Annotated in this window: 82 protein-coding genes, 3 tRNA genes and 2 pseudogenes (1 of these 87 running past the window's edge); 51 read left to right on the top strand and 36 right to left on the bottom strand. The window is 73.3% G+C overall.

The annotated features are described in order from the left end of the window. On the top strand, positions 1 to 625 hold the 3' portion of the coding sequence (locus tag IE106_RS21905) for a class F sortase (RefSeq protein ID WP_189536730.1). It extends 14 nt beyond the left edge of the window; 625 of the gene's 639 nt are visible here — the last part of the coding sequence; its start codon lies beyond the left edge, outside the window; it ends in the stop codon at positions 623 to 625. A gap of 120 nt (positions 626 to 745) precedes the next feature. Here the strand turns inward: IE106_RS21905 and IE106_RS21900 are convergent, their stop codons facing one another. Both IE106_RS21900 and IE106_RS21895 read right to left on the bottom strand, forming a co-directional pair. Next, entirely contained in the window at positions 746 to 2,962 is a 2,217-nt protein-coding gene (locus IE106_RS21900; protein WP_189536728.1) for a S1 family peptidase, read from the bottom strand. A 72-nt stretch (positions 2,963 to 3,034) separates the two neighbouring features. Next, entirely contained in the window at positions 3,035 to 3,523 is a 489-nt protein-coding gene (locus IE106_RS21895; protein ID WP_189536726.1) for a hypothetical protein, read from the bottom strand. A gap of 551 nt (positions 3,524 to 4,074) precedes the next feature. Here IE106_RS21895 and IE106_RS21890 point away from each other — a divergent pair. The 4 genes from IE106_RS21890 to IE106_RS21875 all read left to right on the top strand — a co-directional run bounded on the left by IE106_RS21890 (position 4,075) and on the right by IE106_RS21875 (position 10,198). After that, positions 4,075 to 7,425: an ALF repeat-containing protein gene (locus IE106_RS21890; protein ID WP_189536724.1), complete on the top strand. Its 3,351-nt coding sequence runs from the start codon at positions 4,075 to 4,077 to the stop codon at positions 7,423 to 7,425. A gap of 107 nt (positions 7,426 to 7,532) precedes the next feature. Next, complete coding sequence (locus IE106_RS21885) at positions 7,533 to 7,916, top strand: hypothetical protein (RefSeq protein ID WP_189536722.1); 384 nt, start codon at positions 7,533 to 7,535, stop codon at positions 7,914 to 7,916. A 529-nt stretch (positions 7,917 to 8,445) separates the two neighbouring features. Next, a complete protein-coding gene (locus IE106_RS21880) occupies positions 8,446 to 9,849 on the top strand; it encodes a dihydrolipoyl dehydrogenase family protein (RefSeq protein WP_189536720.1) in 1,404 nt (467 codons plus the stop codon). A 145-nt stretch (positions 9,850 to 9,994) separates the two neighbouring features. Beyond that, positions 9,995 to 10,198: a hypothetical protein gene (locus IE106_RS21875; protein WP_189536718.1), complete on the top strand. Its 204-nt coding sequence runs from the start codon at positions 9,995 to 9,997 to the stop codon at positions 10,196 to 10,198. Between the two features lie 75 nt (positions 10,199 to 10,273). Here IE106_RS21875 and IE106_RS21870 read toward each other — a convergent pair whose 3' ends face one another. The 3 genes from IE106_RS21870 to IE106_RS21860 form a co-directional block, all read right to left on the bottom strand. Continuing rightward, the gene (locus IE106_RS21870) at positions 10,274 to 10,786 is read right to left on the bottom strand and encodes a GNAT family N-acetyltransferase (protein ID WP_189536716.1); all 513 of its coding nucleotides are present in this window, start codon (positions 10,784 to 10,786) and stop codon (positions 10,274 to 10,276) included. 53 nt (positions 10,787 to 10,839) lie between these two features. Beyond that, positions 10,840 to 11,175, bottom strand: coding sequence for a YnfA family protein (locus IE106_RS21865; RefSeq protein ID WP_189536714.1), 336 nt, complete (start codon positions 11,173 to 11,175; stop codon positions 10,840 to 10,842). A 433-nt stretch (positions 11,176 to 11,608) separates the two neighbouring features. Next, positions 11,609 to 12,118, bottom strand: coding sequence for a hypothetical protein (locus tag IE106_RS21860; protein WP_189536712.1), 510 nt, complete (start codon positions 12,116 to 12,118; stop codon positions 11,609 to 11,611). Between the two features lie 651 nt (positions 12,119 to 12,769). Here IE106_RS21860 and IE106_RS21855 point away from each other — a divergent pair. Then, positions 12,770 to 13,009, top strand: coding sequence for a site-specific integrase (locus IE106_RS21855; protein WP_308427892.1), 240 nt, complete (start codon positions 12,770 to 12,772; stop codon positions 13,007 to 13,009). 180 nt (positions 13,010 to 13,189) lie between these two features. On the opposite strand, the gene IE106_RS21850 is transcribed toward IE106_RS21855, so the two are convergent. Beyond that, positions 13,190 to 13,262 (bottom strand) — tRNA-Arg (locus tag IE106_RS21850). A 318-nt stretch (positions 13,263 to 13,580) separates the two neighbouring features. On the opposite strand from IE106_RS21850, the gene IE106_RS21845 reads away from it, so the two are divergent. The 7 genes from IE106_RS21845 to IE106_RS21815 all read left to right on the top strand — a co-directional run bounded on the left by IE106_RS21845 (position 13,581) and on the right by IE106_RS21815 (position 22,532). Further along, the gene (locus tag IE106_RS21845) at positions 13,581 to 15,164 is read left to right on the top strand and encodes a dynamin family protein (RefSeq protein ID WP_189536710.1); all 1,584 of its coding nucleotides are present in this window, start codon (positions 13,581 to 13,583) and stop codon (positions 15,162 to 15,164) included. A gap of 15 nt (positions 15,165 to 15,179) precedes the next feature. After that, entirely contained in the window at positions 15,180 to 17,012 is a 1,833-nt protein-coding gene (locus IE106_RS21840; protein ID WP_373295971.1) for a GTPase, read from the top strand. Between the two features lie 120 nt (positions 17,013 to 17,132). Next, complete coding sequence (locus tag IE106_RS21835) at positions 17,133 to 17,576, top strand: single-stranded DNA-binding protein (protein WP_189536708.1); 444 nt, start codon at positions 17,133 to 17,135, stop codon at positions 17,574 to 17,576. Between the two features lie 284 nt (positions 17,577 to 17,860). Further along, complete coding sequence (locus IE106_RS21830; protein WP_189536706.1) at positions 17,861 to 19,288, top strand: thioester domain-containing protein; 1,428 nt, start codon at positions 17,861 to 17,863, stop codon at positions 19,286 to 19,288. A 451-nt stretch (positions 19,289 to 19,739) separates the two neighbouring features. Continuing rightward, entirely contained in the window at positions 19,740 to 21,404 is a 1,665-nt protein-coding gene (gene ettA / locus IE106_RS21825) for an energy-dependent translational throttle protein EttA (RefSeq protein ID WP_189536704.1), read from the top strand. A gap of 13 nt (positions 21,405 to 21,417) precedes the next feature. Next, positions 21,418 to 21,852 carry an acyl-CoA thioesterase gene (locus IE106_RS21820; protein WP_189536702.1) on the top strand — a complete coding sequence of 145 codons (435 nt, stop codon included), beginning with the start codon at positions 21,418 to 21,420 and terminating at the stop codon, positions 21,850 to 21,852. Next, positions 21,849 to 22,532, top strand: coding sequence for a DUF8185 domain-containing protein (locus IE106_RS21815; RefSeq protein ID WP_189536700.1), 684 nt, complete (start codon positions 21,849 to 21,851; stop codon positions 22,530 to 22,532). Before IE106_RS21820 ends, IE106_RS21815 begins: the two co-directional genes overlap by 4 nt. A gap of 33 nt (positions 22,533 to 22,565) precedes the next feature. On the opposite strand, the gene IE106_RS21810 is transcribed toward IE106_RS21815, so the two are convergent. After that, positions 22,566 to 22,970 (bottom strand): globin, encoded by a 405-nt coding sequence (locus IE106_RS21810; protein WP_189536698.1) that lies wholly within the window; start codon positions 22,968 to 22,970, stop codon positions 22,566 to 22,568. Between the two features lie 267 nt (positions 22,971 to 23,237). Between IE106_RS21810 and IE106_RS21805 the strand changes: the two genes are divergently transcribed. Then, a complete protein-coding gene (locus tag IE106_RS21805; protein WP_189536696.1) occupies positions 23,238 to 24,236 on the top strand; it encodes a methyltransferase domain-containing protein in 999 nt (332 codons plus the stop codon). 16 nt (positions 24,237 to 24,252) lie between these two features. Here IE106_RS21805 and IE106_RS21800 read toward each other — a convergent pair whose 3' ends face one another. The 13 genes and pseudogenes from IE106_RS21800 to IE106_RS21740 form a co-directional block, all read right to left on the bottom strand. Beyond that, positions 24,253 to 26,211 carry an FHA domain-containing protein gene (locus tag IE106_RS21800; RefSeq protein ID WP_189536694.1) on the bottom strand — a complete coding sequence of 653 codons (1,959 nt, stop codon included), beginning with the start codon at positions 26,209 to 26,211 and terminating at the stop codon, positions 24,253 to 24,255. A gap of 45 nt (positions 26,212 to 26,256) precedes the next feature. After that, entirely contained in the window at positions 26,257 to 27,702 is a 1,446-nt protein-coding gene (locus IE106_RS21795) for a vWA domain-containing protein (protein WP_189536692.1), read from the bottom strand. A 68-nt stretch (positions 27,703 to 27,770) separates the two neighbouring features. Continuing rightward, positions 27,771 to 29,228, bottom strand: a complete 1,458-nt coding sequence (locus tag IE106_RS21790; protein WP_189536690.1) for a PP2C family protein-serine/threonine phosphatase — start codon at positions 29,226 to 29,228, stop codon at positions 27,771 to 27,773. Between the two features lie 3 nt (positions 29,229 to 29,231). Next, positions 29,232 to 31,730 (bottom strand): serine/threonine-protein kinase, encoded by a 2,499-nt coding sequence (locus tag IE106_RS21785; RefSeq protein ID WP_189536688.1) that lies wholly within the window; start codon positions 31,728 to 31,730, stop codon positions 29,232 to 29,234. Continuing rightward, positions 31,727 to 33,010, bottom strand: a complete 1,284-nt coding sequence (locus IE106_RS21780) for a hypothetical protein (protein ID WP_189536686.1) — start codon at positions 33,008 to 33,010, stop codon at positions 31,727 to 31,729. Before IE106_RS21780 ends, IE106_RS21785 begins: the two co-directional genes overlap by 4 nt. Positions 33,011 to 33,026: 16 nt before the next feature. After that, complete coding sequence (locus IE106_RS21775) at positions 33,027 to 34,046, bottom strand: glutamate ABC transporter substrate-binding protein (protein ID WP_229840677.1); 1,020 nt, start codon at positions 34,044 to 34,046, stop codon at positions 33,027 to 33,029. Positions 34,047 to 34,066: 20 nt separating this feature from the next. Continuing rightward, positions 34,067 to 35,404 carry a GlnX family signal transduction membrane protein gene (locus IE106_RS21770; protein ID WP_229840675.1) on the bottom strand — a complete coding sequence of 446 codons (1,338 nt, stop codon included), beginning with the start codon at positions 35,402 to 35,404 and terminating at the stop codon, positions 34,067 to 34,069. Positions 35,405 to 35,636: 232 nt separating this feature from the next. Continuing rightward, complete coding sequence (locus IE106_RS21765) at positions 35,637 to 36,734, bottom strand: N-acetylglucosamine kinase (RefSeq protein ID WP_189536683.1); 1,098 nt, start codon at positions 36,732 to 36,734, stop codon at positions 35,637 to 35,639. Next, positions 36,725 to 37,987 carry a 6-phospho-beta-glucosidase gene (locus tag IE106_RS21760; RefSeq protein ID WP_189536985.1) on the bottom strand — a complete coding sequence of 421 codons (1,263 nt, stop codon included), beginning with the start codon at positions 37,985 to 37,987 and terminating at the stop codon, positions 36,725 to 36,727. The genes IE106_RS21765 and IE106_RS21760 overlap by 10 nt, the downstream gene beginning before the upstream one ends. Before the next feature lie 32 nt (positions 37,988 to 38,019). Then, positions 38,020 to 38,850: pseudogene (locus tag IE106_RS21755) on the bottom strand (carbohydrate ABC transporter permease); the annotation flags it as partial. A gap of 6 nt (positions 38,851 to 38,856) precedes the next feature. Then, positions 38,857 to 39,777: a carbohydrate ABC transporter permease gene (locus IE106_RS21750; protein ID WP_189536678.1), complete on the bottom strand. Its 921-nt coding sequence runs from the start codon at positions 39,775 to 39,777 to the stop codon at positions 38,857 to 38,859. A gap of 5 nt (positions 39,778 to 39,782) precedes the next feature. Next, positions 39,783 to 41,123: an ABC transporter substrate-binding protein gene (locus IE106_RS21745; protein ID WP_189536677.1), complete on the bottom strand. Its 1,341-nt coding sequence runs from the start codon at positions 41,121 to 41,123 to the stop codon at positions 39,783 to 39,785. A gap of 320 nt (positions 41,124 to 41,443) precedes the next feature. Beyond that, complete coding sequence (locus IE106_RS21740) at positions 41,444 to 42,604, bottom strand: ROK family transcriptional regulator (protein WP_373295970.1); 1,161 nt, start codon at positions 42,602 to 42,604, stop codon at positions 41,444 to 41,446. A 386-nt stretch (positions 42,605 to 42,990) separates the two neighbouring features. Here IE106_RS21740 and IE106_RS21735 point away from each other — a divergent pair, with 386 nt between their 5' ends. The 4 genes from IE106_RS21735 (at position 42,991) to IE106_RS21725 (ending at position 54,762) form a co-directional block, all read left to right on the top strand. After that, positions 42,991 to 46,689 carry a LamG-like jellyroll fold domain-containing protein gene (locus IE106_RS21735; RefSeq protein ID WP_229840673.1) on the top strand — a complete coding sequence of 1,233 codons (3,699 nt, stop codon included), beginning with the start codon at positions 42,991 to 42,993 and terminating at the stop codon, positions 46,687 to 46,689. A gap of 138 nt (positions 46,690 to 46,827) precedes the next feature. Next, complete coding sequence (locus IE106_RS21730; RefSeq protein ID WP_189536673.1) at positions 46,828 to 53,409, top strand: RHS repeat-associated core domain-containing protein; 6,582 nt, start codon at positions 46,828 to 46,830, stop codon at positions 53,407 to 53,409. Between the two features lie 104 nt (positions 53,410 to 53,513). Continuing rightward, complete coding sequence (locus IE106_RS31015) at positions 53,514 to 53,849, top strand: ankyrin repeat domain-containing protein (protein WP_229840669.1); 336 nt, start codon at positions 53,514 to 53,516, stop codon at positions 53,847 to 53,849. Between the two features lie 616 nt (positions 53,850 to 54,465). After that, on the top strand, positions 54,466 to 54,762 hold the full coding sequence (locus IE106_RS21725; protein WP_189536672.1) for a hypothetical protein: 297 nt from the start codon (positions 54,466 to 54,468) through the stop codon (positions 54,760 to 54,762). A gap of 64 nt (positions 54,763 to 54,826) precedes the next feature. Here the strand turns inward: IE106_RS21725 and IE106_RS21720 are convergent, their stop codons facing one another. Further along, the gene (locus IE106_RS21720) at positions 54,827 to 55,942 is read right to left on the bottom strand and encodes a mechanosensitive ion channel family protein (RefSeq protein ID WP_189536670.1); all 1,116 of its coding nucleotides are present in this window, start codon (positions 55,940 to 55,942) and stop codon (positions 54,827 to 54,829) included. Between the two features lie 236 nt (positions 55,943 to 56,178). Here IE106_RS21720 and IE106_RS21715 point away from each other — a divergent pair, with 236 nt between their 5' ends. Continuing rightward, positions 56,179 to 56,715 carry an HNH endonuclease gene (locus IE106_RS21715; protein WP_189536667.1) on the top strand — a complete coding sequence of 179 codons (537 nt, stop codon included), beginning with the start codon at positions 56,179 to 56,181 and terminating at the stop codon, positions 56,713 to 56,715. A gap of 419 nt (positions 56,716 to 57,134) precedes the next feature. Here IE106_RS21715 and IE106_RS21710 read toward each other — a convergent pair whose 3' ends face one another. Continuing rightward, positions 57,135 to 60,110 (bottom strand): glycoside hydrolase family 84 protein, encoded by a 2,976-nt coding sequence (locus IE106_RS21710; protein ID WP_189536664.1) that lies wholly within the window; start codon positions 60,108 to 60,110, stop codon positions 57,135 to 57,137. A 303-nt stretch (positions 60,111 to 60,413) separates the two neighbouring features. Here IE106_RS21710 and IE106_RS21705 point away from each other — a divergent pair, with 303 nt between their 5' ends. Genes IE106_RS21705 through IE106_RS21695 form a run of 3 tightly spaced genes read left to right on the top strand, consistent with a single transcriptional unit; the run spans position 60,414 to position 63,021 of the window. Continuing rightward, entirely contained in the window at positions 60,414 to 60,638 is a 225-nt protein-coding gene (locus tag IE106_RS21705) for a hypothetical protein (RefSeq protein WP_189536662.1), read from the top strand. A 35-nt stretch (positions 60,639 to 60,673) separates the two neighbouring features. After that, positions 60,674 to 62,770: a 4-alpha-glucanotransferase gene (malQ, locus tag IE106_RS21700; RefSeq protein WP_189536659.1), complete on the top strand. Its 2,097-nt coding sequence runs from the start codon at positions 60,674 to 60,676 to the stop codon at positions 62,768 to 62,770. A gap of 20 nt (positions 62,771 to 62,790) precedes the next feature. Continuing rightward, a complete protein-coding gene (locus tag IE106_RS21695) occupies positions 62,791 to 63,021 on the top strand; it encodes a hypothetical protein (RefSeq protein WP_189536657.1) in 231 nt (76 codons plus the stop codon). Positions 63,022 to 63,158: 137 nt separating this feature from the next. Here IE106_RS21695 and IE106_RS21690 read toward each other — a convergent pair whose 3' ends face one another. Beyond that, positions 63,159 to 63,665 carry a MarR family winged helix-turn-helix transcriptional regulator gene (locus IE106_RS21690; RefSeq protein WP_189536655.1) on the bottom strand — a complete coding sequence of 169 codons (507 nt, stop codon included), beginning with the start codon at positions 63,663 to 63,665 and terminating at the stop codon, positions 63,159 to 63,161. A gap of 122 nt (positions 63,666 to 63,787) precedes the next feature. On the opposite strand from IE106_RS21690, the gene IE106_RS21685 reads away from it, so the two are divergent. Next, positions 63,788 to 64,711, top strand: a complete 924-nt coding sequence (locus IE106_RS21685) for an EamA family transporter (RefSeq protein ID WP_189536653.1) — start codon at positions 63,788 to 63,790, stop codon at positions 64,709 to 64,711. 103 nt (positions 64,712 to 64,814) lie between these two features. Here IE106_RS21685 and pepN (IE106_RS21680) read toward each other — a convergent pair whose 3' ends face one another. The 3 genes from pepN (IE106_RS21680) to IE106_RS21670 all read right to left on the bottom strand — a co-directional run bounded on the left by pepN (IE106_RS21680) (position 64,815) and on the right by IE106_RS21670 (position 72,032). After that, positions 64,815 to 67,379, bottom strand: a complete 2,565-nt coding sequence (gene pepN, locus IE106_RS21680; RefSeq protein WP_189536651.1) for an aminopeptidase N — start codon at positions 67,377 to 67,379, stop codon at positions 64,815 to 64,817. Positions 67,380 to 67,520: 141 nt separating this feature from the next. Next, a complete protein-coding gene (locus IE106_RS21675) occupies positions 67,521 to 68,549 on the bottom strand; it encodes an aspartate-semialdehyde dehydrogenase (RefSeq protein WP_189536648.1) in 1,029 nt (342 codons plus the stop codon). 186 nt (positions 68,550 to 68,735) lie between these two features. Further along, positions 68,736 to 72,032 (bottom strand): S8 family serine peptidase, encoded by a 3,297-nt coding sequence (locus tag IE106_RS21670; RefSeq protein WP_189536646.1) that lies wholly within the window; start codon positions 72,030 to 72,032, stop codon positions 68,736 to 68,738. Between the two features lie 300 nt (positions 72,033 to 72,332). Here IE106_RS21670 and IE106_RS21665 point away from each other — a divergent pair, with 300 nt between their 5' ends. After that, positions 72,333 to 72,800, top strand: a complete 468-nt coding sequence (locus IE106_RS21665; RefSeq protein WP_189536644.1) for an NUDIX hydrolase — start codon at positions 72,333 to 72,335, stop codon at positions 72,798 to 72,800. A gap of 106 nt (positions 72,801 to 72,906) precedes the next feature. Continuing rightward, positions 72,907 to 74,106, top strand: coding sequence for a serine hydrolase domain-containing protein (locus IE106_RS21660; RefSeq protein WP_189536642.1), 1,200 nt, complete (start codon positions 72,907 to 72,909; stop codon positions 74,104 to 74,106). Between the two features lie 58 nt (positions 74,107 to 74,164). On the opposite strand, the gene IE106_RS21655 is transcribed toward IE106_RS21660, so the two are convergent. Then, complete coding sequence (locus tag IE106_RS21655) at positions 74,165 to 75,172, bottom strand: hypothetical protein (RefSeq protein WP_189536641.1); 1,008 nt, start codon at positions 75,170 to 75,172, stop codon at positions 74,165 to 74,167. Between the two features lie 194 nt (positions 75,173 to 75,366). Then, positions 75,367 to 77,913 carry an aminopeptidase N gene (gene pepN, locus IE106_RS21650; RefSeq protein ID WP_189536639.1) on the bottom strand — a complete coding sequence of 849 codons (2,547 nt, stop codon included), beginning with the start codon at positions 77,911 to 77,913 and terminating at the stop codon, positions 75,367 to 75,369. Between the two features lie 150 nt (positions 77,914 to 78,063). Between pepN (IE106_RS21650) and IE106_RS21645 the strand changes: the two genes are divergently transcribed. Next, positions 78,064 to 78,699 (top strand): mycothiol-dependent nitroreductase Rv2466c family protein, encoded by a 636-nt coding sequence (locus IE106_RS21645; RefSeq protein ID WP_189536637.1) that lies wholly within the window; start codon positions 78,064 to 78,066, stop codon positions 78,697 to 78,699. 123 nt (positions 78,700 to 78,822) lie between these two features. On the opposite strand, the gene IE106_RS21640 is transcribed toward IE106_RS21645, so the two are convergent. From IE106_RS21640 to IE106_RS21630, 3 genes are all read right to left on the bottom strand, one after another. After that, positions 78,823 to 79,458, bottom strand: coding sequence for a superoxide dismutase (locus IE106_RS21640; protein ID WP_189536635.1), 636 nt, complete (start codon positions 79,456 to 79,458; stop codon positions 78,823 to 78,825). A 161-nt stretch (positions 79,459 to 79,619) separates the two neighbouring features. Next, the gene (locus IE106_RS21635; RefSeq protein ID WP_229840667.1) at positions 79,620 to 81,233 is read right to left on the bottom strand and encodes an amino acid permease; all 1,614 of its coding nucleotides are present in this window, start codon (positions 81,231 to 81,233) and stop codon (positions 79,620 to 79,622) included. A gap of 176 nt (positions 81,234 to 81,409) precedes the next feature. Further along, positions 81,410 to 82,783: an amino acid permease gene (locus IE106_RS21630; protein WP_189536633.1), complete on the bottom strand. Its 1,374-nt coding sequence runs from the start codon at positions 82,781 to 82,783 to the stop codon at positions 81,410 to 81,412. Positions 82,784 to 83,058: 275 nt separating this feature from the next. Here IE106_RS21630 and IE106_RS21625 point away from each other — a divergent pair, with 275 nt between their 5' ends. Beyond that, positions 83,059 to 83,667 (top strand): biotin transporter BioY, encoded by a 609-nt coding sequence (locus IE106_RS21625; RefSeq protein ID WP_189536632.1) that lies wholly within the window; start codon positions 83,059 to 83,061, stop codon positions 83,665 to 83,667. Between the two features lie 94 nt (positions 83,668 to 83,761). On the opposite strand, the gene IE106_RS21620 is transcribed toward IE106_RS21625, so the two are convergent. Then, complete coding sequence (locus IE106_RS21620) at positions 83,762 to 85,195, bottom strand: amino acid permease (RefSeq protein ID WP_189536630.1); 1,434 nt, start codon at positions 85,193 to 85,195, stop codon at positions 83,762 to 83,764. 162 nt (positions 85,196 to 85,357) lie between these two features. Between IE106_RS21620 and IE106_RS21615 the strand changes: the two genes are divergently transcribed. Together IE106_RS21615 and IE106_RS21610 are read left to right on the top strand one after the other, a co-directional pair. Then, complete coding sequence (locus IE106_RS21615; protein ID WP_189536628.1) at positions 85,358 to 85,846, top strand: ribose-5-phosphate isomerase; 489 nt, start codon at positions 85,358 to 85,360, stop codon at positions 85,844 to 85,846. A gap of 4 nt (positions 85,847 to 85,850) precedes the next feature. Then, entirely contained in the window at positions 85,851 to 86,660 is an 810-nt protein-coding gene (locus IE106_RS21610; protein ID WP_189536626.1) for an Fpg/Nei family DNA glycosylase, read from the top strand. Positions 86,661 to 86,691: 31 nt separating this feature from the next. Here the strand turns inward: IE106_RS21610 and IE106_RS21605 are convergent, their stop codons facing one another. After that, the gene (locus IE106_RS21605) at positions 86,692 to 87,921 is read right to left on the bottom strand and encodes a GNAT family N-acetyltransferase (protein ID WP_189536624.1); all 1,230 of its coding nucleotides are present in this window, start codon (positions 87,919 to 87,921) and stop codon (positions 86,692 to 86,694) included. A gap of 107 nt (positions 87,922 to 88,028) precedes the next feature. Here IE106_RS21605 and IE106_RS21600 point away from each other — a divergent pair, with 107 nt between their 5' ends. After that, positions 88,029 to 89,177, top strand: a complete 1,149-nt coding sequence (locus IE106_RS21600; protein WP_189536622.1) for a PP2C family protein-serine/threonine phosphatase — start codon at positions 88,029 to 88,031, stop codon at positions 89,175 to 89,177. Positions 89,178 to 89,198: 21 nt separating this feature from the next. Next, complete coding sequence (locus IE106_RS21595; protein WP_189536620.1) at positions 89,199 to 89,648, top strand: HD domain-containing protein; 450 nt, start codon at positions 89,199 to 89,201, stop codon at positions 89,646 to 89,648. On the opposite strand, the gene IE106_RS21590 is transcribed toward IE106_RS21595, so the two are convergent. Beyond that, complete coding sequence (locus IE106_RS21590) at positions 89,635 to 90,783, bottom strand: acyltransferase family protein (protein ID WP_189536618.1); 1,149 nt, start codon at positions 90,781 to 90,783, stop codon at positions 89,635 to 89,637. The two genes, IE106_RS21595 and IE106_RS21590, sit on opposite strands and share 14 nt — an antisense overlap. Before the next feature lie 404 nt (positions 90,784 to 91,187). On the opposite strand from IE106_RS21590, the gene IE106_RS21585 reads away from it, so the two are divergent. Beyond that, positions 91,188 to 91,382 carry a hypothetical protein gene (locus tag IE106_RS21585; protein WP_079047547.1) on the top strand — a complete coding sequence of 65 codons (195 nt, stop codon included), beginning with the start codon at positions 91,188 to 91,190 and terminating at the stop codon, positions 91,380 to 91,382. A gap of 108 nt (positions 91,383 to 91,490) precedes the next feature. Here IE106_RS21585 and IE106_RS21580 read toward each other — a convergent pair. Continuing rightward, positions 91,491 to 91,561: transfer RNA gene (locus tag IE106_RS21580), tRNA-Gly, on the bottom strand. Between the two features lie 137 nt (positions 91,562 to 91,698). Here IE106_RS21580 and IE106_RS21575 point away from each other — a divergent pair. The 5 genes from IE106_RS21575 to clpX all read left to right on the top strand — a co-directional run bounded on the left by IE106_RS21575 (position 91,699) and on the right by clpX (position 96,348). After that, positions 91,699 to 91,775: transfer RNA gene (locus IE106_RS21575), tRNA-Pro, on the top strand. A gap of 177 nt (positions 91,776 to 91,952) precedes the next feature. Then, positions 91,953 to 93,338, top strand: a complete 1,386-nt coding sequence (gene tig, locus IE106_RS21570) for a trigger factor (protein ID WP_189536616.1) — start codon at positions 91,953 to 91,955, stop codon at positions 93,336 to 93,338. Positions 93,339 to 93,574: 236 nt separating this feature from the next. Then, complete coding sequence (locus tag IE106_RS21565; RefSeq protein WP_189536980.1) at positions 93,575 to 94,180, top strand: ATP-dependent Clp protease proteolytic subunit; 606 nt, start codon at positions 93,575 to 93,577, stop codon at positions 94,178 to 94,180. A 67-nt stretch (positions 94,181 to 94,247) separates the two neighbouring features. Further along, positions 94,248 to 94,907: an ATP-dependent Clp protease proteolytic subunit gene (locus IE106_RS21560; protein ID WP_189536613.1), complete on the top strand. Its 660-nt coding sequence runs from the start codon at positions 94,248 to 94,250 to the stop codon at positions 94,905 to 94,907. A 157-nt stretch (positions 94,908 to 95,064) separates the two neighbouring features. Further along, on the top strand, positions 95,065 to 96,348 hold the full coding sequence (gene clpX, locus IE106_RS21555; RefSeq protein ID WP_189536612.1) for an ATP-dependent Clp protease ATP-binding subunit ClpX: 1,284 nt from the start codon (positions 95,065 to 95,067) through the stop codon (positions 96,346 to 96,348). Between the two features lie 73 nt (positions 96,349 to 96,421). On the opposite strand, the gene IE106_RS21550 is transcribed toward clpX, so the two are convergent. Next, positions 96,422 to 97,387 (bottom strand): hypothetical protein, encoded by a 966-nt coding sequence (locus tag IE106_RS21550; RefSeq protein ID WP_189536610.1) that lies wholly within the window; start codon positions 97,385 to 97,387, stop codon positions 96,422 to 96,424. A gap of 138 nt (positions 97,388 to 97,525) precedes the next feature. On the opposite strand from IE106_RS21550, the gene IE106_RS21545 reads away from it, so the two are divergent. The 14 genes and pseudogenes from IE106_RS21545 to IE106_RS21480 form a co-directional block, all read left to right on the top strand. Next, positions 97,526 to 100,147 (top strand): valine--tRNA ligase, encoded by a 2,622-nt coding sequence (locus IE106_RS21545; RefSeq protein WP_189536608.1) that lies wholly within the window; start codon positions 97,526 to 97,528, stop codon positions 100,145 to 100,147. A 101-nt stretch (positions 100,148 to 100,248) separates the two neighbouring features. Further along, positions 100,249 to 101,763, top strand: coding sequence for a bifunctional tetrahydrofolate synthase/dihydrofolate synthase (gene folC / locus IE106_RS21540; RefSeq protein ID WP_189536606.1), 1,515 nt, complete (start codon positions 100,249 to 100,251; stop codon positions 101,761 to 101,763). A gap of 5 nt (positions 101,764 to 101,768) precedes the next feature. After that, positions 101,769 to 102,119 carry a DUF4233 domain-containing protein gene (locus IE106_RS21535; protein ID WP_189536604.1) on the top strand — a complete coding sequence of 117 codons (351 nt, stop codon included), beginning with the start codon at positions 101,769 to 101,771 and terminating at the stop codon, positions 102,117 to 102,119. A gap of 88 nt (positions 102,120 to 102,207) precedes the next feature. Further along, complete coding sequence (gene ndk / locus IE106_RS21530) at positions 102,208 to 102,621, top strand: nucleoside-diphosphate kinase (protein ID WP_189536602.1); 414 nt, start codon at positions 102,208 to 102,210, stop codon at positions 102,619 to 102,621. A 260-nt stretch (positions 102,622 to 102,881) separates the two neighbouring features. Beyond that, positions 102,882 to 103,901, top strand: a complete 1,020-nt coding sequence (locus IE106_RS21525) for a rod shape-determining protein (RefSeq protein ID WP_189536600.1) — start codon at positions 102,882 to 102,884, stop codon at positions 103,899 to 103,901. A 99-nt stretch (positions 103,902 to 104,000) separates the two neighbouring features. Next, entirely contained in the window at positions 104,001 to 105,008 is a 1,008-nt protein-coding gene (gene mreC, locus IE106_RS21520; RefSeq protein ID WP_189536599.1) for a rod shape-determining protein MreC, read from the top strand. Positions 105,009 to 105,012: 4 nt separating this feature from the next. After that, positions 105,013 to 105,672 carry a rod shape-determining protein MreD gene (gene mreD / locus IE106_RS21515; protein WP_189536596.1) on the top strand — a complete coding sequence of 220 codons (660 nt, stop codon included), beginning with the start codon at positions 105,013 to 105,015 and terminating at the stop codon, positions 105,670 to 105,672. A 67-nt stretch (positions 105,673 to 105,739) separates the two neighbouring features. After that, a complete protein-coding gene (gene mrdA / locus IE106_RS21510; protein WP_189536593.1) occupies positions 105,740 to 107,929 on the top strand; it encodes a penicillin-binding protein 2 in 2,190 nt (729 codons plus the stop codon). Positions 107,930 to 107,938: 9 nt separating this feature from the next. Further along, complete coding sequence (gene rodA / locus IE106_RS21505; protein ID WP_189536592.1) at positions 107,939 to 109,141, top strand: rod shape-determining protein RodA; 1,203 nt, start codon at positions 107,939 to 107,941, stop codon at positions 109,139 to 109,141. A gap of 49 nt (positions 109,142 to 109,190) precedes the next feature. Further along, positions 109,191 to 110,693, top strand: a complete 1,503-nt coding sequence (locus IE106_RS21500; protein WP_189536590.1) for a CYTH and CHAD domain-containing protein — start codon at positions 109,191 to 109,193, stop codon at positions 110,691 to 110,693. 80 nt (positions 110,694 to 110,773) lie between these two features. Continuing rightward, positions 110,774 to 112,696, top strand: coding sequence for a TIGR03960 family B12-binding radical SAM protein (locus tag IE106_RS21495; protein WP_189536589.1), 1,923 nt, complete (start codon positions 110,774 to 110,776; stop codon positions 112,694 to 112,696). A gap of 186 nt (positions 112,697 to 112,882) precedes the next feature. Beyond that, positions 112,883 to 113,788 (top strand): hypothetical protein, encoded by a 906-nt coding sequence (locus IE106_RS21490; RefSeq protein WP_189536587.1) that lies wholly within the window; start codon positions 112,883 to 112,885, stop codon positions 113,786 to 113,788. 123 nt (positions 113,789 to 113,911) lie between these two features. After that, positions 113,912 to 114,694 carry a TIGR03936 family radical SAM-associated protein gene (locus IE106_RS21485; protein ID WP_189536584.1) on the top strand — a complete coding sequence of 261 codons (783 nt, stop codon included), beginning with the start codon at positions 113,912 to 113,914 and terminating at the stop codon, positions 114,692 to 114,694. Between the two features lie 234 nt (positions 114,695 to 114,928). After that, positions 114,929 to 115,343 (top strand): annotated as a pseudogene (locus tag IE106_RS21480) (Rne/Rng family ribonuclease); the annotation flags it as partial.

Below are 115,343 nucleotides of genomic sequence, written 5' to 3'. Positions count from 1 at the left end.
CCGGCTGACCACCGAGCCCGGACCGGGACGCCTCCCGGTCTGGGCCGGGGTCGCGGGCGCCGCCTCGGCGGCCCTGGCCCTGCTCCTCCCGGCGGCCGGGCCGACCGCCCCGCCGGACGCGGGCACGGTGCCCTCCGGCCGCGGCACGGCGGCCCCGGCCGCGGCGGCCGCGGCCGCCGCCCACTCCCCGCCGGTCACCCTCACCGTGCCGGGCCACGTCGACCGCCTGCCCATCGACCCGGTCGGCGGGACCGACGACGGAGCGCTGGACCTGCCGGCCTCCCCGTCGCGGCTCGGCTGGTGGGCGCTCGGCGCACGGCCGGGCGCGGCGGCGGGCACCCTGCTGCTCGCCGGCCACCTCGACTCGGCGGAGGAGGGGCCGGGCCCCTTCGAGGCGCTGCACTCGCTGCCGATCGGCGCGCTGGCGCAGGTGGCGGCGGCGGACGGCGGCCGCCACACGTACCGGATCGTGGCGCGCCGCACGTACCGGGCGAGCGCGCTGCCCGGCGACCTGTTCTCGGCGCAGGGCCGTCCCCGGCTGGTGCTGGTCACCTGCGCGGGGGCGTTCGACCGGGAGGAGCGGACGTACGCCGAGAACCTCGTCCTGTACGGCGTGCCCGCCTGAGCGGTGCCCGCCCGGACGCGGGCGAGCCCCGGGAGGAGAGGTCCTCCCGGGGCTCGCCCGTCTGCCGGCCCGTACCCGTCTCCCGGCGAGCGCCGGGAGGCGGGTACGGGCCCCGGTGGATCAGCCGAAGGAGCGGCCGAACTGGCCGCCCGCGGCGGGCAGGCCGCCCGTGCCCGGCTTGTAGGTGGTGGCCGCGGAGGCGGCTCCGGTGCGGCCGCCGGTCACGTTGCCCCAGGGGAGGGCGTACGCGACGCCGTACGGGGCGGCGTTGGTGACACCGACGTACAGCTGCGTCGCCGAGCCGCCCAGGTACGTGCCGACGGCGTGGTCGGCGGTCGGGGCGCCGCCGAGGCCGGAGGCGTCGCCCGGCTGGACCCAGTGGTCGTACGCGCCGGCCGCGCCGAGCGGGTGGAACGTCTGGATCGCGCCGGCGCCGGCGACGGAGCCGAGGGCCTCGCCGGGGATGCCGACCGCGAGCGCGAGCGTCGAGGGGGAGCCGACGGCGCGCGGCGCGGTGTTGGCCAGGACGACCTTGGTGCCGAACCTGTCGCCGGCCTCGGCGGTGCCGGAGACGTCCGTCACCTCCTGCTGGATGTTGGCGACCTGGGTGACCGTGCCGGACGCGGTGACGCGGAGGCTGTGGACGGCGCCCGCGTCGGCCTTGTCGGCGGTGCCGACCGTCAGGTCCTCGCCGGGCGTGCCGACGGCGATGATCGAGTCGGTCGCGGTGGCCGCGCCGGACGGGCGGTACGCGACGGCGGCGACGGAGGCACCGAACTGGTCGCCCGGCTCGGCGCCGCCGCTGACGACGTCGGCGTCCTGGTCGAAGCCGAGGACCGGCGCCGGGACCTTGTCGGCGTTCAGGGCGTGCTTGAGGATCTGCACGCCGCCGGCGTTCTTCTCGGTGCCGATGGCCTCGCCGGGGCTGCCGATCACCAGGTGGTTCGCGGAGCCGGCGACGGCGGAGCCGAACCGGTCGCTCGCCTCGGGGTCGCCCGCGTAGCCGGGCTTGTCCTGGTTCACGGCGGTGTTGACGCTGCCGCGCAGGTAGATGGCGCTGCCCGCGTCGGTGGCGGTGCCGAGGTCCTCGCCCGGGGCGCCGATCAGCAGGTACGGCTCGCCCTCGGCGGTGTGGCCGGCGGCGACGGCGTGGCCGAAGCGGTCGCCCGCCTCGGAGGCCGAGCCCTTGATCGCGGCGATGGTGCCGAGGCCCTGGACGTGGTCGACGGCGGCCTGGCCGGTGCCGATGCCGCCCTTGGCGCCGTACAGGACGTGGACGGAGCCGGCGTCCGCGTGGACGGTGGTGCCGACCGTGATGTCCTCGGCGGGGACGCCGACGACGAGGTCGGTGCAGCCGTCCTCGTTGTGGTCGAAGGTGGCGAGGGCCTCGCCGTACCAGTCACTGGCCTCCGCGCCGCCGGGCACGTACGCCTGGTCCTGGTTCAGCTCGACGGCGCCCTTGCCGCCGCCGTAGACGACGCGCACGACACCGGCGTTGGCGTCACCGCCGACGGTGGCCTTCGGGTCGCCGATGGCGATGTCCTCGGCACCGTCGCAGTTGAAGTCGGTGAACTGGGGCGCGGCGAGCTTCGCGTCGATCCAGGGGCGCAGGTCGTCGACGCGGGTGTCGACGGCGGCGGTGCTGGTGACGGCGGCGTCGACGCCGAAGCAGCCCGCCTGGGCGGAGCGGCTGTGGACGGCGACGAGCTGGGCCTGGCCGCCCGCGACGCGCAGGGCGGGGCCACCGGTGTCGCCCATGCAGACGGACGCGCCGTCCTTGCCGGTGAGGTTGACGTCGCTCGCGTTCACCGCGTCGACGGTGAAGGTGCCGCTGTGCAGCTTCAGCGGCGCCCACTCGGTCTTCGTACGGCCGTAGCCGGCGACCTTCAGCTCCTCGCCGGCGGCGGCCGCAGTGGTGCCCAGGGCGACGGGCGTGACGGTGGTGACGGGGCGGTTCAGGCGGACGAGGGCCGCGTCACGGGAGGGGTGGGCGACGACCTCGACGACGTTGCGCACCACGCCGGTGGTGGTGGTGAGGTCCGTACGGCCGATGGTGGCGGTGGTCCTCAGCTTCGGGGAGCCCGCGGGCACGGCGAGGCTGACGGCCGGGTCGTCGGCGAAGCAGCTGGCCGCGGTGAGGATCCACTCGCGGTCGACGAGGGCGCCGGAGCAGGCGCGCTGGCCGTTGCCGATGTCGAGGCGCGCGGTGAACGCGAGGGAGCCCTCCGCCTCGGGGGTGCCGGTGACGGCGGTGGCCGGTACCGCCAGGGGTGCGGCCATCAGGGCCGCGGTGAGAGCGGCCAGTCCGGCGGAACGGGCCAGGTGTGCACGGTGCATGTCTGTTTCCTCGGTGGGGGTGGGGCACCGGCGGCCGGGCAGGGCGCGCCGGTCCCCGGGACGGGGCGCGCCTTACTTGCTGGTGACGATCTCCAGCAGCATGTGGTCGCGGCCCTGGGGGTCGGCGCTCTCGCCGACCGGCGTCCAGGTGTTCTTGGTGACCTCGAAGGACTTCTCCTCGTTGTCCACGGTCATCGTGACGTCGGTGTTGTAGGCGTTGCCCTTGACGCCGTAGACCGCGGGGATCTCCAGGCTGAGGTAGCCCTGGTTGCCCGTGACGCGGAAGCAGATCTTCTCCTTGCTGCGGGCCCACACCTCGAGGAGGGTCGGGTCGCCGCAGGTCGCGAGGACGATGTGGCCGTCGCCGCGCTTCAGCTTGATGCCCTGCTCGGCGAGGATCTTGTCGGCCTGCGGGTAGTTGAAGTCCTCCACCGCGTAGCCCGGCGCCTCGTCGGCGACGGGGGCGACGGAGGGCGCGCCCGCGCCACCGGTCGTGGTGACGGCGAGAACGGTGGTGCCGGCGACCGCGCCCGCGACGAGCAGACGAGAGATGAACTTCATGGGAGTCTCGTTTCCTGTTCCGTGAGGTGAGAAGGAGCGCATGGGGCCGGCCCACGCGCGAACGTGCCCGGGTCGAGGGCACGTGGGCAGGCCGGAAGACGAAACGCCACGGTGGTGGGCGCTTCGGATCTCTCACAGATGGATCGTCAACTCCCCCCGTTGCGACGGCCAGACTCCGGCTCCCCAGATCGGATTGGCGTGATCATTGTTATCACTTCCCGCAACCCGCACAAGATTTCGCATCCGGCGCGGGCGGTGGTGCCGGAGGCGGCGGGCCGTCAGGAAGAAGCGGCTCCGAGGGTGCCGGTTGCCCACTGATGGCAACGATTCGATAACGCCGTGGAGTCGGTGCGGAAGGGCTCCGGACGGCGCTCCGGGCCCCCGGGGCCGGGGGAGAACGGCCCTCCGGCCCGCCGAACGGAGCCCGGCGGGAGGCGCCGGCGGCTCCAACAACCTCTTATGCCAAGTCGGTTGGCCATGTGATCATCCGTCACCGGAATGGTGTCACGACACACGTGCCCCATTGCACGACGGGGTGCTGGAGAAGAGGTATGGACATACTCAGATCGCCGCGCGGGAAGCGACAACTGCGCCGCAGGTTCCTGACAGCGACCGCCTTCGCCACCGCGGTGACCGTCTTCGGGACGTCCACCGCGTACGCCGAGGAGACCCTCCCCGGCGACCTCCCCGAAGGGCTCCGCGCCCGGGCCGTCGAAGCCTGGCTGACCGGCAGCACCTCCACCAAGGACGCCGCCGCGGCCGCCCTGTCCGGCACGGACCAGGACGTCGCCGCGTTCGTCCGGAACCAGCTCCCCCGCCTCAAGGCCGAGGACAACCGCGTCGCCGTGATGCGGGTCATCTCGGTGTCCGGCAAGGGCGTCCGCGACGCCGCGATCAAGGCGCTGGCCGGCGACGACGCCGCGATCGACGCGTTCATGAAGGAGGGCTACAAGGCCCCGCTCCTGCACGACAAGCGCACCACCGTGCTGACCATCATGAACAACGGCAAGCGCTCCGTACGCGCCGCCGGTCAGGCGGCCCTCGACGCCGGCACCGAAGCCGCGCTCGACGAGTTCCTCAAGACGAAGCAGTACGCCGCCCACCAGGAGGACGAGCGCTTCGAGGTCCTCCAGATCATGTCGGCGGGCGGCCCGGAGGTGCAGCGCACCGCCTCCCGCGCCCTGGAGGGCACCCCCGCCGACATCAGCCGGTACATCGAGACCGGCCAGCACATCGCCCGCGCCCGCGACCAGGAGACGCTGACGGTCAATCAGCTCGTCCAGGTCGCCCAGGAGGCCGGCCGCCGCGCCAAGCGCGAGACGGACGCCGCCCTGGAGGCGTCGGCCCGCGCCCAGGAAGCCGCCGCGAAGGCCAAGGAGGCCGCGCTGACGGCCGCCGCCGAGGCCGAGGCCGCCAAGGAGGACGCGAACAAGGCCGGCCAGGCCGCCAGCCGCGCCGCCGAGGCCGCCCGGGGCGCCGCCCAGGCCGCGCGCACCGCGGTCCACGCGTCCAACGCCGCCGTCGCCGCCTCGCACCGCGCCGCGTCCGCCGCCCAGGCCGCCGCCTCCGCCGCCGCGACCGCCGGCCAGGCCGCGTCCCGCGCCTACAACGCGGCCACCGCCGCCTCGAAGGACGCCGCCCAGGCGTCGGCCGCCCGCTCCGCCGCCCAGGCCGCGCGCAACGCCGCCGCCGGTGCCCGTACCGCCGCCGCCGCCGCGTCCGCCGCGGCGACCGCGAGCGAACAGGCCGGAGCCGCGGGCTCCGCCGCCGCGTCCGCCGCGCAGAACGCCGCCGCCGCCGCGTCCGCGTCGGCCGCCGCCGCCTCCGCCGCCGGCACCGCCACGGAGCAGGCCCGCCGCGCCCGCGCCGCCGCCGCCGAGGCGAACGCCGCCGCGGCCACCGCGTCCGCCGCCGCCGCCCGCGCCCGGTCGCTCGCCTCCCAGGCGGCGTCTGCCGCGCGCGCCGCGCACACGGCCGCCAACAACGCCGCCCAGCACGCCGAGAACGCCGCCGCCGCCGCCGACAAGGCGGCCGACTACGCCGGCAAGGCGCTGGACTACGCCAACCAGTCGACCCTCCACGCCAACGCGGCGATCGCCGCGGCCACCGTCGCCTCCGACGCCGTCGCCCAGGCGCAGAACATCGAGCGCGTCGCCCGCGAGACCGAGGCGGCGCAGCTGGAGGGCGACAAGCAGACCGGCATCCAGGAAGCCGACGAGGTACTGAAGTCGGAGACCGAGGCCAACGCGGTCGCCGACGCGCGGAAGTCCCACGAGGCCACCCTCGACGCCGAGGCCCGGCAGCTGATCACCCAGGCCAGGACGGCCGCCGACACCGGCGACACGTCCACCGCGGTCAGGCTCGGCCGCAAGGCGGCGATCAACCTCTTCGAGGACCGGGGCTCCTGGACCCGCTCGGCCGCCCAGTTCGCCGCGGCCGGCTCCGACACCGACGTCCTGACCTGGCTGAGGAACGACCACCCGAAGGCCGTCCGGCTCGACACGCGCGAGAAGGTCCTCTTCATGGCCCAGCTGGGCCAGACCGCCGTGGCCGAGGCCGCGCAGAAGGCGCTGGAGAACCCCGACCCGGCGGCCGCCGAGCGGTTCATCACCACCGACGCCGCGAACATCCAGGGCGAGGACTACCGCCGTCAGATCCTGAAGCTGATGGACGGCGCCGGCCCCGCCGTGACGAAGGCCGGCAACGCCGCCCTCACCGACGGCAGCGTGCCGGTCATGCTCGACTTCCTCATGGTGGGCCTGCGGGACGCCGTGATGGAGGACGACCGGGTCAAGACGCTGGCACTGATGAACACCGGCGGCGCCAACGTCAAGGCCACCGCCGAGGTCGCCATGGCCGGCCCCGCCTGGATGCGCCACGACTTCGCCAACGGCGCGTACCACAAGGCCGCCCAGCTCGACCAGGACACCGCGACGCACGTCGCCGCGATCCGCGCCTCCATCGCCAACGCGGCCCGCGTCGCCGCCAAGGCCCACGAGGACGCGGCCCGCGCCTCCGAAGCGGCCGCCAAGGCCCGCAACGCGGCCGCCGAGGCCGCCGAGTGGGCGGACAAGGCGCAGCAGTCCGCCACCCAGGCGTCCCACCACGCCCAGGCGGCCCGCGACAGCGCCGACGCCGCCGACGCCTCCGCCGCCGCGGCGGCCGCGTCGGCCCAGAAGGCGACCACCGCCGAGCAGACCGCGCGCACGGCGGCCCGGTACGCCAACCACTCGGCGAACCGCGCCTCGGCGTCCGCGCAGCAGGCCCAGTCCTCCGCCGCCTTCGCCCAGTCGCAGGCCACGGCCGCCCGCGCCTCCGCCCTCGCGGCCGGCCGGGACGCCGAGGCCGCCTCCGCCGCGGCGAGCGACGCGCACCGCATCGCCGCCGACAAGCGGGCGCAGGAGCAGGCGGCGGCCGCCGCCGCGGCGGCCGAGAAGGCCCGCCAGGACGCGGCCAACGGCACCAACCCGGCCAACGACCCGAACAACGACCGGGTCAACGCCCAGCAGCCGCCGAACGACGGCAAGGACGGCTGGCGGACCGCGGCCACCTGGACCGGCCGCGCCAGCACCGTCATCGGGTTCGTGTCCGTCGGCCTGACCGTCGGCGCCGCGTTCTTCCCGCCGCTGGCGGTCGCCGCCGGCGTCGCCGGCGTGGCCTCCCTGGCGCTGGGCGCGATCAGCGCCGGCATCTGGGCCTACACCGACGGGTTCGGCAGCGAGGCGTTCAAGAACGCCGCCGTCGGAGTGGCCCTCGGCGCCATAGGGTTCCGCGTCGGCTCGGCCATCAAGTACGCCGACAAGGCGCTGGAGGCCGCCGGGCACGTCAAGTCGTGGGGCTCGTCGGTGGTCGCCGCGGGACACGACCTGCTGTCACCCGTGTGGGGCGTGTTCACCTGGTAGCCGCCCCCGCCTAGTATCCGAACAACCGTATGACCGCCGGGCGGCCCGTGGACCGGGCCGCCCGGCGCTCGCGCCGCCCCCGCGGCGGCGGACCCGCGAGGAGCACCGTGACCCTGTCCGAAACCCCCGTCCCCGTCCTGTGGCTCGCCGCCCTGGCCTGCACCGCGGCCTTCGCCGTGACATGGGGCTCCTGGATGACCGGGAAGATGCGCCGCGGCGTGTACGCCATGGTGCTCGCGATGGCGGTCTTCGGCGCGGCCACCTACTACGCCCGCGACATGCGGCCCTGGGAAGTCCTCTCCATGTACTCCCTGGCCATGCTCGCCCTGACCCTCGGCGTACTCGGCCGCCGCGGCGAACTGGCACGACTCGCCGAGGACGTCAAGCGGAACCCCAGGTCCCCCGACAACAAGATGTCCACCGGCGCCACCACCCAGCTCCTCGTCGCGGTCTTCGTCGTGGCGGGGGTCGGGGCGTGGTTCATGCGTTAATTCTGGGCTCGTTGCGCCTCCGGGGCGCTTTCGGCGGGTGTCGGGAAGTCGACCGTGCTCGGCCCCTCGTTCCTCGGGGCGCTGCGCGCGCTCGTCTTCCCGACACCCGCGCGCCCCTTCGGCTCCACGAGCGCTACAGGGGGGGCACCCGCCCCCTCCCCGGCACAGGGGTGGCCCCGCCGAAGTGTGCCCCCGCCGGCCCGGCATCCGCGCGCCCCTTCGGCTCCACGAGCGGCCCAGCGGGGCACCCTCCCCCTCCCGGGTTCAGGTGTGACCCGCCCAGGGGACCGCGCCCTCCCGGCTCCACGAGCAGCCCCACGTGGTCACCCTCCCCGGCACAGGTGCGCACCGCCCACCGGTCGCCCCTCACCGCCCCGGTGTCCGCCCCCCCGCCCATCCCGTGAGCGGACCGGCAGGGGTGGTTCCCGCCGGTTTCGTGAAGGGACCGTTCGCAAGAAGTGCGTCGGTGGTGCGTATAACGATCACCACGGGGGGAACTTCGGGCTGAGCCGACGCGAGGAGGTCACCCATGGCGGGTCCCGGACAGCACGCCGACACCGGTCACGCCGACACCGGTACGGAGACGGTCGACGTGGTCGTCGTCGGCATGGGGGTGGGCGGCGAGCACGTCGCCGGGCGCCTGGCCGAGGCCGGCCTGGACGTCGTCGGCGTGGAGGCCGAGCTGGTGGGCGGGGAGTGCCCGTACTGGGCGTGCGTACCGAGCAAGATGATGATCCGCGCGGGCAACCTGCTCGCCGAGGCCCGCCGGGTCCCCGGCATGGCCGGGCGCACCGAGGTCACCGCGGACTTCACGCCCGTCGCGGCCCGCATCCGCGACGAGGCGACCGACGACTGGGACGACAAGGCGGCCGTGGACCGCTTCACCGGCAAGGGCGGCCGGTTCCTGCGCGGCCGGGCGCGCCTCGTCGGGCCGGGGCGCGTCGACGTCGACGGGCGGGTCCTCACCACCCGCAGGGGCGTGGTCCTCGCCACGGGCAGCCGCCCGCAGATCCCGCCCGTACCGGGCCTCGACGAGGTCCCGTACTGGACGAACCGCGACGCCGTCTCCGCGAAGGAGGCCCCGCCGTCGCTCCTCGTCCTCGGCGGCGGACCCATCGGCGCCGAGCTCGCGCAGGCCTACGCCCGGTTCGGCACGGCCGTCACCGTCGTCGAGGCGGCCGACCGGCTGCTGCCCTCGGAGGAGCCGGAGGCGGCCGCGCTCGTCGCGGACGTGTTCCGCGCGGAGGGCGTCGACGTGCGGACCGGGGCGCGGGCCGTCGGCGTACGGCACGAGGACGGGACGTTCCGCCTCACCCTGGACGGCGGCGCGGAACTGACCGCCCGCCACCTGCTCGTGGCGACGGGCCGCCGCGCCGCACTGTCCGACCTGGGCGTCGAGCACATCGGCCTGGACCCCGGCGCCAAGGCCCTCGACGTGGACGGGCGGATGCGCGCGGCGGACGGCGTGTGGGCCGTCGGCGACGTCACCGGGCACGGGGCGTTCACCCACGTCGCCATGTACCAGGGCGAACTGGCCGCGCGGGACGTCCTCGGCGAACCCGGCCCGGACGCCGACTACCGGGCGCTGCCCCGCGTCACGTTCACCGACCCGGAGGTCGGCTCGGTCGGCCTGACCGAGCACGCCGCCCGCGAACGCGGCATCACGGTGCGCACCGGCCTCGCGCAGGTGCCGTCGTCGACGCGCGGCTGGATCCACAAGGCGGGCAACGAAGGGCTGGTCAAGCTCGTCGCGGACGCCGACCGGGACGTCCTGGTCGGCGCGACCTCCGCGGGCCCGACGGGCGGCGAGGTCCTGTACGGACTGCAGGTCGCCGTCCACGCCGAGGTCCCGCTGGAGCGGCTGCGGCACATGATGTACGCGTACCCCACCTTCCACCGGACGGTGGAGCAGGCCCTCCAGGACCTGGGCTGACCCCTCCCCGCAGCGGCCCCCGGGAGGCCGGGGGAGCGCGCGGCGGGGCGGTGGATGCGAGGGTCCGGGCGGCCGCGCCGGCCCCGGCCGTACCCTGGCTCCGACATCCCCGTGCGCACCGCCGCACCGCACCGCCGGGAGCCCCGTGAAGGACACGTCCCGCCGCGCCCGCCTGGCGTGGTCGCTCGCCGCCTGGTGGCTGCTGCTCACCCTGGCCCTGTGGTCCCTGGGCGAGGCGGTCGACCAGCCGGCGGCCCTGCCGCGGTGCGCGGCGTCCGCCGCGCTCCTCGTCGCCGTCGGCGAACTGGGCGCCTGGCTGCGGCGCCGTACGGCCCGCCGCCGCGGGTGACCTCCAGGCGTACCGGTGCGGCCCGCCCTCCCGGCGCGGGCCGGGCGGGCCACGCCCCGCGCCGGCCGCCGGCTGTCAACCGACGCGGGGGCTGCGGCGCTCGATGAGGACGGTGTCGCGCCAGCGGCCGTGGTGGCGGCCGATGCGTTCGCGGGTGCCGACGACCCGGAAACCGGCGCGTTCGTGGACGGCGAGGCTCGCGGCGTTCTCGGGGAAGACACCGGACTGGATGGTCCAGACCCCGGCCGCCTCGGTGGAGTCCACGAGGGCGGCGAGGAGCGCGGAGGCGACGCCCCGCCCACGCGCGTCGGGACGGACGTACACCGAGTGCTCGACGACCCCGGCGTACGCGCACCGGTCGGAGACCTTCACCGCCGCGACCCAGCCGAGGACGCGGCCGGTTTCGTCGACGGCGGCGAAGCGGTGCTCGGGCAGTCTGGCCGCGTCGAACTCCGCCCAGGTGGGGGCGGTGGTCTCGAAAGTGGCGTCGCCCTCGTCGATGCCGGCCTGGTAGATCGCGATGACCTCGTCCGCGTGCCCGGCGGTGAGCGGCACGACGGTGACGGCCCGTGTGGTGGATGCGTCCATGGGGGAAGTCTCCCCGGCGCGGATCACGGTCGGGTGAACGCCGCCGGTCCGGGTCAGTGCCCGCGCGGCGCGTACATGATCACGGCCATCCCGGCGAGGCACACCAGGGCGCCGACGACGTCGTAGCGGTCGGGGCGGTAGCCGTCGGCGACCATGCCCCAGGCGATCGACCCCGCGACGAAGACACCGCCGTACGCGGCGAGGATACGGCCGAAGTGGGCGTCGTGCTGCCAGGTCGCCACCACTCCGTACAGGCCGAGCGCGATGACGCCGGCGCCCACCCAGACCCACCCCCGGTGCTCGCGGACGCCCTGCCAGACGAGCCAGGCGCCACCGATCTCGAAGAGGGCCGCGAGGACGAACAGGGCGACGGAACGAACGACGGTCATGCCGGCCGACCCTACCGGCGGGCCGTCGCCCCGACCCGCGCGGACGCGGACGACGGGCTCCGCTGCCGCCCCGGGCCGCCGGGCAGCGCGAGGCAGCGGAGGCGTGAAGCGGCGGAAGCCGAACGGGCGCACCAGGCCCGGAAGGTCGCGGGGCCGAACGCGGCCACGCTCGGCACACGCACGAACGGCGTGAGGAGAGTTGCCGCACCACAGCACGTGGCGGACGCGCCGGACCCGGCAGGATCCGAACGCGCGCCGCCCGTGCGGGTGGTGGGCGGCGTACGGGGCCGTTCACCCGGGTTCGTGGGCGGTCGGCCGCCACCGCAGGGGTGGCTGCCGTGCGGCACCGGCCTCCCGCCGGTCGTCCGTGATCCCGGACGGCTGACGCCTCACATCGCCGCCGGAGCAAGGACGGCGCAGCGGCGACGGCGGGTCAGCACCAGGCGGATCCGTCGTGGCTGGCCGTGACCTCCAGGCCGTAGTCGCCGGCGCTGCCACCGAGGTCGCTGGGGAACCACACGGCGAGGTGGGCGGTGGCGCCGGCGACGGGCTTCTCGAAACAGAGCGCCGAGACGTCGACCGCGAGGCTGCCGGGTGTCGGGGCGGGTGAGGGATCGACGCTCGCGAGCCGCCAGCCGTCCTCCGTGGCGGCCTGGCGGTAGAAGGACAGCACGCCGGCCCGGGACGTCGTGTACTGGTAGTGCTGCCCGGCGTAGGCGAACCCGTCGTCCTCGTCGCATCCGGAGTACCGTTCGTCCTTGGCCCGCGTACGACTCGGGTGCGCGTCGAGGATGGCCAGGGACACCAGGGTCGGCGCGAATTCCCGGTCGGCTCCGGTACAGCCGTAGAGCCCACCCGACAGCGTCCACACGCCCGTTGCCGCGACGACGGCCATGCCGCCCGCACCGACGAGAACCGGCACGGCCACCCTCTTCAGCCTCATGGCGCGGAGCGTAGCGCAGGGGATCCGCGGGACAGGGCGCGGTCCGGGGACGGCCCGGCTCTGCCGCGCTCGACCGACGGTCGGCCCCCTTGACGGCCTTGCCCGAACCCCCGCCGACGGCAGTCGGCCACCACGGCGGGCGCGCCGACCGGCCACGCTCCGCCCCCACCGCCTCAGCCATGTTGAGGAGCGCCGCCGGGCGGTGGCGGTCGCCGGGGTCGCGCTGCCACGCCGCGGTACCGACGCCCCCTTCGCCCCGAGGCGACCCGGGTGGGGGCTTCGCCTCGGACCGGTGCGCCCCTCGCCCGCGCTGGTGGTTCACCGGCGTTCACGGCCGTCCGCCGTCGTCCGTGGCGTCGCCCCGCGGGGCCGGAGAGCGGTGAGCGGCCGGCCGACATCCCGGCCGTGCCGGCGGGTATGCGCAGAGGGCTCGCGCATGAGGAGGCCTGATGCCCATGACCGGCCCGATCGCCTACAAGGGGCTCGACTTGATGCCGACGTGGTTCGTCTTCGTCGTCGCGGTACTGGCCGTGGTCGGGATCGTCCTGGCCCGTCGACGGGGACGTTGACGGCCCGCCGTCCCCGGGCGAGCCGGGCGGCGTCCTCGCCGGGTCGGTCATCCGCCGGGCGTGGCGCGGTGCGCGCAAGGCCGTGCTGCCGCCCCACGTCTTCGAGTCGCCGACCGGGCGGCGCGTGTACGACACCCGGCACACCCGCCTGACCAAGTGGCTCAACGACGGCATCCCGCCCGCCCAGGTGGCGGAATGGGCCGGGAACAGCGTGGCCGTGCTCCTCGCCACGTACGCCCGGTGCGTCGACGGGCAGCTTCCGGACCTGAAGCGGCGCCTCGAAGCCGCGGGCGACCTGCCGGACGCGCCCGGCGCCGGCTGATCCTCCGGCGCGAGAACTTCGACACGTATTCGATACAGCCACCCGCGAAAACCCGGTGACAGCCGGACGGCCCCGGAGTCCGCCCTTGATCGTCAAGAGGGCACCCGGGGCTTCGCCTCGTCGCTTGGAAAGCGGCTCTGACCAGCAAGAAGACCCTCCCGAAGGAGGGTCCTCGCGAAGCGCCCCCGGCAGGACTCGAACCTGCGGCCAAGTGCTTAGAAGGCACCTGCTCTATCCACTGAGCTACGGGGGCCGGTGGTGCGGCCTGGTGGCCGCTGGAGCCCGGGAGGGTGGTCCGTGACCTTGGCCGGGGACAAGGATAGGGCTCCGATCACCTTGGCCCGGTCGCTTCACCTGCGTGGCACGATGTGGAGGTTCGGTGAAGCGAACCCGATAATCGCAGGCAGGTGCGATTCCCGCAGCGCTTTTCGCGCCTCGCGGCCCGGGTGTTGTGCACTCGTTATGCCTGCGTCCTACTCATCCCCTCTGTCCCCGTGCGATACCGGCGCGCAGAGAGGGTCATACGCTTCAAAAAGATGCTGAAATTGGGCATTCTTCACATGTGGTGACCTTGGACGTACGGCCTCAGCTCCTCGACGCACTCTCCGCCCTGCGCGACCGTGTCGCCGCCGTGCGTCTCCCCCTGCCCGTCCCGGGTGCTCCCCGGGCGCGGCAGACGCGGGCCGAGCTGCTCGCCCAGCTCGACGACTACCTGGTCCCCCGGCTCGTCGATCCCGAGGCGCCGCTCCTCGCCGTCGTCGGCGGATCGACCGGCGCCGGCAAGTCCACCCTCGTCAACTCCCTTGTCGGGCGCCCCGTCAGCGAGGCCGGCGTCCTGCGGCCCACCACCCGCGTCCCCGTGCTCGTCTGCCACCCCGACGAACACCACTGGTTCTCCGGCACCCGCGTCCTGCCCCGCTTCACCCGCGTCTGGGGCGCACCCGGCGAGGACGGCGACGAGGTCGCCGAAGGCCGCGTCCTGCGCGTCGAGACCGCCGAGACACTGCCCCGCGGGCTCGCCCTCCTCGACGCGCCCGACATCGACTCCCTCGTCGTCGGCAGCCGCGAACTGGCCGCCGAGCTGATCTGCGCCGCCGACATCTGGGTGATGGTCACGACCGCGTCCCGGTACGCCGACGCCGTCCCCTGGCAGATGCTCCGTACGGCCAAGGAGTACGACGCCACCCTCGTCACCGTCCTGGACCGGGTCCCGCACCAGGTGATCGGCGAGGTCTCCCGCCAGTACGAGGCGCTCCTGGTCCGGGCCGGACTCGGCGCCGTCCCCCGGTTCACCATCCCCGAACTGCCCGAGTCGGCGGGCGGCGGCAGCGGTCTGCTGCCCGACACCGCCGTCGCCTCCCTCCGGGCCTGGCTCGCCCACCGCGCCCAGGACCCCGCCGCCCGCCGGCAGACCGTCGCCCGCACCGCGGGCGGCGTCATCGACTCCCTGCGCGTGCGCATGCCGGAACTCGCCGGTGCCGTCGCCGCCCAGTGCGCCGCGGCCCTGCGCCTCACGGGCGCCGTCGAGGCGGCGTACGAGCGGGAGGGCGACCGGGTGCGGCACGAACTGCGGCGCGGCGCCGTGCTGTCCGGCGACGCCCGCGCCCGCTGGCGCGCCCACCCCCACGACTGCACCCCCACCGAACTGCTCGACGCCCTCGCCGAGTCCTTCGGCGCCCTCCTCCACTGCGCCGTCGCCGCCGCCGACGAGCAGGTGCGGGAGGCGTGGCGGCGCGAACCGGCCGCCGCCGTCCTCGGGACGGCCCCCACCGGGCGCGACCGGGAGGCGGGGGAGCGCGTGGGCATGGCCGTGCGCCGTTGGCGCCGCGTCCTGGAGGAACTGGCCGAGGACGAGTCGCGGCGCGGCGAGCGCACCCCGGTGCCCGACTCCGACACGGTGGCCGCGCTGCTGGCCGCGGCCCTCCTCGGCGGGCGCCGCGCACGGGGGGCGGGGGAGCGGCTTGCGGAGCTGATCGGCGCCCAGAGCACCCTCCGCCTGCGCGAGAGGGGCGCGGAGCTGATCGACGCGTACATCGACCGCGTCCTGCGGGAGGAACGCGACCGGCGCATGGCGCCGATCGACGCGTTCGGCGTCACCCCGGAACCGCAGGCCCAGCTCATCGCCGCACTGTCCGTACTGCAGAAGGAGAGGTGACGGCGGGTGAGCGCCGTGGAGCAGAAGTGGGACGACGGGCTGATCGCCCGCCGTGTCGCCGGCCGGGCCGTCCGCGGCGACACCGCGGCGGACGCCGGCCCGGTCCGCCGGGCCGACGAACCGGCGGGCGGCGGACGCGGCGGGCGGGGCGGACGCGGCGGGTACGACGACGGACGCGGCGGGTACGGCGGGTACGACGGCGACGGGAGCGGCGACGGCGGCGACGGGCCCCCACCCCCCGGCGGCACCTACGCGGGCGCCCTCAAGGCGCGCCTCGACGCCCTGCGCGACCTCCTCGGCCTGTCGGCCACCCGCCTCGACCCGCGGACCGTCGCCGAGGCGGGACGGGTCCTCGACGAGGCCGCCGCCCGCCAGCGGCTCTCGCTGCGCCACACCGTCGTCGCCATCGCCGGCGCCACCGGGAGCGGGAAGTCCACCCTGATCAACGCGCTCGCGGGGGTCCCGGTCTCGGAGACCGGCCTCAGGCGCCCCACCACCGCCGCGCCCATCGCCTGCGCCTGGTCCGAGGGCGCCGCCGGCCTCCTGGACCGGCTCGGCATCCCCGGCCGGCTGCGGCGCAGGCCCCTCGCGGGCGGCGACGGCGACGACGCCCTGCGCGGGCTCGTCCTCGTCGACCTGCCCGACCACGACTCGGCGCTCACCGCCCACCGCGACCAGGTCGACCGCGTCCTCGGCCTCGTCGACGCGGTCATCTGGGTCGTCGACCCGGAGAAGTACGCCGACGCCGCCCTCCACGAGCGGTACCTGCGGCCGCTCGCCACCCACGCCGAGGTCACCTTCGTCGTCCTCAACCAGATCGACCGGCTCCCCGGCGACGCCATCCACCAGGTCCTCGATGACCTGCGCCGGCTCCTCGACGAGGACGGCGTGGCCCTCGGCGAACACGGCGAACCCGGCGCCACCGTCCTCGCCCTGTCCGCCCTGACCGGCGAGGGCGTCCCCGAACTGCGCGAGGTGCTCGGCGCGTTCGTCCAGGACCAGCACGCCGCCACCCGTCGCCTGTCCGCCGACGTCGACGCGGCCGCGACCCGGCTGCGCCCCGTCTACGTGGGGCAGGGGAGGCCCGGCCTCGGCGAGCGGTCCCGCGAGGACTTCACCGCCCGGCTCGCCGTCGCCGTCGGCGCCACCGCGGCCGGCGAGGCCGCCGAACGGGAGTGGCGGCGCAACGCCGGACGCGCCTGCGGCACCCCGTGGCTGCGGCTGTGGCGCTGGTACGAGGCGCTGCGCACCCCCGGCGGCAGGACCGGCGAACCAGCCGGGACCACGCCGCCCGAGGAGGAGCCGACGGCCCGGCAGCGCGTCGAGCACGCCGTCCGCGTCGTCGCCGAGGAGGCGGCGCGCGGACTGCCCGCGCCCTGGGCGCAGGCCGTGCGGGAGGCGGCGGTGCGCGGCGCGCGGGGCCTGCCCGAGGCGCTGGACGAACTGGCCGCGAACGCCCGCGACCCGCAGTCCGGGAAGCGGCCGCTGCGCCCCGCCTGGTGGCCGGTCGCCGTCCTCGCCCAGGCGTCCATGACGCTGCTTCAGGTGTACGGCGGGCTGTGGCTGGTGGGCCAGATCGTCGGCCTGCTGGAACCGGGCCTGATGCCGCCGGTGCTGGTGATGCTCGCCGGGATCGTGGGCGGGCCGCTCGTCGAGTGGGCGTGCGTGGTGGCGGCGCGCGGGCCGGCGCGCCGGTACGGGCAGGAGACCGAGCGGCGGCTGCGCGAGGCGGCCGCGGGCTGCGGCCGGGCCATGGTGCTCGACCCGATCGCGACGGAGCTGATGCGGTACCGGGAGGTGCGCGAGCAGTACGCGACGGTGTCGGGCGGCCGGACCCCGACCGGGTGACGGAGTTGTCCACAACCGCCGGCGCCGTCCACAGGGCCGAGCGGGATCCGCCGGGCGCGGCCACCATGGGGAGGAAGGGCGACGCGGGGGAGCGCCGCCGGACGGGGAGGAGCGGACGTCGTGAACGACAGCCTGGTGACGGTCGTGGGGAACGTGGCGACCAACGTGGAGTACCGCGAGACGCCGGCGGGCGGGGTGGCGAGGTTCCGCTTCGCCGTCACGGCCCGCCGCTGGGACCGGGAGCGGGCGGCGTGGGCGGACGGGCACACCAGCTTCTACACGGTCAACGCGTGGCGGCAGCTCGGCGAGAACCTGGCCGCCTCGGTGACGGTCGGTGAACCCCTGGTGGTGCACGGTCGGCTGCGGGTCCGCGAGGAGCCCGCGGGCGGGCAGGACGGGCAGCGCAGGACGTTCGTCGACATCGACGCGGTGGCCGCCGGCCACGACCTGACCCGGGGCACGGCGGCGTTCCGCCGCGGTGGCGGGAAACGAGCACCTGAACAGGTCGTGACGGGACGGCAGGACCGGGCACCGGCGCGCGTCCCGGAGCCGGTGGCGACCTGAGATGGCCTCAGCGCGGCGCCCATACCGCCCCGAACGGGAGGATCAGGGCGGAGACTTCGCCGGCCCGTGACCGGAAAGCACGCGTTCCATGCCCGGTTCACGGTAACGATTTCGATTCGGAATGGTTGAGTGGGGGCCTCGGGTGGGACGGACCGGGTCCGCCTCTCTAGGATTCCGGTACTCACGGGGCACTTGAGTCATCAGGCGAGTCCCACCCCCCACGTGCGCACGTCGTGACCCGCGCCGCGCACACGTCGACGGGGCCTCGCCCAGAGGGGAAATCTGTGTTTGCTGCGTTTTCTGTCCAGAGGCGGGAGCGGCTCGGCCGCCGGCTCGCCGCCGCGGTCCTGACCTCGGGTCTGGTCGCGGGTGGTTCCATAGCCGGGGCGGCCGTGGCCGTCGCCGACGAGAACCCTCAGCACCAGGGCGGCGCCTCCGCCACCCTCAAGGGGCTGACCACCTTCGACGACGCCGTCCTCAAGAAGAACGGCGAGGAGAAGAAGCTGCCCGCCGGCCTCTTCGAGATGGCCGTCGACGGCGGCGGCACGCTGAAGACGTACTGCATCGACATCCACAACCCGACGCTGCCGAAGGCCGAGTACCTCGAGACGCCGTGGGAGCAGACCTCCCTCGGCCGCAACGACGAGGCCGGCAAGATCCTGTGGGTTCTGAAGAACTCGTACCCGCAGATCGACAACCTGGCGGCGCTGGCCGACAAGGCGCAGAGCGGTCCGCTGACCGAGAAGACCGCCGCCGCCGGCACGCAGGTCGCCATCTGGCGCTTCTCCGACGGCGTCGACGTCGAGGCCAAGGACCCGGCCGCCGAGAAGCTCGCCGACTGGCTGCAGGCGAACGCCAAGAAGCTCGAAGAGCCCAAGGCGTCCCTGACCCTGGAGCCGAACGCCGTCTCCGGCAAGGCCGGTGGCAAGCTCGGCCCGCTCACCGTCCGCACCAACGCCGGCACGGCCACCGTGACCGCCCCGGACGTCTCCGGCGTGAAGGTCACCGACAAGGACGGCAAGCCCGTCACCGAGGCCAAGGACGGCACGGAGCTGTACGTCGACGTGCCCGCCGGCACCGCCGACGCCACCGCGGCCTTCAACGTCCAGGCCAGCACGTCCGTCTCCGTGGGCCGCGCCTTCGCCAGCCTCTCCAAGAGCCAGACGCAGATCCTGGCCGGCTCCAGCGAGTCGACCGTCTCCGCGACCGGCAACGCCACCTGGGCGAAGAAGGGCGCCATCCCGGCCCTGACCGCCGAGAAGAACTGCGCCAAGGGCGGCGTCGACATCACCGCGAAGAACGAGGGTGACGAGGCCTTCACCTTCGAGCTGGCCGAGCAGAAGGTCGAGGTCGGCGCGGGCGAGTCCAAGACCGTCACCGTCCCGGTCGCCGAGGACCAGCCGTACGAGTTCACCATCGCGCTGCCCGGTGGCGAGACGAAGACGTTCAAGGGCGTCCTCGACTGCAAGACCAGCAGCGAGACCACCCCGCCGACCACGGGCGGCGACGAGCCCAGCTCCGAGCCGAGCCCCCAGTCCGGCGGCACCACCTCGGGCGGCACGACCGGCGGCGACACCACCGGTGACCTCGCCGAGACCGGCGCCTCCAACGCCACGCCGATGATCGCCGGCATCGCCGTCGCGTTCGTCCTGCTGGGCGGCGGCGCGGTCTTCTTCCTCCGCAGGAAGAAGGGTGCCGCGGCCGGTCAGTGACCCCGCAGCGACCCGTAGGGGCGGCCCCGGACGCACACCGCGTCCGGGGCCGCTCCCCTTTCTCCCCTTCCTTCGCCCCTCCCGTTCCCCACCACGGCCCCCGCCCACGGCCTCCCGGCCCCCTCGACCCGGCCCTCCAGCCCCGACCGGCCCCTGCTCCGGCCCCCGCCCCGCCGCGGCCTCCGGCCTCAGCCGGCTCCACCGGCCGGAGGGAGCGCCCGTGGCCCGGAGGCGGTGACGGCCCGGAAAGCGGGCCCCAGGGCCCCGCGGGGGGGCCGACGGCGACGAGGGGTGACGCGTCCGCCGTCCGGGGCGCTCACGGAGCGGCAGGTCAGCGCCGCCGCCGGGTGCTGGTTTCTGTTGCGGGGTGGCGGTCAGGCAAGATGGGGTGTGTCTGCCCTCATGCGGCGGAGCCGCGAATCGACCCCTACTGATTGCCGGACGGTTTCTCTTGGCTGAGTACATCTACACGATGCGCAAGACGCGCAAGGCGCACGGCGACAAGGTCATCCTCGATGACGTGACGCTGAGCTTCCTGCCCGGCGCGAAGATCGGTGTGGTCGGCCCGAACGGCGCCGGTAAGTCCACCGTGCTCAAGATCATGGCGGGCCTGGAGCAGCCCTCGAACGGCGACGCCTTCCTGTCGCCCGGCTACACCGTCGGCATCCTCCTCCAGGAGCCCCCGCTCGACGAGTCCAAGACCGTCCTGGAGAACGTCCAGGACGGCGTCGCCGAGATCAAGGGCAAGCTCGACCGGTTCAACGCGATCGCCGAGGAGATGGCGACCAACTACACCGACGAGCTCATGACGGAGATGGGCAAGCTCCAGGAGGAGCTGGACCACGCCAACGCGTGGGACCTCGACGCCCAGCTCGAGCAGGCCATGGACGCCCTCGGCTGCCCGCCCGGCGACTGGGCGGTCACCAACCTCTCCGGTGGCGAGAAGCGCCGCGTCGCGCTCTGCAAGCTGCTGCTGGAGGCGCCCGACCTGCTGCTGCTCGACGAGCCCACCAACCACCTGGACGCCGAGTCCGTCCAGTGGCTGGAGCAGCACCTCGCCAAGTACCACGGCACCGTCGTCGCCATCACCCACGACCGGTACTTCCTCGACAACGTCGCCGGCTGGATCCTGGAGCTCGACCGCGGCCGCGCCATCGGCTACGAGGGCAACTACTCCACCTACCTGGAGACCAAGCAGGCCCGCCTGAAGGTCGAGGGCCAGAAGGACGCCAAGCGCGCCAAGCGGCTCAAGGAAGAGCTGGAGTGGGTCCGCTCCAACGCCAAGGGCCGGCAGGCCAAGTCCAAGGCCCGCCTCGCCCGGTACGAGGAGATGGCCGCCGAGGCCGACAAGATGCGGAAGCTGGACTTCGAGGAGATCCAGATCCCGCCGGGCCCGCGCCTGGGCAACGTCGTCGTCGAGGTCGAGAACCTCAGCAAGGCCTTCGGTGAGAAGGTCCTCATCGACGACCTCAGCTTCACCCTCCCGCGCAACGGCATCGTCGGCGTCATCGGCCCGAACGGCGCCGGCAAGACCACGCTGTTCAAGATGATCCAGGGCCTGGAGGAGCCGGACTCCGGCACCATCCGGGTCGGCGACACCGTCAAGATCAGCTACGTCGACCAGAGCCGCGAGAACATCGACCCCAAGAAGACCCTGTGGGCCGTGGTCTCCGACGAGCTCGACTACATCAACGTCGGCCAGGTCGAGATGCCGTCCCGCGCCTACGTGTCCGCGTTCGGCTTCAAGGGCCCGGACCAGCAGAAGCCCGCCGGCATCCTCTCCGGCGGTGAGCGCAACCGCCTCAACCTGGCGCTCACCCTCAAGCAGGGCGGCAACCTGCTGCTCCTCGACGAGCCGACCAACGACCTCGACGTCGAGACCCTCTCCTCCCTGGAGAACGCGCTGCTGGAGTTCCCCGGCTGCGCCGTGGTCGTCTCCCACGACCGCTGGTTCCTCGACCGCGTCGCCACGCACATCCTGGCGTACGAGGGCGACTCCAAGTGGTTCTGGTTCGAGGGCAACTTCGAGTCCTACGAGAAGAACAAGGTCGAGCGCCTCGGCCCGGACGCGGCCCGTCCGCACCGCGCCACGTACAAGAAGCTCACCCGGGGCTGAGGCGGCGCTTCGAGTGGCTCGGCACATCTACCGCTGCCCCCTGCGGTGGTCGGACATGGACGCCTTCGGGCACGTCAACAACGTGGTCTTCCTCCGCTACCTGGAGGAGGCCCGCATCGACTTCATGTTCCGGCTGGCGCCGGGGGACGGCTCCCCCTCGTTCTCCGGCGGGTCCGTCGTGGCCCGCCACGAGATCGACTACGTACGGCCGCTGGTCCACCGGCACGAGCCGGTGACCGTCGAGTCCTGGGTCACCAAGATCGGCGCGGCGTCCCTGACGATCGCCTACGAGGTCAAGGACCCCGACCAGGTGTACGTGCGGGCCTCCACGGTGGTCGTCCCCTACGACCTCCAGGCGCAGCGCCCGCGGCGCATCACCGCCGAGGAGCGGGAGTTCCTCCAGGAGTACGTGGACGACGGGATGCACGCGGAGGGTGCCGTCGCATGACGGCGCCGCTGCACTTCGCCGAGGGCCGGGAGGCGGCGGGCACGGCCGCCTTCCTGGCCCGGCTGGTCCACTACGACCGGGCCGCCGCCGTCCGCCTCCAGGCGGGCGGCGGGGCCCTGGCCGTCTTCGGCCGCCCGCCGTCGTTCGAGGTCCTCGCCGTCCGCACGGCGGCCCTCCTCGACGACACGGTCCTCGACACGACCGTCTCCGCCGGCGAGCTGCTCGACGGCATCGAGGAGACGGTGGGCAAGGCGATCGTGCCCGCGCCCGTCACCGGCCCGCCGTGGAGCGGGGTCCTCCCGCCGCGCGGCGGCTGGCGCGAGGTGCCCGGCCTGCCGGACGCCGCCGGGCTGCGCGGCACCGTCGCCGCGGCGGTCGCCGAGTTCCGCGCGCGGGACGAGGAACTGCCGCCGCAGCACCGCACCCGCGCGGAACGTGACCGCATCGGCCGCGAGATCTGGTCCCGCCCCGTCCCCGGCACCGGGCTGCCGCTGCGCGCGGCGCACGCCGCCCAGTCGCTGGGCTTCCTGCCCCCGGCCGGGGCCGTCCCGCACGAGGTGCCCGTCGTGCTGCTGGCCGCCGGGCCGTGGCTGCGGCTGCGCACCCCGTACGGCTCCGTGGCGGTACGCGCGACGGCGGGCCTCGGGGAGCTGGGCGTCATGCCCGTCCGCCACCCCTGAGGCCCGCCGCGTCACCCGCCGTGCGCCGCCGGTTCAGCCGGCGGTGTTGACCATCGACGCGGCCGCGTACGTGAGGTAGTCCCACAGCTGCCGCTCGTGCTCCTCGGACAGGCCGAGCTCGTCCACGGCGACCCGCATGTGCCTCAGCCACGCGTCGTGCGCCGCCCTGTCCACGACGAACGGGGCATGCCGCATCCGCAGCCGCGGGTGCCCGCGGTGGTCGCTGTACGTGCGGGGGCCGCCCCAGTACTGCATCAGGAACAGCGCGAGCCGCTCCTCGGCCGGTCCCAGGTCCTCCTCCGGGTACATCGGCCGCAGCAGCGGGTCCTCGGCGACGCCCTGGTAGAAGCGGTGGACGAGCCGCCGGAACGTCTGCTCGCCGCCCACCTGCTCGTAGAACGTCTGCTCCTGGAGAGTGCCGCGCGGAATCTCATTCACCCGTCCATCGTCTCAGACGCGCCGACGGAGGACCCCGGCCCTAGGTCGTGCCTTCAAAGTCCCGTCTGCCTGCCGACGTCTGGCACGCACGCTCGCCGCGTTGTCGTCGGTCGCCAATGCTCCGCAGTGGCTCCCTCCTCCGCCTTGCGATCGCACGCACCAGACGCCGCCCGGCCCGCCCTACGGGCGAACGACGCCACTTCGAAGACACTCCCTAGGACCACCGGACCCCGCCCCTCCCTACGACAAAGCGGCGATAGTGGACATATGGGTACAGGTGTGGGGCGGGAGCGGGACCCGTTCGCCGAGGCCGCCGCCGAGGCGAGGCACCGGCTGGTGGCCGCGCTCACCGCCGAGGGCGCCCTGCCCGACCCGGCCTGGCGGGCGGCGTTCGAGGAGGTCCCGCGCCACCTGTTCGTGCCGTCCTACCACGTCGGCGTCCTCGGCGGGTACGAGCGGCTGCGGCGCGACGACCCCGACCCCGAGGGCCGGCGGCGCTGGCTGGAGGGCGCGTACGAGGACCAGCCGCTGGGCACCCTGCTCCGCGGCGACGAGCTCGTGTCCTCCGCCAGCCAGCCGTCCCTCATGGCCGACATGCTGCACGCCCTCGACGTGCGGGACGGCGACACGGTGCTGGAGATCGGCGCCGGCTCCGGGTACAACGCGGCGCTCCTGTGCCACCGGCTGGGCGACGCGCGCGTCACGACCGTCGACATCGACGCCGACATCGCCGACGCCGCCCGCGCCCACCTCCACGAGGCCGGCCACCACCCCGTCGTCGTCACCGGCGACGGCGCCCGCGGCCGGCCGGACCGGGCCCCCTTCGACCGGATCGTCGCGACCTGCGCCATGCCGTCCGTGCCGGCCGCGTGGCTCGCCCAGTGCCGGCCGGGCGCGTGCGTCGTCGCGCCGCTGTCCACGGGCGTCGTCCGGCTGCGCGTCGAGGACGCCGAGCACGCGGAGGGCCGTTTCCTGCCCACGTCCGCGTACTTCGTCCCGCTGCGCGGCCCGGGCGCGGCCGTGTCCGAGCCGCGCACCGGCGGGCTGCCCCGGCGCGCCCTCGACAGCGACCTGTTCCGCTTCCTGCTCACCCTGGCGTCGGGCAGCCTCGACCCGTACGAGGCGTACGCCCTGTGGCAGCGCGAGGGCCGCCCGGCCCGCGAACGGTACGGCGTGACCGTCCGCGGCGGCCGGCAGTGGGCGTGGCTGGACGACCCCGAGGGCCCGTACAGCTGGGCCCTCGGAGGGGCGGGCCGGCTGTCCTGACCCGCGCGGTCCGGGGCTAGCCCCGGACGACGGTGAGCGTCGTCCAGGCGCCCACGTGGACGCGGTCGCCGTCCTGGAGCGGTACGGGCACGTAGGGCTGGATCGGCTCGTCGGCGCCGTTCAGGGTGGTGCCGTTGGTGGAGTTCTGGTCCATCACCGCCCAGGAGCCGTCGGGCTGCCGCACGAACACGGCGTGCTGGTGCGACACGCCCGGGTCCTCCGGCGGCACCGACAGGTCGATGTCCGGCGACTCGCCCGTCGACTGCCGGCGGCGGCCGACCGTCACCTGCTGCCCGTCCAGCGACACGCGCCGCTCGGGCGAGTAGGCGGGCAGGTTGAGGCTCGCCGCCTCGGGGCCGCTGCGGCGCATCATGGCCATGAAGTACTCACGGTCGGGCCGCACGACGACGGTCCACCCGGCGGGCGCGGTCGCCTGCGGCTGCTGCGGCGGCTGCCCGTGCTGGGGAGCCTGCCCGTGCGGGGGCTGCGGACCCTGCCCGTGTGGGGGCTGGCCGTGCTGCGGACCCTGGCCGTGCTGAGGCTGGGGCGGCGGGGTCTGCCCGTGCGGAGCCTGCCCCTGCTGGGGCTGGGACGGCGGGGCCTGGCCGTGCTGCGGCTGCGGGGGCTGCCCGTGCTGCGGGGGCTGCCCCTGCGGAGACAGGCCGTGCGAGGGCTGCTGCGGGGGCCGCGCCTGGGACGGCGGGGCCTGCGGCTGGGACGGCGGAGGCAGCACCCAGTCGTCGCCCCTGTCGGCGTCGGGCTGCCGGAACATCCGCGGCGGCGCGGAGCCGGGCGCGGCCTGCGCGGAAGCGGGCCCACCGGCACCCGGGCCGGGTCCCTGGCCGGGCGCGCCACCGGGACCGGGCGGGGAACCCGGGCCGAAGACGGGGGCGCCGGGTCCGCCGGACGGTCCCCGGCCGGGGGCGCCGCCGGGTCCGCCGGCCGGGCCGCGGTCGGGGGCGCCGGGGTAGGAACCGGTGCCGGGACCGCCGGCCGGGCCGTGACCCTGCGCGGAGTCGGGGCCGTACGAGGGGCCGCCGGGCGGAGGGCCGGCGGGACCCTGCCCGGGCGCACCGGGTCCGCCGCCGGGACCCTGGCCGGGCCCGCCGGGAGGGTTCCCGGAGCCCGGGCCGAAGGCCGGGCCGCCGGGGTGCGCTCCGGTGCCGGACGCGGGGCCCGGACCGTACGCGGGGCCGCCGGGGCCGCCGGGACCCGGACCGGGAGGGCCCGGAGGACGCAGGCCGGGCGTGTCCGGACCGCCGGGACCGCCCGGACCGCCGGGGTGTCCGCCGAAGGACGGGCCGCCGGTCGCCGGGCCGTTACCGGGACCGGGACCGTTGCCCGGCCCGGGGCCGTGACCGGGGCCGAAGGACGGGGCGGGGGCGCCCGGTCCGGGGTTCGGGCCCTGGGCGGGCGCGCCGTCGCGACCGAACGCCGGGCCGCCCTGACCGGGGCCCGCGGGCTGGGGAGGGCGAGGCCCGCCGAAGGGGGAGGGCCCCTGGCCGGGGGGCGGCGTGAAGCCGGGCTCCCGCGGTTCGGGCTCGGACGGCAGGGGCTCCGCCGGGCGGTTCACCTGCGACGGGCGGGAGCCCTGGTACTCGTACGGGTCCGGCGGACGCGGCGCCGACGTGAAACCGGGCGGCAGGTTCAGCCCGCCGCCCGGCCGGGACGGGGGCGGCGGCGGGGAGATCGGCGTGTACGAGGTGGCCGTGTTGGTGAGGAAGTTCCACCGGCACTCCTCGCAGAACGGCGCCCCCGCCTCCCGCGGCGTACGGCACTGCGGGCACAGCTCCGCCTGCTGGGTGGCGTTCGGGTCGCCGCCCGCGGGGCCCGGGTAGCCGTACCCGGGGGCGGGGGGCGGCGGGGGAGGAGGCGGCACGGCACCCGCGGGCGCGCCCGCCCCGGCCATGCGGTGGCCGCAGACCTCGCACCAGTCCTCGGCACCCGACTGGTGTCCGTTCGGGCAGGTCGGCATCTCGGCCCTTCCCCCTCTCCACGCCGGCCGCCGCTGCGGCCGCCGTCACGGCTTCTTCATGTGCGTCCGGTTCACGCGAACCGTCTTCGTGGACCGTGTCTCGAGCGTCATCTCGTCCGCGTCCGCGACCTTGGCCTTCAGCCGCACAGTACCCGTCGCCGCGTCGACGACGTCGACCACCTTCGAAAGCAGTTTCGCAGTATCCGTGTTCCCCGAGGCGGCCGCCAACTGCACCGCGCGCCCGAGTCTGGCCGTCGCGCCGTACAGATCGCCCGACTTGCGCGCTTCCAGCCCCTCCTGGATGACATGGGCGAGTTCGGCCTGGCCCGTGTAGTGCGCGACCTGCGGGTTGATGGAGGTCGACGCCGCCGTGTCGGCCGTCCACACGGCCCGTACGAGGCCCTGCCCCAGCGTCTCGGGCAGCCCCCCGGCCGGGTCGGGCCGGACCAGGGACACGCGGGCGGCGAGCATCTCCTGGCCGAGGCCGGCGGGCGGCACCCGTACGCACAGGTGGTAGTCGCGGGACTCGTCGCCCCACGAGCCGGTCGGGTAGTCCCCGGCGCGCGGCCCCGCCTCCGTGCGGCGGCCCGTCAGGTCCTCCACGGCCGGCGCGACCTGCTTCACGAAGACGATCTCCGCGCCGACCGGTGTCCACAGCCGCAGCGCGACGTCCGGGACCTCCTTGCCCATCGCGTGCTCCATCATCCGCGTGAAGTCCGCGGAGAGGCCCGCCGGGTCGGCGACGATGTCGGCCGTGCCGAGCAGCGCCGAGGCGACGCCGGTGACCTCCGCCACCTCCCAGTCGGTGCCGACGCCCCGCGCGTCGCAGGTGAACCGCCCCGCGCAGGCGTCGAGCGCCGCCCGCAGGTCCTGCGGCGCCTCGTGCTCGTTGCGCCCGTCCGTGAGGAGGACGCCGTGGCGGATGGCGGCGCCGGAGGCCGCGAGCAGCCGGTCGGCGAGCCGCAGCCACGTACCGATGGCGGTGCCCCCGCCGGGGGCGAGGCGGCGCAGGGCCTCCTTCGCCTCGGCCCGCGTCCTCGCGCCGGCGGTGGCGAGGCGCCCGCCGCCCGGGTACGCCTCCCGGGCGAGGTGGGTGCCGGCGACGACGGCGAAGCGCACGCCGTCGCGGAGGGTGTCGATCGCGGCGGCGGTGGCGTCGCGGGCGTGGCGCATCTTCGTCGGCGGGTACTCCATGGAGCCGGAGCAGTCGACCATCAGGACGACGGCGGTGCCGCGCCCCGGTCCGTCCGCCGCGTCGGCCGCGCCGTCGCCTTGTGCCCGCTGGTCGTGCGCCGCGTCGCCTTGCGCCGGGCTCCGCCGGTGCGGTGACCGCCGGGCCGCCGCGGGCAGCGGCACCCCGCCCGTCGTACCCCCGCCCGTGGCGCCGACCGTCACGACGGCGTGCACCTCGCTCCCGCCCTCCGGCAGGTACTCGTTCTGGTACACCTCCACCGAGAACCGCGGCACGCTGGACTTGGAGAAGTTCGCCATCGGGTCGTCTCCTGGGGCTCCTTGGTGCTCCACACAACGGACGGACGGAAGCCGGCTCGCACCCCCGGTCAGGCCGATACTGCCCCCGGCTCCGGCGCGGCGAACGGCACCACCGCCACCGTTACGTTGTCGTGGCCGCCGCCGTCGAGGGCGTGCCCGACCAGGACGCGCGCGCAGTGCAGGGGGTGCTCGGCGGCGTCGGCGGGGAGGACGCGGGCCATGTCGCCGGCGGACTCGGCGTAGTTCCACAGGCCGTCCGTGCAGACGACGACCACGCCGGGGCGGTCCGGCCGGAACACGGCGGTGTGCGGCTCCAGTTCGTACGCGTCGGCGCCGAGCCAGCCGGTGATGGCGTGGGCGCGTTCGTCCGCGTACGCCTCGGCCTCGCCCATCAGGCCCGCCGCGACCATCTGGGCAGCCCACGAGTCGTCCTCGGTGAGCCGGGCCGCCGGGGTCGCCCGGTCGTCGGGCACCCAGTAGGCGCGGCTGTCGCCGACCCAGCCGACGACGAGGTGGCCGTGCGCGGCGACGGCGCCCACCAGGGTGCAGGCGGGGGCGTTGCGGTGGCGGTGCGCGTCGTGCCCGAAACCGCCGGAGCCGTCGCCGGGGGGCTCGTCGGCGAGGGCGTTGACGGCGTCGGACGCGGCGACGATGGCGTCGTGCATCGCCTGCCGGGGGTCGGTGCCCAGGGGGAGGGCGGCCCGCAGGGAGGCGTCGGCGGCGCGGGCGGCGGCGGCCGAGGCGTCGTCGGGGCGGGACGCGGAGGACACCCCGTCGCAGACGATCGCGACGACGGCGGTCGAACCGTCGGGGAGGGCGGCGGTCGACACGGCGAACGCGTCCTCGTTGCGGTGGTGCCGCAGCCCCCGGTCGCTGACGGCGGCGACGGCGCGCCCCCTCTCCTGTTCCATGTGGTCCCGCTCCCGTGGCTGTTTGTGTCCGCAGTTCTCGCAGTACCCGTCCGCCGAGACCCGCCCGGCCCGGCAGGCCACGCAGGGGGCGTGGCCGGCGGCGGGGCGGCGGGCGGCCCGGGGGTCGGGCGCCGCGAGTTCGAAGTCCCCGTGCGGGTCGTCGTGCCGCACGGACGGCTCCGGGGCCGCCGGGGTCCCGGAGGCCGCCGGGACGGAGGGGACCGCCGGAGGGGCCGGTGGCCCGGCGGGCGGCGGCGGGCTCGTCGGCGCGGGTGCGGGTGGGGGCGGCGGCACCGGGGCCGCCACCGGGTGCGACGGGTGCGCCGCCGGCCCGCTGGGGGCCGCGGGCGGCGGCGGGGGCGGTGGCGGCGGTACGGGCTGCGCGGGGGGCCCGGCCGGCGCGGGCGCGGGCGCGCCCGGGGGCACGGGGCCCGCCGGGGGCACGGGCGGTGCCGGAGGCGCGGGCGGAGGGGTGGCCAGGACCACCGTGGGGTGGTCCAGGGGGGGTTCCGGTACGGCCGACAGGTCGTACCCGCACGCCCCGCAGAACCGGTCACCCGACTCCAACGGCTCCGAGCAGCCCGGGCAGGCCGACAGTTGATGAGTCTGCGACATCGCTCACACCCACGTCCGGGGGCGGAACCGGTTGGCCCGTTCCACCAGTTCGATCCTTTCCTCGCCCCGCTGGGCGAGCCGGGCGAGCACCCGGTACGAACGCTCCAGGCCGAACCGCAGCCCGCGTTCGTGAAGTTCACTGCCGAGCAGCCCGTGGTCCGGGGACGGGCCGCCCGGCCGCCCCGAGAGCCACCAGTCGAGGGCCAGGCCCAGTACCTCCGCCGACAGCCGTTCGCGCCGCACCGGGTCGAGCCCGAGGGCGTCGAGCGCCGTCACCTGGCGCGCCGCCGCGTACAGGTCGTCCCGCAGCGGTTCCTGCGGGTCCCGCCGGCGCAGCCGCGCCCGTACCGCCGCGACCCGCGCCGCGACGTAGTGGATCGACGACTCGGGCACGGACTCCAGCGTACGCACCGCCGCCTCCCGGTCGCCCGCCGCCAGCCGGACGCGGGCCAGGCCGAACGCCGCGCCCACGTGGCTCGGGTCCGTCGCCCACACCAGGCGGTAGTACGCGGCGGCGTCGTCCAGCCGGCCGAGCGCCTCGGCGCAGGCGCCCAGCGCCAGCTTGGGCGCCGGTTCGCCGGGGAACGCGTCGTACACCGCGTCGAACGCCGGCGTGGCCGCGACGTGGTCGCCGGCCGCCAGCGAGACGACGCCGCGGTACCAGACCACCCGCCAGTCGTCCGGGTGCGACTCCTCCAGCGCGTCCAGCAGGCGTGCGGCGGCCGGCGCGTCGCCCAGCTCCAGCAGGGCCCGCAGCTCCCGCAGCCGCAGCTCGGTCGAGCCGGCCGGGGCGGCGCGCAGGGCGGCCACCAGCTCGGCCGGGCCGGACGCCGCGAGCCCGGCCAGGAACGCGGCGTTCGGGTCGTCCGGATCGACGTGGGGGACGGGCAGCGCGAGCGCCGCGCCCCGCACGTCCGGCACGGCGAGCAACGGCGGCACCGGCCCGGGGGCCGCCGCGGGGGCGCGCCCCGCCCGGCGCCGCGTACGCGCGCCCAGGAGGGAGACCTCCCCGCCCGGCTCGGTGAACAGGACCGTGTCCGCCACCCGCGGTTCCGGGCCGAACAGGGTCGACAGGGCCGGCTTCGGCGTGCCCGTCCGGAGGGCGACGACCTCCCGCAGGACGCCCGTCAGCTGCTCCGCCATCTCCTGCGCGGACGCGAACCGCCGCGCCGGGTCCGGGTCGGTCGCCCGGACCAGCAGCCGGTGGAACGACTCGTACCGCCGGAACACCCCGATGTGCTCCGGGTCCGGCAGCTCGTGCGCGAACACGTTCGTGTAGCCCTGGAAGTCGAAGGTCAGCACCGCCAGCGTCCGCGCCACCGTGTACAGGTCCGACGCGACCGACGGGCCCGTCCCGGCGACCTCGGGCGCCTGGTAGCCGACCGTGCCGTAGACGGCCGACTCGTGGTCGTCCGCCCGCCGCACCGCGCCCATGTCGATCAGCTTCAGCTGGTCCTCGCTCTGGATGGCGTTGTCGACCTTGAAGTCGCAGTACAGCAGGTTCCGGCCGTGCAGGTGGCCCAGCGCCTCCAGCGCCTCGATGCCGTACGCGCACGCCTGCTCGACCGGCAGCGGGTCGCGCCGCCCGTCCGGTCCGCGCCGCTCGTTCGCGATCTCCTTCAGGGACTTGCCGCCGACGTACTCCATGACGATGTACCCGTCCAGCGAACCCGTCCGCTGGTCGAGGTGCTCCACGAAGTTGTAGATGCGGACGATGTTGGCGTGCTCGATCTCGGCGAGGAACCGCCGCTCCGAGATCGCCGCCGCCATCGCGTCCTGGTCGCCGGTGTCCAGCAGGCCCTTGAGGACCACCCACCGGTCGGAGACCGCCCGGTCCACGGCGAGGTAGACCCAGCCGAGCCCGCCGTGCGCGAGGCAGCCCGCCACCTCGTACTGGCCGTGCACCACGTCACCGGCCCGCAGCTTCGGCACGAACGAGTACGGGTGGCCGCACCGGGTGCAGAACCCCTCCGTACGGCCCGGCCGCTCGCCGCGGGCCCGGCCGACCGGCGCGCCGCAGTCGGAACGGGAGCAGAACCGCCGCCGCTCGGGCACCTCCGGGCGCTCCATCACCGCCGACCGCGGATCGGGCCGCGGCACGGCCGGTACCGCCACCAGGCCCGCGCCCAGCCGCCCGCGCGTCGAACGGCCGCTGGAGGAACCGGAGCTGCGCACCGACACGAACCGTGCCGTCGCCGGGCCCGACAGGTCCTGCGACAGCCGCCCGGACACCGACCGGCGCGAGCCCGACGAGCCCGACGAGCGGGCGGAAGGGCCCGACGGGCGCGCGGCCCCCGGCCCCGGCGCCGCACCGGACGACGCCCCCGCCGCCGCGCCGGGACCCGCCGCCGGCCGCCCGCCGCCCACCACGCCCGTCGGTGGCGACGACACCGCGCCGTCCGGGGCGACGACCGGGGCCAGGCCGCACGTGTCGCAGTACAGCTCGCCGCCGCCCACGTCCTCGTAGGCGCCGCCGCACTCCGGGCGCTGGCACGTCCTCATCCGTGCCCCCCGGCCGACAGGACCTCGCTCGCCGCCCGCTGGTAGCGCAGGACGGCCTGCTCGGCGGCGCGCAGGTCGCACGGGGCGCTCCACAGCATGCGGCGCGCCGCGTCGTACCGCTCGCTCAGGACCGGGTCGTCCGCCAGCCCGTACCGCGCCGTCTTCGCCCGGTACGCGTCGAGGCGCCCGCGCAGTTCGGCGCGGACGGCGAGCGGCGCGGTCACCGCGGCCAGCGACTCGCGGGCCCGCAGCAGCTCCTCCTCGGCCTCCCGCTCCAGCGCCTCCAGCAGCGGGGACAGCCGGTGCCACCGGGCGTGCCGCCGGTGGTCGGCGGCGGTCGCCAGCCGCTCGTGCAGCGCGGTCGGCGGCCCGCTCACCGCCGGCACCTCCGACGCGGCGATCTTCGACAGGACCTCGACGCGCGCGGTGCGGGCCTCGGCGAGGGTGCGGTCCGCCCGCGACAGCAGGTCCCGCAGCCGCAGCAGCCGCGACTCGGAGTCCTGCCGCACCTGGAGGACCGCCTCGATCTCCCGGCGCACGTCCTCCAACGCCCGCGCGGCCCGGTCGTACCGGTCCGTGTCCGGCCGCCCGACGCCGGGCGCCGAACTGCCCGGGGCCGGCCGCCAGAACGCCAGCGGGTCGCTGACGACCTGCGCGCGCAGCGAGGTCAGCTCCTCCGTGATGGCCTCCAGGTCGTCCCCCGCCGGGTGCTCCCCGGGCCGTACGCCGACGGAACGCGCCAGCGACCGCGTCCGGTGCAGCTCCGCCGCGAGCAGGTCTATCCGGGCGGGCAGCGCCGACCAGACGGCGTCCGCCGACACGACGACGTCCAGGGACCGCGCGTACAGCTCGTTCATCCGCGCGACCAGGCCCTCCAGCGTGAACCGCTCCGCCGGCGCGCCCCCGGAGGACCCCGGCGGCGCCCCGTGCGCCGACGCGTCCGGTACGACGACGCTCTCGCCGCACAGCCGCTCCGTCAGCTCCGCCAGCTCCTCGGACCCCGGCCAGCGGCGCCGGGCGCGCACCTCGCGGGCGGCGCGCAGCGCGTCCGTGTACGCGTCGAAGCACGCCCACAGCAGCGCGATCGTCCGCTCGGTCGCGGCCCAGCGCTCCTGGGTCGTCCCGGTCAGCGCGGCCCCTTCGAGCAGCCTGCGGCCCGCGTGGTCCTGCAGCGCGAGCAGCGAGTCCTCGACCGCCTTGTGCTCCGCGCCGAGGCGTGCCAGCGCACGGTCCACCTCGTCCCGGTCCATCACCGGACCGGGGGGACCCGTGACGGCCATCGATCACCTCTCGCTCTCAGGAGGACGCTTCCGTCCGGTACAGGGGCGCGGGCGGCCCGGATATGCCGGGCAGGTCCGCCTTGAGCCACTTCTCGTACGCACGTGCCCACGGCCCGGCACGGTACGCCACGAGCACGTGGTTGACGCGGCGCACCAGGTCGTCGTGGCCCAACCGGGCGGCCACGCCGTAGTACTCGGTCGTGAACGGGGTGCCTTTGAGCTCCACGGCCGGGTCCTGCGCGGCCTGGCCGGCGGCGAGGGCGCTGTCGGTGACGACCGCGTCGACCTCGCCCGCCTGCAGCCGCACCAGGCAGTCCAGCTGGTTCGGCACGGTGTACCGGTCGGCGTCGCGCGGGGTGCCGTCGTGCTCGTCGCGGTGGATCGCGCCGTACGACCGGCGCTCCAGCGCCTCGTACGCCGTGGACCCCTCGGCCGAGCAGACGCGCTTGCCGGCCAGGGACGTGTCGTACCCGGTGATCGGGGAGTCCTTGGCGGCGAGGACCTGCTGGCCGGTCTCGAAGTAGGCGGTGGAGAAGGCGACCTGCCTGATCCGGGCGCAGTTGATCGTCATCGTGCGGACGACCAGGTCGACCTTGCGGCCCTCCAGCGCGGCGATGCGCTGGTTGGTGGGCACGGCGCGCAGGATCACCGCGTCGGGGCTGCCGAGGATGTCCGCGGCGACCGCCCGCGCCAGGTCGATGTCGAAGCCCTCCAGGGTGCCCGTGGCGGGGTTCCGGTAGCCCCAGCGGTAGCTGTTCTGGTCGACGCCGACGACGAGCTTCCCGCGCGCCCTGATCGCGGCGATCGTCGGCCCGTCCGCGGCGGACGGCGGCAGCGACGCCTCCGGGTCCGTGCAGTCCTCCGCGGCTCCCTCGGCCGCGGCGGCTTCCGCGGCCGGCGCCCGCGCCGGGCCCGCGCCGGGCGCGGGCGCCGGTCCGTGCCGCGGCGGTACGAGGGCCGAGGCGGCCACCAGCAGGCAGGCGAGGCCCAGGGCGCCCCTCCCGCCCCGGCCGCCGCGTGTTCCCCGCTCGTCCACCGTGCCCCTCCCTCCGCCGGTCACCGGTACTCCGCCAGCCGGCGGTTGACGCCCGCCACCGCGCCCACCGCGCCCAGCACCGCCAGGGCGGCGGCCCCCGCGGGCAGGCCCGCCAGGGCGTCGCGGGCGCGTCCGGCGGCGCCGGTGAACTCCTCCTGCTCGTGGTCCAGGGCCTTCCGCAGCGCCGCGTCGACCCGGTCGAACGCGGCGCCCGTCGACGCCTCCCCGCCGATGACCCGCTTCAGCGCCCCGTCGTAGTCGCCCGCCTCGTCCGTGCGCCGCGCCTCCGCGTGCCGCTCCCGCCACTCGGCGGTCCAGTGGGCGGCGTCCGCCACCGGGTCGCCGCCCGCCGCGTCGTCGGCCAGCCGCCGCGCCTCGGCGAGCGCCCGGTCCAGTCCGGCCATGGCCGCACCGTACTCGGTCGCGTACTTGTCGCTCCTGCCGTCGTCGGTGAGTACCGCGCCACGTGCCACGACGGTCAGGTTCTCGTTCGCGCGGGCCTTCAGGGAACCGATCCGGGCCTCGTTCAGCACCTTGAGCGAATCCTGGCCGTGGGCGCGGGCGTCGCCCAGCCCGGCCCGCGCGAGCGTGTGGGCCCCGGCGAGCCACAGCAGCACCGCCGCCGTCGCGGCCGTCGCGGCCAGCAGCCCCGGGTTGAGGATCCGGTTCGTGTGCCGGTGGTCGCGCCACTGCGCCCGGACGAGGGCGGCCAGGACGAGCAGGCCCGCCGCGAGGGAGAGCACGGGCCACGCGCGCGCGTCCCCCTCGTCCTCGGCGAGCCGCGCCGTCTCCGCCTCGTACAGCCGCTCGGCGGCGGGCAGCAGCCGGGTCGTCATCCGCTGGTTGGCGTACCGCAGGTAGGCACCGCCGAGGGGGAGGCCCTGCCGGTCGGCGGCGCGCGCCTGCTCGACGAGGCCGGTGTAGCGGGGCAGTTCTTCGTTGAGGGTGGTGATCTCGGCGGCCGCCGCGGACGAGCCGTCCGTGTTCGCCGCCGCCTTCACCAGCAGGCGGGCGGCGGTCGCGACGTCCTCCTCGTACCGCTCCCGGACGCCGGCCGGCTCCCGCGCCCCGGCGAGGAACCCGCCGGCGGCGGCCGTGTCGGCGTCGGCGAGGGAGCGGTAGATGTGCGCGGCGTCGGCGCTGAGCGGCTGGCTGCGGCCCACGACGTCGCCGGCCGCGTCCGACCTGCCGGTGACCTCCACGGCGGTGACCGCGCCGAACGCGACGACCAGCAGGGCGAGTACGGCGCCGAGGATCCGCAGCCGGCCGGGCGGCGTGGCCGCGGCGGCCCGCAGCCGGGCCGGCCCCCCTCGCCGGGGGGCGCCGCGCGGGACGCCGTGCCCGTCCGGCGGCGGCACGGGCACACCCGCGGGCGCCGGCGCGCCCGCCGGTGCGGGTCGCGCGTTCCCCGCGTCTGACACGTGACCTCCCCCTCGGTCTCCGGCACCGGCCCGCCCGCCCCCGGGATGCCGGGAGGCGGCGGTCCGGCCAGCAGTATGGCCGCAGGGGGGCGGCGAGGACACCGGCTTGACTCGATCTTGTACTTATCGTGCCCGGCGTCCCCTTCGCACCGTCATTCGAACCCCCCACTCACCCAACGCGGTTCGCCCCCACCCGGTTCCGGTCCGGCGCGTAGTGCGCCCTGAGTGCTTCCCCGGCCGCCGCGTGCGCCCCCACGTCGTCCAGCCCCAGCAGCGCCGCGCCCAGCACCGGCGGCGCGGCCACCACCCGCGGCACCGCCGCCGGCGCCCGCTCCCGCAGCAGTTCGCCGATCCGGCCGTTCAGCTGCGGGTGCCCGGCCGCCAGGACGCTGCCGCCCAGCACCACCGGCACCGGATCCGGCGCGTCCCGCAGCCCGAGCCGCTCCAGGGCGACCACCGCCATCGCGACGACCTCCCCCGCCAGCCGCTCCACCAGCGCCCGCGCCACCGGGTCGCCGGCCGCGCCGACCGCGAACAGCACCGGTGCCAGCTCGTGGCGCCGCTCCCCCGGGACGCGACCCAGGTGCAGTGCCTCGATCAGCGCGTACATGGACTCCAGGCCGAAGTGCGCGGGCAGCGCCCGGGCCAGCTCGGTCGGTTCGCCCCGCCCGTCCTCCGCCCGCGCCGCGTACCACAGCGCCTCCTCCGCCAGGCCCCAGCCGCCGCCCCAGTCACCGGAGATGCGCCCCACCGCGGGGAACCGCGCGGTGCGCCCGTCCGGGAGCATGCCCACGCAGTTGATGCCCGCCCCGCACACGACGGCCACGCCCCGCGGCTCGTCCACCCCGGCCCGCAGCACCGCGAAGGTGTCGTTGCGCACCCGTACGGACGCGCCCCAGCCGCGCGCCCCCACGGCGCGCGCCAGCTCGTCCTCCTCCACCGGCAGGTCGGCGTTGGCCAGGCACGCCGACACGTGCACCGCGCCCCCCGCCCCGCCCCCCGCGCGCTCCCGCCGCCCCGGCGCCGCCCCGCCCCCCGCGGGTCCGCCCCCCACGCGCCCGCCCTCCCCGCGTCCGGCCGCCCGCAGTGCCTCCCCGACCGCGGCCGCCAGCGCGTCGACCGCCGCCTCGACCCCCACCACCTGCGGCTGGAAGCCGCCGCCGCGCCCCGTCCCGAGGACCGTGCCGTCCGCGCCGACGAGCGCCACGTCCGTCTTGCTGTTGCCCGCGTCGACCGCCAGCACGGCCGCCGTGGCGTTCACGCCCACGCGAGGTGCTCCCGGTTGTGCGCGATCAGCCGGTCCGTGAGCGTCTCCGCGTACGCGTACTGGCCGACCAGCGGGTGGGCCAGCAGCGCCCGGAACACCCGGTCCCGGCCGCCCCGCAGCGCCGCCTCCAGCGCCAGCTCCTCGTACGCGGTGACGTGCGCGACCAGCCCCGCGTACAGCGGGTCCAGCTCCCGCACCGGCAGCGGCCGGGCGCCGTCCGCGTCCACCTCGGCCTGCACCTCCACCACCGCGTCGTCCGGCAGGAACGGCAGCGTGCCGGCGTTGCGGACGTTCACCACCTGCGTGGCGCCCCGGCCGCCCAGCAGCGACGCGGCCAGGTCGACGGCCGCCTCCGAGTAGTACGCCCCGCCGCGCCGGGCCAGCAGCTCCGGCTTCTCGTCCAGCGCCGGGTCGCGGTACATCTCCAGCAGCTCCCGCTCCATCGCCGCGACCTCCGCGGCCCGCGACGGCCGGCCGCGCAGCTCCTCCACGACCTCGTCGTGCGCGTAGAAGTACCGCAGGTAGTACGAGGGGACGACGCCGAGCCGGTCCAGCAGGCCGCGCGGCAACCGCAGGTCGCCGGCGACGGCGTCGCCGTGCTCGGCGAGCAGCCGCGGCAGCACGTCCGCCCCGTCGCGCCCGCCCAGCCGTACCCCCAGCTCCCACGTCAGGTGGTTCAGCCCCACGTGCTCCAGGTACACGTCCGCCGGCGCCACGCCGAGCAGCGCGGCGAACTTCCGCTGCAGGCCGATCGCGACGTTGCACAGGCCGACCGCCTTGTGCCCGGCCTGGAGCAGGGCGCGGGTGACGATGCCGACCGGATTGGTGAAGTCGATGATCCACGCCTCGGGGTTGGCGTCGCGGACCCGCTCGGCGATGTCGAGGACGACCGGCACGGTCCGCAGGGCCTTCGCCAGCCCGCCCGCCCCGGTGGTCTCCTGCCCGACGCAGCCGCACTCCAGCGGCCACGTCTCGTCCCGCTGCCGCGCCGCCTGCCCGCCGACGCGCAGCTGGAGCAGGACCGCGTCGGCGCCGTCGACGGCCGCCTCCAGGTCACCGGTGGTGGTGACCTTCCCCGGGTGGCCCTGCTTGGCGAAGATCCGCCGGGCCAGTCCGCCGACCGGCTCCAGCCGGTCCGCCGCCGGGTCGACGAGGACCAGCTCCCCGACCGGCAGGGTGTCGCGCAGCCGCGCGAACCCGTCGACCAGCTCCGGCGTGTAGGTGGAGCCGCCCCCCACGACCACGAGCTTCATGCCACCCGTCCCCATTGCCATCTCCCGTCCCCTCATCCCTTCACTCCGGTCAGCGTGACGCCCTCGACGAAAGCCTTCTGGGCGAAGAAGAACACGACGACGACCGGCGCCATGACCAGCACCGTCGCGGCCATCGTCAGGTTCCAGTCGGTGTGGTGCGCCCCCTTGAACGACTCCAGGCCGTAGCTCAGCGTCCAGGCGGCCGGGTTCTCGGAGGCGTAGATCTGCGGCCCGAAGTAGTCGTTCCAGGCGTAGAAGAACTGGAACAGCGCGACGGCCGCGACGCCCGGCCGGGCCATCGGCAGCACCACCCGCAGCAGCGTGCGCAGTTCGCCGCACCCGTCGACGCGGGCCGCGTCCAGGTACTCGTCGGGAATGGTCAGCAGGAACTGCCGCAACAGGAAGATCGAGAACGCGTCCCCGAACGCCATCGGCACGATCAGCGGCCACAGACTCCCCGACAGGTCCAGCTGCTTCGCCCAGAAGAGGTACATCGGGATGACCACCACCTGCGGCGGCAGCATCATCATCGCCACCACCAGCATCAGCACCAGCCGCCGGCCCCGGAAGCGGAACCGGGCGAGCGCGTACGCCACCGGGACGGACGACACCACGGTCAGCACCGTCCCCAGCCCCGCGTACAGCAGGGTGTTGCGCCACCAGAGCGCGAAGCCCTCCACGCGGAACACCGCCGCGTAGTTGCCCCACTCCCAGGTGTCCGGCACGAGGTCCCGGGTGAGGGCCTGCTCGTCGCTCATCAGGGACGTGAGGCCCACGAACACGAACGGCAGGACGAAGAACAGCGCGGCGGCGACGCCCAGGGCGTGCACGGCGATCCAGTGCAGCAGGCGCTTCCTCGGGGCCATCGGCTACCCACCCGCCCCGAGCGGCCCGCCGCGCCGCATCAGCAGCGCCGCGAACACCATGGACAGCGCGAACAGCACCAGCGCCACCACGCACGCGGAGCCGTAGTCGAAGCGCTGGAAGCCCAGGTCGTGCACCAGCTGGGGCAGCGTCAGCGTCGAGTCCTCCGGGTAGCCGGGCCGGAACTGCCGGCCGCTGCCGCCGATGGCGCCGGAGGCGACCTTCCCGGCGACGAGGGGCTGCGTGTAGTACTGCATGGCCTGGATGACCCCGGTCACCACGGCGAACAGCACGACCGGCGAGATGGCCGGCAGCGTCACGTACCGCAGCCGCTGCCACGCCGACGCCCCGTCCAGCTCCGCCGCCTCGTACCGCTCGCGGGGGACGTCCAGCAGCGCCGCCATGAAGATCACCATCAGGTCGCCGACGCCCCACACGGCGAGCGCCGTCAGCGCGGGCTTGGACCAGTCCGGGTCGTTGAACCAGCCGGGCGCGGGCAGGCCGGCGCCCTCCAGCAGGGAGTTGACCGGCCCGGTGCCGGGGTTGAGGAGGAAGACGAAGGCGAGGGTCGCGGCGACCGGCGGCGCCAGGTACGGCAGGTAGAACAGCGTCCGGAAGACCCCCGCGCCCCTCTTGATCCTGGTGACGAGCAGGCCGACGCCGAGCCCGAACACGACCCGGCAGGACACCATGACGACCACCAGCCACAGCGTGTTGCCCATCGCGGGCCAGAACGCCGGGTAGTCGGTGAGGACGTACGACCAGTTCTCCAGGCCGTTGAAGACGGGCTGCCGGAAGCCGTCGTAGTGGGTGAGGGAGAAGTAGGCGGTGGCGGCGAGCGGGTACGCGAAGAACAGCCCGAACCCGACGAGCCAGGGCGACAGGAAGGCGGCGGTCCGCAGCGCGCCGCGGGTGCGCGTCGTCACGGGCCCTACCGGGCCTTCGCGATGTCGGTGTCGATCTGCGCGGCGGTCCGCTCCAGCCCCGCCCTCAGGTCGGGCTCCCGCCCGGACTCGTACCGGTACCCGAACTCCTGGAGGGTGACCTGGTAGGCGCCGCCGTTGACGGAGGCGGGGGTGGTGTTGGACCTCGGGTGGCGGGCGATGTCGAGGAACACCCGGAACCGCGGGTCGAGCCGCAGCTTCGGCGAGGCGAGCGCGGCGTGGGTCGAGGGGACGTTGCGCAGCTCGTTGGCGAAGGCCACGACGGCGTCGGTGTCGGTCGTCAGGTACTTCACCAGCTGCCAGGCGGCGTTCTGCTTGGCGCTGGTGGAGGCGATCCCGACGATCGTGCCGGACAGGTAGCCCTTGCCGTAGTCGGCGGCCTGGTCGTCCGGCACGGGCAGCGGGGCGACGCCCACCTCGAAGGGCACCTTCGCGTCGGCGGTCATCCCGAGCCGCCACTCGCCGTCGAGCTGCATGGCCACCTGTCCGGTGTGGAAGGGGTGCCGGGCGCCCCACTCGTCGCCGAAGGTGCCGCGGTACTTCTCCAGCTTCCGGAAGCCGCCGAGCTTCGCGACCAGGTTCTTCTGCCAGGTGAACATGGCGGCGAACGCCGGGTCGGTGGCGACGGCGGACCTGCCGTCCGCGTCGAAGTAGGTGGGCTGCCACTGGGCGGCGAGGTGGCCGGGGGTGGTCTCGTAGCCGTGGAAGACCGGCATGAAGCCGAGCCGTTCGTACGAGTCGCCCCGGTGCTTCGTCAGCTTCCGCGCGACCCGGTCGAACTCGCTCCAGGTGCGCGGCGGGGCCGTGATGCCGGCCTGCGCGAAGGCGTCCTTGTTGTAGTAGAGGCCGTACGCGTCGCCGAGCAGGGGCAGCGCGCAGCGGACCCCGTCGAACCGCGTGTAGTCCAGGCGCGCCTTCGGGAAGGTCTTCGCCAGGTCGATCCCGGACTTCTCGATGAAGGGGGAGAGGTCGGCGAGGGCGCCGGAGGAGCAGAACATGCCGACGTTGTCGGTGGTGAAGGACGACACGACGTCCGGTGCCCCGGACCCGCCCGCGCGCAGCGCCTGCTGGATCTTCTCGTCGGTGACGTTGGGGACGGCCTTGACGGTGATGTGGGGATGGGCCTCGCGGAACCGCGCGATGTTCGCGTCGACCGCCGCCACCTCGGCGGGCGCGGACCAGCCGTGCCAGAAGGTGAGCGTCACCGGCGCGTTCGGGTCGTCCTGGGCGCCCCCGGCGGGGGAGCCGGTGCAGCCGGCGAGGGCGGCGGCCAGGGCGAGGGACGCGACGGCCGCGCGGAGGATCCGGGACCGGCGGGGCACGGGCATGGCGGTGTCTCCTGTCGACGGGGGACGGCGGGGACGTGCGGGTCATGCGGGACGTGCGGGCGGTACGGGTCGTGCGGGCGGTGCGGGGTTCACCGGTCGTGGGCTCATGGGGTCATCGGGTCATCGAGGGAGCGGATCATCCACTCGCCGGGACACCACGTCATCGCGTCATCGCGTCATCGAGTCGTCATGTCATCCAGTCGTCACGCCATCCGGTCATGGGGCCATCCGGTCATCGAGTCACCACGCCATCGCCTCATCGAGTCATCACGCGATCCGGTCATCGGGTCACCACGCCATACGGTCATCGGGACGTCACGTCATCGCGCGGAGGTGTCGAACACGTCGTCGCGGGTGGCGGCCAGCGCCACCTCCAGCGCCCCCCGCAGCACGGGGTGCTCCTGCACGGCGCCGGTGACCAGGCGCGGCCGGGCGGCGGCCAGCTCGGCCAGCTCGGCGGCCACCCGCTCGCGCAGCGGCTCGCCCCCGGCGACGACCGCGTCCCCGCAGAGCACCACCAGCTCCGGGTCGAGCACCGCGACCAGCGCGGCCAGCCCGGTCGCGAGTCCGGTGGCGTACGCGTCGAGCAGCCGGGCGTACCCGCCGGAGTCCTCCGAGGCGGCGGCGCGCAGCAGCCGCACGGCGCTCTCGGGGTAACCACCGGACGGCACGCCGAGCCCCAGCTCCCGGGCGAGCCGGGGCAGCACCTGGGCGCCGGCCAGCTCCTGGAAGCCGCCGCTGCCGGCCTTGGCGACGTTCCGTACGAGGGGGGTGCCGGGCACGGGCATGAACCCGACCTCGCCGGCGCCGCCCGTGAACCCGCGGTGCAGCCGCCCGCCCAGCACGAGGGCGGCGCCGAGGCCCTCCTCGCTCCACAGCAGGACGAAGTCGCCGTACCCGGCGGCGGCCCCCAGGCGCTGCTCGGCGACGGCCACCAGGTTGACGTCGTTCTCGTACTCGACCGGCATCGGCAGCGCGGCGGCCAGCTCCTCCAGCAGGCCCGGCCCGTGCCAGCCGGGCAGGTGCGAGGCGTACCGCAGCCGCCCGGTCGACGGGTCGAACGCGCCGGGCGTGCCGATGACGAGCCGGTGCACGTCCCGCCGGGCCAGCCCGGCCGCCCCCACCGCCCCGTCGAGCGCCTCGGTGACCTGCCGCACGGCCTCGGACCGGCCCCGGCGGGGCGTCGGCAGCTCGAACTCCCCGACGACCGTCCCCGTCACGTCCGCGACGGCCGCCCGCACGCGCCGCGGGTTCACGTCGAGCCCGGCGGCGTACGCGGCGCGCGGGTTCACCCCGTACAGCTGCGCGTTCGGCCCCGGCCGCCCCTCGGACGTCCCGGTCACGACGACCAGCCCGGCCGCCTCCAGCCGCGCCAGCAGCTGCGAGGCGGTCGGCTTGGACAGCCCGGTCAGCTTCCCGATCCGGGCCCGCGACAGCGGCCCGTGCTCCAGCAGCAGGTCGAGCGCGGCCCGGTCGTTCATCGCCCGCAGCACGCGCGGGGTCCCGGGGGTGGTTCCGGTCACGTCGGTCGGCACCAGCTTTCGACACTGTTAGGAAACTTTCCTATCGTCGCCGCCGAACGTAGGCGCCGCCTCGGTCCGCGTCAAGACCGGGATCCGCGCGGAACCGATCGTTCACCCTTATTGGGTGGACAAGGGAAGAAGTGCGGCAAATGTCAGAGGGTCAGGTTCCTGCAAGAGTCTGTGACATGGCCGATAACGCGTTGACCTTGCTGTTTGTGACTGCGTAGCGTCGAACAGTGATCTGAATGGATCGTTTGTTCGATTAAGGGGGCCTGGGGAGGCCCCTGGGGGGTGACTCAGCCATGCCTGCACACAGGCGAAGACAAGGCGGACGCGGACTTCTCGTGGCCCTGAGCCTGGCCATGGTGGCGACCGGAAACGCCTTCGTGTACCCGGCACAACACGCCACCGCGGCCGCGAAGCCGCCGCAGCGGCCCGAACAGCTCGGCGCGACCGACGCGTCGGTCCGGGCCGCCAAGACGGGCGAGCCGGTCGAGGTGGTCGCGGAACGCACCGAGTACACGACGACGACGGCGAACCCGGACGGCACCTACACGCTGACGCAGTCGACGACGCCGCAGCACGTCCGCGGCGATGACGGCGCGTGGCGCAGCGTGGACGTCACCCTGGAGCGGCGCCCCGACGGCACGATCGGCCCCAAGGCCGCCGTGGCCGACGTGGCGTTCTCCGACGGAGGGGACAAGGACCTCCTGCGCCTCGGTACGCGGAGGGGCGGGTCGGTGACCCTGCAGTGGCAGCGACCGCTGCCCCAGCCGACGCTCGACGGCCCCACGGCCACCTACGCCGAGGTGTTCCCCGGCACGGACCTCCAGATGACCGCGACGGCCGAGGGCTACCGCGAGGTGCTGGTCGTCAAGACCCCCGAGGCGGCCGCCGACCCCGCGCTCCAGGACATCGCGCTCACCGTCGTCGAGGACGGACTGGACGTGGCGCCCGGCGCCGGCGGCGGGATGCGGGCCCTCGACGAGGACGGGAACACCGTCTTCGCCGGACCCGCCGGCCAGATGTGGGACTCCGCCGGAGACGCCCCGCAGGGCCCGCAGCCGCAGACGCTGTCCGCCGCCCCGGCCGCGGCGCCGACCGGACGGGAAGCGGACGGGCCGACCCGGAAGGAGACCGCGCACCCCGATCCGGGCGACGTCAGCGCGACCCTGCCGGTGACGGTCGCGGCCGACACGGTGACGGTCAAGCCGGACCTGAAGCTCCTGCGGGGCGAGAACACCGTCTTCCCCGTCTACATCGACCCGCCGATGGGCCTGGCGCTCGCCGAGCGGACCGTGCTGTCGTCGGACGGCGACCGGTTCTACGACTTCGACGGCGACCACGGCGTGGGCAACTGCAGCCGCCTCGGCCCCTGGTACTGCGACAAGTACCACACCAACCGCATGTACTTCGAGTTCGCGCCCACCAACCTGGCGGGCAAGCACGTGGTCGACGCGGTGTTCCGCGCCTACGAGACGTGGTCGTTCTCCTGCAACCCGCAGGGAATCGACCTGTGGCGCACCAACAACATCTCCGAGGGCAGCACCTGGCCCGGCCCGGCGCAACTCGACCTCATGGGCGACCGCGACGTGTCCGCCGGCCGCGGCACCGCGTGCGACCCCGAGCAGCCGGACTCGTGGATCGAGTTCCACGACAACCCCGCCGAGACCGACGAGAACCTCACCTCCACCGTGCGCTCCTTCGCGAACGGCAAGTTCTCCCGGCTCACGCTGATGCTGCGCGCCACGGACGAGGGCAACCCGGACGCCTGGAAGCGGTTCGACGACAACGCCCAGCTGCAGATCAACTACGTGCCCAAGCCGGGCCTGCCGAGCCCGTACGGGGTCGTCCCCGGCAACGGCACCATGCGGTACTGCAACCCCCACATCGGGGACCCGCTGATCGTCACCGACTCCACCCCGCGCGTCCAGGCCGGTACGCAGACCCTGGTGCAGCCGGCGTCCACCGCGTTCAAGGGCTCCCTGCACGCCTACTTCGACGCCGAGCGCTACGACCCGGCCACCGGGAAGTGGATCCACACCTGGGACGCGCTGTCGCCCAGCTTCCGGCCCGACGGGTACCTGGAGACCGTCGAGATGTCGTACCGGGCCGACCAGATCATGTACCGGGTCCGCATGCAGACGCGCTCCTACTGGACCCTCGAGGGCAAGACGTCCTCCATGTCCTCGGGCTACACCCCGTGGTGCTACTTCAAGACCGACATCACGGCCCCGAAGGCCCCGCAGATCACCAGCAACGGCCCGTACGTCCCGTGCCTGCCCAACGACTGCCCCGGCGCGGGATCACCCGGTCAGCCCGGCCTGTTCACCTTCCGTCCCAATCCGGCCGACGTGAACGCCACCACCGGCGCCACCGACATCGCCGGCTACCGGTACCGGCTGATCACCCAGACCGGTGCGAGCACCGTGAACGGCGGCTCACCGGCCGCGCAGTCCGTGACGCCCAGGCTGGCGGGCACCCATGTGCTCACCGTGGAGGCGAGGGACGTGCGGGAGCGCTACGGGGAGAAGGCCGAGTACGTCTTCAAGGTCGCTCCCGGTCAGACGGCCGTCGGACGGTGGCAGTTCGCCGACCGCCCGGCGGGCACGACGACGAGCACCACGACCAAGGACACCGCCACGGAGGGCACCGTCCGCCACGACGCGACCCTGTCCGGCGGCGCCACCTGGTCCGAGCGCGCCCGCCGCGGCCCCGGGGACCACTCGCTCAACCTGAACAGCACCGACCCGGCCAAGCAGCAGGCGTACGCCGCCACGACCGGCCCCGCCGTGAACACGCGGGACTCCTTCACCGTGTCCACCTGGGCGTACCTGACCGACACGGCGTCCAACCGCGTCGTCCTGTCCTCGTCCGGCACCCAGGACAGCGCGTTCACGCTGTACTACTCCGCCAACAACCGGAAGTGGGCCTTCAACCGGGGCGCGCAGGACCTCGCCTCGACGGCGGACGTCGTCTCCCTCGCCGACGCGACCGGCCCGGCCCGCGTCTGGACGCACCTGGCCGGTGTGTTCGACACCAAGGGGAACACCGACAAGGCGGACGACACGATCCAGCTGTTCGTCAACGGCCGTCCCCAGGGGCAGCCGGTGAAGCTGTCCGCAGCGGCCCCGGCGTACGTGCCGTGGACGTCCACCGACGGCCTGCAGATCGGCCGCACCAAGGCGACCGGCGCCTACCAGCAGTACTTCCGCGGGTACATCGACGAGACGGCCGTCTGGCAGCGGGCGCTGAACGCGGACGAGGTCCGCGAGGAGTCACGAGGCAGGGAGACGGAGACGCTCGAGGCGCCGGCCGTCGAACTGGCCGCCCACTGGAACGCCGAGGGCGCGTCCGGCACGCAGATCCCGGAGTCCAGCGGCTACGGCAAGCCCGCCCTGGCCCTGTCCGCCGAGGGCGCGCAGCTGGCCGAGGGCGACGACGGGAAGGAACTCCGCCTCGACGGCACCAAGGGGTACGCCCAGGCCACCGGCCCGGTGATCGACGAGACCGGATCCTTCACGGTGTCCGCCCGGGTGCGGCTGGACAGCGCCAAGCTGGCGACACGACCGGTCGGCTCCCGCTCCTACATCCTCGGCCAGGCCACCCCCGCGGGTGGGGAGTCGTCCTGGGCGCTGTGGGTGGAGAAGGTCTCAGCAGACGGCTACCTGTGGCGCTTCGGCCGCACCGCCGTCGACGCCGCGGGCAAGGTCACGCATGAGGCCGTGGCGTCCTCGGAGGGGTCGGCGGAGCTCGACACCTGGGTTCAGATCACGGGCATCCACGACCACCTGGAAGAGACGGAGTCGGGCTTCGGCGATCTGGGCCTCTACCTCGACGCCATGCCCCAGGCCCCATCGGATCCGACGGCCTTCAGCTCACCGGCACAGGGCACGGGCGCGCTGTCGAGCGGTCGAGGCTCGGCGGACGGCTCCACGGGTCACCACCTGCCTGGTGCGATCGGTGACCTCCGTGTTTGGACCGGTGCCATGAACCAGGAGCAGATCAACGGCAGGGTGCTGGGCAACCCCGGCGACGTCTGACCTCCCGCACACCACTGCCCGGGGCGACACGTCGCCCCGGGCCACCCGGACCCACTTTCCGCCGGTGATGGGCGAAGGGCGCACGTACCGCACCTTCCGGCACTCAGACAGCATCTCTCATGAAGACGGACAAGATCGATGAAATCACCTGTGAACGCTGCCTATGACAGACGTAGGCGCAGATGGCTGGTGCGGCACATCGCCGCACTCACCGGTCTGACCCTCGTACCCGGCCTCCTCACGGTCCCCGCCTGGGCCGACGACATCGCGCCGCTGGGCCTGCGCAAACTCGAGGCACCACAATCGGCCGAGGTCTCCCCGTTCAGGGCCAAGGTGGACAAGCGGACGGCCGAGACCCTCCAGCGGGCCGCCGCAGCCGACCGTCGGGCGACCGAGCGGGCGGCCAAGGACCGATCCCGGTCCGTTGCCTGGCCGACCGCCGGCGCATCCACGCTGCGGCTCCCTGGGAAGGGTGAAGCGAAGGCCGCGCCCGGTGGCCTCCCGATCACCCTGACCAGGAGCGGCAAGGCGGGAAAGGCGGCCGAGTCGGTCACCGTCACCGTCCTCGACCAGAAGCGCGCCGCCGAGCTCGGCGTCAAGGGTCTGGTCCTGTCGGTCACCGGCCCGGCCCAGGGCGGCACCTCCGGCCTGGCCCTCGACTACTCCGCCTTCGCCTCCGCCTACGGCGGCGACTGGGCCGGGCGTCTCCAGCTCGCGCAGTTGCCCGGCTGCGCGCTCAGCGCCCCCGCCAGCGCCGCGTGCCGCACCCGCACGCCGCTGCGCTTCACCAACGACCGCCGCTCCGAGCAGCTGAAGACGGACCTGGCCTTCAGGGCCGCTCCGGCCCGTGCCGCCCGCGCGGCATCGGCTCCCGCAGCAGCGCAGACGATGGTGCTGGCCGTAGCCGCCGGCACCAAGTCGGGCTCGGGCGACTACAAGGCCACGCCCCTCGCCGCGTCCTCCACCTGGGAGGCCGGCGGCTCGTCCGGCACCTTCACCTGGTCGTACCCCCTGCGGGTCCCGCCGTCGGCGGCCGGCCCGAAGCCCGACCTGAAGATCTCCTACGACTCGGGCAGCATCGACGGCCGTACGGCGTCCACCAACAACCAGGGCACTGCGATCGGTGAGGGCTTCGACATCCCGTCGTCCTACATCGAGCGGAAGTACGGCTCGTGCGACGACGACGGCCAGGACGACAAGAACGACCTGTGCTGGAAGTACGAGAACGCCTCCCTCGTCCTCAACGGCCATGCCACCGAACTCGTCAAGGACGACGTCAGCGGCCAGTGGCGCCTGAAGAACGACGACGCCTCCACCGTCCTGCACCATTCGGACGCCAAGGGCGCCGACAACGGCGACGACAACCGTGAGTACTGGACCGTCATCACCGGTGACGGCACCAAGTACCACTTCGGCCTGAACAAGCTGCCTGGCGCCACCACCCAGGCGACGCAGTCCGTGTGGACCGTGCCCGTCTTCGGCGACGACGAGGGAGAGCCCGGCTACACGCAGAGCGGCAGCTTCTCCGGACGCGCCGAGAAGCAGGCATGGCGCTGGAACCTCGACTACGTCGAGGACACCCACAAAAACGCCATGTCGTACTGGTACGCCGCCGAGCACAACCACTACGACATGCTCGGCGACGACAACACGGGCACGCCGTACGTCCGCGGCGGCATCCTGAAGGAGATCCGCTACGGCCAGCGAGCGGACACCCTGTTCGCACTGCCGGCGGGCTCGAACCGCGTGCTGTTCGACTACGCCGAGCGCTGCGTCGCCTCCGGCACCGGCTGCGACTCGCTGACCGAGGACACCCGGGACAACTGGCCCGACGTCCCCTTCGACGCCGAGTGCAAGGCCGATCTGAAGTGCACCGGCAACACCGGCCCGGCCTTCTACACCCGCAAGCGCATGACCGGCATCACCACCGAGGCGTGGAACGCCGCCGCGGCCACGCCTGCCTACGAGCCGGTGGACTCCTGGAGCCTGAAGCAGACCTACCTCGATCCGGGTGACACGGGCGACTCCACCGACCAGGCACTCTGGCTCGACGAGATCCGCCAGACCGGCCGGCGCGGCACCGCCATCACACTGCCGCCGGTGACCTTCGCGCACGAGTTCCGGGCGAACCGGGTCGACGGCGCCAGCGACGACATCCTGCCGCTGAACAAGCCCCGCCTGTACACGATCACCTCCGAGACCGGCGCGCGGACGATCGTCAACTACCAGCAGGCCGACTGCCTCGCCTCCCAGACCAAGCCGAAGGTCGACACCAACACCCGCCGCTGCTACCCGGTCTACTGGTCGCCCAACGGGGCCGAGGAACCGACCCTCGACTGGTTCCACAAGTACCCGGTCAGCTCGGTGACCACCAGCGACCGACTCGGCTCCTCCCCGCCCGTCGAGCACACCTACACCTACGACGGCGGCGGAGCCTGGCACTACAACAACGACCCCATGACCCCCGCCAAGGAGCGCACCTGGTCCACCTGGCGCGGCTTCGGCAAGGTCACCCACCACACCGGCGTCGTCGGCAAGACCCGCTCCAAGACCGTCACCGTCTACCTGCGCGGCATGAACGGCGACCGCGTCCTCGGCCCCGACGGCAAGACCCCGCACCCCACCGAGCGGAAGACCGCCACGGTCACCGGCATCGCCGCCCCGGCCCTGACCGACTCGGCGCAGTACGCGGGCTTCACCCGCGAGTCCGTCACCTACAACGGCGAGGCGGAGGTGTCAGGCCAGGTCAACGACCCCTGGTCCAAGCGCACGGCGACCCAGCACCAGTCGTACGCCGACACCGAGGCCCACTTCGTCCGCACGTCGACCACACACAGCCGGACCCGCATCACGACCAGCCAGCCGGCCCGTGACCGCGTCCGCACGGTCGAGACGCTGTACGACGCCTATGGCATGGCCTACCAGGTCCACGACAAGGGCGACAACGCCGTCCAGACCGACGACACGTGCACCCGCACCTGGTACGCCCGCAACAACGCCGTCGGCATCAACAAGCTGGTCACCCGCACGCGCACCACGGCCGGCGCCTGCGTACCCGATGACCAGCTGGACCTGCCCGCCGACTCCAGCCGCCCCGGCGACGTCATCTCCGACACCGCCACCGCCTACGACTCGACCACCTGGTCGGCGACCCAGTCGCCCACGAAGGGCCAGGCGCAGTGGACCGGCCGCGCCCGGGGATACGGCATCGACGACCAGCCCGTCTGGCAGAAGACGGCGACGATGACGTACGACGACCTCGGTCGCCTGCTGACCGTCATGGACACCAACGACACGGTGACGGCGACCACCGTCTACACCCCGGCCGGCACCGGCCCGCTGACCGCCACCAAGGTCACCAACGCGAAGGGTCACTCCACCGACACCCTCCTGGACTTCGCCACCGGCGCGGCCACGAAGGTCACCGACGCGAACCGCAGGAGCACGTACACCGAGTACGACGCCCTCGGCCGCGTGACGAAGGTGTGGCTGCCCAACCTGAACAAGTCACTCGGCAAGCCGCCGAATTACACCTACGCCTACAACATCACCAACTCCGGCGACACCCTTCCCTGGGTCTCCACCAGCACCATCAGGGGAAACCACGGCGGCACCTACAACACCACGTACGAGATCTACGACTCGCTCCTGAGGCCCCGCCAGGTCCAGACCCCCTCGCCCGCGGGTGGGCGGATCATCAGTGAGACGCTGTACGACGAGCGGGGACTGGCGGTCACCACTTCCGCCGACATCTGGGACGCGAAGAACGACCCGGCCGGTGGCCTCGTCGCCACGGACGGCGGGCAGGCCCCGACGCAGACCGACGTCACCTACGACGGTGCGGGCCGCGCCGTCAAGTCGGTTACCAAGGCCCTCAACGTTCCCCGGTGGACCACCGAAACCGCCTACACCGGCGACACCGTCACCACCACGGCCCCGGCCGGCGGCCAGGCCACGGCAGTGGTCACCAACGCCCTCGGTCAGACGACGGAGCGCCGCGAGTACGGCGGCCCCCAGCCGGAGGGTTCGAACCACACCACCACCACGTACGCGTATCTCCCCGGCGGCCGCCAGGCCACGGTCACCGGACCGGACCAGACCAAGTGGAGCTACTCCTACGACCTGTTCGGCCGCCAAACCAGCGCGACCGACCCGGACAAGGGCACCGCCACCACCGCCTACAACGAGCTCGACCAGGCGATCCGCAGTGCGGACTCCCGAGGCAAGAGCCTGGTCACCGAGTACGACGTCCTCGGCCGGAAGACCGGCCTGTGGGACGGTGCCAAGACGGACGCCACCAAACTCGCAGCCTGGACATACGACACCCTCGCCAAGGGGCAGCCGGACAGCTCGATCCGCTACGAGAACGGCGTCAACCAGACCACCAGCAAGGCCTACACCCAGAAGGTCACCGGTTACAACGCCCTGTACCAGCCCACTGGCAGCCAGATGGTCCTTCCGGCCGGTGAGCCGCTCGTCGCCGCCGGTGTGCCTGCGACGCTGTCCTCTTCCACCACCTACGGCCTGGACGGCTCCGTCCTGAGCTCGACGATGCCCGCTGTGGCGGGACTCGGCTCGGAGACCGTCACCATCACGCGTGGCGAACTGGGGCAGGAGACGAAGGTGGCCAGCGGCACCGGGTACCTCCTCGGAGCCGCGTACTCCCCGCAGGGCGACGTGCGCCAGCTCACCCTGGGCACCAGCTCGGCCGAAACGACGAAGAAGGCCTACCTCAACTACGACTACGAGACCGGCACCCGCCGACTGACCCGCTCGTACGTCACCGACACGGTGCACTCCTACATGCCGCAGGAGCTGCAGTACACCCAGGACGACGCGGGTAACGTCACCTCCCTCTTCGACGCCACCACCCAAGGCGGCACCACCAAGGCCGACTACCAGTGCTTCGCCTACGACGGCCACCGCCGCCTCAGCGAAGCCTGGACCCCTCGGACGGCCGACTGTGCCGCCACCGGCCGCACCATGGCGAACATCGACGGCGCCGCCCCGTACTGGCACAGCTACACCTACAACGCCGCAGGCCAACGCGCGACGGAGACCGAGCACGCGGCCACCGGTGACAAGACCACCACGTACGCCTACGGCACCGCGGCCGCCCAGCCGCACCCGCTCGCCAAGACGACCGGTGCCAAGAACGCCACGTACGCCTACGACAAGGCGGGCAACACCACCAGCCGCCCCGGCGCCCAGGCCCAGCAGACCCTGACCTGGAACAGCGAGGGCAAGCTCGTCGGCACGACCGAACCGGCGGCCGGCACCAAGCCCGCCCTGGGCACGAGCTACCTGTACGACGCCTCGGGCGAACTGCTCATCCGCCGCGCCACGGGCGACGGTGACACGATCCTCTACCTCGGCTCCACGGAGGTCCGCCTCACCACGAAGGGCACCACGAAGACCCTTTCCGGCACCCGCTACTACACGGCGGCCGGCAAGACCATCGCGGTCCGCACCGCCACGGCGGGCGTCGCCGACAGCAAGCTCAGCTACTTGGCCGCCGACCACCACGGCACGGGCAGTGTGGCCCTCGACGCCACGACCATGGCCGTCACCAAGCGCTACACGACTCCCTTCGGCGCCCAGCGCGGCCCGACGGCCCCGACCTGGCCGGACGACAAGTCCTTCCTGGGCAAGCCGGCGGACAAGAGTACGGGTCTCACCCACATCGGCGCCCGCGAGTACGACCCGTCGACCGGCTTGTTCATCAGCATCGACCCGGTCCTCCAGCTCGAGATCCACCAGACCCTGAACGGTTACACCTACGGCGCCCAGAACCCGGTGGCCAACGCCGACCCGACCGGCATGAAGCTGCCCTGCGGTAAGGGGCATGACATCCCATGCCCTCAGAACCCTGGTGGCGGCAGGAGCGGCCAGCCGGACAGGATACCCGGCACTGGCGGCGGTGACAGCCCCGCGACGGGCGACACGTCAGGAACCACTTCCAACGATGGAGGGAGTGGCAACAGTGGGCTCCAATGTGTGGGCGCGGGGCTCCTGACGCGTTGCGGTGGCGATGAGGTATACAACACGCTGGCTCCGCAGGACGATCCGGTTAGTCCGGTCGTGTATGGATTGGGCCGTAACTTCGCGTATACCTCGGAGCTTTTCGGCTGGCTTGCAGATGGCGACTGTTGGCATGGCGGCGCTGGTGCGCCAGGCTGCAACTACGGGGCCCAGTACGACACTTGGGTTGCAGGTCAAGGGCATGACGTTAGCGCTGACAGCTATCTGATCCCTGGGCTTGGTGCGGCCATCTTTTCTCACAGGCCGGCGCCGCGCGTTAAGCCGAATGGCGGGATGCTCCGCAACGAGGTCGAAAAGCTCTTTTCTGCGGGAGTGGCAGGTAAGAAAAGATCTGCTCTTGCGGGGGAGTTGGTAATTCCGGGTTCTAGCCCTCGGCTCTTGCTCTCTGTAAGCGGAGAGCGGCCGGGGCACGCTAGACTCGTTCCTGTTGTGGGTTCTCCGCAGAATCCTCAGCGATTCACGCCGAGCAACGTCGGTGGGAATAATAACCGGAATTACGACACTGAGTATGCCATGCTGACCTATGTTGCCAATCAAATCGGCGCCCCTTCGCGAGTTCGGGGGTCGTTGACAATGCATTCATCACAGCCTGCGTGCCCATCGTGCACGTCAGTCATAGGTCAGTTCGCAGAGCAGTTCCCCAACATTAGGATAAATTATACTTCCGGACGGGGTTGACGTGGCGCCGGGGGCCTGATTGGCCTCCGGCGTCTCTTTTTGGTGATCGTAAAATTTTCCCCTGGGTCTTTGCGCTCACTGCTGTAAGGTGATTAAATCCCCCCATGATGAGTGAATGGGAAGGTTACTGGACAGCTGCGCACGCCGCAGTCGAGAACGAGGATGCGGAGCTGTTGGCGCGCCTATTGTCGCAGGGAGCCGACCCCAACGAGACTTGCCAGGGCATGACCCTACTTACTCACGCCATCGACGCTGAAGGTGATGGCGCAGTGCAAAGTGGCCATCCGCTGACGGTGCATACCACGGCTGTATTGCTAGCGTTCGGTGCCGACCCTAAATTGGTCGATCCCGCTGGTCGTACACCGACGGAGGTTGCAAGGAGGCATGGTCACACAATGGCCGAAGGGCTGCTCCAAGCGCACCTTGCCAAAGCGCGATAGTCTTTCTCCTGCCCTGAGAGGTGAAGCTCTATGAGGTGCAGGGCCTGTCGGTGCATCAAGAGATCGCAGGTGTAATGCGATTCTGTCAGGCCGCCCTGGTTGACCATGGTCGGCGTGAGAGTCCGGCCGTTCAGGGTGATATGCGTATTGGGCTGCTTAAAATCATGTATGAATGGTATCCGTGCTCATCGGATCGAAGATGCGCTTGGAGCAGAAGTAAATTCGGGTTTCACGCGCAGTATGCTGTCCTCTTGCCTCCCTTTGCTGGGCCCCTGTCAGAGAGGTTTAGTTGGTCAATTTATTGCCCAAGCCTAAGCCTGCCAACTGCGACAGTGTGGATCATGGTGTTACGCTCGGCATGTGGCGCGGGATGCAAGTGTGATGACGAATTGGCATGGGTCAGGTTCGTTTATCACCACGGTCGATTTTGCAGTAATTCATGCCTCCAAATACGGTTTATGGCCTCAGGGGGATCTTTGCAGTTTCGTCGTCCGGCATACCTGCCGGGCAGCTGCGTCGGACGCTGGCTGGCCGTCGCCGCGACGGCCGCCATGGCCACGGACACCGGTGAAGGAGGGGAGCGCCGCGACGCCGTCCTCCATACCGAGGGCAACGCGTGGTCCCCCGTCGCCGGTGGGGAGACCAGGACCGCGCGCTCCTGCTGGACGCTCCTGAGGGGCAGCGCCCGCGCGAGTATGCGGAGACCGCCCGGACCGCCGTGGACACCTTCAAGCCGCTCACGGTGTTCATGCGCGTGCGGGTGGACGGCGGCGCCCTCACCGTCGGCGGTGATCCGGGTGGGAGCTCCGGTGCGGCCCACGCCCTGGCGGGCGCGGTGAAGTCCCTGCGGTTGTGGACGGGTGCCATGAACGCGCACTACGTCATGCAGCACGTCCTGCCGGAACCGCAGTGACCCGTACCGACACGTGAAGGCGCCCCGCACCGACCGGTGCGGGGCGCCTTCGTCTGTGTGCGCGTCAGCCCTTCGACAGGTTCGGCCCCGTCGACGGCTGCGGTATCGACGGCTGCTGGAGCGGGGTCGCCGCCATCGACTGGGGGGTGGTCGGGGAGGCGAAGGCGGACGGGGCGGCCACGGCGGCCGTCGGGTCGGGGGCCGGGGCGTCCTCGGCGGGCAGCGGCAGGCCGCCGACGATGCGGACGCCCGCCGCGTCGAAGGCGCGCTTGACGCGCCAGCGGATCTCCCGCTCCACGCCCAGCGCCTTGCCCGGCATCGTCTTCGCCGAGACCCGCAGCGTCATGGAGTCGATCAGGACCTCGGTCAGGCCCAGGACCTCGATGGGGCCCCACAGGCGCTCGTTCCAGGGCTCCTCGGCGGCCATCTCGCTCGCCACGCCCTCGATCAGCGCCCGCAGTTCGTCCAGGTCCTCCGTCGGGCGGACCGTGACGTCCACGCCGGCCGTCGCCCAGCCCTGGCTCAGGTTGCCGATCCGCTTGATCTCGCCGTTGCGGACGTACCAGATCTCGCCGTCCACGCCGCGCAGCTTCGTCACCCGCAGGCCCACCTCTATGACCTCGCCGGAGGCGACGCCCGCGTCGATGGAGTCGCCGACGCCGTACTGGTCCTCCAGGATCATGAAGACGCCGGACAGGAAGTCGGTGACCAGGTTGCGCGCGCCGAAGCCGATCGCCACACCGGCCACACCCGCCGACGCCAGCAGCGGCGCGAGGTCGATCTGGAAGGCGCCGAGGATCATCAGCGCCGCCGTGCCCATGATCAGGAACGACGCCACCGAGCGCAGGACCGAGCCGATCGCCTCCGACCGCTGGCGGCGCCGCTCGGCGTTGACCAGCAGCCCGCCCAGCGCCGTGCCCTCCACGGCCTGGGCGCTGCGGTTCATGCGGTCTATCAGCTTCGTCAGCGCCCGCCGGATCAGGAAGCGCAGCGTGACCGCTATGGCGATGATCAGCAGGATGCGCAGACCGGTGTTGACCCACGTGGCCCAGTTCTGCTCGACCCAGCCCGCGGCCTCGCCGGCCTGGCGGGCGGCCTCGTCCAGCGACACGGGGGTCGCGGGCGTCGGGGACGGGTCGGAGTCGGGGGAGGGGACAGCGGGCGGGGCCGACCACAGCACGGCGGGGAACCTCCTGGCATCACGGGCGGGTCTCTTCCATTAAACGGGGGGAGCCACCGGGTTCGTCGCCGTGTTCGAGGGAGAGCCTTGTCTCATGTGGGGATGAGCACCCTGTGGTCGAAAACACCTCCAGCCCGTTACCCCCACGTGGTGGCGCTTCGACCTGGCATGAGGAGAGACTGAGAGCAGATCGTCCCGGCGCGAGCCACGCGCCGCCGGCGTACAAGGAGGCATCCGTGCCGCATGTCCTGGTCCTCAACGCGTCGTACGAGCCCCTCGGCGTCGTACCGCTCCGACGCGCGCTCGTACTCGTCCTCGAGAACAAGGCCGTGTGCCTCGAGGAGTCCGGCGCCTTCATGCACAGCGCGACCCGAGCCATGGCCGCCCCCAGCGTCGTACGGCTGAAGCGGTTCGTACGGGTCCCCTACCGGGGGCCCGTTCCTCTGACCCGCAAGGCACTGTTCGCCCGTGACGGCGGGCGCTGCATGTACTGCGGTGGCGTCGCAACCAGCGTCGACCACGTCATCCCGCGCAGCCGCGGGGGCAAGCACGCCTGGGACAACGTGGTGGCGGCCTGCCGCCGCTGCAACCACGTCAAGGCCGACCGGCACCTGCGCGAGCTGGGCTGGCGGCTGCACCAGCCGCCCGCGCCGCCCACCGGGCTCGCCTGGCGCATCATCGGCACGGGGCACCGGGACCCGCGCTGGCTGCCCTATCTGGAGCCGTACGGCGCGGACGACGCCCTGGCCCGGATCGACGGCGTCTCGGCCTGACCTCCGGGCCCCGCCGTCCACGGGCCGGCCCGCCACCCGGAACGGGACGGCGGACGGCGGGCCGACCCGCGCACGGCGGGGCGTCCCCGGCGGCCCGGACCGAACGGCCCGGTTGGCTGGTGGCTCGGGCGGAACGGCCTGGCGGTCCGGTGGCCCGGTGGCCCGGACCGGAACGGCCCGGTGCCCACGCGGCGCGCCGGGCCGCACGGTCGTGCCCGCGGACGGGAGGGCCGCCGGGACGCGGTGCCGCCGGTGCGCCGGACGCGGACGGCCGTGCCCGTGCACCCGGCACCGGCACCCGCGCCCGGCGTGACGCCCGCGCCCGGCGTGACGCCCGCGCCCCGCACCGGCACCCGCGCCCCGCACCCGCGCTCGGCGCGACGCCCGCGCCCCACACCGGCACCCGCGCCCGCCGTGCCTCACTCCGTGACCGCGTACGCCTCCACCTCGAACAGCGAGTACCCGTACTCCGTCGCCCGCTCCTCGCCCTGCACGCGCAGGAAGCGGGTGCCCGGGGCGTCCATGCGGACCGTCTCGCGGCCGCCCCTGCCCTCGCCGACCGTCGCCGCCGTGCGCCAGGTGCGGCCGTCGGGGGAGACCTGGAGGCGGTACCGCTTGGCGTGGGCGTCCTGCCAGTGGAGGACCACCTGGCCCACCCGCGCCGGCTCGGCCAGTTCGACCTGCCACCACGCGCCGTCCTCCGCCGGCGACGACCAGCGGGTCTCCGGGTCGCCGTCGACGGCCGCCGACGCGGGGAAGTCGGACGTCTCGTCGCCGGAGGAGGAGGCCGTCGCGCCGGGGGACCGGGTGAGGTCCGCGCCGCCGGTCGCCGGGTACGCCCGGACCGTGAGCGTCCGCTCCTCGCCCGCGAAGGACAGCGGCACCGTGTACGAGCCGGCCGGGGTGCCCTCGGGGACGGTGACCGTCACCGGGACCTTGGCGGCCACGCCGCGCGGCACCGTCGTCTCCTTCGGGGCGTTCACCACGACGCCCTTGGGCGCCTTCGCGGTGAACGCCCCGCGCACCGCCTCCGGCCGCCGGGTCGACAGCACCGCGTCCACCCGCTGGGGGCCGCCGCCGATCACCGCGTCGGCCTCGGTGCGCGGCAGGTCCAGGCTGACCCGCGGCTCGTCGGCGAACCACGGCACCAGGGCCCGTACGGGCACCTTCGCCGCGCCCGCCGCCCAGCTCACCCGGACCGCGTCCACGCGCAGCCCGCCCGCGCGGGCCTGCGTCCAGCCGGTGGGCGACAGGGGTCCCAGCCGCCGCCAGCCCTCGCCCGGCACGTGCACGTCGACGGCGCCCTCGCCGGAGTCGGGCTCCGCCATCGCGGCGACCGCCTCCACGGGGCGCGCCCGGCCCAGGTCCACGGTGTACGAGGTGGCCGTGCGGTACGGCTCGCCGACCGGGCGGGACGCGCCGGTCCACGAGCCCGCCTCGGCCAGCGCCCGCTCCAGGAACGGGTCCAGGACGCCGGTGCCGACCTTCGCGGGGCTCGCCGCCAGGTCCCGGCGCAGCGGCTCCAGCGCCAGCTGGGCCCGCCAGGCCGCCGCGCCGTCGCCCCGCGCCTGCGCCTGGAGCATGTCGACGGCGGCCTCGCCGGCCCGGCCGTACCGGGCGAGCTGCTCCAGCCAGGGCCGCACCTCGTCGTCGAACCGGCCCCCGGCGGGCGCGGTCAGCGCCTCCGGCGCGGTGCGCATCACGGTGAACGCCGCGCGCAGCTGCCGCGCCGCCCGGTCGCGGGCCTCGGCCGGGCCGCCCGCCGCGGTGCGGGTCCGCCAGAACCCGGCCAGCAGGGGGCGCAGGTACGCCGACTCGCCCTGCGGGTCCAGCAGCGACGAGGCGTCGTTGCCGGCGAGCGCGCCCAGCGCCTCGCGGGCCTCGGGGTCGCCGCCCGCCAGGTCGTCGAGCGCGGCCCGCCAGGACTCCTGGGGGCGGTAGCCGCGCGGGTTCCAGGCGAAGTCGGCGGCGGTGAAGACGGGGACGCGGGAGGCGGACGCCTGCTCCATGGCGTTGGCGAGCAGCGCCGCCGAACCGGCCGCGACGGCCGGCTCCCGGCCGGTGTACGGGCCGAGGAAGATCCGGTCCTGCGCGTAGTCGTTGACCGGGTAGTTGTCCATGGTGACCAGCGGGTGCCGGAACGCGTCCCGGGCCTTCGCCAGGTCGCCGCCGCTGATCGTGCGGGGCACGACGCCGACGCCCGTCCACGCCACCTGCACGCGCGCGTCGAGCGTCTCGGCGAGCGCGGTCCGGTACTCCGTCGCCCCGTCCTGGTAGTACTCGGTCGGCATCAGCGACAGCGGCTCGGCGTCCGGGTGCCGGCCGGCGAGGTGCCGGGACAGTTCGCTCGCCACGCGCGCGTGCGCCCGGGCGGCCGCCCCGGGGCCGCTGCCGAAGGCGTCCGCGTCGCGCGAGCAGTGCCACTCGTCGTAGGCGGAGTCCTGGAACTGCAGCTGGAACGCCCGCACGCCGAGCGCGTACATGGCGTCGACCTTGCGCTTCAGCGCCCGGACGTCGTCCTCGGAGGCCAGGCACATCGACTGGGCGGGCGCCACCGCCCACGCCAGCGTCACGTGGTTGCGCCGGGCCCGCTCGGCCAGCTCCCGGAACTCGGCGCGCTGCGCCGCCGGGTACGGCTCGCGCCACTGCGCCTGCCGGTACGGGTCGTCGCCGGGCGCGTACAGGTAACGGTTCTGCTTGGTGCGGCCCATGAAGTCGAGCTGGTCCAGCCGCTGGGGGTGGCTCCAGGGGTGGCCGTAGAAGCCCTCCGCCAGGCCGCGCACGGCCGTGCCGGGCCAGTCCCGCACGACGACCCCGGGGACCGTCCGGTCGGGGGCCACGAGTTGACGGAGCGTCTGCACGGCGTGGAACAGCCCGTCCGCGCCGACGCCGTCCACGGCGACCGTGTCCCGGCCCTGGTGGCGGCCGGTCGCGAGCCGGTAGCCGCCGGAGGGCAGGTCGCCGCGCTCGGGCGCGCGCAGGGCGTGCAGCGCGCTCTGCGCGCCGGTGCCGCCCAACCACACCACCGGTCCGCGCCCCCCGGCCGCGCCCTCCGGGGCGGTGCGGCGCACCCGCCGCACGCCCGCCTCCCGCAGCGCGTCCTCCAGGGCCGACACGGCGTACGGGTCGGCGGCGGCGTCCGCCGCGAGCGTCACCTCGTCGCCCAGCCGTACGGCGGCGCCGTCCACGGCCCGCATCGTCTGCGGGCGCGGCCACACGGCGGGCGGCCGCGGCGCGGCGTCCCGGTCGGGCACCGCCGCGGCGGGGGTGCCGGGGCCGCCGGGCGCGGCCAGCGCGCCCGGCGCGCCGCCGAGCAGACCGCCGATCACCGCGACCGCGATGGCGGTCGCGGTGCCCTTGCCGCGACCGAACTGCGCGAGCTGGCCGAACTGCACGCGCGTCTCCCCTCGTCCTGCGTGGTTCTGTGGGTAGCTTTGCCGGTGGCCGTACCGCTGTTCTGACGGTCCGTCGGGCAGGTCGCCCTACTGACGGGTTTCGAGCCCACCACCCCCTGACGAAGGTGTCAATGTGCGTGGCCGATGTGTCGTATTTGCACACCGAGCCGCCGGGCCCCGGCGGAGCCGCTCCGGGGCCGGCGTGTTCGTGGAGTGTGAGCAGCGCCACGTCGCGTGGATGCCCGGGGGTGCGATGGGTAGGGCTGCTGCGATCGCACCGTCACCTCGCACAGGGAGGCCACCATGGCCGCGTCCGCCCAGCTGCTGCTCTCCGCGCTCTCCAAACGGGTACCGGGACAGTCCTCCGGTCCCGCCCCCGCGCCCTTCTCCGGGCCCCTGACCAGCGAACCGCCCCTCGCCGACGCCGCCCCCCTGACCAGCGAACCCCCGCTCGCCGACGCCGCGCCCCTGACCAGCGAACCGACCGCGCGCGGCACGGCCGGCGGACCGGAGCCACTCCACACGTAGGCACGCAGAAGCACCCGAAGCGTCCAGGAGGCCGTATGACCCTCGCCCGGCTCGCCACGCTGCACGGAGTCGCCACCGCGTACTCCCCGTCCCCGGGCGCCACGGTCCCGGTCCCCGACGCGACCGTGGTCACCGTCCTCGGCGCCCTGGACGTCGACGCCACCACCCCGGCGGCGGTCGACGCGTCGCTCGCCGCCGCCGAGGAGGCGCGGGCGGCGCGGCTGCTCCCGCCCACGGTCGTGGTGTGGCAGGGCGACGAGCCGGCGGGCCGCCCCCGGCCGGTCGCCGCCCTGCCCGCGGGCACGGCCCTGCGCATCGCCCTGGAGGACGGCGGCACCGCCGCCTCGCCCGTCCCCTGGGCGCAGCTGCCACCCGGTGTCCACGCGCTGGAGGCCCGCGCCCCCGACGGGCGCGCCGCCCGCGCCACCCTCGTCGTCGCCCCCGCGCGCGTGCCGCAGCCCGCCGCGTCCTGCCACGGCGTGCTGGTCCAGCTGTACTCACTGCTGTCCACCCGCTCCTGGGGCATGGGCGACCTCGGCGACCTGCGGGAGCTCGCCGGCTGGGCGGGCCGCGCGCTCGGCTCGGGCTTCGTGCAGGTCAACCCCCTCCATGCGGCCGTGCCCGGCACGCCCACCGACCCCTCCCCGTACCGCCCCTCCTCGCGCCGCTTCCCCGACCCGGTGCACCTGCGGATCGAGGACGTCCCCGAGTTCGCGTACGTCTCCGGCGCCAGCCGCGCCGAGCTCGACGCGCTCGCCGGGCGGGCCGGGGAGCTGCGCGAGGGGGTCCTGCGCAAGGGCGAGCTGATCGACCGGGACGCGGTGTGGGTCCTCAAGCGGCGCGCCCTGGAGATCGTCGGGACCGTCCCGCTCGGCCCCGGCCGGCAGGCCGCGTTCGACGCCTTCCGCGCCGCCCAGGGGCAGGCGCTGGAGGACCACGCCACCTGGTGCGCGCTGGCCGAGCGGTACGGCGCCGACCGCGCCCAGTGGCCCGAGGGCCTGCACGACCCCCGCTCGGCGGCCACCGCGCGGGCCCGCGCCGCACTGGAGGACCGGGTCGCCTTCCACCGCCGGGCCGCCTGGCTGACGGACGAGCAGCTGGGCGCCGCCGCGCGCGCCGCCCGCGAGGCCGGCATGGCCGTCGGGGTCGTCCACGACCTGGCGGTCGGCGTGCACCCGGACGGCGCCGACGCCTGGGCGCAGGCCGGGGCGTACGCGCGCGGCATGTCGGTGGGCGCCCCGCCGGACGCGTTCAACGCGCGCGGCCAGGACTGGGGGCTGCCCCCGTGGCGCCCCGACGCCCTCGCCGCGTCCGGCTACGCCCCCTACCGCGACCTGTTGCGCTCCCTGTTCCGGCACGCGGGCGCCCTGCGGATCGACCACGTGATGGGGCTGTTCCGGCTCTGGTGGGTGCCCGCCGGGCTGCCGCCGGCACAGGGCACGTACGTCCGGTACGACGCCGACGCGATGCTCGCCGTCCTCGCCCTGGAGGCCCACCGCGCGGGTGCCGCCGTGATCGGCGAGGACCTCGGCACGGTCGAGCCGGGCGTGCGGGACGTGCTACGGCGCCGGGGCGTGTTCGGCACGTCGGTGATGTGGTTCGAGCGCGACTGGGAGGGCACCCGCCGCCCCCTGCCGCCCGAGGCGTGGCGCGCCGACTGCGTGGCCACGGCGACCACGCACGACCTGCCGCCCACCGCCGCCCGGCTGAGCGGGGAGCACGTGGAGCTGCGCCACCGGCTGGGGCTGCTGCTCCGGCCGCTGGAGGAGGAGCGGGCCGAGGACGCCGGGGACGTCGCCGAGTGGCTGGCGTACCTGCGGGAGCTGGGCGTCCTCCAGGAGGGCGCCGCGCGCGACGAGGAGGCGGAGATCCGGGCCGTGTACCGGTTCCTGCGCCGCACCCGGGCCCGGATGACCGGCGTGTGGCTGCCCGACGCGGTGGGGGACCGGCGCCCGCAGAACCTGCCGGGCACCTGGGACCAGTACCCGAACTGGCGGCTGCCGGTGGCCGGCGCCGACGGCCGCCCCGTCACCCTGGAGGAGCTCGCCGCCTCGCCCCGGCTGCGCGCCCTGGCGGCCGAGCTGGAGGCTCCCGGGGCCCGTACGGCACCCCCGGACGCGCGGCGCGGTTAGGCGTTCGCTACGTTTGCTCCGTGGACAAGAAGAACGCCCTGCGCGCCGGCGCCGTCGCGGCCGGTACGACGCTGATGATGCTGCTCATGTCGTCCCCCGCGCTCGCACTCGTGCGCGACGACGGCGACGACCCGGGCCCCGGCCTGAGCGTCGTGGAGACGCTCGGCCTGTTCGTGGTGGCGCCGATCGCGCTGTTCGCGGTCATCGCCGGCCTGGTCATGGTGCTGGACCGCTCCAAGAAGCAGGCCTGACCCACCCCGATCCTCCAGGGCGCCGCGCGCCGGGGAACCGTCCCCGGTGTGCGGCGCCCTGCTGTCCCGGCACGGGCCGCGCCCCCGCCCGGGGCGCCCGTGCCGTACGGCTCCGGGGCGCCCGTGCCGTGAGGCGCTCAGGCTCCCGTCGCGCGGAGCAGCTTCCGCAGGAGGCCGGCGAGCTGCTCCGCCTCCCGCTCGTCCAGCGCCGCCTCCAGCGCCTCCCGCTGCACGGCCAGCCCCGCCGTCACGGCCCCGTCCACGATCTCCAGGCCCCGCTCGCTGAGCGTCACCCGCAGCGCCCGCCGGTCGTGCGGGTCGGGGCTGCGGCCGAGCAGCCCGGCCCGCTCCAGTTTGTCCAGCCGGCCCGTCATCCCGCCCGTCGTCAGCATCAGCGTCGCCGAGAGCTGGCGCGGCGAGAGCGTGTACGGCTCGCCGGAGCGGCGCAGCGTCGCCAGGACGTCGAACTCGCCGCGTGAGATGCCGAAGGACGCGTAGGCGCGGTCCATCCGCTCGGCCATGGCGTGCGTGAGCCGGTAGACGCGGCCGAAGACGGCCATGGGGACGGTGTCCAGGTCGGGGCGCACCACCGCCCACTGGGCGGTGATCGCGTCGACGGGGTCCAGGGCGGGGCTCGCGGTCATGGCGGAAGTCTCGCCCTCTCCCCGCTCGCTCGCAAGAAAGCGGATCCCCGGTAAGTAGCTTGTGGTTAAGTAGCTTAGGGCTAAGCTACTTATCGCCAAGCCATCCGATCGGAGGGATCGCCGTGCCGTCCCGCTCCGCCCTCATCGCCGTCACCGCGCTCGCCCCGGTCTCCTGGGGCACCACCTACGCGGTCACCACCGAGTTCCTGCCACCCGACCGGCCCCTGTTCACCGGCCTGATGCGGGCCCTGCCGGCCGGGCTGGCCCTGCTCGCGCTCACCCGGACGCTGCCGTCCGGCACCTGGTGGTGGCGCTCCGCGGCGCTGGGCGCGCTGAACATCGGGGCGTTCTTCCCGCTGCTGTTCCTCGCCGCGTACCGGCTGCCGGGCGGCGTCGCCGCCGTCGTCGGGTCGGTGGGGCCGCTGTTCGTCGTCGGGCTGGCGGCGCTGCTGCTGGGGGAGCGGCCGACCGTACGGACCCTGCTGACCGCGATCGGGGCGGCGTTCGGGGTGAGCCTCGTGGTGCTGACGGCGGGCGCCGCGTTCGACCTCGTCGGGGTGGTGGCCGGGCTCGCCTCGTCCGCGGCGATGGCCGCCGGGACGGTCCTCACCAAGCGGTGGGGGCGGCCGCCGGGGGTCGGCCCGCTCGCCATGACCGGGTGGCAGCTCACCGCCGGCGGGCTGGTCATCGCGCCGGTCGCGTTCCTGGTCGAGGGGGCCCCGCCGGCGCTGGACGGCGGGGCCGTGCTCGGGTACGCCTACCTGGCGCTGGTGAACACGGCGGTCGCGTACTGGCTGTGGTTCCGCGGGATCGGGCGGCTGACCGCCACGTCCGTGACGCTGCTCGGGCCGCTGTCGCCGATCACGGCGGCGGTGGTGGGCTGGGCCGCGCTGGGCCAGGCGCTGGGACCCGTGCAGCTGGTGGGGATGGCGGTGGCGTTCACCGCGACGGTGCTGGGGCAGTCGGCGCCCCGGGCACCCGGACCCCGCGCGGCGGAGGACCTCCCGCCCGCCGGGGCGGTGCGGCGGGCGGCCGGCCGCCCGTAGCGCACCCCCGGGGGAGACGGAGAGGGGCGGGGCGCCCTCGGCACCCCGCCCCTCCTCCGCCCTTCGGGGCGGGGCCGCCCGCGAGCGGCCCCGCCCCGTCGCGTCACCTGTCGGCGGCCTGCGCCTTCAGGGCGCGCTCGACGCCCGCGCGGGACTCCGAGACCAGGCGGCGCAGCGCCGCGTTCGGCTCCGCGCTCGCCAGCCACGCGTCCGTGGCGTCCAGGGTCGCCTGGGAGACCTGGAGGGAGGGGTACAGGCCGACCGCGACCTGCTGGGCCATCTCGTGCGACCGGGACTCCCACACGCCCTTGACCGCCGCGAAGTACTTCTCCGTGTACGGCGCCAGCAGCTCCCGCTGGTCCGTCTGCACGAAACCGCCGATCACGGCCTCCTGCACGGCGTTCGGCAGCGTGTCGGCCTCCACGACCGACGCCCACGCCTCGGCCTTCGCCTCCGCCGTCGGGCGCGCCGCCATCGCCGTGGCGGCGTGCCGCTCACCGGCGGCGGTCTTGTCCCGCTCGTGCTCGGCGGCGATCTCGTCCGTCCCGAACCGGCCGGTCGCCGCGAGCCGCTCGACGAACGCCCAGCGCAGCTCCGTGTCGACGGCCAGGCCCTCGATCGTCTCGGAGCCGTCCAGCAGCGCCGCCAGCAGGTCCAGCTGCCCGTCCGTGCGGGCCGTCGCGGCGAACGCCCGCGCCCACGCCAGCTGGTGGTCGCTGTTCGGCTCGGCCGCCCGCAGGTGCTCCAGCGCGGCCTCGGTCCAGCGGGCCAGGCCCGTCTCGCGCCAGTCCGGCGCCGCGTACAGGTCGAGCGCCAGCTTCACCTGCCGGTGCAGGCTCTGCACCACGCCGATGTCGGACTCCTTGCCGATGCCCGACAGCACCAGGTCCAGGTAGGCGCGCGTGGCCAGCTCGCCGTCGCGGGTCATGTCCCACGCCGACGCCCAGCACAGCGCCCGCGGCAGCGACTCGGCGAAGTCGCCCAGGTGCGCCACGACGTTGCGCAGCGACTCCTCGTCGAGCCGCACCTTGGCGTACGACAGGTCGTCGTCGTTCAGCAGGACGACCGCCGGGCGCCGCTTGCCGACCAGCGCGTCGACGCCGGTCAGCTCGCCGTCCACGTCCAGCTCGACGCGCTCGGTGCGCACCAGCTTGCCCGCGTCGTCCAGGTCGTAGAAGCCGACCGCGATGCGGTGCGGCCGCAGCACCGGCTCGCCCTTCGCGCCCGCGGGCAGCGCCGGGGCCTCCTGCTTCACCGCGAACGACGTGATGACCCCGGAGGCGTCCGTGTCGACGACGGGCCGCAGGATGTTGATGCCCGCGGTCTCCAGCCACTTCTCCGACCAGGTGCCCAGGTCGCGCCCGGAGGTCTCCTCCAGCGCGCCCAGCAGGTCGGACAGGCGCGTGTTGCCGTACGCGTGGCGCTTGAAGTACGCCTGCACGCCCTGGAAGAAGGCGTCCATGCCGACGTACGCGACGAGCTGCTTCAGCACCGAGGCGCCCTTGGCGTACGTGATGCCGTCGAAGTTGACGAGGACGTCGTCCAGGTCGCGGATCTCGGCCATGATCGGGTGCGTGGACGGCAGCTGGTCCTGCCGGTACGCCCAGGTCTTCATCTGGTTCGCGAACGTCGTCCACGAGTGCGGCCACTTCGAGCCGGGGGCGTACGCCTGGCAGGCGATCGACGTGTACGTGGCGAACGACTCGTTCAGCCACAGGTCGTTCCACCACTCCATGGTGACGAGGTCGCCGAACCACATGTGGGCCAGCTCGTGCAGGATCGTCTCGGCCCGCACCTCGTACGCCGCGTCCGTCACCTTCGACCGGAACACGTACTGGTCGCGGATGGTGACCGCGCCCGCGTTCTCCATCGCGCCCGCGTTGAACTCCGGCACGAACAGCTGGTCGTACTTGGCGAACGGGTACGCGTAGTCGAACTTCTCCTGGAACCAGTCGAAGCCCTGCCGCGTCACCTCGAAGATCGCGTCCGCGTCCAGGAACTCCGCCAGCGACGGGCGGCAGTACACGCCCAGCGGCACGACCTGCCCGCCCGGACCCTCGTACGTCGAGTGCACCGCGTGGTACGGGCCGACGATCAGCGCCGTCACGTAGGTGGAGATGCGCGGCGTCGGCTCGAAGGCCCAGACGTCGTCCTTCGGCTCCGGCGTCGGCGAGTTCGAGATCACCGTCCACCCGGCCGGCGCCTTCACGGTGAACCGGAACGTCGCCTTCAGGTCCGGCTGCTCGAAGCTGGCGAACACCCGCCGCGCGTCCGGCACCTCGAACTGCGTGTACAGGTAGGCCTGGTCGTCGACCGGGTCGACGAACCGGTGGAGGCCCTCGCCGGTGTTCGTGTACGCGCAGTCCGCGACGACCCGCAGCTCGTTGACGCCCTGCCGCAGGTGCTTCAGCGCGATCCGCGAGTCCCGGAAGACCGACGCGACGTCGAGGTGCCTGCCGTTCAGCACCACCTCGTGCACCGCCGGGGCCACCAGGTCGATGAACGACTCCGCGCCCTCCTCGGCGCACTCGAACCGCACGGAGGTCGCGGACCGGTAGGTCCCGCCCTCCTGCGCACCGCTGAGATCGAGGTCGATCTCGTACGCGTCCACGGTCAGCAGCGCCGCGCGCCGCTGCGCCTCTTCACGGGTCAGGTTTGTGCCAGGCACCCGGTCATCTCCTCCATGTACGACTTTGGGGGCCATCCTTCCACGGGCGGCGCCGAACACGGAGCGCAAAAAAGGGGGTGGTCCGCCGTCTGGCGGGACCACCCCCCGAGCGGCCGTCCGCCGCTCGCGCACGGACGCGGGTCAGCCGCGCAGCTCCTCGGCGACCAGCTCCGCGATCTGCACCGCGTTCAGCGCGGCGCCCTTGCGCAGGTTGTCGTTGGAGACGAACAGCGCCAGGCCGTGCTCGACGGTCTCGTCGACGCGGACGCGGCCCACGTACGAGGCGTCCTTGCCGGCGGCCTGGAGCGGGGTCGGGATCTCGGACAGCTCGACGCCCTCGGCCTCCCCGAGCAGCTCGTACGCGCGTTCGACGCTGATCGGGCGCTCGAAGCGGGCGTTCACCTGCAGGGAGTGGCCGGAGAAGACCGGGACGCGCACGCAGGTGCCGGACACCTTCAGCTCCGGGATCTCCAGGATCTTGCGGGACTCGTGGCGGAGCTTCTGCTCCTCGTCCGTCTCGAAGGAGCCGTCGTCGACGATCGAACCGGCCAGCGGCAGCACGTTGAACGCGATGGGCCGCCGGTACACGCCCGGCTCGGGGTACTCGACGGCCCCGCCGTCGTGGGTGAGCTCGGTGGCGCGCTCGGCGACGGCCCTGACCTGGCCGTCCAGCTCGGCGACGCCCGCGACGCCGGAGCCCGACACGGCCTGGTAGGTGGTGGCGACCAGCGCGACCAGGCCGGCCTCCTGGTGGAGCGGCTTCAGGACCGGCATGGCGGCCATGGTGGTGCAGTTCGGGTTGGCGATGATCCCCTTCGGGCGGTCCTTGACCGCGTGCGGGTTCACCTCGGAGACGACCAGGGGCACCTCGGGGTCGCGGCGCCACGCGGAGGAGTTGTCGATCACCACGGCGCCCTGGCCCGCGACCTTCTCGGCGAGCGCCCGGGACGTGGCGCCGCCGGCGGAGAACAGCACGATGTCCAGGCCGGTGTAGTCGGCGGTGGCGGCGTCCTCGACGGTGACCTCGCGGCCCTGCCACTCCAGGGTGGAGCCCGCCGAGCGCGCGGAGGCGAACAGCCGGAGCTCGTCGACCGGGAAGTTCCGCTCGGCAAGGATCCTGCGCATGACCGTGCCGACCTGACCGGTGGCTCCGACGATTCCTACCTTCACGGGGACTCCTCCGTACGTGTGTGCTGGGCGCTGCTCCATGATGCGTCCGTCCCCCGCCGCCCCGCCAATCCGTTGTCCAGGGGGTGAGAAGGCCCACGGGACCACGGGACCGCGCGGGGGCGGCGGAAGACGAAGGGGGCGGACGTCCCCACGGACGTCCGCCCCCTCACTCCGTATCCCTCCAGACTACGGAGTGACCTTTCCGATCACGACGCTGCCGGTGCCCGCGGCGGTTCCGCGCGCGTTCAGCAGCCGCACCTCGCCGAAGAACTGCCGGCCCTCGGGGGCGGCGCCGTTCACCAGCACCTCGGCGCCGAACCGCGCCGAGGCGCCGCTGGCCAGGGAGATCGACTTCGACTCGTCGACCTTGACCTGACCGAGCGCGGACGAGAAGTACACGTCCTTGTAGTCGTAGGCGGTCTCCCCGGCCGGGACCGAGTAGCCGTCGACGACGATCGTGTACGTGCCCGCCGCGGGCTTGACCAGGGACACCGACTCCTCGGAGTCGCCGTCCGCGGACGAGCCGACCTGCACGCCGTTGCGCAGGACCGACAGGTCCAGGTCGGCGGCCTTGTCGGAGACGTTGCCGATGGCGACGTCGAACCGCTCGACGCCCTCGCCGATCTCCACGGTGGTGCGCTGCACCGCGTGGTGGGCGATCGTCGGGCGCGTCACCTTGGCGGAGCCGAGCGAGCCGCCCTGGAGCTTGCCGTCGAGCGCGGCGAAGCCGTTGGACACGGTCCACTCGACCGGCGCGGCCTTGCCCGCCGTGACCTCCGGCAGGGTCTGGACGGCCGGGTCGAAGGTGGTGCCGAGCACGGCGACGTCCAGCTTGTACGGGTTGTCGAGCAGCGGCGACGTGCGGCGCGACTCGACCTCGATCTCCCAGACGCCCGGCTGCGGGTTCGGGTACGAGCGCAGGTCGGGGCGGCAGGTGTTCGCCGGGTTGGTGTAGTTGGCGTAGCAGTTGATCGTCGACGTGGGGTCGGACGGCACGCCGTACGGGTGGATCGCGACGAAGCGGGTCTGGCTGTCCTTCGCCAGGCCGCCCAGGGCGACCTCCAGGGACTGGGCGCCGGCCGGGACGTTCACGAAGTACGACCGGTGGCTGTTGCGCTGGACGGTGTCCTGCGCCGACAGGCCGAAGGCGGGCTTGGCCAGCTGGTCGGCCGCGACGACCGTGGTGAGGACCTGCTTGTCGATGCCCTTGGTCTTCGGGTCGGTGATCTCCAGGACCGCGCTGTGCACACCGGCGCTGCGCGGCTTGGCGGCGACCTTGACCGTGACGGGCTTGTTCAGCGGCAGGAGGACCTCGTCGCTGCCGACGACGCGGAACGTGCGCTCGTGGTTGTTCTCGAACCACAGCTCGTGCCGGATCGGGCGGTCGGCACCCGTGGTGCGGGTGACGGTGACCTCGTAGACCTTCTCCTGGCCGACCTTGACGCCGCCCTCGCGGTCGTACAGGCCGGTGCCGAAGCCGGGCTCGGCGAGGAGCTGGTCGAGCGCGGTGTCGACCGGCGCCTTGACGGTGTACTCGTGGGCGTGGGCGCCGCGGAGCACCTCCTTCCAGGCGTCGACGACGTTGAGGAGACCGGCGCCCTGCTCGTGCGCCTGCGCGCCGGGGATGAGGTCGGCCTGGCTGACGACGGCCGTGCGCAGCTTCGCCGGGGTGAGGTCGACGCCCTGCTGCTTGGCGGCGGAGAGCATCAGCGCCATGGCACCGGTGGCCTGCGGGGCCGCCATGGAGGTGCCCTGCATCATGGAGTAGCCGGCCGGGAGCGGGTAGCCCGCCTCGGCGACCGGGCCGCCGGGCGACCAGGTCTGCGTGGTGTTGACCGCCGCGCCGGGCGCGCTGAGGGTCGGCGTGAAGCCGCCGTCCTCGCGCGGGCCGCGGGAGGAGAAGGGCAGCATCGCGTACGGCTTGGTGACGGCCGAGCCGTAGTTGGCGGCCCAGGTCTCCTTGGAGATGGAGGCGCCGACGCTGATGACCTTGTCCGCCAGGGACGGGTCGCCGATCGTGTTGACGCCGGGGCCGCTGTTGCCGGCCGAGACGACCAGCTGGACGCCGTGCTCGTCGATGAGGCGGGTGTAGAGCCGGGCGCGGGCGTTGTTGCCGTCGTTCAGCGCCGGGAGGCCGCCGATGGACATGTTGACGATGTCGACGCCGCGGTTGACGACGAGGTCGATCATGCCCTCGGTGAGCGCGATGTTGGTGCAGCCGCCGCTCCAGGTGCACGCGCGCGAGGAGACCAGCTTGGCGCCGGGCGCCGCGCCGTTCATCTTTCCGCCGAAGAGGCCGTGCGCGGCGGTGATGCCGGCGACGTGGGTGCCGTGGGAGCCCTCGATGACGCCGATGTTGACGTAGTCGGCCTTGGCGCCGGAGGCGCCGTAGACGACGTCCTTGCGGATCTCGACGACGAACGGGATGCGCTCGACGACGTCGGTGGCCGGGTTGTCGGTGCCGAAGTAGCCGACCTGGAAGCCGTCCTTGTACGGCTTCATCGCCTCGTTGTCGGCGAAGTCGCCGTTGCCGTCGAGGTCGACGCGGACGGTGCCGGCGGCCTGGTCGTACAGGACGCCCCAGACGTCGGTGGTGTCGCCGTCGCGGTTGAGGTCGCCGTCCATGTCGCCGCCCTTGGTGGCGGCCTCGGCGAAGGTGCGGAACCTGTAGGCGCCCTCGGGGGCCTTCCAGGAGCGGCCCTCGGCGGTGAAGGACGGCCCGGCGACGCCGACGTCCATGCGCCGCCACGTCTGGTCGCCGTCGCCCACCGGGTCGGTGGCGGTGACCCAGTCGACGACCTTGCGCTCGCCGGTGGTGGTCTTCTGCAGCGCCGGGTGGCCCAGGTCGATGCCCGAGTCGAGGACGCCGATGGTGACGCCGCGGCCGTCCGCGGTCGGGTGCTTGCGGACGAAGTCGACCGCGCCCGTCTCGTGGGACGGGTTGTACGGGTTGACGGCCGGGGTGCCGCGGCCGGGCGCCGGGTAGGTCCCGGCGGTGCCGGTGGCGCCGCTCCGCGCGCGGTCGGCGGCCGGCGACGGGTCGTCCAGCACGATCTCGTGCTTGAGGTCGATGCCCTGGACGCTGGACAGCTTGGCGGCGGCGCCGATGGCGGCCTCGGCCCGGGCCGTCGGGAGGGTGGCGCGGACGTAGCCGAGCTTGTCGTACGTCCGGCCGACCGTGCCGCCCTGGACCGCGTCGAGCTGGCGGGCGACCTGCTCGGTGGCGCCGGGGGCGGTGGCGACCATGAGGGTGATGTTCTTCTCGCCGCGGGCCTCGGCCTCGGCGAGCAGTTCGGCGTCGTCCGAACCGAGCTTCTCCGCCGCGGACTTGGCGGGCTCGGGCGTGACCGCCGGGGGTTCAGCGGGGGTGGCGAAGGCGGGGGCGGCACCGGTCGCGGCGAGTGCGGCGACCAGGCCCGCGGCGGCGGCTATTCGGGCCGCGCGTCTCGCCCCGGGTATGGGGCGGGAGGGTTCGAGCGTCATTCGGCATCCCTGTCGAGTGAAGGACGGTCCGGAAATCGGTACCGGATGACCGCTGAGCCTTTCGTACGCGACCGGGTTTTGTGGAGGTCTGCCGGAGGCGGAATGTCCTCGTGGCGGACATCCGCCACTGCGGGATGCCCGCCAGTGGGAACAAAAGGGCAGATACCGTATCCTCGCCGCTGCCGCGGCAGTTGGGGCGCCCCGCCGCCCCTCCCCGGTGCGGGCGCGGCGGCCGGGAGAGGTGGCGCGATCGCCGCGGACGACCGCCGGGCTTTCCCCGGTCCCCCGTAACCTGCCGATATGAGACAGAGGTTGAGGGTGGCGGCCTACGCCGTGTGCGTACGTGACGGACGGCTCCTCCTCGCCCGGTGCACCACCCCCGACGCGGCGGGGGAGTGGGCCCTCCCCGGCGGCGGCATGGACCACGGGGAGGACCCGCTCGCCACCGTCGTCCGGGAGGTCGAGGAGGAGACCGGCTACCGCGCCGAGGTGACCGCCCTCCTCGGCGTCGACTCCCTGCACCTGCCGGGCCACCCCCGCCTCGGCGGCCGGGGTCGGACGGACTTCCACAGCCTGCGCATCGTCTACGAGGGCCGCGTCACCGGCGGCAGCCTCCGCCCCGAGGTCGGCGGCACCACCGACCTCGCCGCCTGGCACCCCCTCGCCGACGTCCCCGCCCTGCCGCGCGTCCCCCTCGTCGACACCGCCCTGCGGCTGTGGCGCGACCGCCCCGCCACCGGCCGCGCCGCGCCCGGCGCGAATGGCTGAAACCCGCTCAACCCCACCGGATCCCCGGCGCGCCGATCAACCAGGCGGGATGCCCCGCGGTCCCCTCCGACGACCGCAGTCACGCAGTCACCGAAGAGGGGACCCCATGTCCGTACGCACCGCACGCGGCGCGCTCGCCGCGACCCTGGTCGCGGCCGCCGTCACCGCCACCGCGCTCACCGCCCCCGCCACGGCCGCCCCCGGCCCCGGCCCCGCCGCGACCGCCGCGGCGGCGGAGGACCGGGCCGGCGGCCGCCACGACGCCACCCGGCGGGCCGTCGAGGAGGTCGTGCGCAGCGGCGTCCCGGGCGTGCTCGCCCAGGCCCGCGACCGGCACGGCGTCTGGAACGGCAGCGCGGGCGTCGCCGACCGCACCACCGGCCGCGAGCGCCTCCCGAACGACCGCTACCGCGTCGGCTCCATCACCAAGACGTTCGTCGCCACCGTCGTCCTCCAACTCGAAGCCGAGGGCCGCCTCGACCTCGACGACAGCGTGGAGAAGTGGCTGCCCGGCGTCGTCCGCGGCAACGGCCACGACGGCCGGGAGATCACCGTCCGCCAGCTCCTCAACCACACCAGCGGCATCTACAACGTCACCGCCGACCCCGGATTCCAGGCCAAGGTCTTCGGCCCCGACTTCCTCCACCACCGCTACGACACCTGGACCCCCCGGCAGCTCGTCGCCCTCGCCATGGAGCACGCGCCCGCCTTCGCCCCCGGCTCCTCCTGGGACTACTCCAACACCAACTACGTGCTCGCCGGGATGCTCGTCGAGAAGGTGACCGGCCGCCCCTACGGGGAGGCCGTCGAGCGCCGCCTCCTCAAGCCGCTCGGCCTGCGCGCCACCAGCGTGCCCGGCACCGACGCGCGGATGCCCCGGCCGAGCGGCCGCGCGTACTCCACCCTCGGCGCCGACCCGGCCGACCCGGCCACCCGCATCCACGACGTCACCGAGCTCAACCCGTCCATCGCCGGCGCCGCCGGCGAGATGATCTCCACCAACGCCGACCTCCAGAAGTTCCTGCGGGCCCTGCTGACCGGCCGGCTGCTGCCACAGCAGCAGATGAAGGAGCTGACGAGGACCGTCCCCACCGGGGCCGACCGGGCGGGGGAGGGGTACGGCCTGGGGCTGATGAGCACCGAGCTGAGCTGCGGCAAGAAGGTGTGGGGCCACACGGGCGGCATCCACGGCTCGGGTTCCCTGGTCCTCGCGACCCGCTCCGGCGACCACACCCTGGCGGCGAACGCCAACGGCGACTGGGCCGGCGACACGAGCAGGATCGCGGAGGCCGAGTTCTGCGGCTAGGCCCGCGTTCCGCGGCCAGGCCCCGCGGCCCGGTGACGGCGGGGCCGGCGCCCCGCCGTCACCTCGGCAGGACGACCACGTGGGCGGCCGGCTCGCGGTCGCCGGCCGCCATCAGGGCGGTACGCACCACGATCGCCTGCTGGTCCCGTGCCTCGCGCAGCTTGCGCGGCGTGATGTGCACGACCGTGATGCCCAGCCGCTCCAGGTGCTCGCGCTTGCGGGTGTACTGCGACCACGCCGCGTCGTCGTCCTGGCGCGGCGCCCGGGTGTCGAGCTCGACCACCACGGCCTGGTCCGGCCAGTACGCGTCCACGCCCCCCAGGTGCGGGCCGCCCGGCAGCCGCAGGTCCACGTTCCACAGCGGTTCCGGCAGCCCGCACTCCCGCACCATCGCGTACAGCCGCTCCTCCGCCGCCGTCCGCCCCTCGGCCAGCAGCGCGTCCACGGCGTCCACCACGTGCGGCCGCGACAGCAGCCGCGCCCGGCTCAGCTCCCGCACGACGGCCGCCGGTTCGCAGTGGCCGTCGCGCACCGCCTCCGCCAGCAGCCGGTGCACGGAGGTCGGGTCGGCCGGCTGCGCCACCGCGTCCGCCAGCGCCCGCGCCACGGGCGCCACCGGCAGCGACGCCATCACGCGCGCCTCGGGGAACTCGTGCGACGCCCGTACGATCCGGACGAACCCGGCCGACCGCAGCCGCCGCGTGCGCGGCACCAGCACGTCGACCCGGTCCAGCGCGGACAGCGGGGGAGGGGAGCCGAACCCGTGCAGGACGAGCGCCGCCGCCCCCGTGACCATCGCCTCGCCGAACCCGTCCGGGTCCGCCGCGGCGGTCCGCCGCCCCGTGTACAGCAGGGCGGCGCGCAGCAGCTCCTCGCCGGTCGGCGGGCCCGGGTGCAGCAGGTACACGCCCGGCAGCAGCTGCTGCCAGGGCCCGCCGGCCCGGCAGCGCGCGGCGGCCTCGGCCGCGGGCACACCCCGCGTCCGCAGCTGCGCGGCGGTCAGGACGCGCGCGGACGCGTCGGAGGGGCGGGACAGGGAGCGTGCGGAGAGCGGGGTGTTCTTCATGCTCCGGACGTGCCCACCGGGCCCCGTCCCCCTAACCGCTGTTACGAGTCCGTTGACATTCAGGGACAAGCCCGCCCTAAAGTACGGACGTTCGAGAGCCGATGGGGAACGCCTCACCGGCGGCGGGGACGGCCCCGAAAGCCCCCGGGGGCGGGGCCGGGAAGCCGGCCGCCGCCCCCGGGAGGGGGATCAGGTCACGCGCGCGCGTCGCACTCCTGCGCCCGCAGGGCGCGCGCCAGGTCGTCGCGCGCCTCCAGCACGAGCCTGCGCAGCGCCGGCGCGGCCCCCTCGTGCGCGGCCAGCCACGCGTCGGTGGCCTCCAGCGTCTCCGCACGGTCCTGGAGCGCCGGGAACAGGCCCCGCACCACGTCCATCCCGATCTGGATCGACCGCTCGGCCCACACCCGCTCGATCACCGCGAAGTACTTCTCCGCGTACGGCGCGACCAGCTCCCGCTGCGACGACTGCCCGAAGCCCGCGATCGTCGCCTCGACCAGCGCGTTCGACAGCTTGTCGGACTCGACCACCTGGGCCCACGCCTGCGCCTTGACCGCCTCGGACGGCCGCGCCGCCAGGCACCGCACCTGGTGCCGTTTGCCCGACGCGGTGTCGTCCCGCGCCAGTTCCGCCTCGATCGCCGACTCGTCGGCCCGCCCGTGCGCGGCGAGCGGCTCCAGGAACGCCCAGCGCAGCTCCTGGTCGACGTCGAGCCCGTCCACGGTCTCCGTGCCGGCCAGCAGGCCCTGGAGGAACGCGAAGTCCTCGTCCGTCCCCGCGACCGACGCGAAGAACCGCGCCCACGTCAGCTGGTGCTCGCTGCCCGGCTCGGCGTTCCGCAGCTCCCGCAGCGCGGCCCGGGCGACGAGCCGGCCGCCGGTCTCGCGCCACTGCGGCGCCGCGTAGTGGACGAGCGCGGTCCGCACCCAGGCGTGCAGCATCTGCAGGACGCCGATGTCCGACTCGCGCCCCGCGAAGGCCAGGACGACCTCCACGAAGTCCCGCGCCGGCATCAGCGCGTCACGCGTCGTGTTCCACAGCGCCGACCAGCACAGCGCCCGCGCCAGCGGGTCGGTGATGTCACCGAGGTGCGCCCGCAGGGTGGCGAGGGAGTCCTCGTCGAACCGCACCTTGCAGTACGTCAGGTCCTCGTCGTTGACCAGCACCAGGGCGGGCCGTTCGGCGCCGGCCAGCTCGGTCACGGCCGTCCGCGCGCCGGTGATGTCGGTCTCGGCCCGCGCGTAGCGGACGAGCCGCCCGCCGTCCAGCCGGTACAGGCCGACGACGGCCCGGTGCGGCCGCGCCTCGGCGCCGTCCTGTTCGACGACCAGCTCGGCGATGCGCTCACCCGTCCCGTCGTACGTGACGACGGGGGTGAGCACGTTGACGCCGGAGGTCTCCAGCCAGGACCGGGACCACGCCTTCATGTCGCGGCCGGACGTCTCCTCCAGCACCGCCAGGAGGTCGCCGAGGGTCGTGTTGCCGTACGCGTGGCGCGTGAAGTAGCGGCGGGCGCCCTCCAGGAAGGCATCCCGGCCCGCGTACGCGACGAGCTGCTTCAGGACGGAGGCGCCCTTGGCGTACGTGATGCCGTCGAAGTTGAGCTTGGCGTCCTCCAGGTCGCGGATGTCCGCCGTGACCGGGTGCGTCGAGGGCAGCTGGTCGGCCCGGTACGCCCACGCCTTGCGGTTGTTGGCGAACGTGGTCCAGCCGTTGGTGAAGCGGGTCGCCTCGACCATGGAGAACGTGCCCATGAAGTCCGCGAAGGACTCCTTCAGCCACAGGTCGTCCCACCACTTCATGGTGACGAGGTCGCCGAACCACATGTGCGCCATCTCGTGCAGGACGACGTTGGCGCGGCGCTCGTAGGCGGCGCGGGTCACCTTGCCCCGGTAGATGTACTCCTCGCGGAAGGTGACCAGGCCGGGGTTCTCCATGGCGCCGAGGTTGTACTCGGGCACGAAGGCCTGGTCGTACTTCCCGAAGGGGTACGGGTAGTCGAAGACCTCGTGGAAGAAGTCCAGGCCCTGCTTGGTGACGAGGAAGACGTCGTCCGCGTCGAAGTGCTTGGCGAGGCCCTTGCGGCACATCGCGCCGAGCGGGATCTCCAGGTCGCCGCGCCGGTAGGTGTCGGTGACGTGGTGGTACGGGCCGGCGACGACGCAGGTGATGTAGGTGGAGATCGGCTGCGTCGCCGCGAACCGCCACACCCCGCCGTCCCGGGACTCCTCCGCGCCGTTGCTCCACACGGTCCAGCCCTCGGGCGCCGCCACCTCGAAGCGGTACGGGGCCTTCAGGTCGGGCTGCTCGAAGTTGGCGAACACGCGGCGCGCGTCGGCCGGCTCGTACTGCGTGTAGAGGTAGACCTCGCCGTCCTCCGGGTCGACGAAGCGGTGCATGCCCTCACCGGTGCGGCTGTAGGCGCACTGCGCGTCCACGACCAGCACGTTCTCCTCGGCGAGGCCGTCCAGCGCGATCCGTGCCCCGTCGAAGACGGCCGACGGGTCCAGTTCGCGCCCGTTGAGCACGACGGAGGTCACGGACGGCGCGACGAGGTCGGCGAAGGTGCTCGCCCCGGGGGCCGTGCAGCGGAACCGGATCGTCGTCACCGAGCGGAACGTCCGCTGCTCCGCCTCGCTCTCCCCGACGGCCGACCGCAGGTCGAGCGCGACGTCGTACCCCTGGACGGACAGCAGGGCCGCCCGCTCGTGGGCTTCGTCGCGGGACAGGTTCTCACCGGGCACGGGCACTCCTTCGTGACTCGTTGGTAGGCGGCGATCCTCCCATGCCGCCCGGAGCCGCCATAAGCGGGAATGCCCTCGTCGTCCCCTGGCGTTGTGGGAGGAGCGCGACCGCACGGCTTCCCTTCACGATTCACGGATCCGAGGAGACACATGTCCGAGACGAGGACCACCGCCGACTTCTGGTTCGACCCGCTGTGCCCGTGGGCGTGGATGACGTCGCGCTGGATGCTGGAGGTCCAGAAGGTCCGCCCGGTGGACGTGCGCTGGCACGTGATGAGCCTCGCCGTCCTCAACGAGGACAAGCTGGACGAGGTCCCGGAGGAGTACCGGGAGATGCTGGCGACCACGGCGTGGCAGCCCGTCCGCATCGCCGTGGCGGCCGAGCAGCTGCACGGCCCGGAGGTCCTGGGCCGGCTCTACACGGCGATGGGCACGCGCTTCCACAACGAGGGCCAGGGCCCGACCCGCGAGGCGATGGCCGCGGCGGTCGAGGAGGCCGGGCTGCCGGCGGAGCTGCTGGAGTACGCCGAGAAGGACACGTACGACGCGGAGCTGCGCGCCTCCCACAAGGAGGGCATCAACAAGGTCGGCCAGGACGTCGGCACGCCGGTGATCTCGGTGCCGGGCCCGGACGGCACGGAGGTCGCGTTCTTCGGCCCCGTCGTCACCCCGGCGCCCAAGGGCGAGGCGGCGGCCCGCCTGTGGGACGGGACGCTGCTGGTCGCGTCGACGCCCGGCTTCTACGAGATCAAGCGCACGCGTACGACGGGCCCGGTCTTCGACTGAGCACCCACGCCGGAACGGCCCCCGCGAGTCCTGTCCTCGCGGGGGCCGTTCCTCTTTTCCGCCCGCCGCGTGAAGGGTGAGAAGACGATCACGGGCAGGGGACCGGGGGGTGTCGCGCCGTCGTCAGGGCGCGATCAGCGGCACGCGGTCCTTGGCCTCGGCGTAGCGCTTGGCCACGTCCTGCCAGTTGACCACCTGCCACATCGCCTCGATGAAGTCGACCTTCTGGTTCCTGTACTGGAGGTAGAAGGCGTGCTCCCAGGCGTCGAACACCAGGATCGGCACGGAGCCCTGACCGACGTTCCCCTGGTGGTCGTAGACCTGCTCCACGATGAGGCGGCCGCTCACCGGCTCGTACGCCAGGACGCCCCAGCCGGAGCCCTGCGTGGTGGCGGCGGCCTTCGACAGCTGCGCCTTGAACCGGGCGAACGAGCCGAACGACTCGGCGATCGCGTCCGCGAGCTCGCCCGTGCCGTCCTTCTCCAGCGGCTCGCCGCCGCCGTCGCCGGTCATGTTGTGCCAGTAGATGGAGTGCAGGATGTGGCCCGAGAGGTGGAAGGCCAGGTTCTTCTGCAGGCCGTTCAGGGCGGCCCACTGGTCCTTGTCGCGCGCCTCCTCCAGCTGCTCCAGGGTGTCGTTCGCGCCTTTGACGTACGCGGCGTGGTGCTTGTCGTGGTGGAGCTCGATGATCTCCGGGCTGATGACGGGCGCCAGGGCCGAGTAGTCGTAGGGAAGTTCCGGAAGGGTGTACATCGCCATGCCGAGCCTCCGACGGCTTATTGCAACCTGTGTGCAAGTGCAGGCTAGCAGCAGCACTGCCCGGAGTTGATCAGCCTTTGGCCCTAGGCCGGAAGGCGCCCGGAGAACGGGGAGGCCCCGGCGCGCCGTCGCGCCGGGGCCTCCCAGGAAGTGCGGGTGGATCAGTCGTCGCCCTTCGCGGCGGCGGCCGCGGGCTTCTCCTCGGACGCGGACTTCCCGGTGGTCGCCGCCTTCTCGGTGGAGACCGGCTTCCCGGCGGTCGCGGACTTCTCCTCTGCCACCGGCTTCTCGGCGGCCGGCGCCTCCTCGACGGGCGCGGGCGCTCCGGCGGCGGCCGGCTGCGCGGCGGCGGGGGCGGTCGCCTTGTCGGCGGTCAGCCGCTGGTGGGCGTAGCCCAGCGCGGCCAGGACCACGACGAGGCCGCCCGTGTAGTAGAGCTGCTCGCGCGTGCCCGCGTCGCGGGCCATCAGGACGAACACCACGGCGATGCCCGCGAGCGCCGCCCACGTGAGGTACGGGAAGGCCCACATCCGCACGACCAGCTTCTCCGGCGCCTCCTTCTCCGTGCGGCGGCGGAGGATCAGCTGGGAGACGGCGATGAAGAACCAGACGACCAGGATGATCGCGCCGATCATGTTGAGCAGCCACATGAACAGGTCGTCCGGCCGCCAGTAGCTCAGCAGCACGCACACGAAGCCGAAGACCGACGAGGTCAGCACCGCGACGCGCGGCACGCCGCCGGAGATCTTGCCGAGCACCTTCGGGCCCTGGCCGCGCGCCACCAGCGAGCAGGCCATGCGGGAGGCGCCGTAGATGTTGGCGTTCATCGCGGACAGCAGCGCGATCAGCACGACGACGTTCATGATCTCGCCGGCGGCCGGCAGGCCCAGGTGCTCCAGGGTGGCGACGTACGAGCCCTTGGCGAGCGAGTCGCTGTTCCACGGGATCAGCGTGACGATGACCGCCATGGAGCCGATGTAGAAGACGGCGATGCGCCACATCGCCGTACGGACGGCCTTGGCGACGCCCTCGACCGGGCGCTCGGACTCGGCGGCGGCGATGGTGACCGTCTCCAGACCGCCGTACGCGAAGACGGAGGCGAGCAGGCCGACGATCAGTCCGTCGGTGCCGTTCGGCAGGAAGCCGCCCTGGCCGGTCAGGTTCGACAGGCCGGGGGAGTCGGTGCCGGGCAGCAGGCCCAGGATGGCCAGCAGGCCGATGACCAGGAACAGCGAGATGGCGCCGATCTTCAGCGCGGCGAACCAGAACTCGAACTCGCCGAAGTTCTTCACGGCGGCCAGGTTGGTCACGCAGAACACCAGCATGAACAGGGCGACCATCGACCACTCGGGCACGCCCGGAAGCCAGCCCGTCACGATCTTGGCGGCGCCGATCGCCTCCAGACCCACGGCCACGCACAGAAGGAACCAGAAGGCCCACCCCGCCGTGAAGCCCGCCCACGGGCCGACGGCCCGCTCGGCGTGGACCGAGAAGGAACCGGAGGCCGGGTTGGCCGCCGACATCTCGCCCAGCATGCGCATGATCAGCATGACGAGCAGGCCGGAGATCGCGTAGGCGACGACGATCGACGGGCCGGCGGCCGCGATGGCGGAGCCCGACCCGACGAAGAGGCCGGCGCCGATCACACCGCCGAGGGCGATCATCGACAGGTGGCGTTGCTTGAGTCCGTGCGAGAGCGGCGCGTCGGTGGTCGGCGTCGCAGATGCGTCGACGTCGGCCGATCCGGTGGACGCGGGCGCGGGGGTCCGAGACATGGGAGTGCCCTGTTCCGTATCGGGGGAGAGGCAAAAGGTGCGCCCAAGTGTTGATGCGCACACCGGCGACAGGGAACATGTTTCCGCTATACGGACACAGCGCTCACACAAAGTGAAGATCTGACCACAGATTCCTCACAAGCGGAATGTGATCACCGGTTGTCTGGAAACGGCCGTTACACCCGCCTCGCGCGCCACTCCCGGAGCAGCGCCACCGCCACCACGAGAGCCGTCGCACCGGCCGACCAGAGCACCTGGGGACGGGTCGACCCCTCCCGCAGCATCAGCACCACGACCCCCGTCATCGCAGCCAGAGCCGCCCACGTCAACCAGGGGAACGCCCACATCCGCAACGTCAGCGACCCCGGCGCCTCCCGCTCGATCCGCCGCCGCAGCCGCAACTGCGACAGGGCGATCAGCGCCCACACGAAGAGCAGGACCGCACCGACGGAGTTGAGCAGGTAGAGAAAAACGGAATCCGGCCACAGGAGGTTCAGCAGCACCGACACAAATCCGAACGCCACCGACGCCAGGACCGCCCGCCGGGGCACCCCGCCCGCCGACACCTTCAACAGTCCGCGCGGCGCCTCACCGCGTTCCGCGAGCGAGAACACCATCCGGGACGCCCCGTACAGATTGGCGTTCAGCGCGGACAGCAGCGCCACGAACACCACCCCGTCCATCAGCGTCCCCGCCGCCGGCACCCCGATCGAGTCGAGCACCGCCACGTACGGGCTGAGCCCCGGCCGCATCGCCGTCCACGGCAGCAGCGTCACCACGACCAGCATCGAACCCACGTAGAAGAAGAGGATCCGCCACACGGCGGTGCGCACCGCGCGCGCCACGTTCCGGACCGGGTCGTCCGACTCGGCGGCGGCGATCGTCACCACCTCCAGGCCGCCGAACGCGAACACCACGGCCAGCACGCCCGACACGACGCCCGCCCAGCCGTGGGGCAGGAACCCGCCCCGCCCGGTCAGGTTCGCCAGCCCCACCGGCTCGCGCCCCGGCAGCCACCCCGCGATCGCCGCCACGCCCAGCAGCAGGAACAGCACGATCGCCCCGACCTTCAGCGCGGCGAACCAGAACTCCGACTCCCCGAAGTTCTTCACGGCGGCCAGGTTGGCGGCCGTGAACACCAGCATGAAGACCAGCACCCAGCCCCACTGGGGCACGGCCGGCAGCCAGCCGCTCGCGATCCGCGCCGCGCCCGCCGCCTCCACCGCCAGCACCACCACCAGCAGGAACCAGTACAGCCAGCCCACGGAGAACCCGGCCCAGCGGCCCAGCGCCCGCTCGGCGTGCACCGAGAACGCGCCCGACGCGGGCATCGCCGCCGACATCTCCCCGAGCATCCGCATGACCAGCATCGCGAGGGCGCCGGCGATCAGGTACGACAGCACGATCCCCGGCCCGGCCACCGCGATCCCCGCCCCGGAGCCCACGAACAGCCCCGCGCCGATCACCCCGCCCAGACCGAGCATCGTCAGGTGGCGCCGCTTCAGCACGTGCGACAGGGGTTCGGCGGGGGCGGTCCGGGGGTCGTGCATGGTGCTGAGCACACTCTCTTCGTGCGTTTGGCGAGACCCCACAGTCTCTCCGGAGATCACGCCGCCACGCAAAAGGGGCGGTTCCACCGGCATCCCTAGTGACACGTATCACGTCCGTGGAAGGTTCACGGGCGGCCTTTGTGCGAAGTCCACCAACGCCGGGAGCGGGGCTTTGTCGTCCGCTGACGGTGATCGCCCGTCCGCCCCTGGGCTACGGTCGGGGCCTGTCCCCCTGGCCCACCGCCCGCGAAGCACCGCGGAGTACCGGAGTTCCGATGAGCACTGCCGCCGTCCCCGCCCGCACCGGAGCGGTCCTCGCCGACCTGCTCCCCTCCAGCCGCGCCCACGCCCGCGACCTCGTGCTCGTCGCCGGCGGCGCCGTCCTCACCGGCCTCGCCGCCCAGATCGCCGTCCCCGTGCCGGGCTCGCCGGTCCCGGTCTCCGGCCAGACCTTCGCCGCGCTCCTCGTCGGCACCGCGCTCGGCGCCCGCCGCGGCTTCCTCTCCCTCGCCCTCTACGCGCTCCTCGGCATGGCCGGGGTGCCGTGGTTCGCCCAGGGCACGGCCGGCTACACCATGCCGACGATCGGCTACGTCCTCGGCATGCTCCTCGCCGCCACCGCGGTGGGCGCCCTCGCCCGGCGCGGCGCCGACCGCTCGGTGCTGCGCATGGCGGGCACGATGGCGGTCGGCTCCCTGATCGTCTACGCGGTCGGCGTGCCGTACCTGGCCCTCGCCACCGGCATGTCCCTGTCCCAGGCGGTGGCCGTCGGCCTGGTGCCGTTCCTCGTCGGCGACGCGCTGAAGGCAGCGCTCGCCATGGGACTGGTGCCCACCGCCTGGAAGCTCCTCGGCGGCCGCGACGGCGACCGCGACCGCGGCTGAGGCCGAGGCACGCGCCACCCATACGAACGGGGAGGGCCCCTCCTCCGTCCCGCGGGACGGAGGAGGGGCCCTCCTTATGTCGTCTGCGCGCGTCTCAGGACCGCGCGGCCGCCCGGTGCCTGCGGTCCAGGACCAGGCCCACGGCCACCACGATCGCCGCCACCAGCACCGACAGCAGCACGACCTGGCGGTTGGCCTCGTCGAACACCATGTAGACCAGCACGAAGAGGATCATCGCGGCGGTCGCCCAGGTCAGGTACGGGAACAGCCACATCTTCACGGTGACCTTCTCCGGCGCCTCCCGCATCAGGATGCCGCGCATCCGCAGCTGCGTGAAGCAGATCACCAGCCAGACGAACAGCGCCACGGCGCCCGAGGAGTTCAGCAGGAACGTGAAGACGGTGTCCTTGAAGGCGTAGTTGAAGTACACCGCCGCGAAGCCGAAGACCACCGACGCCCAGATCGCCATGACCGGCACGCCCTTGGCGTTGACCCGCGCGAAGGACTTCGGCGCGTCACCGCGCTCGCCCAGCGAGAACGCCATGCGCGAGGCCGTGTACAGGCCGGAGTTCAGGCACGACAGCACGGCCGTCAGCACGATCACGTTCATGATCTGCCCGGCGTGGGCGATGCCGATGGAGTCGAGGGCGGCGACGTACGAGCCCTTCTCGACGATCGAGGAGTCGTTCCACGGCAGCAGCGTCAGCACGACGAAGATCGAGCCCAGGTAGAACACGCCGATGCGCCAGATCACGCTGTTGGTGGCCTTGGTGACCGCCCGGCGCGGGTCCTCCGACTCGCCGGCCGCGAGGGTGACGATCTCGCTGCCCATGAACGAGAAGACGACCATCAGCACACCGGTGAGCACGGCCCCGACGCCCTTGGGGAAGAAGCCGCCGGTGTCCGTCAGGTGGGCCAGCCCGGCCCCCGGGTTCTCGGAGCCCGGCAGCAGCCCGAAGACCGCCAGCAGGCCGATGACGACGAACGCGCCGATCGCGACGACCTTGACCCCCGCGAACCAGAACTCGAACTCGCCGTACGAGGAGACCGACGCGAGGTTCGTCGCGGTCAGCACCACCATGACGATCAGCGCCCAGGCCCACTGCGGCACGGCCGGGACCCAGCCCTCCAGGATCACCGCGCCCGCCGTCGCCTCGACGGCCAGGACGACCACCCAGAAGAACCAGTACAGCCAGCCGATGGAGAAGCCGGCCCAGCGGCCCAGCGCCCGGTCCGCGTAGGCCGAGAAGGACCCGGAGTCGGGGCTGGCCGCGGCCATCTCCCCCAGCATCCGCATCACGAACACGACCATCGCGCCCACCAGGGCGTACGACAGGAGGATGGCGGGGCCGGCCGCGGCGATGCCTCCGGACGACCCGACGAAGAGGCCGGCGCCGATCACGCCGCCGATGGCGATCATGGACAGGTGGCGGTTCTTGAGGCCCGCCTTGAGACCCTGGGGGGACTGCGAAGTACCGGGGTTTCCGGCCTCTCCGCCTTCCTTCGCCAGGTTCGTCTGGGTAGTCATGGGCAGTTCCTTAACTTTCTCGGGTGCTCGGGTCGCGAGCCCGTGCATTGAACCCCGAGGGCGTCCGGGCCCGGAAGGGCCCGAGTCCGGATCGTTGCACGCGTCACTCCCGGCCCACCCCGGCGACCGCCTCCGGGCACCCTCCGTGTCACACTCGGAGCCATGCGCGTGTACCTCGGCTCGGACCATGCCGGCTACGAACTCAAGAACCACCTCGTCGAGTGGCTGAAGGCCCACGGCCATGAGCCCGTCGACTGCGGACCCCACATCCACGACGCCCAGGACGACTACCCGCCGTTCTGTCTGCGCGCCGCGGAGCGGACGGCCGCCGACCCCGACGCCCTCGGCGTCGTCATCGGCGGCTCCGGCAACGGCGAGCAGATCGCCGCGAACAAGGTGAAGGGCGTCCGTGCCGCCCTCGCCTGGAGCGAGCAGACCGCCGCCCTGGGCCGCGAGCACAACAACGCCAACGTCGTCGCCGTCGGCGCCCGGATGCACTCGCTGGAGGACGCCACCAGGTTCGTCGAGGTCTTCCTCGCCACCCCGTACTCCGGCGACGAGCGCCACACGCGCCGCATCGAGATGCTCGCCGCGTACGAGACCACCGGCGAGCTCCCCCCGATCCCGGCCCACCACCCCCAGCAGGACTGACACCGTGCCCGAAGGGCATACGATCCACCGGCTGGCCGCCGACTACCGGGAACGGTTCGGCGGCCGGGCCGTGCGGGTGACCAGCCCGCAGGGCAAGTTCTCGGACGCCGCCGCCCTCCTCGACGGCACCGTGCTGGAGACCACCGAGGCGCACGGCAAGCACCTGTTCCTCGGCTTCGGCGCGGGGGAGTGGGTGCACATCCACCTCGGCCTGTTCGGCAAGGTCACCTTCGGCGGCGCGCCCGTACCGCCGCCCACCGACACGGTCCGCCTGCGGCTCGCCCACGACGACGCCCACGTCGACCTGCGCGGCCCCACGGCCTGCGCGCTCGTCACCGACCCCGAGAAGCAGGCGGTGCACGACCGGCTCGGCCCCGACCCGCTGCGCGACGGCGACGACCCGGCCCGCGCCTGGCGCCGCGTCTCCCGCTCCCGCACGACGATCGCCGCGCTCCTCATGGACCAGAAGGTCATCGCCGGCGTCGGCAACGTCTACCGCGCCGAGGTCCTCTTCCGGCACGGCATCGACCCGTACCGCGCGGGAAAGGACGTCTCCGAGACGGAGTGGGCGGCGATCTGGCAGGATCTGGTCACGCTCATGCGCGAGGGTGTCCGCACCAACCGCATCGACACCGTGCGGCCCGAGCACACCCCCGAGGCGATGGGCCGCCCGCCGCGCGTCGACGACCACGGCGGAGAGGTGTACGTGTACCGCAGGGCCCACCTGCCCTGCCACATCTGTGGCGGCGAGATCCGCACCGCCGATCTCGCCGCCCGCAACCTCTTCTGGTGCCCCGGCTGCCAGCGGCGCTGACCCCCGCCGCCGGCCGGTCCGGGGGCGGGGCTCAGAAGTTGTGCGACAGCCAGGGGGCGGCGGCGGAGCCGAACGCGAGCGACGCCTCCGCCAGCGCGCCCTCCCGCAGCTCCCGCACCCGGCCCGCCCCGGCCAGCGACGCCAGCGAGAACCCGCCCAGGTACGCCGAGCCCAGCTCCCGCACGGACAGCGCCAGGTCCGCCGCCTCGTCCGTACGGACGCACCGCGCGCCCTCGGAGTCCCCGGTCAGCCGCCAACGGCCCGCGTTCCAGGGGCAGAAGTCGTCCGCCACCTCCAGGACCACGTCCACCGGCGCCTGGTACGTCCGCGCCTCCAGCGCCCCGCCCACGTCCACCAGCCGGACGAACATCCCGTCCCGCAGCGCGATCCCGCACCGCCGCACGTCCGACACGAGGTGCTGCCACGCGGCGTCCACCGGACAGCTGTTGACGGACACGCTCGTCGTCAGGTCGATGGCGAACAGGTAGCGCCACACGGCGGCGTACGACACCGGGTCGAGCGCCCCCACGTGCTCCACCACCACCGTGCCGTCGGGTCCCGCCGCGTTCCACTCGGGCCGCACCCGGTACAGCGCGTACCCCGTGACCTCGCCGTCCCGCTCCGCCAGCACGCACTGCAGCGCCGACGCGCCGCCCCGGTCCCCCGGCGGGTCCAGCAGCGGCAGCCGCTCCCACCCCGGCCGCCGCTCCGTCATCCCCGGCCGCAGCGGCACCGACCGCGCGTACACCGCCTCGCACGCCGCCGCCGCGTCCTCGGGCCGCGCGAGCCGCAGCCGTACGCCGTCCGTCCCCTCCAGGACGGACAGCCGCACCCGGGTCGTGTCGATGTCGGCCCGCATCCGCTGCGTCGCCAGGCCGTAGCCGAACCGGCCGTAGATGCCGGGCTCCGACGCCGTCAGCACCGCCAGCGGCTCACCCCAGGCACGCACGTCGTCCAGCTGCCGCCGCATCATCGAGGTGAGGACGCCGCGCCTGCGGTGGGTCGGCGCCACGCTCACCATCGTCACCCCGGCCGCCGGCACCACGGCCCCGCCCGGCACCGACAGCCGGAACGAGAACGCCCCCGCCGTCCCGACGCACGCCTCCCCGTCCCAGACGCCCAGCGAGCGGTCGCACTCGGTCAGCTCCTCCCACAGGGCGCGCTCCTCCGGCGCCTCGGGCACACCCCCGAACGCAAGCTCCAACTGCGTGAACCACACGTTCCATTCGGTGGCGGCGAGGACCCTCGGCTCAATCGTCATATGCCATGCGTATCAGCCCGTCCCCACGCCGGGCGACCCGATTTCGAACGCAATGTCACGGGGGTCCCCCTGCACGCGACCCGCCCGGCTGGATAGGGTCCAGGCCAATGGCCCGCAGCGCTCCACGAACGGACACGTACACGGCCCGGTACCGCAAGGCGGCCCACCGGGCCCGCGTCGCGCTGCGCAGGTCCGCCGTCGACTACTTCCGCGGCGACGGCTCCGACTGGATCGCCCTGGCGGGCCTCTTCCTCACCATCCCGGCGATCATGCTCGCCACGATCGCCACCCCCGTGTGGTGCGCCCCCGAAGCCCTCGTCCTCCCGATCGTCGCCGGCGGGCTGCTGCTGCGCCCCGCCAGCCTCCTCGGCCTGTACGCCGCCTCCGCCGCCGCGCTGATCGTCGAGTCGGCCGCCCTCGGCCCGTACACCGAGGGCGCCGCCCGGGTCACCCCCGGCACCGTCCTGGTCGTCGCCGCGTGCGGACTGTTCGGCCTGCTCATCGCCCAGTTCCGGGCCCGCGTCGGCGTGCCCTGGCGGCGCGGCGGCACCATGCTGTTCGACCTGCGCGAACGCATCCGCACCCAGAGCGCCCTGCCCCCGCTGCCCAAGGGCTGGCACCGCGAGATGGCGCTGCGCCCGGCCGGCGGCCAGTCCTTCTCCGGCGACTTCGTCGTCGCCGCCCGCACCAACGGCGGCCGCACCCTCGAAGCCGTCCTCACCGACGTGTCCGGCAAGGGCATGGACGCCGGCTCCCGCGCCCTGCTGCTGTCCGGCGCCTTCGGCGGGCTGGTCGGGTCCCTCCCGCCGCACGGCTTCCTCCCCGCCGCCAACGCCTACCTCCTCCGGCAGGACTGGGACGAGGGCTTCGCCACCTCCATCCACCTGGTCCTCGACCTGGAGTCCGGCGACTACGAGCTGCTGTCCGCCGGCCACCTGCCGGCCCTCCAGCTCCACGCGGGCAGCGGCCGCTGGGAGGAGAAGGCCGCCGACGGGCCGCTGCTCGGCGTCTACGACGGCGCCGAGTTCCACCCGGTCAAGGGCACCCTGCACCCCGGTGACGTGCTGATGCTGTTCACCGACGGCCTCGTCGAGGCCGCCGACCGCGACATCGCCGAGGGCATCGACCGGCTCACCGGCGAGGCCGACCGCTACGTCACCGCGGGCTTCCGCGGCGCGGCCTGGCATCTCATCGAGGCCTGCGCCAAGGACGTCAACGACGACCGCGCGCTGCTCCTGATCTCCCGCGACGCCTGAGCCCGCACGTACAGTCGCCCCATGCCGCACCTCTCCCTGCCGCAGGTCGAAGCGCTCGCCCGCCGTGTCCACGCCGGTCAGACCGACAAGGCGGGACGCCCCTACGCCGAGCACCTCCAGGCCGTCGCCGAGGGGGTGCGGGCGCGGGGCGGCAGCGACGAGCAGGTCGCCGCGGCGTGGCTGCACGACGCCGTCGAGGACGGCGTCCTGTCACCGCGCGACCTCGCCGGGGCCGCGCTGCCGCAGGAGGTCAAGGACATCGTCCTCGCGCTCACCAAGCGCCCCGGCGAGGACCTCGCCGACTACGCCGCCCGCGTCCTCGCCGTGCCCGGCGCCCGCCTCGTCAAGGAGGCCGACCTGGCGCACAACGCCGACCCGGACCGGCTCGCCGTCCTCGACGAGCCGGTCCGGGCCCGGCTGACCGCCAAGTACGCGCGGGTACGGCGGCTGCTCGGCCTCACGCCCGGCTGACCGCCCCGGCGGGCACCGCCCGGCCCGGGGCGCCGGCGCCCGAGGCCCCCGGAGCGCCCGGGGCATCCGGGGCATCCGGCGGGCCGGCGGCTCCCGGCGCGGGCGCCGCCGCCGCCGGGCGGAACGCCCACTCCAGGCGCGGCTCCGTCACCCACCGCAGCGCGCGCCGCACCGGCGGGGTGCACATCAGCGTCACCGCCCCGGCCGCCGCCACCGTCAGCCCGACCCGCCCCACGGGCGTGGCCAGCACCGGGTGCGCGTCGACGAGCTCCCAGTACTGCAGCGCCTTCACCGCGAAGCCGTGCAGGAGGTACCCGCAGACGCTGCCGGCGCCCAGCACGGTGAACCAGGTCCGCCGCGCCGGCACCCACGCCAGGAACGCGACCGTCAGCACCAGCGCGACGGCGCCCAGCGCGACCGTCGCCAGCGGCCCCGCCCACCAGCCGTACCCGAGCTCCTGGGCGCTGGTGTTGCGGTAGAACCAGCCCATCCGCAGGTGCGGCGCCGCCGCGTAGGCCACGGCCGGCGCGGCCAGCGCGACCGGCACGGCCGCCACCCGCACGGCCCGCCGCCGCAGCAGCCGGAAGTGCTCCTCGCGCAGCGTCAGGCCCAGCACGAAGAACGGCAGGAACTGCAGGATCCGCTGGAGGTCCAGGTCGGCCGCGATGCGCGGGGTCAGCGACGCCAGCGCCGCGACGGCCACGGCGACCGGCAGGGGGTACCGCAGGGCGCGCCACAGCGGGGCGGACAGCCGCCACACGAACAGCGCCAGGAGGAACCAGGTCAGGTAGAACGGGTCGGTGAGCGAGAACGCCTGCTGCGGCGCGTCCTGCGCCCACCGCCGGTACAGCGTGTAGGCGACCTCGAACGCCAGGTACGGGACGGCGACCCCGCCCACCAGCCGCCTCAGCTGGTCGGGCCGTCCGGCGAAGCTCCGCGAGAAGTACCCGGAGACGATCACGAACGCCGGCATGTGGAAGGCGTACACGACCATGTACAGCGCGCGTGTCGCACGGCTTCCCTCCATGACCGGCTCCCACACGTGACCCACCGCGACGAGCACGATCGCCAGGTATTTCGCGTTGTCGAAGAAGGGGTTCCGCTGACTCTGCTTTTCCCGGTGTGGCTGGAACATCCCAGGCACCCTAGCCCCGCCCCGCGCCCTCCCGGGAATCGGGGAGACCCGGTCACGGCATGCCGTGCGGTGCCCGGAATGGCAGGACAAATCCCGCACAAAAGCCGCACATCTCCCCGTCGATCCCTACGTCGCACACGCCGGTCGGGAAAGCGGGCGGGGCGTCTGCGGATTTTCCGTGAGGGACACGCGGGCGCCCTGGGGGAATCCCCGCGCTTTCCGTTTCGGAATTCCCGCGAGACCGTACGCCGGCCGTGCCCGCCCCGCCCCCGGGCTCCCGCGGCCGTTCACGATCCGTCACGGGGCGGCGCGGAAGGGGCCGTTGATGGCACGATGGACGCGTGCGGGGGTGTGCCAGGCCGGTGCCCCCGGCCGTCCTGACGGACCGACCGAGGGGATCACTCGTGGCCATTTCGCTGTCCGTGGTGCTGTTGCTGGCGATCGTCCTGGTGGTGATGATCCGCAGCGGCTCGATCAAGGCGGGGCCGGCCGTCGTCGCCGCCCTGTTCGGCTTCTTCCTCGCGTCCTCCGGACTCGGGCCGACCATCACCAAGGTCCTCAACGAGATAGCCGCGTCCATCAGCAAGATCAACTTCTAGCCGGAGCCGGCCGGGCGATTCCGGCCGCCCCCGACCTCCGGCGTGCCCGGAAACGACTCCGGCCCGGCCGGGTGATCACTCACCCGGCCGGGCCGGATTTCCGTACAGAGCGGGCGACGGGAATCGAACCCGCGTAGCTAGTTTGGAAGACTAGGGCTCTACCATTGAGCTACGCCCGCAGGCGGCACACCGCACGCCACCCGGGAGCGACGGCAGCGCCACGTAGAGCATCGTAGCGGGTCCCCGCACCAGGTCGCACACTCCTTCAACGTGCCGACGCAACGCCCGCGGCCATGTACCCTACGTGTCGCACCGACGGGGTGTGGCGCAGCTTGGTAGCGCGTCCGCTTTGGGAGCGGAAGGCCGTGGGTTCAAATCCCGCCACCCCGACCACGACAGGCCACCCCACGCGTGCCGGACGCAACCAAGATCACGTTGTGGGGCCCGTACTCCTTGCGGTTACTATGCAAGCTACGTGCCCGTGTGTCTCTCTGACCGGGCCGATCGGCCGGGCCGCCGCAGTCAGCGCCCCGGCAGAATCCCAGAATCAGCCACCAAGGAGACCGAACCGTGAAGAGCGCCGTGGAGACCCTGAACCCGACTCGGGTTCGGCTCACTGTCGAGGTGCCCTTCGAGGAGCTCAAGGCCAGCCTCGACGCGGCGTACAAGAAGATCAACCAGCAGGTCACGGTCAAGGGCTTCCGCAAGGGCAAGATCCCGGCCAGGGTCATCGACCAGCGGTTCGGCCGTGGTGCGGTGCTGGAGGAGGCCGTCAACGACGCCCTCCCCAAGCTCTACACCGAGGCGGTCAACGAGGCCGAGGTCAACCCCCTCGGCCAGCCCGAGGTGGACATCACCGAGCTGAAGGACGGCGAGCTGCTGGCCTTCACCGCCGAGGTCGACATCCGTCCGACGATCGAGATCCCGGACTTCTCCGGCATCGAGGTCACCGTCGACGCCGTCGAGGTCACCGACGAGGACGTCGAGAAGTCCGTGGAGCAGCTGCGCGAGCGCTTCGCCTCCACCTCCCCGGTCGAGCGCGCCGCCGCCGAGGGCGACGTCGTGACGCTCGACCTCGAGGCCAAGGTCGACGGCGAGGTCCTCCCCGACGGCGTCGCCGACGGCGTGCAGTACACGATCGGCTCCGGTGAGCTGCTGGAGGGCATCGACGAGGCCGTGACCGGCCTGGAGGCCGGTGGCGAGGCCACCTTCACCTCCACGCTGAAGGGCGGCTCCGCCGAGGGCAAGGAGGCCGAGGTCACCGTCAAGGTCACCCAGGTCGCCGCCCGTGAGCTCCCCGAGCTGGACGACGAGTTCGCCCAGATGGCGAGCGAGTTCGACACGCTCGACGAGCTGAAGGCCGACAGCCGCAAGCGCCTCGAGAACATGAAGCAGTACGACCAGGCCACGCAGGCCCAGGAGCGCGTGCTGGACGAGCTGCTGAAGCTGGTCGAGGTCCCGATCCCCGAGAAGCTCCTCGAGGACGAGGTCAACACCCGCAAGCACAACCTGCAGCACCACCAGCTCGGCCAGATGGGCCTCACGCTGGAGAAGTACCTGGAGCTCCAGGGCAAGACGGTCGAGGAGTTCGACGCCGAGACCGAGGAGCAGGCGGTCAAGGGCATCAAGACCCAGTTCATCCTGGACGAGCTCGTCTCCCGGGAGAAGCTCAACGTCAACCAGGACGAGCTGACCGAGCACCTGATGCGCCGCGCCGCGTCCTCCGGCATGAGCCCGGACCAGTTCGCCCAGGCCGTCGTCCAGGGCAACCAGGTCCCGATGCTCGTCGGCGAGGTCGCCCGCGGCAAGGCCCTGGCGCTCGTCGTCGAGTCCGCCAAGGTCGTCGACACCGACGGCGAGCCGGTCGTCATGGACGACGACGAGGACGAGACGGCCGAGACCGTCGAGGCCTCCGAGGACGCCGAGGCGAAGGCCGAGGAGCGGACCGAGGCCTGATCCGCCTCGCCCTGAGCTCCGCGGCGGGCTCCGGACGCACTGTGCGGCCGGGGCCCGCCGCCGTACTCAAGGAACCTTGCGCTCCCAGCGAACAGTTCGGGAACCGGGATGGCGCCCGCCCACCTGCGCGTTAGGGTCCATGAATACGAGGGCAGGGGAGTACCCGCCCCCAGTACGACAGACGCTGAGACGGCCGCAGCCGTCAGAGACGAGCAGGTGGATACGTGACGAATCTGATGCCTTACGCCGCGGGTGAGCCGTCCATCGGTGGTGGCCTCGGCGACCATGTGTACAACCGGCTGCTCGGCGAGCGGATCGTCTTCCTCGGCCAGCAGGTCGACGACGACATCGCGAACAAGATCACCGCACAGATGCTCCTCCTCGCCGCCGACCCGGACAAGGACATCTACCTGTACATCAACAGCCCCGGCGGCTCGGTGACGGCCGGCATGGCGATCTACGACACCATGCAGTACATCCCGAACGACGTGGTCACGATCGGCATGGGCATGGCCGCCTCCATGGGCCAGTTCCTGCTGACCGGCGGCACCGCGGGCAAGCGCTTCGCCCTGCCCAACACCGACATCCTGATGCACCAGGGCTCCGCCGGCATCGGCGGCACCGCCTCGGACATCAAGATCCAGGCCGAGTACCTCCTCCGCACCAAGCGGCGCATGGCCGAGATCACGGCGCGCCACTCGGGCCAGTCCGTGGAAACGATCATCCGTGACGGCGACCGCGACCGCTGGTTCACCGCGGACGAGGCCAAGGAGTACGGCCTGATCGACGAGATCATCTCCGCCGCCTCGGGCGTTCCGGGCGGTGGCGGCACCGGCGCCTGAGCGCCCCGCCACACCGACAGCCCCCGCCCCGGCAGCCCGCCGACGCCACCAGGATGGTGAACACCCCATGAGCAACTTCTCCGCGAGCGGCCTCTACACCGGCCCGCAGGTGGACAACCGTTACGTCGTCCCCCGCTTCGTCGAGCGCACCTCCCAGGGCGTGCGCGAGTACGACCCCTACGCGAAGCTCTTCGAAGAGCGCGTGATCTTCCTCGGCGTCCAGATTGACGACGCCTCCGCCAACGACGTCATGGCGCAGCTGCTGTGCCTGGAGTCGATGGACCCGGACCGCGACATCTCGGTCTACATCAACAGCCCCGGCGGTTCCTTCACCGCGCTGACGGCGATCTACGACACGATGCAGTTCGTGAAGCCCGACATCCAGACCGTCTGCATGGGCCAGGCGGCCTCCGCCGCGGCCGTCCTCCTCGCCGCCGGCACCCCCGGCAAGCGCATGGCCCTGCCCAACGCGCGCGTGCTGATCCACCAGCCGTCCGGCGGCACCGGGCGCGAGCAGCTCTCCGACCTGGAGATCGCGGCCAACGAGATCCTCCGCATGCGCACGCAGCTGGAGGAGATGCTGGCCAAGCACTCCAGCACCCCGATCGAGAAGATCCGCGACGACATCGAGCGCGACAAGATCCTCACGGCCGAGGACGCCCTGGCGTACGGCCTGATCGACCAGATCGTGTCCACCCGCAAGAGCACGGCGGCCGCGGCGGCCTGACGCTCGACCTTCCCTTGGCACGGCGCGCCGCGGACGCCCGTGGGCGCGAACCGTGCCAAGGGGGGCCCGAATGGGGGGCCCGGCAAGGTACCGTCGGATATGAGGCACCAGGAGTCGGCTGCGAACAAGCCGCTCCCAGGCGAAGGGGAAGCACCTCGTGGCACGCATCGGTGATGGCGGCGACCTGCTCAAGTGCTCGTTCTGCGGAAAGAGCCAGAAGCAGGTGAAGAAGCTCATCGCAGGCCCCGGTGTGTACATCTGCGACGAGTGCATCGACCTCTGCAACGAGATCATCGAAGAGGAGCTCGCCGAGTCGAGCGAGGTGCGGTGGGAGGAACTCCCCAAGCCGCGCGAGATCTACGAGTTCCTGGAGGGCTACGTCGTCGGCCAGGAGCCGGCGAAGAAGGCCCTGTCGGTCGCGGTGTACAACCACTACAAGCGCGTCCAGGCCGGTGAGAACGGCGGAGGGCAGGGCCGGGACGACGCGATCGAGCTCGCCAAGTCCAACATCCTGCTGCTGGGCCCCACGGGCTCCGGCAAGACGCTGCTCGCCCAGACGCTGGCGCGCATGCTGAACGTCCCGTTCGCCATCGCCGACGCGACGGCGCTCACCGAGGCCGGGTACGTCGGCGAGGACGTCGAGAACATCCTGCTGAAGCTCATCCAGGCGGCCGACTACGACGTCAAGAAGGCCGAGACGGGCATCATCTACATCGACGAGATCGACAAGGTGGCCCGCAAGAGCGAGAACCCGTCCATCACGCGCGACGTGTCGGGCGAGGGCGTCCAGCAGGCCCTGCTGAAGATCCTGGAGGGCACCACGGCCTCCGTCCCGCCGCAGGGCGGACGCAAGCACCCGCACCAGGAGTTCATCCAGATCGACACGACGAACGTGCTGTTCATCGTGGGCGGCGCCTTCGCCGGTCTGGAGAAGATCATCGAGTCGCGGGCCGGCGCGAAGGGCATCGGCTTCGGCGCGACGATCCGCTCCAAGCGGGAGATCGAGGCGAGCGACCAGTTCCAGGAGGTCATGCCGGAGGACCTGGTGAAGTTCGGGATGATCCCCGAGTTCATCGGCCGCCTCCCCGTCATCACCTCCGTCCACAACCTGGACCGCGAGGCCCTGCTGAAGATCCTCGTCGAGCCGCGCAACGCCCTGGTGAAGCAGTACCAGCGCCTGTTCGAACTCGACGGTGTGGAGCTGGACTTCGACCGCCCCGCCCTGGAGGCCATCGCGGACCAGGCCATCCTCCGCGGCACCGGCGCCCGCGGCCTGCGCGCCATCATGGAGGAGGTCCTCATGTCGGTGATGTACGAGGTCCCGTCCCGCAAGGACGTCGCCCGCGTCGTCATCACCGAGGACGTCGTCCACAACAACGTCAACCCGACGCTGGTCCCCCGGGTCGTCAAGGACCAGGGCCGCCACGAGAAGAGCGCGTAGCACCCCCCGTACGGCGGAAGGGCGCCCGTCCGGTTCACCGAACCGGACGGGCGCCCTTCGTCGTGCGCCGGGCTCACGCCTTGACGCGGATCTCCTTGCGGAGGTCGGCGGCGATCTTCGCCGCAGCGTCCTTGCCGAGGCCGGTCGCCGCCTGGCCGGCGGAGACCACGGCGAAGGTGCTGTAGTCGGACCAGGCGCAGAACCAGCTCGTCTGGCGCTGCTTCGTCATGAGGTTCTCGCCCTCGACCGACTGGCACTTCATGACGCCGTTGAAGCCGTCCGGGGTCATCTCCTCCGGCGAGCCGACCAGCTTCGCCTTGCTGTCGGTGTCCTTCTTCGCCTCCTCGCTGATCCCGGCGAAGTAGGCGTCGAGGGTCTTCTCCGGATCGGCGATCTTGCCGTAGATCCCGCTGAACATGACGGACTTCGCCGTCATCAGCTCCGGGGAGGCCGACGGGTTGGACAGGTCGATCTTCTTCGGGTCGATCGTCGAGTACGACCCCGTCACGGACGTGCCGCCCTGGACGCCGGCCTTCTCCATGTCCTTGACCATGTCGGAGCTGCCGGCGCCCTCCTTGCCGGAGCGCTTGTACTCGCCGAGCACCGTCTCCGGCGCCGTCAGCTTGTGCGGCCCGTCGTCCTCCAGCCCGCCGCCGAGCCCGCCGCCGAAGAGGAACCACGCGCCCACGCCCAGCGCCACGACGCCCGCCGTCACCCCGATGACCAGACCCGTCTTCTTCTTCGGGGCCTGCGGCGGGACCGGCGCGCCCGGGTAGCCCGGACCGGCGCCGTACGGGGGCTGCTGCGGGGGCTGCCCGTACGCGCCCGGCTGCGGCGGCTGGCCGTACGGGGCCTGCGGCTGCTGCGGGTAGCCGTACCCCGGCTGGGGCGGCGGCGCCTGCTGCGGGTAGCCGTAGCCGGGCTGCGGCGCCTGCGGGGGCTGGCCGTACGGACCGGGTTGGCCGTAGGGGCCCGGCTGGCCGTAGGGACCGGGCTGCTGGGGCTGCCCGCCGTACGGGCCCGGCTGGTTGTAGCTCATTGAGGGGTTCCCCCATCCAGATGCTTATGCGTTGCTCACATCTTGGCCGAAAGAACGTTCCCCGCGGGCCCGGGGGCGCGCACCGTCACGGAACATTCCCGTTTCAGTACGCGGCTGTGACACCTCTAAACTGGGCCCGTGACCGAGAACACTCAGCAGCAGCCAGCATCCGTCCCCGAACTGCCGACCCAGTACGCGCCGGCCGAGGTAGAGGGGAAGCTGTACGAGAGCTGGGTGGAGCGCGGTTACTTCACGGCCGACGCGACGAGCGGCAAGCCCGCCTACACCATCGTCATCCCGCCGCCGAACGTCACCGGCAGCCTCCACCTGGGCCACGCCTTCCAGCACACCCTCATGGACGCCCTCACGCGCCGCAAGCGCATGCAGGGGTACGAGGCGCTGTGGCTGCCCGGCATGGACCACGCCGGCATCGCCACCCAGAACAAGGTCGAGCAGCAGCTCGCCGAGGAGGGCAGGTCCCGCCACGACCTGGGCCGCGAGGAGTTCGTCCGCCGGGTCTGGCAGTGGAAGGAGGAGTACGGCGGCAGGATCCTCGGCCAGATGCGCCGCCTCGGCGACGGCGTCGACTGGAGCCGTGAGCGCTTCACCATGGACGAGGGCCTGTCCCGCGCCGTCCAGACCATCTTCAAGCGCCTCTACGACGACGAGCTCATCTATCGCGCCGAGCGCATCATCAACTGGTGCCCCCGCTGCCTCACGGCCATCTCGGACATCGAGGTGGAGTACCAGGAGGACGACGGCGAGCTCGTCTCCATCCGCTACGGCGAGGGCGAGGACAGCCTCGTCGTCGCCACCACCCGCGCCGAGACGATGCTCGGCGACACCGCCGTCGCCGTCCACCCCGACGACGAGCGCTACAAGCACCTCGTCGGCAAGCGCATCAAGCTGCCGCTGACGGACCGTACGATCCCCGTCGTCGCCGACACGCACGTCGACCCGGAGTTCGGCACCGGCGCCGTCAAGGTGACCCCGGCGCACGACCCGAACGACTTCGCCATCGGCCGGCGCCACGGCCTGGAGTCGCTCACCGTCATGGACGAGCGCGGCGTCATCACGGTCCACGGCCCGTTCGAGGGGCTCGACCGCTTCGAGGCGCGCTCCACCATCGTCGGCGCCCTGCGCGAGCAGGGCCGGATCGTCGCGGAGAAGCGCCCCTACCTCCACTCCGTCGGCCACTGCTCCCGCTGCAGCACCACCATCGAGCCCCGCCTCTCCCTCCAGTGGTGGGTCAAGGTCGGGCCGCTCGCCCGGGCCGCCGGCGACGCGGTCCGCGACGGCCGCGTGAAGATCCACCCCGAGGACATGTCGAAGCGCTACTTCGACTGGGTGGACAACATGCACGACTGGTGCATCTCGCGCCAGCTGTGGTGGGGCCACCGCATCCCCGTCTGGTACGGCCCGAACGGCGAGGTCGTCTGCGTCGGACCGGACGAGGAGCCGCCCGCCGGCGAGGGCTGGACGCAGGACACCGACGTCCTCGACACGTGGTTCTCCTCCGGCCTGTGGCCGTTCTCCACGCTCGGCTGGCCCGAGCGGACGCCGGACCTGGAGAAGTTCTATCCGACCGACGTCCTCCTCACCGGCCACGACATCATCTTCTTCTGGGTCGCCCGGATGATGATGTTCGGCCTGTACGCGATGGACGGCGAGGTGCCCTTCAAGACGATCGCCCTCACCGGCCTCGTCCGCGACGAGCGCGGCAAGAAGATGTCGAAGTCCTTCGGCAACGTCGTCGACCCGCTCGACTGGATGGACAAGTACGGCTCCGACGCCGTCCGCTTCACCCTGGCCAAGGGCGCCAACCCCGGTACCGACGTGCCGATCGGCGAGGACTGGGTCCAGGCGTCCCGGAACTTCGCCAACAAGGTCTGGAACGCGACCCGCTTCGCGCTGATGAACGGCGCGACCGTCGAGGGCCCGCTGCCGGAGCCGTCGCAGATGTCCGCCACCGACCGGTGGATCCTCTCCCGCCTCAACAAGACGGTCGCCGACGTCGACGCGTACTACGAGGACTTCCAGTTCTCCAAGCTCAGCGAGGCGCTCTACCACTTCGCCTGGGACGAGGTCTTCGACTGGTACGTCGAGCTGTCGAAGACGACGTTCTTCGGCGGCGGCGAGCAGGCCCGGGTCTCCGCCCGCGTCCTCGGCGAGGTCCTCGACGTGACGCTGCGCCTGCTGCACCCGGTCGTCCCCTTCGTCACCGACACCCTGTGGACCACGCTGACGGGCGGCGAGTCCCTCGTCGTCGCCGCCTGGCCCGAGGACAGCGGCTTCCGCGACGAGGCCGCCGAGCGGGAGATCGAGCTCGTCCAGCGCGTCGTCACCGAGGTCCGCCGCTTCCGCTCCGACCAGGGCCTCCAGCCCGGCCAGAAGGTCCCGGCCCGTCTGGACCTGACCGGTACGGCGCTGGCGCCGCACGAGGCGGCCATCCGCCAGCTGCTGCGCCTCCAGCCGGAGGAGGAGGGCTTCCACGCCACCGCCTCGCTCCCGGTCGCCGGCGCCACGGTCGCGCTCGACCTGTCGGGCACGATCGACGTCGAGGCGGAGCGCAAGCGCCTGGCGAAGGACCTCGCCGCGGCCGAGAAGGAGAAGGCCCAGGCGCAGGCCAAGCTCGGCAACGAGGCGTTCCTCGCCAAGGCCCCCGACCAGGTCGTGGAGAAGATCCGCACGCGGCTCGCCAAGGCGGACGAGGACATCGCCCGCATCGAGGCCCAGCTGGCCGGCCTCCCGCAGGGCTGACACCGCTGCGCGGCGGGGCCCCGGGACCGATCGGTCCCGGGGCCCCGCCGCGCGTGCGGGTCGGGCCGGACCGTGTCGGCGGCCCTCCGTAGACTGGACGCGTGAGTGAGCAGCCCTCGTCCAGCGACCACCCGGACAGCGACGACTTCGACGACATCGTCGAGGCGGAGACCACCCGAGACCCCGACCTGGCGGTGATCGAGGCCGGCAGCCGCACCCTGCGCGCGCAGGCCGGCCCGCCCCAGGGCGACCCCGTACCGGCGCGCCCCGCCGACCCGGAGGTCGACAAGGCGCTGCGGGAGGTCGAGCAGGAGCTCTCCACCCGCTGGGGCGAGACCAAGCTGGAGCCGTCCGTCCAGCGGATCGCCGCGCTGATGGACGTCCTGGGCGAGCCCCAGCGCGCGTACCCCTCCATCCACATCACGGGGACCAACGGCAAGACGTCCACGGCCCGCATGGTGGAGGCGCTGCTCGGCGCGTTCGACCTGCGCACCGGCCGGTACACCTCGCCGCACGTCCAGTCGATCACCGAGCGGATCAGCCTGGACGGCGCCCCGATCAGCGCCGAGCGGTTCGTCGAGACGTACCGGGACGTCAAGCCGTACGTCGAGATGGTCGACGGCGCCCAGGAGCACCGGCTGTCGTTCTTCGAGGTCCTCACCGGCATGGCGTACGCCGCGTTCGCCGACGCCCCGGTCGACGCGGCCGTCGTCGAGGTGGGCATGGGCGGCAGCTGGGACGCGACGAACGTCATCGACGGCTCCGTCGCCGTCGTCACGCCGATCTCCCTCGACCACACCGACCGGCTCGGCTCCACCCCCGCGGAGATCGCCGGCGAGAAGGCCGGGATCATCAAGCAGGGCGCCACCGTCATCCTGGCGCAGCAGCCGGTGGACGCGGCGCAGGTCCTGCTGAAGAAGGCCGTGGACGCCGACGCGACCGTCGCCCGCGAGGGCATGGAGTTCGGCGTCGTCGCCCGCGAGGTCGCCGTCGGCGGCCAGCTGCTGACCCTGCGCGGCCTCGGCGGCGAGTACGAGGGCGTCTTCCTCCCCCTGTACGGCGCGCACCAGGCGCACAACGCCGCGGTGGCGCTCGCCGCGGTGGAGGCGTTCTTCGGGATCGGCGCGCAGCACGCCCGCTCCCTGGACCTCGACACGGTCCGCCGGGCCTTCGCGACCGTGGCGTCGCCGGGCCGCCTGGAGGTCGTCCGGCGCAGCCCGACCGTCGTCCTGGACGCCGCGCACAACCCGGCGGGCGCGCAGGCCGCGGCGGACGGCGTCCGGGAGGCGTTCGGCTTCTCGCGGCTGATCGGCGTGGTCGGCGCGAGCGGCGACAAGGACGTGCGGGGGCTCCTCGAGGCGTTCGAGCCGATCTTCGCGGAGATCGTCGTCACGGCGAACTCCACGCCCCGCGCGATGGACCCCGACGCGCTCGCGGCGGTCGCGGTGGAGGTCTTCGGCGAGGAGCGGGTGGTCGTCGAGCCGCGCCTCGACGACGCGCTGGAGGCGGCCATCACGCTCGCCGAGGAAGAGGGCGAGTTCGCGGGCGCGGGCGTGCTGGTGACAGGTTCGGTGATCACGGTCGGGGAAGCCCGGCTGCTCCTGGGGAAGGGCTGACACCCATGCGTACGCTCTGCGCCTCGACGCTGATCGGCGAGTTCTTCGTGATCGGCTTCGCGGGGCTGGTCGCGATGAAGGACGACACCCTGGCCATGGGCACGGTGTGGGCGGTGTGCGGCACCGCGATGGTGCTGTCCGTCCTGCTGTGCGGCATGATCGGCCGCCCCGGCGGGGTCCAGCTGGGCTGGGCGCTCCAGATCGCCCTCGTCCTGAGCGGCTTCGTCGTCCCGGTCATGTTCTTCCTCGGCGCGGTCTTCGCGGGCCTGTGGTGGGCGTCCCTCCACTTCGGCCGCAAGATCGACGAGGCGAAGGCCCGCTGGGCCGCCGCCGAGGCCGAGGCCGGGGCCCCGTAGCTCCCGGGGAGGCGGGTGCCGCGCCGCCCGTCACACCGGGTAACCTCGGGCGGAACCGCACACCCCGGCCGGCAAGGAGCCGCACACCATGACCCAGCGCACCCTCGTCCTCCTCAAGCCCGACGCCGTCCGGCGCGGGCTGATCGGCGAGATCATCGGCCGTATCGAGCGCAAGGCCGGCTGGACCATCGGCGCGCTGGAGCTGCGCACGCTCGACCAGGACACGCTGGAGCAGCACTACGGCGAGCACCGGGGCAAGCCCTTCTACGAGCCGCTCGTCGCGTTCATGTCCTCCGGCCCCGTCGTCGCGATGGTCGTCGAGGGGGAGCGGGTCATCGAGGGCGTGCGCCGGCTGGCCGGCCCGACGGACCCGATCGCCGCGGAGCCCGGCTCCATCCGGGGCGACTACGGCACCATCGTCCGGGAGAACCTGATCCACGCCTCGGACTCCGAGGAGTCCGCCATTCGGGAACTCAAGATTTTCTTCCCCGGCCTTTCCTGACCCGCTGTCAGCCATACGCGCTCATGACCTGGGGCGACCGAGTGGAATTTCGGTCGCCCCGCGGCATATGACGGAGTGGATCGGGAACGCATCGCCCCGACATCTCGTCACCTGTATAGAGGCGGACCACCGCGCCGTGTTCGCGGAAGCGGCACTACGATGGAATCCTCCGCTCCACACGATCCAGCGCGCCGTCCTGAGAAGCCGTCAACGCTCTATGGGAAGGCCCGGCGCTCCTCATGGGAAACAAGGGGAACTCAATGTCGTTCATCGGCCGTGACATGGCTGTCGACCTCGGGACCGCCAACACGCTGGTGTACGTCAGGGGTCGCGGCATCGTCCTCAACGAGCCGTCGGTCGTCGCCATCAACACCAATACCGGTGGCATCCTGGCGGTCGGCGCGGAGGCGAAGAAGATGATCGGCCGCACCCCCGGCAACATCGTCGCGGTGCGGCCGCTGAAGGACGGTGTGATCGCGGACTTCGAGATCACCGAGCGAATGCTGCGCTACTTCATCCTGAAAATCCACAAGCGCCGCTACCTGGCCCGCCCCCGCGTCGTCGTCTGCGTGCCGTCCGGCATCACGGGCGTCGAGCGCCGCGCGGTCATCGAGGCGTCCACCCAGGCCGGCGCCCGGCAGGTGCACATCATCGAGGAGCCGATGGCGGCCGCCATCGGCTCGGGCCTGCCCGTCCACGAGGCCACCGGCAACATGGTCGTCGACATCGGCGGCGGCACGACCGAGGTCGCCGTCATCTCCCTCGGCGGAATCGTCACCGCGCAGTCCATCCGGGTCGCCGGCGACGAGCTGGACAACGCGATCATCCAGCACGTCAAGAAGGAGTACAGCCTCCTCCTCGGCGAGCGCACCGCCGAGCAGATCAAGATCACCATCGGTTCGGCGTACGACTTCGGCGAGGACGAGCACACCGAGATCCGCGGCCGCGACCTGGTCTCCGGCCTGCCGAAGACCGTCGTCATCTCCGCCTCGGAGGTCCGCAAGGCCATCGAGGAGCCCGTCAACGCCATCGTCGACGCCGTGAAGACGACCCTCGACAAGTGCCCGCCCGAGCTGTCCGGCGACATCATGGACCGCGGCATCGTCCTCACCGGCGGCGGTGCCCTGCTGCGCGGCCTCGACGAGCGGCTGCGCCAGGAGACCGGCATGCCCATCCACATCGCCGAGGACCCGCTGGACTCGGTGGCGCTGGGCTCCGGCAAGTGCGTCGAGGAGTTCGAGGCGCTCCAGCAGGTCCTGGACGCCCAGCCCCGCAGATAGCGCATGCACGATCAGCCGTACGGGTGTCGTCGAACCCGTACGGCTGATCGTTGGTATAACGGCACAAACATTCCTACGAGGAAGGCACGGCCGCCCCACGTGAGGGACACGAAAGAGAGCCGGCTGCTTCTGGCGCTTCTGGTCGCCGTCGCGTTCGCGCTGATCACGGTGGACATCCGCGGTGGCGAGGAGTCACCGGTCGACGGGGCCCGGCGCGCCGCCGCCGCCGTCTTCGGCCCGGTCGAGAACAGCGTCGCGTCCGCGGTGGACCCGATCGGCAACGCGATCGGGGCCGTACGGGACTCCGGCGAGCGCCACAACCGCATCGCGCAGCTGGAGAAGGAGAACGCCGAGCTGAAGGCGAGGCTCGGCAGCGACGACCGCAACCGCAACCGCGTGCGCGAACTGGACAAGCTGCTCAGGACGGCCGGCGCGGGGCAGTACGGCATCAAGGCGGCCGAGGTCATCGCCATAGGAGCCGCCCAGGGCTTCTCCTGGACGGTCACCATCGACGCCGGCTCCCAGGACGGCATCCGCCGCGACATGACCGTCATCAACGGCGACGGCCTCGTCGGCCGCGTCACCACCGTCGGCCCCTCCACCTCCACCGTGCTCCTGGCCAACGACCCGGACTTCACGGTCGGCACGCGGATAGAGCGCACCAACGAGCTGGGCTTCGCCACCGGCCAGGGCGACCGCCCGCTGTCCGTGCAACTCCTCAACGGCAAGGCCAAGGTGAAGCCCGGCGACCGGCTCGTCACCTTCGGCTCCCAGGCCGACCGCCCCTTCGTGCCCGGCGTGCCCGTCGGCGAGGTCATCCGCGTCGACCCGTCCAGCGGCGACCTGACCCGCCGCCTGTTCGTCCGCTCCTACGCCGGGTTCAGCCGCCTCGACATCGTCGGCGTCGTCGTCCAGGCGCCCCGCACCGACCCGCGCGACACGGTCCTGCCCGCCAAGCCGAAGCCCGCCCCGACGGTCACCGTGACGGTCACCCCGTCCCCGACCGGCGAACAGCCCCCCGGGGAGCAGCCGCAGGGCGAACGGGACGGGCAGATGAACGCCCAGCCGGGCGTGACCCCCCGCGCCGACGAGCAGGACCAGGAGTAACCCCATGCGTCTCAACCGGATCCTGCTCTCCAGCACCCTGGTCGTCGTCGCCCTCGTCGTCCAGGTCTCCGTCCTCGCCCGCCTCCACCTGCCCGGCGCCGTCCCCGACCTGATCCTGCTGACCGTCCTCGGCCTGTCCATGGTGTACGGGCACGTCAGCGGCGCCCTCGTCGGCTTCGCCGCCGGCCTCCTCGCCGACCTCGCCCCGCCCGCCGACCACGCCGTCGGTCGCTACGCCCTCGTCCTGTGCGTCGTCGGCTATGTCGCGGGGCTCACCAAGCCGGAGAACGGCCAGCCCCGGTCCGCGGCCGGTCCGATGGTCATGGTCGTCGCCGCCGCGATCGGCTCCACCCTGCTGTACGCGGGCGTCGGCGCCCTCGTCGGCGACACCGGGGCCCGCCACGTCGGCCTCGCCTCGCTGATCCTCACCGCCGTCGTCTACGACCTGCTGCTCGCCCCGTTCACCGTGCCGTGGATCATGGCGCTGGCCCGCCGCGCCGACAACGACCCGCTCGCCGAGCCCGCCGCCGGCGACCTCGCCGCCGGCTGGACGGCCGGCGGCACCGGACTGCGCCTCGGCGGCCGGCGGGGCGGACTGCGCGCCCGGGCCGCCCGCGGCAGAGCCGCCCGCGCCACCCGCATCAAGGGGGTCAAGCGCCTGTGACACCGGCCCGACCCCGACGAGAGCGGCACGCGACACGAACGAACCGAGGCACCCAGGGGAGGGAGTCGTGAGCAACATCCCCGAGACGGGCCGGACCCCGCGGGTCCAGATCCGCCTCGTCGTCATCCAGGTCCTGGTCTTCTCCCTGCTCCTCACCCTCCTCGGCCGCCTGTGGTACCTCCAGATCCGCAACGGCGAGGAGTACACCGACGAGGCGAAGAACAACCACGTCCAGCAGGTCGTCCAGCCCGCCGTCCGCGGCACCATCCTCGACGCCCGCGGCGTGCCCCTCGCCGACAACGAGACCCGCCTCGTCGTCTCCGCCTCCCGCACCGAGCTCATGCGCATGAAGGACCGCGGCAAGGGCGTCCTGACCCGCCTCGCCGGCGTCCTCGGCATGACGCCCAAGGAGGTCATGGACAAGGTCCGCCTCTGCGACGCCGAGACCCCCCAGCCCTGCTGGAACGGCTCCCCCTACCAGCCGATCCCCGTCACCGACGAGGCCACCACCCAGCAGGCCCTGCAGATCCGCGAACGGGCCGAGGACTTCCCCGGCATCACCGCCGAACCCACCGCCGTACGCCGCTACCCGGCCCCCGGCAAGGCCCGCACCGCGCAGGTCCTCGGCTACCTCTCGCCCGTCACCGACGAGGAGATCGAGAAGGCCAAGGACACCGACTCGCCCTTCCTCCGCTCCGACCAGGTCGGCCGCTCCGGCATCGAGCGCACGTACGACAAGTACCTGCGCGGCAAGGCCGGCGTCACCCGCTACGAGGTCGACAACCTCGGCCGCGTCCTCGGCCAGGCGGAGAACGACCCCACGGTGCCCGGCTCCACCCTCGTCACCTCCATCGACGCCCGCGTCCAGGCCGTCGCCGAGTACGAGCTCCACCACGCGATGAAGACCGTCCGGAAGGAGACCGACAGGATCACCGGACGGCCGTACAAGGCCGACGCCGGCGCCGTCGTCGTCATGGAGTCCAAGACCGGCCGCGTCGTCGCGATGGCCTCCCAGCCCGACTACGACCCCAACGCCTGGGTCGGCGGCATCTCCGGCAAGGAGTACGCCAGGCTCACCAGCAAGAACTCCAACTACCCGCTGCTCAACCGGGCCATCCAGGGCCAGGCACCCGCCGGCTCCGTCTTCAAGGTGGTCTCGGCGAGCGCGGCCGTACGGGCCGGCTACCCCTTCGACGACCGCTACAACTGCAGCAGCTCCTACAGCCTCGGCGGCCGGAGCTTCGCGAACTTCGAGTCCAAGGGGCACGGCCCCATCACCCTCGGCGACGCCCTCAAGTTCTCCTGCAACACCGTCTTCTACGCCCTCGGCCACAAGGAGTGGCAGCGCGACGGCGGCCTCAAGCCGAACAAGGACGCCCACGACTGGTTCTACCGGACCGCCCGCGAGTTCGGATTCGGCTCCGAGACCGGCATCGACCTGCCCAACGAGGTCACCGGCCGCATCCCCGACCGCCAGTGGAAGCAGAGGTTCTGGCAGGCCAACAAGGACGCCTGGTGCAAGCAGGGCAAGAAGGGCGGCTCCTACGTCCAGCAGATCGCCTACGAGAACTGCCTCGAAGGCAACCAGCTGAAGGCCTTCGACAGCATCAACTTCGCCATCGGCCAGGGCGACGTCCTCATCACCCCCGTCCAGCTGGCCACCGCCTACGCCGCCATCAGCAACGGCGGCACCCTCTACGAACCCACCGTCGGCAAGGCCGTGATCAGCCCCGACGGCAAGAAGGTCCAGGAGATCAAGCCCAAGGCCCGCGGCAGGCTGCCCGTCGACGCCGAGACCATCAGCGACCTCGACAAGGGCCTGCGCTCCGTCGTCGAGCCCGGCGGCACCGCCGCCTGGCGGTTCGGCGGCTGGCCCCAGGACAAGATCCCGATGCGCGCCAAGACCGGCACCGCCCAGGTCTACGGCAAGCAGACCACCTCGTGGTTCGCCACCTACACCGACGACTACACGATCGTCATGACCATCTCCCAGGGAGGCACCGGCTCCGGCGCCTCCGGCCCCGCCGTCCGCAACATCTACGACGCCCTCTACGGCCTCGACGACGAGGGCAACCAGGACCTCAAGCGGGCCCTCCTGCCCAAGCCGCAGAAGGACCTGCCGAAGATCCTGCCCGACGGCTCCATCGAGGCGCCCACCGTCAAGCCGTACGACCCCGAATTGCAGAAGCCCAAGAAGGGCGACGGGCAGGACGACGGACGACAGGGCCTCGCCGGCCCGCCGGTCTGGAGGGACTGACCGACCACCATGCCCGGAAACAACGCCTTCTCCGTCCCCCGCTACGCCCCCGAACCCGGCGGCCTGTGGGCCAGGCTCACCGCCCGCGACTCCCTGGTGCGCCGCCTCGACTGGCCGCTGATGTTCTCGGCGCTCGCCCTGTCCCTCGTCGGCGCGCTCCTCGTGTGGTCGGCCACCCGCAACCGCACGGAACTCAACCAGGGCGACCCGTACTCGTTCCTCTTCAAGCACCTGCTGAACACCAGCATCGGCATCGTCCTGATGGCCGGCACGATCTGGCTCGGCCACCGGACCCTGCGCGGCGCCGTCCCCTTCCTGTACGGCCTCTCGGTCGTGCTCGTCCTGCTCGTCCTCACCCCGCTCGGCGCCACCATCAACGGCGCCCACGCGTGGATCGTCCTCGGCGGCGGCTTCTCCCTCCAGCCCTCCGAGTTCGTGAAGGTCACGATCATCCTCGGCATGGCGATGCTGCTCGCGGCCCGCGTCGACGCCGGGGACCAGCTCCACCCCGACCACCGCACCGTCGCCAAGTCCCTGGTCATCGCCGTCATCCCGATGGCGATCGTCATGCTGATGCCGGACCTCGGCTCCGTGATGGTCATGGTCGTGATCGTCCTGGGCGTGCTCCTCGCCTCCGGCGCCTCCAACCGGTGGGTCTTCGGCCTGATCGGCGCCGGCATCACCGGCGCGGTCCTCGTCGCCGCCCTCGGCGTCCTCGACGAGTACCAGATCAACCGCTTCGCCGCGTTCGCCAACCCCGAACTCGACCCCGCGGGCGTCGGCTACAACACCAACCAGGCCCGCATCGCCATCGGCTCCGGCGGCCTGTACGGCGCGGGCCTGTTCAACGGCCACCAGACCACCGGCCAGTTCGTCCCCGAACAGCAGACCGACTTCATCTTCACCGTCGCCGGCGAGGAACTCGGCTTCCTCGGCGCCGGCACGATCATCGCCCTCCTCGGCCTCGTCATGTGGCGCGCCTGCCGCATCGCCCGCGAGACCACCGAGCTGTACGGCACGATCGTCGCCGCCGGCGTCATCGCCTGGTTCGCCTTCCAGTCCTTCGAGAACATCGGCATGACCCTCGGCATCATGCCCGTCGCCGGCCTCCCCCTGCCGTTCGTCTCCTACGGCGGCTCCTCCATGTTCGCCGTGTGGATCGCCGTCGGCCTGCTCCAGTCCATCCGCTCCCAGCGCCCCATAACGGCATAGACGCACCGGGGCACAACGGTCCAACGCCGCCGTGGACTACATTCGGTACATGGCGGATACGAAACGCGAAACCGAGCGAAAGTACGAAGCCACCACCGACACCCGGGTGCCGGACCTCACCCGGGTCCGCGCCGTGTCCCGCGTCGCCGACGCGGGCACCGCGGACCTCGACGCGGTCTACTACGACACCCCGGACCTGCGCCTCGCCGCGCACTCCATCACCCTGCGCCGCCGCACCGGCGGCGGCGACGCGGGCTGGCACCTGAAACTGCCCGTCACCCCCGGCGTCCGCGACGAGATCCACGCCCCCCTCGGCGACGAGGTGCCGCAGACCCTCGCCGCACTCGTCCGGGCCCGCACCCGCGGCCGGACCCTCACCCCCGTCGTACGGCTGCGCTCCTCCCGGGACGTGCGCCACCTCCTCGACGGCGACGGCACCCTCCTCGCCGAACTGAGCACCGACACCGTCCACGCCGAACGCCTCACCGACGGCGGCGGCACCGCCCACTGGACCGAGATCGAGGTGGAACTCGCCGACGGCGGCGACCCGGCCCTGCTGGACGCCGTCGACAAGCGCCTGCGCAAGGCCGGCGTCCACCCCGCCGGCTCCCCGTCCAAACTCGCCAGGGCCCTGGAAGAGACCGGCACCCCGCCCCGCACCGCCCCACCCGCGGCACACGACACGGCCGGCGACCACGTCCTGGCCCACCTCCGCGCCCAGGTCGACGCCCTCCTCACCCACGACGCCGGCCTGCGCCGCGACCAGCCCGACGCCGTCCACCGGATGCGCGTCGCCACCCGCCGCCTGCGCAGCACCTTCCGCAGCCACCGCAGGGTCCTGGACCGGGAGGCCACCGACCCGCTCGCGGACGAGCTCCGGTGGCTGGCCACCGAGCTCGGCGTGGAACGCGACCAGGAAGTACTCGACGAACGCCTGCGGAAAGCCCTCGACGCCGTCCCCCGCACCCTCCTGCTCGGCCCGGTCCACGGCCGCCTCCGCCGCTGGTCCACCGCCCGCACCGCCGGCTCCCGCGGCCGCCTCCTGGAGATCCTCGACGGCGACCGCTACCTGGCCCTCCTCGACGGCCTGGACGCCCTCCTCGCCGACCCGCCGCTGCGCCCCGCCGCGGCGAAGGCCCCCGAGAAGATCCTCGCCAAGGCCGTCACGAAGGACCACGCCCGGGTGGCGGCCCGCCTCGAACGCGCCCTGGCACTCGCCCCCGGCCACGACCGGGACGTGGCCCTGCACGAGACCCGCAAGGCCGCCAAACGCGCCCGCTACGCCGCCGAACTCGCCGTCCCCGCCCTCGGCGGGCCCGCACGGCGCTGCGCCAAGGGCATGAAGGCGGTCCAGCAGCTCCTCGGCGACCACCAGGACAGCGTCGTCGCACGTGAGGCCCTGCGGGACCTCGGCGTCCAGGCCAACGGCGCGGCGGAGTCGTCCTTCACCTGGGGCCTGCTCTACGCCAGGGAGGAGGCCGAGGCCGCCGCCCGCGAACGCGAGCTGCCGGACGTGTGGGCCAAGGCGCAGGCGCGGAGCCTCGGCGGCTGAGCCGTTCGCCGTACCGGGGGGCGGCCCCGGGCGCGTTACGCTTGAGGGCCGCCCCCGTCAGCTCACGAAGGTTCCCCGAAATGCCTGAGTCGGTCTTCCCACAGCTCGAAGCTCTGCTCCCGCATGTGCAGAAGCCGATCCAGTACGTCGGCGGCGAGCTCAACTCCACGGTCAAGCCCTGGGAGAGCTGCGACGTCCGCTGGGCCCTCATGTACCCCGACGCGTACGAGGTCGGCCTGCCCAACCAGGGCGTCATGATCCTCTACGAGGTACTGAACGAGCGCGAGGGCGTCCTCGCCGAGCGCACCTACAGCGTGTGGCCGGACCTCGAGAAGCTGATGCGCGAGAACGGCGTGCCGCAGTTCACCGTGGACGGCCACCGCCCGGTCGGCGCGTTCGACGTCTTCGGCCTCAGCTTCTCGACCGAGCTGGGCTACACCAACATGCTCACGGCCCTGGACCTCGCCGGCATCCCGCTGGAGGCGAAGGACCGCGGCATCGACCACCCGATCGTCCTCGCCGGCGGCCACGCCGCGTTCAACCCCGAGCCGATCGCGGACTTCATCGACGCCGCGGTGATCGGCGACGGCGAGCAGGCCGTCCTGGAGATCACCGACATCATCCGCGCCTGGAAGGCCGAGGGCCGTCCCGGCGGCCGCGAGGAGGTCCTCTTCCGCCTGGCCAGGACCGGCAGCGTGTACATCCCGCGCTTCTACGACGTGGAGTACCTGCCGGACGGCCGCATCGGCCGCGTCGTGCCCAACAAGTCCGGCGTGCCGTGGCGCGTGTCGAAGCACACCGTCATGGACCTCGACGAGTGGCCGTACCCGAAGCAGCCCCTCGTCCCGCTCGCCGAGACGGTCCACGAGCGGATGTCCGTCGAGATCTTCCGCGGCTGCACCCGCGGCTGCCGTTTCTGCCAGGCCGGCATGATCACGCGCCCCGTGCGGGAGCGAAGCATCACCGGCATCGGCGAGATGGTCGACAAGGGCCTCAAGGCGACCGGCTTCGAGGAGGTCGGCCTGCTCTCCCTGTCCTCCGCGGACCACTCCGAGATCGGCGACGTCGCCAAGGGCCTCGCGGACCGCTACGAGGACGACAAGATCGGCCTGTCGCTCCCCTCCACCCGCGTCGACGCGTTCAACGTCGACCTGGCCAACGAGCTGACGCGCAACGGCCGCCGGTCCGGCCTCACCTTCGCCCCCGAGGGCGGGTCCGAGCGCCTGCGCAAGGTCATCAACAAGATGGTCTCGGAGGAGGACCTGATCCGCACGGTCGCCACGGCGTACGGCAACGGCTGGCGCCAGGTGAAGCTGTACTTCATGTGCGGCCTCCCCACGGAGACCGACGACGACGTCCTCCAGATCGCCGACATGGCGGCGAACGTCATCGCCAAGGGCCGCGAGGTGGCGAAGTCCAACGACATCCGCTGCACGGTCTCCATCGGCGGTTTCGTCCCCAAGCCGCACACGCCGTTCCAGTGGGCGCCGCAGCTGTCCGCCGAGGAGACGGACGCCCGCCTGGAGAAGCTCCGCGACAAGATCCGCGGCGACAAGAAGTACGGCCGCTCGATCGGCTTCCGCTACCACGACGGCAAGCCGGGCATCGTCGAGGGCCTCCTGTCGCGCGGCGACCGCCGCGTCGGCGCCGTCATCCGCGCCGTGTTCGAGGACGGCGGCCGCTTCGACGGCTGGCGCGAGCACTTCAGCTACGACCGCTGGATGGAGTGCGCCGAGAAGACGCTGCCGCAGTACGGCGTCGACGTCGACTGGTACACGACGCGCGAGCGCTCCTACGAGGAGGTCCTGCCCTGGGACCACCTGGACTCCGGCCTGGACAAGGACTGGCTGTGGGAGGACTGGCAGGACGCCCTCGACGAGACCGAGGTCGAGGACTGCCGCTGGACGCCCTGCTTCGATTGCGGCGTGTGTCCCCAGATGGACACCCACATCCAGATCGGCCCGACCGGCAAGAAGCTGCTGCCGCTCACGGTCGTCAAGTGACCGGTGGCGGCCGGACGGTGACCGACCGTCGCCCGCTCGCGCGGGGATGAGCCGAGAGCGCCGCCACCGAAGGCCGTGAAGCGGTCCGCGACGGCCCGCCCGGGAAACCTCCGGGCGGGCCGTCGCGTCGTGGGGGGTATGGAACCGGAGAGGCGCCCACCGAGGCGCGAACCCGAAGGCTGCCTGGTGGCGGCCGTCAGACTGCCCGTGCGGATCGTCGTCCTGGTCGTCGTCGTCCCCGTCCGGATGGCGTGGGACGTCCTCGTCCTGTGCGCGCGGACCCTGCACCGCGCGGTCCTGCGCCCCCTCGGCCGCCTCCTCGTCGTGATCCCGCTCACGTGGCTGTGGCGCCACGTGCTGACCCCGCTGGGCCGGGGCCTGGCCTGGCTGGTCGAGTACCTCCTCGTCGTCCCCCTGGTGTGGCTGTGGCGGCGGGTGCTGGAGCCGGTGGGCGTGGGGATCGCCCGGTTCCTGGCGGCGCTGGTCGGGTACGGGCTGGTGGTACCCGCCCGGTGGGTGTGGCGGTGGCTGCTGACCCCGCTGGGCCGGGGGGTCGTCTGGCTGGTCGGGTACCTCGTCGTGGTTCCCGCGCGGTGGGTGTGGCGATGGGTGCTCGCGCCCGTGGGGCGGGGCGTCGCCTGGCTGCTGCGGGCCCTGGTCGTGCTGCCGCTGGGCGCCCTGTGGCGGTGGGTGCTCGTCCCGCTGGGCCGGGGGCTGGCGGTCCTCGGCCGGGAGGCCGTCGCCGCGTTCGCCGTGGCCTGGCGGGTCGCCGGGTACGTGTCGCGCGCCGTGGGGCGCGCGCTCCGGTGGGCGGCGTGGCAGGCGGTGGGCCGTCCGGCCCGCTGGTTCTACCGCGGGGTGTGCACGCCCGTCGGCCACTTCGTCCGCGACGCGGTGTGGCGCCCGGTCCGCGACACCGCCCGCGCCGCGCTCGCCTCCGCCCGCGACACGGTGCGTCGCGCGCTGTTCGGCGCGGGTCCCGTCCCGCGGCCCGTGGGAAAGGGTGCTGTTCCTGCGCGTACCCTGGGTAGTACAACGAATGCCCCCGGCGCGGCGCCCGCCCCCGAGGTCTCCCCGCACCGGCGGGGGTGATCCGGGCGGGTCCCCCGGGGCATCCACCGCATCCGGTGGGCGGCGCGCCACCGCGTCGCCCCGCACCGAGGAGAAGAACCACTGGGCAAGCGACAGCCCGAAGGCCCGCCGCCCGCACCGGCGGTGCAGCGCATCCGACTGCGCTACACCAAGCGCGGCCGCCTCCGGTTCACCAGCCATCGAGACTTCCAGCGCGCGTTCGAGCGCGCGCTGCGCCGCGCCGGGGTGCCCATGGCGTACTCGGCCGGCTTCACCCCCCATCCCAAGGTGTCGTACGCGAACGCCGCGCCGACCGGTACGGCCTCCGAGGCCGAGTACCTGGAGATCGCGCTCACCGAGCCGCGCGACCCCGCGAAGCTGCGGGAGCTGCTCGACGAGTCCCTGCCCGACGGCCTCGACATCGTCGACGCCGTCGAGGCCCGCGCCTCCGGCCTCGCCGACCGCCTCACCGCCTCCGTGTGGGAGCTGCGGCTCGACGGGGTCGACCCGGCCGACGCCGAGCGGGCCGTCGCCGCGTTCCTCGCGGCGGACACCGTGGACGTGCAGCGCATGACCAAGAACGGTCTGCGCACCTTCGACGCCCGTGCCGCCGTGGCGGGGCTCGAAACCGTCCCCGCTTCGGCCGATAGGCCGCTGGACGGCCCCTGTGCGATACTGCGGCTGGTTGTTCGGCACGTGACACCTGCCGTCCGACCCGACGACGTCCTGTCCGGTCTCCGAGCTGTGGCCGACCTGGCGCCGCCGGTCCCCGCAGCGGTGACCAGGCTGGCGCAGGGGCTCTTCGACGAGGAGTCCGGCACGGTGACCGACCCGCTCGCGCCCGACCGCGAGGCAGTCACGGCCGCCCTTTCCCGGGCCGCCGGACCCGCCGCCGCGACGGCGCCGGAAGGTGCAGGTTCCGCGTAGGAGCGGTCGTCGAAGCGCGGCCCTGGCACTCGGGAGCCACCTGGGTCCGGCCGCGTACAGACACAGGAGACTTTCGCCAGGCCGTACGCACAAGGCGTACGGAACCGGCGAGCCAGACATACAGCTCCCGTGCGGCGCCCGCGCCCCGGACGGCGGCCACCGCGCATCACGCGGTGCCGCGGCCGGACCGGACACAGGCGCGGCGCCCGGGAGCGTGACGGGAGAACCGCCCGCATGCTCGAGCCGAACGAAACCGGCACCGCCGGTATCAACGAGGACAACCACACACCCAGCGACACGCTGCCGCCGCGCCGCAGGCGCCGCGCCGCGTCACGCCCCGCCGGCCCGCCGGCCGCGGCGGACACCACCCCCGAGACCGTCGTGTCCACGGTCGCCCCGGCCACCGAGGCCGCCGCGTCCGACACGCCCGCCGCCGGGGACGCGTCCGAGGCCACGGCACCGGCGCGTCCGCGTCGCCGCGCCACCCGCAAGGCCACCGCGCCCGCCGCCGAGGAGGCGCAGGCCGCTCCGGCCGCCGCGCCCGAGGCGCCGGCCGCCGAGGCGCCGGCCGCCGAGGCGCCGGCCGCCGAGGAGCCGGCCGCTCCGGCCCGTACGCGTCGTCGTGCGACCCGGAAGGCGACCGCGCCGG

Source organism: Streptomyces roseolilacinus (assembly GCF_014649335.1).
Classification (GTDB): Bacteria; Actinomycetota; Actinomycetes; order Streptomycetales; family Streptomycetaceae; genus Streptomyces; species Streptomyces roseolilacinus.
Note: the sequence above shows the minus strand (reverse complement) of the source record. Positions and strands in the feature narration are given on the sequence as shown.

Coding starts and splice junctions, on each gene's coding strand:
- IE106_RS21900 (WP_189536728.1), bottom strand. CDS start 2,962: ATGCACCGTGCACACCTGGCCCGTTCCGCCGGACTGGCCGCTCTCACC.
- IE106_RS21895 (WP_189536726.1), bottom strand. CDS start 3,523: ATGAAGTTCATCTCTCGTCTGCTCGTCGCGGGCGCGGTCGCCGGCACC.
- IE106_RS21890 (WP_189536724.1), top strand. CDS start 4,075: ATGGACATACTCAGATCGCCGCGCGGGAAGCGACAACTGCGCCGCAGG.
- IE106_RS21880 (WP_189536720.1), top strand. CDS start 8,446: ATGGCGGGTCCCGGACAGCACGCCGACACCGGTCACGCCGACACCGGT.
- IE106_RS21870 (WP_189536716.1), bottom strand. CDS start 10,786: ATGGACGCATCCACCACACGGGCCGTCACCGTCGTGCCGCTCACCGCC.
- IE106_RS21865 (WP_189536714.1), bottom strand. CDS start 11,175: ATGACCGTCGTTCGTTCCGTCGCCCTGTTCGTCCTCGCGGCCCTCTTC.
- IE106_RS21860 (WP_189536712.1), bottom strand. CDS start 12,118: ATGAGGCTGAAGAGGGTGGCCGTGCCGGTTCTCGTCGGTGCGGGCGGC.
- IE106_RS21815 (WP_189536700.1), top strand. CDS start 21,849: ATGACGGCGCCGCTGCACTTCGCCGAGGGCCGGGAGGCGGCGGGCACG.
- IE106_RS21805 (WP_189536696.1), top strand. CDS start 23,238: ATGGGTACAGGTGTGGGGCGGGAGCGGGACCCGTTCGCCGAGGCCGCC.
- IE106_RS21800 (WP_189536694.1), bottom strand. CDS start 26,211: ATGCCGACCTGCCCGAACGGACACCAGTCGGGTGCCGAGGACTGGTGC.
- IE106_RS21795 (WP_189536692.1), bottom strand. CDS start 27,702: ATGGCGAACTTCTCCAAGTCCAGCGTGCCGCGGTTCTCGGTGGAGGTG.
- IE106_RS21790 (WP_189536690.1), bottom strand. CDS start 29,228: ATGTCGCAGACTCATCAACTGTCGGCCTGCCCGGGCTGCTCGGAGCCG.
- IE106_RS21785 (WP_189536688.1), bottom strand. CDS start 31,730: ATGAGGACGTGCCAGCGCCCGGAGTGCGGCGGCGCCTACGAGGACGTG.
- IE106_RS21780 (WP_189536686.1), bottom strand. CDS start 33,010: ATGGCCGTCACGGGTCCCCCCGGTCCGGTGATGGACCGGGACGAGGTG.
- IE106_RS21760 (WP_189536985.1), bottom strand. CDS start 37,987: ATGAAGCTCGTGGTCGTGGGGGGCGGCTCCACCTACACGCCGGAGCTG.
- IE106_RS21745 (WP_189536677.1), bottom strand. CDS start 41,123: ATGCCCGTGCCCCGCCGGTCCCGGATCCTCCGCGCGGCCGTCGCGTCC.
- IE106_RS21740 (WP_373295970.1), bottom strand. CDS start 42,604: ATGAACGACCGGGCCGCGCTCGACCTGCTGCTGGAGCACGGGCCGCTG.
- IE106_RS21730 (WP_189536673.1), top strand. CDS start 46,828: ATGAAATCACCTGTGAACGCTGCCTATGACAGACGTAGGCGCAGATGG.
- IE106_RS31015 (WP_229840669.1), top strand. CDS start 53,514: ATGATGAGTGAATGGGAAGGTTACTGGACAGCTGCGCACGCCGCAGTC.
- IE106_RS21705 (WP_189536662.1), top strand. CDS start 60,414: ATGGCCGCGTCCGCCCAGCTGCTGCTCTCCGCGCTCTCCAAACGGGTA.
- malQ (WP_189536659.1), top strand. CDS start 60,674: ATGACCCTCGCCCGGCTCGCCACGCTGCACGGAGTCGCCACCGCGTAC.
- IE106_RS21690 (WP_189536655.1), bottom strand. CDS start 63,665: ATGACCGCGAGCCCCGCCCTGGACCCCGTCGACGCGATCACCGCCCAG.
- IE106_RS21670 (WP_189536646.1), bottom strand. CDS start 72,032: ATGACGCTCGAACCCTCCCGCCCCATACCCGGGGCGAGACGCGCGGCC.
- IE106_RS21665 (WP_189536644.1), top strand. CDS start 72,333: ATGAGACAGAGGTTGAGGGTGGCGGCCTACGCCGTGTGCGTACGTGAC.
- IE106_RS21660 (WP_189536642.1), top strand. CDS start 72,907: ATGTCCGTACGCACCGCACGCGGCGCGCTCGCCGCGACCCTGGTCGCG.
- IE106_RS21655 (WP_189536641.1), bottom strand. CDS start 75,172: ATGAAGAACACCCCGCTCTCCGCACGCTCCCTGTCCCGCCCCTCCGAC.
- IE106_RS21645 (WP_189536637.1), top strand. CDS start 78,064: ATGTCCGAGACGAGGACCACCGCCGACTTCTGGTTCGACCCGCTGTGC.
- IE106_RS21640 (WP_189536635.1), bottom strand. CDS start 79,458: ATGGCGATGTACACCCTTCCGGAACTTCCCTACGACTACTCGGCCCTG.
- IE106_RS21635 (WP_229840667.1), bottom strand. CDS start 81,233: ATGTCTCGGACCCCCGCGCCCGCGTCCACCGGATCGGCCGACGTCGAC.
- IE106_RS21630 (WP_189536633.1), bottom strand. CDS start 82,783: ATGCACGACCCCCGGACCGCCCCCGCCGAACCCCTGTCGCACGTGCTG.
- IE106_RS21625 (WP_189536632.1), top strand. CDS start 83,059: ATGAGCACTGCCGCCGTCCCCGCCCGCACCGGAGCGGTCCTCGCCGAC.
- IE106_RS21620 (WP_189536630.1), bottom strand. CDS start 85,195: ATGACTACCCAGACGAACCTGGCGAAGGAAGGCGGAGAGGCCGGAAAC.
- IE106_RS21615 (WP_189536628.1), top strand. CDS start 85,358: ATGCGCGTGTACCTCGGCTCGGACCATGCCGGCTACGAACTCAAGAAC.
- IE106_RS21605 (WP_189536624.1), bottom strand. CDS start 87,921: ATGACGATTGAGCCGAGGGTCCTCGCCGCCACCGAATGGAACGTGTGG.
- IE106_RS21600 (WP_189536622.1), top strand. CDS start 88,029: ATGGCCCGCAGCGCTCCACGAACGGACACGTACACGGCCCGGTACCGC.
- IE106_RS21595 (WP_189536620.1), top strand. CDS start 89,199: ATGCCGCACCTCTCCCTGCCGCAGGTCGAAGCGCTCGCCCGCCGTGTC.
- IE106_RS21590 (WP_189536618.1), bottom strand. CDS start 90,783: ATGTTCCAGCCACACCGGGAAAAGCAGAGTCAGCGGAACCCCTTCTTC.
- IE106_RS21565 (WP_189536980.1), top strand. CDS start 93,575: ATGCCTTACGCCGCGGGTGAGCCGTCCATCGGTGGTGGCCTCGGCGAC.
- IE106_RS21560 (WP_189536613.1), top strand. CDS start 94,248: ATGAGCAACTTCTCCGCGAGCGGCCTCTACACCGGCCCGCAGGTGGAC.
- IE106_RS21550 (WP_189536610.1), bottom strand. CDS start 97,387: ATGAGCTACAACCAGCCGGGCCCGTACGGCGGGCAGCCCCAGCAGCCC.
- IE106_RS21535 (WP_189536604.1), top strand. CDS start 101,769: ATGCGTACGCTCTGCGCCTCGACGCTGATCGGCGAGTTCTTCGTGATC.
- ndk (WP_189536602.1), top strand. CDS start 102,208: ATGACCCAGCGCACCCTCGTCCTCCTCAAGCCCGACGCCGTCCGGCGC.
- IE106_RS21525 (WP_189536600.1), top strand. CDS start 102,882: ATGTCGTTCATCGGCCGTGACATGGCTGTCGACCTCGGGACCGCCAAC.
- mreD (WP_189536596.1), top strand. CDS start 105,013: ATGCGTCTCAACCGGATCCTGCTCTCCAGCACCCTGGTCGTCGTCGCC.
- rodA (WP_189536592.1), top strand. CDS start 107,939: ATGCCCGGAAACAACGCCTTCTCCGTCCCCCGCTACGCCCCCGAACCC.
- IE106_RS21500 (WP_189536590.1), top strand. CDS start 109,191: ATGGCGGATACGAAACGCGAAACCGAGCGAAAGTACGAAGCCACCACC.
- IE106_RS21495 (WP_189536589.1), top strand. CDS start 110,774: ATGCCTGAGTCGGTCTTCCCACAGCTCGAAGCTCTGCTCCCGCATGTG.